The organism is Chryseomicrobium excrementi (genome assembly GCF_002798305.1).
GTDB classification, from domain to species: Bacteria; Bacillota; Bacilli; order Bacillales_A; family Planococcaceae; genus Chryseomicrobium; species Chryseomicrobium excrementi.
The window spans coordinates 56,482-166,814 of sequence record NZ_PCGR01000004.1; the positions used below are offsets into that span (position 1 = coordinate 56,482).

The 110,333-nt window shown below is 44.4% G+C and carries 128 protein-coding genes and 1 other annotated feature (2 of these 129 only partly in view); of the genes, 46 read left to right on the forward strand and 82 right to left on the reverse strand.

Features of this window, described 5'->3' with window-relative positions; all coding sequences use genetic code 11:
- Positions 1–678, reverse strand: the 5' portion of a protein-coding gene (locus CQS04_RS11290; protein WP_100354229.1) for an acetyl-CoA hydrolase/transferase family protein. The gene continues 594 nt to the left of window position 1, outside the view; 678 of the gene's 1,272 nt are visible here — the first part of the coding sequence; it begins with the start codon at positions 676–678; the stop codon falls past the left edge of the window.
- A gap of 85 nt (positions 679–763) precedes the next feature.
- Positions 764–2,005 carry an MFS transporter gene (locus tag CQS04_RS11295; protein WP_100354230.1) on the reverse strand — a complete coding sequence of 414 codons (1,242 nt, stop codon included), beginning with the start codon at positions 2,003–2,005 and terminating at the stop codon, positions 764–766.
- Positions 2,006–2,174: 169 nt separating this feature from the next.
- Between CQS04_RS11295 and thrC the strand changes: the two genes are divergently transcribed.
- Together thrC and thrB are read left to right on the forward strand one after the other, a co-directional pair.
- Positions 2,175–3,236: a threonine synthase gene (thrC, locus tag CQS04_RS11300; RefSeq protein ID WP_100354231.1), complete on the forward strand. Its 1,062-nt coding sequence runs from the start codon at positions 2,175–2,177 to the stop codon at positions 3,234–3,236.
- Positions 3,233–4,129 (forward strand): homoserine kinase, encoded by an 897-nt coding sequence (thrB, locus tag CQS04_RS11305; protein WP_100354232.1) that lies wholly within the window; start codon positions 3,233–3,235, stop codon positions 4,127–4,129. Before thrC ends, thrB begins: the two co-directional genes overlap by 4 nt.
- Positions 4,130–4,165: 36 nt before the next feature.
- On the opposite strand, the gene zupT is transcribed toward thrB, so the two are convergent.
- The 8 genes from zupT to CQS04_RS11340 all read right to left on the reverse strand — a co-directional run bounded on the left by zupT (position 4,166) and on the right by CQS04_RS11340 (position 10,622).
- A complete protein-coding gene (gene zupT, locus CQS04_RS11310) occupies positions 4,166–4,978 on the reverse strand; it encodes a zinc transporter ZupT (protein WP_100354233.1) in 813 nt (270 codons plus the stop codon).
- A gap of 81 nt (positions 4,979–5,059) precedes the next feature.
- Entirely contained in the window at positions 5,060–5,713 is a 654-nt protein-coding gene (locus CQS04_RS11315) for a uracil-DNA glycosylase (protein ID WP_100354234.1), read from the reverse strand.
- Positions 5,714–5,750: 37 nt separating this feature from the next.
- On the reverse strand, positions 5,751–6,371 hold the full coding sequence (locus CQS04_RS11320; protein ID WP_100354235.1) for a phosphatase PAP2 family protein: 621 nt from the start codon (positions 6,369–6,371) through the stop codon (positions 5,751–5,753).
- A gap of 281 nt (positions 6,372–6,652) precedes the next feature.
- Positions 6,653–6,967 carry an antibiotic biosynthesis monooxygenase family protein gene (locus CQS04_RS13895; protein ID WP_174688400.1) on the reverse strand — a complete coding sequence of 105 codons (315 nt, stop codon included), beginning with the start codon at positions 6,965–6,967 and terminating at the stop codon, positions 6,653–6,655.
- A 3-nt stretch (positions 6,968–6,970) separates the two neighbouring features.
- Positions 6,971–7,951: a siderophore ABC transporter substrate-binding protein gene (locus CQS04_RS11325; protein WP_174688401.1), complete on the reverse strand. Its 981-nt coding sequence runs from the start codon at positions 7,949–7,951 to the stop codon at positions 6,971–6,973.
- A gap of 19 nt (positions 7,952–7,970) precedes the next feature.
- A complete protein-coding gene (locus CQS04_RS11330; protein ID WP_100354236.1) occupies positions 7,971–8,732 on the reverse strand; it encodes an iron ABC transporter ATP-binding protein in 762 nt (253 codons plus the stop codon).
- Positions 8,729–9,679, reverse strand: a complete 951-nt coding sequence (locus CQS04_RS11335) for an iron chelate uptake ABC transporter family permease subunit (RefSeq protein ID WP_100354237.1) — start codon at positions 9,677–9,679, stop codon at positions 8,729–8,731. Before CQS04_RS11335 ends, CQS04_RS11330 begins: the two co-directional genes overlap by 4 nt.
- A complete protein-coding gene (locus tag CQS04_RS11340) occupies positions 9,672–10,622 on the reverse strand; it encodes an ABC transporter permease (RefSeq protein WP_100354445.1) in 951 nt (316 codons plus the stop codon). The genes CQS04_RS11335 and CQS04_RS11340 overlap by 8 nt, the downstream gene beginning before the upstream one ends.
- 188 nt (positions 10,623–10,810) lie before the next feature.
- On the opposite strand from CQS04_RS11340, the gene CQS04_RS11345 reads away from it, so the two are divergent.
- The gene (locus CQS04_RS11345) at positions 10,811–12,547 is read left to right on the forward strand and encodes an ABC transporter ATP-binding protein (protein WP_100354238.1); all 1,737 of its coding nucleotides are present in this window, start codon (positions 10,811–10,813) and stop codon (positions 12,545–12,547) included.
- A gap of 37 nt (positions 12,548–12,584) precedes the next feature.
- Here the strand turns inward: CQS04_RS11345 and hflX are convergent, their stop codons facing one another.
- From hflX to CQS04_RS11360, 3 genes are read right to left on the reverse strand one after another with little or no spacing between them, the layout of a single operon-like run.
- Complete coding sequence (hflX, locus tag CQS04_RS11350) at positions 12,585–13,850, reverse strand: GTPase HflX (protein ID WP_100354239.1); 1,266 nt, start codon at positions 13,848–13,850, stop codon at positions 12,585–12,587.
- Between the two features lie 13 nt (positions 13,851–13,863).
- Positions 13,864–14,604, reverse strand: a complete 741-nt coding sequence (locus tag CQS04_RS11355) for a VOC family protein (RefSeq protein WP_100354240.1) — start codon at positions 14,602–14,604, stop codon at positions 13,864–13,866.
- 46 nt (positions 14,605–14,650) lie between these two features.
- Complete coding sequence (locus CQS04_RS11360; RefSeq protein ID WP_100354241.1) at positions 14,651–16,246, reverse strand: AMP-binding protein; 1,596 nt, start codon at positions 16,244–16,246, stop codon at positions 14,651–14,653.
- A gap of 128 nt (positions 16,247–16,374) precedes the next feature.
- Between CQS04_RS11360 and CQS04_RS11365 the strand changes: the two genes are divergently transcribed.
- Complete coding sequence (locus tag CQS04_RS11365; protein ID WP_100354242.1) at positions 16,375–17,550, forward strand: class I SAM-dependent methyltransferase; 1,176 nt, start codon at positions 16,375–16,377, stop codon at positions 17,548–17,550.
- On the forward strand, positions 17,547–17,819 hold the full coding sequence (locus CQS04_RS11370) for a hypothetical protein (protein ID WP_100354243.1): 273 nt from the start codon (positions 17,547–17,549) through the stop codon (positions 17,817–17,819). Before CQS04_RS11365 ends, CQS04_RS11370 begins: the two co-directional genes overlap by 4 nt.
- A 29-nt stretch (positions 17,820–17,848) precedes the next feature.
- Here CQS04_RS11370 and fumC read toward each other — a convergent pair whose 3' ends face one another.
- Positions 17,849–19,225, reverse strand: coding sequence for a class II fumarate hydratase (gene fumC / locus CQS04_RS11375; RefSeq protein WP_100354244.1), 1,377 nt, complete (start codon positions 19,223–19,225; stop codon positions 17,849–17,851).
- A gap of 194 nt (positions 19,226–19,419) precedes the next feature.
- Between fumC and CQS04_RS11380 the strand changes: the two genes are divergently transcribed.
- From CQS04_RS11380 to CQS04_RS11390, 3 genes are all read left to right on the forward strand, one after another.
- Positions 19,420–21,552, forward strand: a complete 2,133-nt coding sequence (locus CQS04_RS11380; RefSeq protein WP_100354245.1) for an MMPL family transporter — start codon at positions 19,420–19,422, stop codon at positions 21,550–21,552.
- 134 nt (positions 21,553–21,686) lie between these two features.
- Positions 21,687–21,947 (forward strand): metal-sensitive transcriptional regulator, encoded by a 261-nt coding sequence (locus CQS04_RS11385; RefSeq protein ID WP_094943148.1) that lies wholly within the window; start codon positions 21,687–21,689, stop codon positions 21,945–21,947.
- A gap of 35 nt (positions 21,948–21,982) precedes the next feature.
- A complete protein-coding gene (locus tag CQS04_RS11390) occupies positions 21,983–22,285 on the forward strand; it encodes a rhodanese-like domain-containing protein (protein ID WP_094943146.1) in 303 nt (100 codons plus the stop codon).
- 32 nt (positions 22,286–22,317) lie between these two features.
- On the opposite strand, the gene CQS04_RS11395 is transcribed toward CQS04_RS11390, so the two are convergent.
- From CQS04_RS11395 to CQS04_RS11405, 3 genes are all read right to left on the reverse strand, one after another.
- A complete protein-coding gene (locus tag CQS04_RS11395; protein ID WP_100354246.1) occupies positions 22,318–22,701 on the reverse strand; it encodes a DUF3221 domain-containing protein in 384 nt (127 codons plus the stop codon).
- Positions 22,702–22,881: 180 nt separating this feature from the next.
- On the reverse strand, positions 22,882–23,334 hold the full coding sequence (locus CQS04_RS11400; protein ID WP_100354247.1) for a TraR/DksA C4-type zinc finger protein: 453 nt from the start codon (positions 23,332–23,334) through the stop codon (positions 22,882–22,884).
- A gap of 65 nt (positions 23,335–23,399) precedes the next feature.
- Complete coding sequence (locus CQS04_RS11405) at positions 23,400–24,119, reverse strand: SDR family oxidoreductase (RefSeq protein WP_425430246.1); 720 nt, start codon at positions 24,117–24,119, stop codon at positions 23,400–23,402.
- Between the two features lie 109 nt (positions 24,120–24,228).
- Here CQS04_RS11405 and CQS04_RS11410 point away from each other — a divergent pair, with 109 nt between their 5' ends.
- On the forward strand, positions 24,229–24,855 hold the full coding sequence (locus CQS04_RS11410) for a GntR family transcriptional regulator (RefSeq protein WP_342745777.1): 627 nt from the start codon (positions 24,229–24,231) through the stop codon (positions 24,853–24,855).
- A 218-nt stretch (positions 24,856–25,073) separates the two neighbouring features.
- Here the strand turns inward: CQS04_RS11410 and brnQ are convergent, their stop codons facing one another.
- Together brnQ and CQS04_RS11420 are read right to left on the reverse strand one after the other, a co-directional pair.
- Entirely contained in the window at positions 25,074–26,420 is a 1,347-nt protein-coding gene (gene brnQ, locus CQS04_RS11415) for a branched-chain amino acid transport system II carrier protein (protein WP_100354249.1), read from the reverse strand.
- Between the two features lie 190 nt (positions 26,421–26,610).
- The gene (locus CQS04_RS11420) at positions 26,611–27,408 is read right to left on the reverse strand and encodes an alpha/beta fold hydrolase (RefSeq protein ID WP_100354250.1); all 798 of its coding nucleotides are present in this window, start codon (positions 27,406–27,408) and stop codon (positions 26,611–26,613) included.
- Positions 27,409–27,552: 144 nt separating this feature from the next.
- On the opposite strand from CQS04_RS11420, the gene aroD reads away from it, so the two are divergent.
- From aroD to CQS04_RS11435, 3 genes are all read left to right on the forward strand, one after another.
- The gene (aroD, locus tag CQS04_RS11425; RefSeq protein WP_100354251.1) at positions 27,553–28,296 is read left to right on the forward strand and encodes a type I 3-dehydroquinate dehydratase; all 744 of its coding nucleotides are present in this window, start codon (positions 27,553–27,555) and stop codon (positions 28,294–28,296) included.
- A gap of 88 nt (positions 28,297–28,384) precedes the next feature.
- A complete protein-coding gene (locus CQS04_RS11430) occupies positions 28,385–29,314 on the forward strand; it encodes an ABC transporter ATP-binding protein (RefSeq protein ID WP_100354252.1) in 930 nt (309 codons plus the stop codon).
- On the forward strand, positions 29,298–30,515 hold the full coding sequence (locus tag CQS04_RS11435; protein WP_245858811.1) for an ABC transporter permease: 1,218 nt from the start codon (positions 29,298–29,300) through the stop codon (positions 30,513–30,515). Before CQS04_RS11430 ends, CQS04_RS11435 begins: the two co-directional genes overlap by 17 nt.
- 201 nt (positions 30,516–30,716) lie before the next feature.
- On the opposite strand, the gene CQS04_RS11440 is transcribed toward CQS04_RS11435, so the two are convergent.
- Positions 30,717–31,841: an N-acetyldiaminopimelate deacetylase gene (locus CQS04_RS11440; protein ID WP_100354254.1), complete on the reverse strand. Its 1,125-nt coding sequence runs from the start codon at positions 31,839–31,841 to the stop codon at positions 30,717–30,719.
- 4 nt (positions 31,842–31,845) lie between these two features.
- Complete coding sequence (gene dapD, locus CQS04_RS11445) at positions 31,846–32,559, reverse strand: 2,3,4,5-tetrahydropyridine-2,6-dicarboxylate N-acetyltransferase (protein ID WP_100354255.1); 714 nt, start codon at positions 32,557–32,559, stop codon at positions 31,846–31,848.
- Positions 32,560–32,711: 152 nt separating this feature from the next.
- Here dapD and CQS04_RS11450 point away from each other — a divergent pair, with 152 nt between their 5' ends.
- The gene (locus tag CQS04_RS11450; RefSeq protein ID WP_100354256.1) at positions 32,712–33,128 is read left to right on the forward strand and encodes a DUF4395 domain-containing protein; all 417 of its coding nucleotides are present in this window, start codon (positions 32,712–32,714) and stop codon (positions 33,126–33,128) included.
- Positions 33,129–33,353: 225 nt separating this feature from the next.
- Here the strand turns inward: CQS04_RS11450 and CQS04_RS11455 are convergent, their stop codons facing one another.
- Positions 33,354–33,824, reverse strand: coding sequence for a hypothetical protein (locus tag CQS04_RS11455; RefSeq protein WP_100354257.1), 471 nt, complete (start codon positions 33,822–33,824; stop codon positions 33,354–33,356).
- Positions 33,821–34,540 (reverse strand): YebC/PmpR family DNA-binding transcriptional regulator, encoded by a 720-nt coding sequence (locus CQS04_RS11460; protein ID WP_100354258.1) that lies wholly within the window; start codon positions 34,538–34,540, stop codon positions 33,821–33,823. The genes CQS04_RS11455 and CQS04_RS11460 overlap by 4 nt, the downstream gene beginning before the upstream one ends.
- Positions 34,541–34,647: 107 nt before the next feature.
- Here CQS04_RS11460 and CQS04_RS11465 point away from each other — a divergent pair, with 107 nt between their 5' ends.
- Entirely contained in the window at positions 34,648–35,928 is a 1,281-nt protein-coding gene (locus CQS04_RS11465) for a glucose-6-phosphate isomerase (RefSeq protein ID WP_100354259.1), read from the forward strand.
- Between the two features lie 196 nt (positions 35,929–36,124).
- Here the strand turns inward: CQS04_RS11465 and CQS04_RS11470 are convergent, their stop codons facing one another.
- The 8 genes from CQS04_RS11470 to CQS04_RS13830 form a co-directional block, all read right to left on the reverse strand.
- Positions 36,125–36,742 (reverse strand): NAD(P)-dependent oxidoreductase, encoded by a 618-nt coding sequence (locus CQS04_RS11470; protein ID WP_100354260.1) that lies wholly within the window; start codon positions 36,740–36,742, stop codon positions 36,125–36,127.
- Positions 36,743–36,831: 89 nt separating this feature from the next.
- Positions 36,832–38,469, reverse strand: a complete 1,638-nt coding sequence (locus CQS04_RS11475; protein WP_100354261.1) for a glycoside hydrolase family 13 protein — start codon at positions 38,467–38,469, stop codon at positions 36,832–36,834.
- 18 nt (positions 38,470–38,487) lie between these two features.
- Entirely contained in the window at positions 38,488–39,516 is a 1,029-nt protein-coding gene (locus CQS04_RS11480; protein WP_100354262.1) for a LacI family DNA-binding transcriptional regulator, read from the reverse strand.
- A 16-nt stretch (positions 39,517–39,532) separates the two neighbouring features.
- The gene (locus CQS04_RS11485; RefSeq protein WP_094943113.1) at positions 39,533–40,639 is read right to left on the reverse strand and encodes an ABC transporter ATP-binding protein; all 1,107 of its coding nucleotides are present in this window, start codon (positions 40,637–40,639) and stop codon (positions 39,533–39,535) included.
- Positions 40,636–41,553 carry an ROK family protein gene (locus tag CQS04_RS11490; RefSeq protein WP_100354263.1) on the reverse strand — a complete coding sequence of 306 codons (918 nt, stop codon included), beginning with the start codon at positions 41,551–41,553 and terminating at the stop codon, positions 40,636–40,638. The genes CQS04_RS11485 and CQS04_RS11490 overlap by 4 nt, the downstream gene beginning before the upstream one ends.
- Positions 41,550–43,253: an alpha-glucosidase gene (locus tag CQS04_RS11495; protein ID WP_100354264.1), complete on the reverse strand. Its 1,704-nt coding sequence runs from the start codon at positions 43,251–43,253 to the stop codon at positions 41,550–41,552. Before CQS04_RS11495 ends, CQS04_RS11490 begins: the two co-directional genes overlap by 4 nt.
- Positions 43,254–43,319: 66 nt before the next feature.
- Entirely contained in the window at positions 43,320–44,681 is a 1,362-nt protein-coding gene (locus CQS04_RS11500) for an FAD-dependent oxidoreductase (RefSeq protein ID WP_100354265.1), read from the reverse strand.
- A 69-nt stretch (positions 44,682–44,750) separates the two neighbouring features.
- Entirely contained in the window at positions 44,751–44,930 is a 180-nt protein-coding gene (locus CQS04_RS13830) for a hypothetical protein (RefSeq protein WP_165775527.1), read from the reverse strand.
- A 91-nt stretch (positions 44,931–45,021) separates the two neighbouring features.
- Between CQS04_RS13830 and CQS04_RS11510 the strand changes: the two genes are divergently transcribed.
- On the forward strand, positions 45,022–45,522 hold the full coding sequence (locus CQS04_RS11510; RefSeq protein ID WP_100354267.1) for a hypothetical protein: 501 nt from the start codon (positions 45,022–45,024) through the stop codon (positions 45,520–45,522).
- A gap of 147 nt (positions 45,523–45,669) precedes the next feature.
- Here CQS04_RS11510 and CQS04_RS11515 read toward each other — a convergent pair whose 3' ends face one another.
- The 3 genes from CQS04_RS11515 to CQS04_RS11525 form a co-directional block, all read right to left on the reverse strand.
- Complete coding sequence (locus tag CQS04_RS11515; protein ID WP_100354268.1) at positions 45,670–47,703, reverse strand: catalase; 2,034 nt, start codon at positions 47,701–47,703, stop codon at positions 45,670–45,672.
- 105 nt (positions 47,704–47,808) lie between these two features.
- Positions 47,809–48,585 carry an enoyl-ACP reductase FabI gene (gene fabI, locus CQS04_RS11520; protein WP_094943106.1) on the reverse strand — a complete coding sequence of 259 codons (777 nt, stop codon included), beginning with the start codon at positions 48,583–48,585 and terminating at the stop codon, positions 47,809–47,811.
- 95 nt (positions 48,586–48,680) lie between these two features.
- Complete coding sequence (locus CQS04_RS11525; protein ID WP_100354269.1) at positions 48,681–49,577, reverse strand: MerR family transcriptional regulator; 897 nt, start codon at positions 49,575–49,577, stop codon at positions 48,681–48,683.
- 102 nt (positions 49,578–49,679) lie between these two features.
- Here CQS04_RS11525 and CQS04_RS11530 point away from each other — a divergent pair, with 102 nt between their 5' ends.
- The 6 genes from CQS04_RS11530 (at position 49,680) to CQS04_RS11555 (ending at position 54,902) form a co-directional block, all read left to right on the forward strand.
- Positions 49,680–50,108 carry a hypothetical protein gene (locus CQS04_RS11530; protein ID WP_100354270.1) on the forward strand — a complete coding sequence of 143 codons (429 nt, stop codon included), beginning with the start codon at positions 49,680–49,682 and terminating at the stop codon, positions 50,106–50,108.
- A 4-nt stretch (positions 50,109–50,112) separates the two neighbouring features.
- Positions 50,113–51,177: an ABC transporter permease gene (locus CQS04_RS11535; RefSeq protein ID WP_100354271.1), complete on the forward strand. Its 1,065-nt coding sequence runs from the start codon at positions 50,113–50,115 to the stop codon at positions 51,175–51,177.
- Positions 51,178–51,181: 4 nt separating this feature from the next.
- Positions 51,182–51,883: an ABC transporter ATP-binding protein gene (locus CQS04_RS11540; RefSeq protein ID WP_100354272.1), complete on the forward strand. Its 702-nt coding sequence runs from the start codon at positions 51,182–51,184 to the stop codon at positions 51,881–51,883.
- Complete coding sequence (locus CQS04_RS11545) at positions 51,876–53,177, forward strand: cryptochrome/photolyase family protein (RefSeq protein WP_165775528.1); 1,302 nt, start codon at positions 51,876–51,878, stop codon at positions 53,175–53,177. Before CQS04_RS11540 ends, CQS04_RS11545 begins: the two co-directional genes overlap by 8 nt.
- Positions 53,178–53,255: 78 nt before the next feature.
- Complete coding sequence (locus tag CQS04_RS11550) at positions 53,256–54,431, forward strand: aminotransferase class I/II-fold pyridoxal phosphate-dependent enzyme (RefSeq protein ID WP_100354274.1); 1,176 nt, start codon at positions 53,256–53,258, stop codon at positions 54,429–54,431.
- 15 nt (positions 54,432–54,446) lie between these two features.
- Positions 54,447–54,902, forward strand: a complete 456-nt coding sequence (locus tag CQS04_RS11555) for an antibiotic biosynthesis monooxygenase family protein (RefSeq protein ID WP_100354275.1) — start codon at positions 54,447–54,449, stop codon at positions 54,900–54,902.
- A gap of 198 nt (positions 54,903–55,100) precedes the next feature.
- On the opposite strand, the gene CQS04_RS11560 is transcribed toward CQS04_RS11555, so the two are convergent.
- A complete protein-coding gene (locus CQS04_RS11560; RefSeq protein WP_100354276.1) occupies positions 55,101–56,084 on the reverse strand; it encodes a ring-cleaving dioxygenase in 984 nt (327 codons plus the stop codon).
- A 117-nt stretch (positions 56,085–56,201) separates the two neighbouring features.
- Complete coding sequence (locus CQS04_RS11565; protein WP_100354277.1) at positions 56,202–56,768, reverse strand: GNAT family N-acetyltransferase; 567 nt, start codon at positions 56,766–56,768, stop codon at positions 56,202–56,204.
- A gap of 150 nt (positions 56,769–56,918) precedes the next feature.
- Here CQS04_RS11565 and CQS04_RS11570 point away from each other — a divergent pair, with 150 nt between their 5' ends.
- Entirely contained in the window at positions 56,919–57,719 is an 801-nt protein-coding gene (locus CQS04_RS11570; RefSeq protein ID WP_100354278.1) for an ABC transporter substrate-binding protein, read from the forward strand.
- Here CQS04_RS11570 and CQS04_RS11575 read toward each other — a convergent pair.
- Entirely contained in the window at positions 57,661–58,083 is a 423-nt protein-coding gene (locus CQS04_RS11575; RefSeq protein WP_100354279.1) for an ion channel, read from the reverse strand. The two genes, CQS04_RS11570 and CQS04_RS11575, sit on opposite strands and share 59 nt — an antisense overlap.
- Before the next feature lie 174 nt (positions 58,084–58,257).
- Positions 58,258–58,459: a binding site (T-box leader), on the forward strand.
- A gap of 61 nt (positions 58,460–58,520) precedes the next feature.
- On the opposite strand from CQS04_RS11575, the gene trpE reads away from it, so the two are divergent.
- From trpE to trpA, 7 genes are read left to right on the forward strand one after another with little or no spacing between them, the layout of a single operon-like run.
- Positions 58,521–59,876, forward strand: a complete 1,356-nt coding sequence (gene trpE, locus CQS04_RS11580; RefSeq protein ID WP_100354280.1) for an anthranilate synthase component I — start codon at positions 58,521–58,523, stop codon at positions 59,874–59,876.
- On the forward strand, positions 59,873–60,448 hold the full coding sequence (locus CQS04_RS11585; RefSeq protein ID WP_100354281.1) for an anthranilate synthase component II: 576 nt from the start codon (positions 59,873–59,875) through the stop codon (positions 60,446–60,448). Before trpE ends, CQS04_RS11585 begins: the two co-directional genes overlap by 4 nt.
- The gene (trpD, locus tag CQS04_RS11590; RefSeq protein WP_100354282.1) at positions 60,432–61,445 is read left to right on the forward strand and encodes an anthranilate phosphoribosyltransferase; all 1,014 of its coding nucleotides are present in this window, start codon (positions 60,432–60,434) and stop codon (positions 61,443–61,445) included. The genes CQS04_RS11585 and trpD overlap by 17 nt, the downstream gene beginning before the upstream one ends.
- Complete coding sequence (gene trpC / locus CQS04_RS11595; RefSeq protein WP_100354283.1) at positions 61,442–62,230, forward strand: indole-3-glycerol phosphate synthase TrpC; 789 nt, start codon at positions 61,442–61,444, stop codon at positions 62,228–62,230. Before trpD ends, trpC begins: the two co-directional genes overlap by 4 nt.
- Positions 62,217–62,828, forward strand: a complete 612-nt coding sequence (locus CQS04_RS11600; RefSeq protein WP_100354284.1) for a phosphoribosylanthranilate isomerase — start codon at positions 62,217–62,219, stop codon at positions 62,826–62,828. Before trpC ends, CQS04_RS11600 begins: the two co-directional genes overlap by 14 nt.
- On the forward strand, positions 62,828–64,030 hold the full coding sequence (trpB, locus tag CQS04_RS11605; protein ID WP_100354446.1) for a tryptophan synthase subunit beta: 1,203 nt from the start codon (positions 62,828–62,830) through the stop codon (positions 64,028–64,030). Before CQS04_RS11600 ends, trpB begins: the two co-directional genes overlap by 1 nt.
- Positions 64,030–64,815, forward strand: coding sequence for a tryptophan synthase subunit alpha (gene trpA, locus CQS04_RS11610; protein WP_100354285.1), 786 nt, complete (start codon positions 64,030–64,032; stop codon positions 64,813–64,815). Before trpB ends, trpA begins: the two co-directional genes overlap by 1 nt.
- 61 nt (positions 64,816–64,876) lie before the next feature.
- On the opposite strand, the gene CQS04_RS11615 is transcribed toward trpA, so the two are convergent.
- The 4 genes from CQS04_RS11615 to CQS04_RS11630 form a co-directional block, all read right to left on the reverse strand.
- Positions 64,877–65,527 (reverse strand): class F sortase, encoded by a 651-nt coding sequence (locus CQS04_RS11615; RefSeq protein ID WP_100354286.1) that lies wholly within the window; start codon positions 65,525–65,527, stop codon positions 64,877–64,879.
- A 3-nt stretch (positions 65,528–65,530) separates the two neighbouring features.
- Positions 65,531–66,919: a copper amine oxidase gene (locus CQS04_RS11620; RefSeq protein ID WP_245858812.1), complete on the reverse strand. Its 1,389-nt coding sequence runs from the start codon at positions 66,917–66,919 to the stop codon at positions 65,531–65,533.
- Positions 66,920–67,145: 226 nt separating this feature from the next.
- Positions 67,146–67,910, reverse strand: a complete 765-nt coding sequence (locus CQS04_RS11625) for an anti-sigma factor (RefSeq protein WP_100354287.1) — start codon at positions 67,908–67,910, stop codon at positions 67,146–67,148.
- Positions 67,891–68,475, reverse strand: a complete 585-nt coding sequence (locus tag CQS04_RS11630) for an RNA polymerase sigma factor (protein WP_100354288.1) — start codon at positions 68,473–68,475, stop codon at positions 67,891–67,893. Before CQS04_RS11630 ends, CQS04_RS11625 begins: the two co-directional genes overlap by 20 nt.
- Positions 68,476–68,638: 163 nt before the next feature.
- Between CQS04_RS11630 and CQS04_RS11635 the strand changes: the two genes are divergently transcribed.
- Both CQS04_RS11635 and CQS04_RS13835 read left to right on the forward strand, forming a co-directional pair.
- Positions 68,639–69,247 (forward strand): hypothetical protein, encoded by a 609-nt coding sequence (locus CQS04_RS11635; RefSeq protein WP_100354289.1) that lies wholly within the window; start codon positions 68,639–68,641, stop codon positions 69,245–69,247.
- Between the two features lie 56 nt (positions 69,248–69,303).
- Positions 69,304–69,468 (forward strand): hypothetical protein, encoded by a 165-nt coding sequence (locus CQS04_RS13835; protein WP_165775529.1) that lies wholly within the window; start codon positions 69,304–69,306, stop codon positions 69,466–69,468.
- Between the two features lie 24 nt (positions 69,469–69,492).
- On the opposite strand, the gene CQS04_RS11640 is transcribed toward CQS04_RS13835, so the two are convergent.
- From CQS04_RS11640 to CQS04_RS11655, 4 genes are all read right to left on the reverse strand, one after another.
- On the reverse strand, positions 69,493–70,911 hold the full coding sequence (locus CQS04_RS11640) for an MATE family efflux transporter (RefSeq protein WP_100354290.1): 1,419 nt from the start codon (positions 70,909–70,911) through the stop codon (positions 69,493–69,495).
- 92 nt (positions 70,912–71,003) lie between these two features.
- Entirely contained in the window at positions 71,004–71,798 is a 795-nt protein-coding gene (locus CQS04_RS11645; protein ID WP_100354291.1) for a 3D domain-containing protein, read from the reverse strand.
- 230 nt (positions 71,799–72,028) lie between these two features.
- Complete coding sequence (locus CQS04_RS11650; RefSeq protein WP_100354292.1) at positions 72,029–73,918, reverse strand: alpha-E domain-containing protein; 1,890 nt, start codon at positions 73,916–73,918, stop codon at positions 72,029–72,031.
- Positions 73,911–75,362 carry a circularly permuted type 2 ATP-grasp protein gene (locus CQS04_RS11655; protein ID WP_100354293.1) on the reverse strand — a complete coding sequence of 484 codons (1,452 nt, stop codon included), beginning with the start codon at positions 75,360–75,362 and terminating at the stop codon, positions 73,911–73,913. The genes CQS04_RS11650 and CQS04_RS11655 overlap by 8 nt, the downstream gene beginning before the upstream one ends.
- 167 nt (positions 75,363–75,529) lie before the next feature.
- On the opposite strand from CQS04_RS11655, the gene CQS04_RS11660 reads away from it, so the two are divergent.
- Positions 75,530–77,062 (forward strand): FAD-dependent oxidoreductase, encoded by a 1,533-nt coding sequence (locus CQS04_RS11660; protein WP_100354294.1) that lies wholly within the window; start codon positions 75,530–75,532, stop codon positions 77,060–77,062.
- Between the two features lie 43 nt (positions 77,063–77,105).
- On the opposite strand, the gene CQS04_RS11665 is transcribed toward CQS04_RS11660, so the two are convergent.
- The 5 genes from CQS04_RS11665 to CQS04_RS11690 form a co-directional block, all read right to left on the reverse strand.
- Positions 77,106–77,564: a hypothetical protein gene (locus tag CQS04_RS11665; protein ID WP_100354295.1), complete on the reverse strand. Its 459-nt coding sequence runs from the start codon at positions 77,562–77,564 to the stop codon at positions 77,106–77,108.
- 311 nt (positions 77,565–77,875) lie between these two features.
- Positions 77,876–78,820 (reverse strand): nuclease-related domain-containing protein, encoded by a 945-nt coding sequence (locus tag CQS04_RS11670; RefSeq protein ID WP_100354296.1) that lies wholly within the window; start codon positions 78,818–78,820, stop codon positions 77,876–77,878.
- Positions 78,821–78,862: 42 nt separating this feature from the next.
- On the reverse strand, positions 78,863–79,132 hold the full coding sequence (locus CQS04_RS11675) for a hypothetical protein (protein ID WP_100354297.1): 270 nt from the start codon (positions 79,130–79,132) through the stop codon (positions 78,863–78,865).
- Positions 79,133–79,493: 361 nt separating this feature from the next.
- Positions 79,494–81,059: a flotillin lipid rafts scaffold protein FloT gene (locus CQS04_RS11685; RefSeq protein ID WP_100354299.1), complete on the reverse strand. Its 1,566-nt coding sequence runs from the start codon at positions 81,057–81,059 to the stop codon at positions 79,494–79,496.
- Between the two features lie 11 nt (positions 81,060–81,070).
- A complete protein-coding gene (locus tag CQS04_RS11690; RefSeq protein ID WP_100354300.1) occupies positions 81,071–81,601 on the reverse strand; it encodes an NfeD family membrane protein in 531 nt (176 codons plus the stop codon).
- A gap of 161 nt (positions 81,602–81,762) precedes the next feature.
- On the opposite strand from CQS04_RS11690, the gene CQS04_RS11695 reads away from it, so the two are divergent.
- The 4 genes from CQS04_RS11695 to nfsA all read left to right on the forward strand — a co-directional run bounded on the left by CQS04_RS11695 (position 81,763) and on the right by nfsA (position 85,728).
- Complete coding sequence (locus tag CQS04_RS11695; protein ID WP_100354301.1) at positions 81,763–83,076, forward strand: short-chain fatty acid transporter; 1,314 nt, start codon at positions 81,763–81,765, stop codon at positions 83,074–83,076.
- A 200-nt stretch (positions 83,077–83,276) separates the two neighbouring features.
- Complete coding sequence (locus CQS04_RS11700; RefSeq protein WP_100354302.1) at positions 83,277–83,897, forward strand: DUF47 domain-containing protein; 621 nt, start codon at positions 83,277–83,279, stop codon at positions 83,895–83,897.
- A gap of 9 nt (positions 83,898–83,906) precedes the next feature.
- The gene (locus tag CQS04_RS11705; protein ID WP_100354303.1) at positions 83,907–84,905 is read left to right on the forward strand and encodes an inorganic phosphate transporter; all 999 of its coding nucleotides are present in this window, start codon (positions 83,907–83,909) and stop codon (positions 84,903–84,905) included.
- Positions 84,906–84,996: 91 nt separating this feature from the next.
- Positions 84,997–85,728 (forward strand): oxygen-insensitive NADPH nitroreductase, encoded by a 732-nt coding sequence (gene nfsA, locus CQS04_RS11710; RefSeq protein ID WP_100354304.1) that lies wholly within the window; start codon positions 84,997–84,999, stop codon positions 85,726–85,728.
- Between the two features lie 40 nt (positions 85,729–85,768).
- Here the strand turns inward: nfsA and CQS04_RS11715 are convergent, their stop codons facing one another.
- The 5 genes from CQS04_RS11715 to CQS04_RS11735 form a co-directional block, all read right to left on the reverse strand.
- Positions 85,769–85,963: a hypothetical protein gene (locus CQS04_RS11715; protein ID WP_100354305.1), complete on the reverse strand. Its 195-nt coding sequence runs from the start codon at positions 85,961–85,963 to the stop codon at positions 85,769–85,771.
- A gap of 96 nt (positions 85,964–86,059) precedes the next feature.
- Positions 86,060–87,418, reverse strand: coding sequence for a hypothetical protein (locus CQS04_RS13900; protein ID WP_174688402.1), 1,359 nt, complete (start codon positions 87,416–87,418; stop codon positions 86,060–86,062).
- Positions 87,415–87,921, reverse strand: coding sequence for a class I SAM-dependent methyltransferase (locus CQS04_RS11725; RefSeq protein ID WP_100354306.1), 507 nt, complete (start codon positions 87,919–87,921; stop codon positions 87,415–87,417). Before CQS04_RS11725 ends, CQS04_RS13900 begins: the two co-directional genes overlap by 4 nt.
- 86 nt (positions 87,922–88,007) lie before the next feature.
- A complete protein-coding gene (locus CQS04_RS11730; protein WP_100354307.1) occupies positions 88,008–88,655 on the reverse strand; it encodes an SDR family oxidoreductase in 648 nt (215 codons plus the stop codon).
- 37 nt (positions 88,656–88,692) lie between these two features.
- Positions 88,693–88,896, reverse strand: a complete 204-nt coding sequence (locus CQS04_RS11735) for a hypothetical protein (RefSeq protein WP_100354308.1) — start codon at positions 88,894–88,896, stop codon at positions 88,693–88,695.
- A 129-nt stretch (positions 88,897–89,025) separates the two neighbouring features.
- Between CQS04_RS11735 and CQS04_RS11740 the strand changes: the two genes are divergently transcribed.
- Together CQS04_RS11740 and CQS04_RS11745 are read left to right on the forward strand one after the other, a co-directional pair.
- The gene (locus CQS04_RS11740; RefSeq protein ID WP_100354309.1) at positions 89,026–90,459 is read left to right on the forward strand and encodes an FAD-binding oxidoreductase; all 1,434 of its coding nucleotides are present in this window, start codon (positions 89,026–89,028) and stop codon (positions 90,457–90,459) included.
- Positions 90,456–91,004, forward strand: coding sequence for an MFS transporter (locus CQS04_RS11745; RefSeq protein WP_100354310.1), 549 nt, complete (start codon positions 90,456–90,458; stop codon positions 91,002–91,004). Before CQS04_RS11740 ends, CQS04_RS11745 begins: the two co-directional genes overlap by 4 nt.
- A gap of 5 nt (positions 91,005–91,009) precedes the next feature.
- On the opposite strand, the gene CQS04_RS11750 is transcribed toward CQS04_RS11745, so the two are convergent.
- The 13 genes from CQS04_RS11750 to CQS04_RS11810 form a co-directional block, all read right to left on the reverse strand.
- Complete coding sequence (locus CQS04_RS11750) at positions 91,010–91,513, reverse strand: VanZ family protein (RefSeq protein ID WP_100354311.1); 504 nt, start codon at positions 91,511–91,513, stop codon at positions 91,010–91,012.
- Between the two features lie 69 nt (positions 91,514–91,582).
- The gene (locus tag CQS04_RS11755; RefSeq protein ID WP_100354312.1) at positions 91,583–92,314 is read right to left on the reverse strand and encodes an SDR family NAD(P)-dependent oxidoreductase; all 732 of its coding nucleotides are present in this window, start codon (positions 92,312–92,314) and stop codon (positions 91,583–91,585) included.
- A 1-nt stretch (position 92,315) separates the two neighbouring features.
- A complete protein-coding gene (gene aac(6'), locus CQS04_RS11760; protein WP_100354313.1) occupies positions 92,316–92,762 on the reverse strand; it encodes an aminoglycoside 6'-N-acetyltransferase in 447 nt (148 codons plus the stop codon).
- On the reverse strand, positions 92,759–93,118 hold the full coding sequence (locus CQS04_RS11765; protein ID WP_100354314.1) for a hypothetical protein: 360 nt from the start codon (positions 93,116–93,118) through the stop codon (positions 92,759–92,761). Before CQS04_RS11765 ends, aac(6') begins: the two co-directional genes overlap by 4 nt.
- Positions 93,115–93,315 (reverse strand): hypothetical protein, encoded by a 201-nt coding sequence (locus CQS04_RS11770; protein ID WP_100354315.1) that lies wholly within the window; start codon positions 93,313–93,315, stop codon positions 93,115–93,117. The genes CQS04_RS11765 and CQS04_RS11770 overlap by 4 nt, the downstream gene beginning before the upstream one ends.
- A complete protein-coding gene (locus CQS04_RS11775) occupies positions 93,308–93,880 on the reverse strand; it encodes a sugar O-acetyltransferase (protein WP_100354316.1) in 573 nt (190 codons plus the stop codon). Before CQS04_RS11775 ends, CQS04_RS11770 begins: the two co-directional genes overlap by 8 nt.
- Positions 93,881–93,986: 106 nt before the next feature.
- Complete coding sequence (locus CQS04_RS11780) at positions 93,987–94,388, reverse strand: RDD family protein (RefSeq protein WP_094943040.1); 402 nt, start codon at positions 94,386–94,388, stop codon at positions 93,987–93,989.
- A gap of 17 nt (positions 94,389–94,405) precedes the next feature.
- Positions 94,406–94,807: a thiol-disulfide oxidoreductase DCC family protein gene (locus CQS04_RS11785; RefSeq protein ID WP_100354317.1), complete on the reverse strand. Its 402-nt coding sequence runs from the start codon at positions 94,805–94,807 to the stop codon at positions 94,406–94,408.
- Positions 94,808–94,814: 7 nt separating this feature from the next.
- Complete coding sequence (locus CQS04_RS11790; RefSeq protein ID WP_100354318.1) at positions 94,815–95,603, reverse strand: HAD-IIA family hydrolase; 789 nt, start codon at positions 95,601–95,603, stop codon at positions 94,815–94,817.
- A gap of 68 nt (positions 95,604–95,671) precedes the next feature.
- A complete protein-coding gene (locus CQS04_RS11795) occupies positions 95,672–96,100 on the reverse strand; it encodes a hypothetical protein (protein WP_100354319.1) in 429 nt (142 codons plus the stop codon).
- An 11-nt stretch (positions 96,101–96,111) separates the two neighbouring features.
- Positions 96,112–96,324: a hypothetical protein gene (locus CQS04_RS11800; RefSeq protein ID WP_100354320.1), complete on the reverse strand. Its 213-nt coding sequence runs from the start codon at positions 96,322–96,324 to the stop codon at positions 96,112–96,114.
- A gap of 63 nt (positions 96,325–96,387) precedes the next feature.
- Positions 96,388–97,026 (reverse strand): FusB/FusC family EF-G-binding protein, encoded by a 639-nt coding sequence (locus CQS04_RS11805; protein WP_100354321.1) that lies wholly within the window; start codon positions 97,024–97,026, stop codon positions 96,388–96,390.
- Positions 97,027–97,057: 31 nt separating this feature from the next.
- Positions 97,058–97,501: a hypothetical protein gene (locus CQS04_RS11810; protein ID WP_100354322.1), complete on the reverse strand. Its 444-nt coding sequence runs from the start codon at positions 97,499–97,501 to the stop codon at positions 97,058–97,060.
- A 95-nt stretch (positions 97,502–97,596) separates the two neighbouring features.
- Here CQS04_RS11810 and CQS04_RS11815 point away from each other — a divergent pair, with 95 nt between their 5' ends.
- Positions 97,597–97,836 (forward strand): hypothetical protein, encoded by a 240-nt coding sequence (locus CQS04_RS11815; protein ID WP_100354323.1) that lies wholly within the window; start codon positions 97,597–97,599, stop codon positions 97,834–97,836.
- A gap of 40 nt (positions 97,837–97,876) precedes the next feature.
- Here CQS04_RS11815 and CQS04_RS11820 read toward each other — a convergent pair whose 3' ends face one another.
- On the reverse strand, positions 97,877–98,302 hold the full coding sequence (locus CQS04_RS11820; protein ID WP_100354324.1) for a protein-tyrosine phosphatase family protein: 426 nt from the start codon (positions 98,300–98,302) through the stop codon (positions 97,877–97,879).
- A gap of 104 nt (positions 98,303–98,406) precedes the next feature.
- On the opposite strand from CQS04_RS11820, the gene CQS04_RS11825 reads away from it, so the two are divergent.
- Positions 98,407–98,988, forward strand: coding sequence for a sigma-70 family RNA polymerase sigma factor (locus tag CQS04_RS11825; RefSeq protein ID WP_165775530.1), 582 nt, complete (start codon positions 98,407–98,409; stop codon positions 98,986–98,988).
- Positions 98,933–100,234 (forward strand): DUF4179 domain-containing protein, encoded by a 1,302-nt coding sequence (locus CQS04_RS11830; RefSeq protein ID WP_100354326.1) that lies wholly within the window; start codon positions 98,933–98,935, stop codon positions 100,232–100,234. The genes CQS04_RS11825 and CQS04_RS11830 overlap by 56 nt, the downstream gene beginning before the upstream one ends.
- Positions 100,235–100,274: 40 nt before the next feature.
- On the opposite strand, the gene CQS04_RS11835 is transcribed toward CQS04_RS11830, so the two are convergent.
- Both CQS04_RS11835 and CQS04_RS11840 read right to left on the reverse strand, forming a co-directional pair.
- Positions 100,275–100,658: a DnaJ family domain-containing protein gene (locus CQS04_RS11835; protein ID WP_100354327.1), complete on the reverse strand. Its 384-nt coding sequence runs from the start codon at positions 100,656–100,658 to the stop codon at positions 100,275–100,277.
- A gap of 82 nt (positions 100,659–100,740) precedes the next feature.
- Positions 100,741–101,145 carry a hypothetical protein gene (locus tag CQS04_RS11840; protein WP_100354328.1) on the reverse strand — a complete coding sequence of 135 codons (405 nt, stop codon included), beginning with the start codon at positions 101,143–101,145 and terminating at the stop codon, positions 100,741–100,743.
- Between the two features lie 74 nt (positions 101,146–101,219).
- Between CQS04_RS11840 and CQS04_RS13840 the strand changes: the two genes are divergently transcribed.
- Complete coding sequence (locus CQS04_RS13840) at positions 101,220–101,387, forward strand: hypothetical protein (protein ID WP_165775531.1); 168 nt, start codon at positions 101,220–101,222, stop codon at positions 101,385–101,387.
- On the opposite strand, the gene CQS04_RS11845 is transcribed toward CQS04_RS13840, so the two are convergent.
- Genes CQS04_RS11845 through CQS04_RS11860 form a run of 4 tightly spaced genes read right to left on the reverse strand, consistent with a single transcriptional unit; the run spans position 101,369 to position 104,159 of the window.
- A complete protein-coding gene (locus CQS04_RS11845) occupies positions 101,369–101,845 on the reverse strand; it encodes a VanZ family protein (protein ID WP_100354329.1) in 477 nt (158 codons plus the stop codon). The two genes, CQS04_RS13840 and CQS04_RS11845, sit on opposite strands and share 19 nt — an antisense overlap.
- Positions 101,842–103,161: a D-serine ammonia-lyase gene (locus CQS04_RS11850; RefSeq protein ID WP_100354330.1), complete on the reverse strand. Its 1,320-nt coding sequence runs from the start codon at positions 103,159–103,161 to the stop codon at positions 101,842–101,844. Before CQS04_RS11850 ends, CQS04_RS11845 begins: the two co-directional genes overlap by 4 nt.
- 24 nt (positions 103,162–103,185) lie before the next feature.
- Positions 103,186–103,593 (reverse strand): DUF4181 domain-containing protein, encoded by a 408-nt coding sequence (locus CQS04_RS11855; RefSeq protein ID WP_165775532.1) that lies wholly within the window; start codon positions 103,591–103,593, stop codon positions 103,186–103,188.
- 11 nt (positions 103,594–103,604) lie between these two features.
- On the reverse strand, positions 103,605–104,159 hold the full coding sequence (locus CQS04_RS11860; protein WP_100354332.1) for a hypothetical protein: 555 nt from the start codon (positions 104,157–104,159) through the stop codon (positions 103,605–103,607).
- Between the two features lie 130 nt (positions 104,160–104,289).
- On the opposite strand from CQS04_RS11860, the gene CQS04_RS11865 reads away from it, so the two are divergent.
- Positions 104,290–104,652 (forward strand): VOC family protein, encoded by a 363-nt coding sequence (locus CQS04_RS11865; RefSeq protein WP_100354333.1) that lies wholly within the window; start codon positions 104,290–104,292, stop codon positions 104,650–104,652.
- 43 nt (positions 104,653–104,695) lie between these two features.
- On the opposite strand, the gene CQS04_RS11870 is transcribed toward CQS04_RS11865, so the two are convergent.
- Together CQS04_RS11870 and CQS04_RS11875 are read right to left on the reverse strand one after the other, a co-directional pair.
- Positions 104,696–105,052 (reverse strand): hypothetical protein, encoded by a 357-nt coding sequence (locus CQS04_RS11870; RefSeq protein ID WP_100354334.1) that lies wholly within the window; start codon positions 105,050–105,052, stop codon positions 104,696–104,698.
- A 132-nt stretch (positions 105,053–105,184) separates the two neighbouring features.
- Positions 105,185–105,415, reverse strand: a complete 231-nt coding sequence (locus CQS04_RS11875; protein WP_100354335.1) for a hypothetical protein — start codon at positions 105,413–105,415, stop codon at positions 105,185–105,187.
- 141 nt (positions 105,416–105,556) lie between these two features.
- Here CQS04_RS11875 and CQS04_RS11880 point away from each other — a divergent pair, with 141 nt between their 5' ends.
- The 3 genes from CQS04_RS11880 to CQS04_RS11890 all read left to right on the forward strand — a co-directional run bounded on the left by CQS04_RS11880 (position 105,557) and on the right by CQS04_RS11890 (position 107,671).
- Entirely contained in the window at positions 105,557–106,858 is a 1,302-nt protein-coding gene (locus CQS04_RS11880; RefSeq protein WP_100354336.1) for an acetamidase/formamidase family protein, read from the forward strand.
- A 154-nt stretch (positions 106,859–107,012) separates the two neighbouring features.
- Complete coding sequence (locus CQS04_RS11885) at positions 107,013–107,219, forward strand: helix-turn-helix transcriptional regulator (protein WP_100354337.1); 207 nt, start codon at positions 107,013–107,015, stop codon at positions 107,217–107,219.
- Positions 107,216–107,671, forward strand: coding sequence for a hypothetical protein (locus CQS04_RS11890; RefSeq protein ID WP_100354338.1), 456 nt, complete (start codon positions 107,216–107,218; stop codon positions 107,669–107,671). Before CQS04_RS11885 ends, CQS04_RS11890 begins: the two co-directional genes overlap by 4 nt.
- 72 nt (positions 107,672–107,743) lie before the next feature.
- Here CQS04_RS11890 and CQS04_RS11895 read toward each other — a convergent pair whose 3' ends face one another.
- The 5 genes from CQS04_RS11895 to CQS04_RS11915 all read right to left on the reverse strand — a co-directional run.
- Positions 107,744–108,247: a GNAT family N-acetyltransferase gene (locus tag CQS04_RS11895; RefSeq protein ID WP_100354448.1), complete on the reverse strand. Its 504-nt coding sequence runs from the start codon at positions 108,245–108,247 to the stop codon at positions 107,744–107,746.
- A 28-nt stretch (positions 108,248–108,275) separates the two neighbouring features.
- Positions 108,276–108,737: a hypothetical protein gene (locus CQS04_RS11900; protein WP_100354339.1), complete on the reverse strand. Its 462-nt coding sequence runs from the start codon at positions 108,735–108,737 to the stop codon at positions 108,276–108,278.
- A complete protein-coding gene (locus tag CQS04_RS11905) occupies positions 108,734–109,123 on the reverse strand; it encodes a hypothetical protein (RefSeq protein ID WP_100354340.1) in 390 nt (129 codons plus the stop codon). Before CQS04_RS11905 ends, CQS04_RS11900 begins: the two co-directional genes overlap by 4 nt.
- 13 nt (positions 109,124–109,136) lie before the next feature.
- The gene (locus CQS04_RS11910; protein WP_100354341.1) at positions 109,137–109,340 is read right to left on the reverse strand and encodes a zinc ribbon domain-containing protein; all 204 of its coding nucleotides are present in this window, start codon (positions 109,338–109,340) and stop codon (positions 109,137–109,139) included.
- A gap of 86 nt (positions 109,341–109,426) precedes the next feature.
- A protein-coding gene (locus tag CQS04_RS11915) for a DUF1835 domain-containing protein (protein WP_100354342.1) crosses the window boundary here: on the reverse strand, positions 109,427–110,333 show its 3' portion. The gene runs 53 nt beyond the window's last position; 907 of the gene's 960 nt are visible here — the last part of the coding sequence; its start codon lies off the right edge, out of view; the stop codon is at positions 109,427–109,429.

Sequence of the window (110,333 nt, forward strand, 5' to 3'; positions counted from 1 at the left end):
AATTCCTAAGTGACGATGTGTCTTCAACTGACTCACAACCGCATTAGGAATGCCTCCGATACCTATTTGAAGCGTATCTCCATCTTGGATGCGCTCTGCTACAAATGAGGCAATCTTCATATCCATTTCAGAAATCGGTGCTGGTTCATCACTGACAAGTGGCTGATGATTCACTACATAGCCCTCAACTTGACTAATGTGAATCTGATTTTGACCAAATGTACGAGGCATATGTTCGTTGACCTCAACAATGAAAGGCACTTTTCCTATAAACTCACTGACGATGTCCGCTTGTGTTCCCAGTGAAAAGTAGCCAAATTCATCTAGTGGCGAGACGACCGCCATGACCATCATGTTGCGGCTGACTTTCCGCAAGATGCGCGTCACTTCATGGAAATTGTTTGGCATCAGGTCTGTCATTCCTTGATGAAACTCCGCACGGTTCGCACCACTCAAAAAATAACTCATATGTTTTAAATGAGCAGTTGATTCATTCGCCATGTAAGATCGTTTTTTCAAAGGCAGAAGTTGATGAATCTTCACTTCTGAGAGTTTCTCTTGATGTGCTTCCAGGATGTCGAGCAAGCGATTAGGCTCCCCATTTGTCAGAGGAAACACGATATCTGCCTGGTTTGGAATCAAGTCAATAATTTGCTGTGCTGATAATTCTTTTGTCATCTTTCCACGTCCTTCACAAGTTTCACTAGACTTAGTGTAAACGAAACGCCAATGAAAAAAAAGAAAGCCACTGCCGAAGCAGTGACTACAGTGTATCTTTCAGTTCCTGTTGTTTCGTTTCTGTTCCTAAGAAAGCGACTGCCAAAACACCAATTACAATAGCTACACAGAAAATACCAAAGATCAGGCCGATCCCTTCTCCTGCAGCAACGAGCGAGCCGACTAGAAGAGGTCCGAGAATCCCACCAATGCGGCCTACACCCGCTGCCATTCCGGAGCCTGTTGCTCGAATGACAGTAGGATATTGTTCTGGTGAATAAGCATATAATGCTCCCCATGCCCCAAGATTAAAGAACGAAAGAAGCATACCAGAGATCATCAACATAGTAAGCGTCTCTGCCGAACCAAATACAGCAGCACTAGCAGCGGTACCTAGCAAATACGTGATTAAGACAAATTTTCTTCCCATTCGCTCAATTAACCAAGCCGCTGAAAAATAGCCAGGTAACTGAGCAAGTGTCATGATCAACACATATTGGAACGTTTTAATCAGCGTAAACCCTTTGAGAACCATCACAGAAGGCAACCATAAAAACATCCCGTAGTATGAGAACACAACAGTAAACCATAAAATCCATAGCATCAGCGTGCGCTTCCGGTAAACCGGTGCCCAGAGGTCTTTAACGTTTTGTAAAACGCTTCGTTTCACATTCTCCACATTTTCATAGCGAGGAGAATCCGGTAGCTTGATTCGTAAATAAATCGCATAAAAAGCAGGTAAAGCTGTCAATGCGAGGGCCCAGCGCCATCCATATTCAGGAATGACAAAGTAAGCAATCAGTGCGGCCAAAATCCAACCGACTGCCCAAAAACTTTCAAGTAACACGACTACTTTTCCACGCTCTTCTGCTGGAACTGATTCTGCTACTAATGTTGAAGCTACCGGTAGTTCTCCCCCAAGACCCATGCCTACCAAAAATCGTAGGATCATAAATACGGCCAATCCACCTGCTAATGCAGATGCACCAGATGCAAGAGTAAATAGCAAAAGTGTGATCATGAAGACATTTTTACGGCCAATTTTGTCTGCGATCAGTCCAAAGAACACGGCTCCAACAGCCATCCCTATCGAGTTCACACTACCAATCCAGCCCATCTGTTCTGGAGTCAAACTCCATTCAATTGCAAGTGCTGCAATGATAAAGGAAAGGATCCCTACATCCATTGCATCGAACATCCAACCCAGTCCCGCAATTCCTAACAATTTATTTCGCGAAATCGGCTTCTGCTGCGCTGAAATTGGTTTTTGTTGCGATATTGTTTCCATCTATCAAAACTCCTGTCTTTACACATGTACATAACATACATGAGTATACGCTTTTTTATTTGTTCTGACAATGAAAAGTTCCTGTTGAAATACAAGACGATGTCCTGTAGAATGTCCTTTATGAAAAGACATTTGTTTTCACTAAAAGAACAGAAGGGTGGCAGTTCCTATGACATATTCCGGTCTCCTACAACAGTACAAAAAGTTTCTCCCTATTACAGAAGCGACTCCAAAGCTTTCCTTATTAGAAGGGAACACCCCTCTTTTATATGCAGAAAATCTGTCTAAACAGTTAGGCATTGAGCTTTACTTAAAATTAGAAGGAGCCAATCCAACGGGTTCTTTTAAAGATCGCGGTATGGTGATGGCCGTAGCAAAAGCAAAAGAACAAGGAAGTACAGCAGTCATTTGTGCTTCTACAGGGAATACTTCGGCAGCGGCTGCTGCCTATGCAGCTCGTGCAGGAATGAAAGCCATCATTGTCATTCCTGAAGGAAAAGTAGCTGCAGGAAAACTGGCTCAGGCGTATATGTACGGAGCCGAAGTCATTCAAATCCAAGGTAATTTTGATCAAGCTCTTGAAATGGTACGCGCTATCAGTGAAACATCTCCAGTAACGTTGGTGAATTCAGTGAACCCTTACCGAATCGAGGGACAAAAAACAGCAAGTTTCGAGATTGTAGATGCACTCGGAAAAGCACCTGACATATTGGCTATCCCTGTTGGAAATGCAGGAAATATCACAGCTTATTGGAAAGGCTTTGTAGAATACAACGATCACTACTCAAGTGGCCTCCCTCAAATCTTTGGTTTCGAAGCTGAAGGTGCGGCAGCTATTGTAAAAGGCGAACCGATTGAACATCCCGAGACAATTGCTACAGCGATTCGAATTGGCAATCCTGCTTCCTGGAAAACAGCGGTTGAAGCGCGTGACGCATCAGGTGGTGTCATTGAAGCTGTGTCTGATGACGAGATGCTAACAGCCTATCAAGCACTCGCAAGTCAAGAAGGCGTCTTTGTAGAACCTGCTTCAAGTGCTTCTGTAGCTGGTGTTTTCCGAGCAGTCAAAGAACAGGCTATTGCTCCAGGCTCCACAGTAGTGGCTGTATTGACTGGAAATGGCCTAAAAGATCCACAGACTGCCATGGACTGCAAAGTGATTCGGCCTCGACAAATGCATTCTTCCGCTCCTGCACTGAACGAGTATTTACAGGAGGTGCTTCAACGATGACAGTCCGCATTCAAGTTCCCGGAAGTACAGCAAATCTAGGTCCGGGTTTTGATTCTATTGGAGTAGCTTTACCCTTTTACTTGAACGTTGAAGCCTCCTTGTCAACAAAATGGCAAGTAGGTCACATTGGTCCCAATCTGCCAGCGGTATCAGAAGTACTCGATCATCTAGTCATCAAGACAGCAATCGCTACGGCACGTCATTTCGGAAAAGAAATGCCTGCCTGTCAGTTGCTGCTGTCTAGTGACATTCCACTAACTAGAGGGCTAGGTAGCAGTGCCGCGGCAATTGTCGCTGCTATTTACTTAGCAAATGAGCTGGCAGAGCTTCAACTTTCTGAACAACAAATTATCAACTGGGCAAGTGAGCTCGAAGGACATCCCGATAATGTGGCGGCTAGCATCTTAGGTGGTTGTGTCATTACTGCTACGGCTGAAGCCGAAGTACTTGTTGTTCCGGTAGAGGCATCTCTACTGCACTGGTTAGTAGCCATCCCTCATGAAGAACTTAAGACGGAAGCAGCCCGTGAAGTATTGCCCTCCTCTTATAGTCGCCAACAGGCTGTTCAAGCAAGTGCTAGATCCAATGTTTTAGTAGCTGCACTCCACAGCGCAAAAAAAGAAACAGTTGGAGCTCTTATGGAGCTCGACTCGTTTCACGAGCCATACCGCCTCGAGTTAATTGACCATGCTTCAAGATACCGGCAGGTTGCGAAACAGGCGGGAGTCTATGGCACAGCGATCAGTGGAGCAGGTCCGACATTGATTTCACTTGTAGAACCAGGCTTTGATTATGAAGAACTTGCTTCTGCATTTCCTGCTTTAACATTTTATGTGGTTCCTACCTGCAGTGAAGGAGTTCGCTGTCTGCAAGCAGCGTCCCCTATAATCTAAAAAAGGTCCAACCCGTTGTGGTTGGACCTTCATACGTTATACAGAGAACAATACTAGACTTGCTGCCATCACCATCATGCCCGCAACGACACCATAAATCGAAGAATGCGTCTCATCAAACTCTTTAGCTGCCGGCAACAATTCATCCAGTGAAATAAACACCATGATTCCTGCCACCCCTGCAAAAATCACACCAAACATTAAATCTGATAAGAACGGCATTAAGATTAAGAAAGCCGCTATCGCACCTATCGGTTCAGCGAGTCCTGATAGAAACGATAATTTAAACGCTCGTTTTCGTGATCCTGTAGCATAGTAAATAGGAACTGCTACGGCAATACCCTCAGGAATATTATGAATCGCTACTGCTATAGCTATCGCAATCCCTAGATTTGGATCCGACATGGCAGACATAAACGTCGCGATTCCTTCAGGAAAATTATGAATCCCAATGGCTAACGCTGTAAACATTCCCATTTTCATGAGACGTGCATGTTCATGAGATGTCGGCTTTTCATCCATTGCTTCAACCGATTTTACTTCGTGTGGATTTCCAAGTGACGGTAAAAGGCGATCAATTAATCCAATAAACAACATCCCACCGAAGAATCCTACTAACGTCATCCAGTACCCATTGACATCACCTAGTTCGGCAACAAGTGCATCTTTTGCTTTAAAGAAGATTTCAACTAATGCCACAAAAATCATGACTCCTGCTGAAAACCCTAGTGCCATAGATAAAAACTTTTTATTTGTTCGAGATGTAAAAAAGGCAAGCAAACTTCCGATTCCGGTTGCTAGACCGGCAAAAACAGTTAGCCCCAAGGCAAAGAGAACATTCCCATCCATACAAATCATCCTACTTTTCTGTATTTTTAATTAGTATATGCGAAATGTTTCCTTTGCGCAACTTTTTTTGTCCAGCGAAATTTACTGCGTTATTTTTTGCAGATACTCTCCAATGGCCTTCCAGTCCAAGGAAACTTGTTCTCGAATTCTTGGATTGTAAAAGATTGCTGCTGGATGAAAAGTAGGAATAATCGTATAGCTTTGAGAAGTTTGAATAAAGTTTGAACTCTCAAGGTTTTCTAATTTGAAAATGGGCATATTTAGAAGTTCCCCGTGAATTTCAGAAACTTTATATGTAGGTCCAAGCAGTCTCTGCAACCCAACATTTCCTAAAGTAACAATTAGGACGGGATCCAGGTGCTCTATCTCATAATCAAGAATAGGTGCGTGAGCAATGACTTCTGGTTTCTTAGGTGCACGGTTGTATTTTTTGTTGATGACTTCCCCAGTTCTCAACCTCTTTTCCTTCCACTGGTAAGGGCGACTTCTTACAGGACTCGTCATATAGACATCTGCTCGAGTTAAACCAATTTGATCTAACGATTTTTCAAGCTCGACGCCGGCCCTTCCTACGAAAGGCTTTCCTTGGATGGCTTCATTTTCACCCGGAGCTTCTCCAATGAGCAGGAGTTTTGGCTTCAGTGGGCCTCCTCCACGAACAAACCCTTCAACGGGATAGGGTTCGATTCGCTGCTTCCCAAGTGCTACAAGCTCTTCTGGTATTTGAAATTCCATTTCCATGCCTCCTAGAACAAAACCCTTCTCAACTAAATCACGTTGAAAAGGGTTTTCGTTTTCTAAATTGCCGTTCTCTAATTTCATACCACCACATCACTGCAGCAAACCAAGCATATCCGATTGCCCATCCAGCCACTACATCTGAACCGTAGTGATGAATGTTTGCCACGCGGGATAACCCAATCAACAGTGCAAGCAACAGTGCAGCAGACCAAATTATGGCTTGGCGTTTCTTATCATAAGTATATTCAGTTAAAAAATACGCTAAGGTACATAAATAGATGATTCCTGCCATTGCATGTCCTGACGGAAAGCTAAAAGATAACAATTGTCCTTCCAATTCAGGTCGTTCCCGTTCGATCCATGTTTTCAAAAGCTGGTTCAGTACGCTTCCGCCACCTACAGCAAATAGAACAAATAACATGCCTCTATAATTCTTTTTAAATAGCCACAAATAAATGAGAAGAGCTAGTGAAATCACTATAACGGTGGGAGGATCTGCAAAGAAACTAAAGAAACCAATGACGATGTTTCCTTCAAAGATTTCACTAAACGTACGGTCTGTCCAGAGCTCTTCTTTATTCATATAGAAATAATACATGATGAAGAACAAAATTAGTGCCGCAACTCCCAGACCATATTTCCATTGTTTCATACCCTACACCACCCCTTTCTCTACTTGTTTATTACCCTATACTTCTTCAATTTAAAACGTATAGAGGCTGGGACAAAAACCAGCAAAGGGAGTTTCTCGTGTGATGAGAAACTCCCTTTTGTATGTTCTATTGTGTGTAGGGGAAGCGTTCCGCGGGCGCGGGCTGAGCCTCGGTCTCAGCTTCCGCTTTTAATCCCGCTGGAGTCACCCTACACAATTGTATGTCTGTTATCTTTAACTTCAATTGTGAAACTAGATGGTTTATGTCCCAGCCTCTTGATTTAAATGGCAGACCTTACATAATACACATCCTGAGAGCCTGCGAGTATATAATCCGGCTTTGGAGTTCCTTCCTTTGCTTTCTTCTTATGGCCAGCAATATGTTCCGGGCTCTTCTCCCAATTCTTCCAGTCTTCTTCGCTTTTCCACTTAATCAACACAAGCACCGTTTCTTCTCCTCTGCGGACTTTTTTCACTAAGACTTCTTTAGATAGAAAGCCGGGCTGTTGGTCAATCAGACCAGTTCCACTAAAACGCTCTACTACAAGATCACTAGTGCCTTCTTTAACAGTAAGCTGTTTTATTTGATAAAACATCTCTTACATCCCCTTCTTCATATCTTCAATCATGATGCGCATGGAATCCAAACCGCCACCAGCTAGATACCATGCAGAAGGATCTACATAAATTATTTTCCCATTCTTATAAGCATTCGTTTTTTGAACAAGTTCATTCTCAAAATCTGTATTTGCATAAGCACCTTCTTCGAATGCCATGCTACGATCCAGAACAAATAGAATGTCGGGGTTTGTTTCAGCTAAATACTCGAATGATACACTTTGTCCATGAGTGGAAACTTCTAAATTCTCATCTGCTGCATTGTACCCAAATACATCAAAAACTGTTCCAAAACGTGACCCAGGACCAAACGCACTTACTTTTCCTTCATTCACCATAACAAATGAAGTTTTGCCTTCAACAGACTCCAAGTCTTTCGCGATAGTAGCTACTTCTTCTTTTACTGCTTGAAGTTCTGTTGCCATCTCTTGTTCTTTCCCAAATAATTCACCAAGTAATGTCATATTCGTCTCAAATGAATTCATGTAATCTAATGTATCCAGACCCATGTAGACCGTCGGAGCAATTTCTTCAAATTCAGGATACAGATCCGCTTGTCGAGCAGAAATAATAATTAAATCAGGTTGCATAGCATGGATAGCTTCAAAATCAGGTTCTTTTAGTGAGCCTACATTTGTATACTCAGACCCTGCATATTCTTCTAAGTAAGGAGGAATCGCAGCTTGTGGAACTCCAGCAACTTCAACATCCAATTTACTTAAAGCGTCCAAGATGCCGAAATCAAAAACTACAACTGTTTCAGGTTTTTCTTCAAGAACTGTTTCACCTAGTTCATGATTAAGTGTCATAGGGAATGCAGTTTCCGCCGAGCTTCCTGTAGATGTTTCTTTTGTTTCTGTTGCTTCTGCCTCTGCTTCATTTGCTAATTGTTCCTTGTCACCACATGCTACTAACAATGTAATAACTAGCACTGTTAGTAAAGCTGCTATCCATTTTTTCATTTTAGTTCTCTCCTTTAGATTATGAGTTAAAGTACACACAGATTCGACAATTATCCATTTGCTGGATAGGAATATCCATATCGTATATTTCTTTTAATGCAGAGGATTCTATAATCAGTTCGGTCGGCCCTTCACGAACGACCTCTCCATTTTTCATAGCAACTATGTAATCAGAGTACACAGAAGCAAAATTAATATCATGAAGCACAATCACAACTGTTTTTCCAAGTTCATTGACAAGCCTGCGGAGTATTTTCATGATTTGAACCGAATGCTTCATATCTAAATTGTTGAGCGGCTCATCCAGTAAGATGTATTCGGTGTCCTGCGCAATGACCATTGCGATAAATGCTCGCTGACGCTGACCACCTGAAAGTTCGTCTAAATAGTCATCTTCCAGCTCCTGAAGCCCCATATATTCAATCGCTTGGTCTACAAATGTCTCATCTTCTGCTGTCAATCTCCCCTTAGAGTAAGGAAATCGGCCAAAGCTGACGAGCTCTCTCACAGTCAACCGGACGTTCATAAAATTAGACTGCTTTAAAATAGAGACCTTTTTAGCAAAGTCATTGGATTTCATTTTCTTCACGGAAGTTGCATCAACAAGCACTTCACCAGAATCTGCATCCATTAACTTACTGACCATTGATAGAAGAGTTGATTTTCCTGCTCCGTTTGGACCGATAAAAGAAGTAATTTTGCCACGCTGGATAGTTGTGTACACTTCTTTCACGACTTGCTTTTTGCCATAAAATTTAGTCAGAGCTTTTACTTGGATCATTTCGACCGACTCTCCTTTAGTAGTAAGTAGATAAAGTAGATGCCACCGATAAAGTTAATGATGACACTCAGTGTCGTGGAAAATTGAAAGACTCGCTCTACTAGAAACTGACCGCCAACTAAAGCCACGAAACTCATTAACATAGCGGAAATTACGAGCACGTTATGCTTATAGGACTTCATAAATTGATACGAGAGATTTGCAACAATTAAGCCAAAGAATGTGATTGGTCCTACTAATGCAGTCGAAATGGCGATTAAAACTGCAGAAACAATAAGCATCTTCCGTACTAGACCATCGTAGGGAACGCCTAAATTAATGGCCGTATCTCTTCCAAGGCCGACTACATCTAAGTAGGGATGTGACCGCCAACTCCAGATCAAGACTAGAGCGGTAAGTATAAGAGCAATCCATACAAGGTCCGTACCGACATTGTTAAAACTTGCAAACATGCGGTCTTGAACTCGTAAAAACTCGTTAGGATCGATCAGTACTTGCATAAATGTAGAGATACTACCGAAAAATGTTCCAATTACAATGCCAACTAACAGTAAGAAGTAAATCGGTTGATTCCCTTTTCGAAACAGGAGCTGATAAAGCAAAAGAGCAAATCCAATCATCAATGCGGTCGATAGAAAGAAATTGACTTGTTTATTGATAAGAGCAATATGCGTGCTACCTAACATAAAAATCAGAGCAGTTTGCAGTAGTTGGTATAACGAATCCAGCCCCATAATACTTGGTGTCAAAATGCGGTTATGCGTAATCGTTTGAAATACTACGGTTGCATAGGCAATTGCGGCTCCCGTAATCAGCATGGCTACTACTTTTACTCCACGTCTCGGCAACGCATAACTGAAACTACCATTTAAGTCATAAAACAGATACAGCGCAATGAAGAGGCCACTGATTGCTGTCATCAGTACCAATTTTGTTCGGTTACGCATGACGTTTCCCCCTCCATAACAGATAAAGGAAGATACCGCTTCCTAACACGCCGACCATCAGACTGATAGAGATCTCATATGGGAAAATGATTACACGGCCTAATACATCCGCAAAGAGTAAGAAGCTCGCTCCTAGCAGCGCGGTTTGTGGCAATGTTTTGCGGAGGTGGTCTCCGTTAAACAAAGAAACGATGTTCGGTATGATCAACCCCAGGAAAGGAATCATGCCGACGGTCAACACGACAGTTGCTGTGATCAAAGCAACCAACACCAAGCCAAGATTGACCACTCGTTTGTAGGACATGCCTAAGTTCTTTGAAAAATCCTCCCCCATTCCCGCCACTGTAAATTTGTTTGCGTACAGATAAGCAAGCAATAATACGGGAATACTTATGTACAACAATTCATAGCGCCCTTTCATCATTAAAGAAAAATCGCCTTGAAGCCAAGCAGACATGTTCTGAATGACGTCTGCCTTATATGCAAAGAACGTCGTAATCGACGATAAGATATTTCCAAACATCATTCCAATGAGTGGAATAAAAATAGCGTCTTTGAACTTGATCCGATCCAGAAGCTGCATGAACAAAAACGTTCCTGCTAGTGCAAATAAAAATGCGACCACCATTTTCTCGACCATGGATGCATTCGTAAAGAGCAGCATCGATACCAAAATTCCTAAACGCGTTGCGTCAAGCGTGCCTGCTGTTGTTGGAGATACAAACTTGTTTCGACTGAGTTGTTGCATGATTAACCCCGCAATACTCATACCGGCACCTGCTAGCAAGATGGCGACAAGTCGTGGAACACGACTAATTAAGAAAATTTGCGTCTCTTCTGACTTCACGTCGAGCAAGTCCATTGGTGTGATGTGACTCACGCCAATGAAGAGCGATAGGATAGCTAATCCTAAAGTCAGTAGGATCATGTAACGGATTTTCAGCATATGCTTCCCCAATCTCATTCTCATTTGCATCCATTGATAATCATTATCAATGATACGATAGTAGTATAGCATTACGTCTTATGGCAGTGTCAAGATAAAAATGAAAATCATTCTCAATTAAATTTTCATCGACATTTTCGTTTACTTCGCTATACTAAATAGTATTGAGGAAAGGAGATTCCTAGATGCTACGTAAATTCTTTAGTTACTACAAGCCTCACAAAAGGCTTTTTATCATTGATTTTTCAAGTGCTGTCTTTGTCGCACTACTGGAATTAGCCTTTCCAGTGGCGGTCCAGTGGTATATTGATGACCTCCTCCCAGAAGGAAATTGGTCCTTGATCATCCAAACGAGTATCCTGCTTCTACTGGTCTATATGTTGAGTACAGTTATGCAATTTGTCGTCAACTATTTGGGCCACAAACTCGGCATCAACATCGAGACGGACATGCGGCGGGAATTGTTTAACCATGTACAAAAGCAGTCCTTCCGTTTCTTTGACAATACAAAAACAGGACATATCATGAGCCGTATCACCAATGACTTGTTCGACTTGGGAGAACTAGCCCACCATGGTCCTGAAGATATTTTTATCGCAGTGATGACATTGATCGGAGCCTTCTTGATCATGTTCAACATTCATCCGGAACTCGCTATCATTGCAATTGTCATGGTTCCCTTCCTTTCCATCGTGGCTACCTATGGAAACATTCAAATGAACAAAGCTTGGAAGCGCATGTATGGCAAGATTGCAGACGTCAATGCTCGCGTCGAAGACAGTGTATCAGGCGTCCGAGTCGTTCAATCGTTTACAAATGAACAGTTTGAAATGAACCGATTCCAAAAGGATAACGGAGAGTTTCGTTTAGCAAAGCTCCGTGCCTATAAAGTCATGGCAGGCACGCATTCAAGCATCTTTATGATGACTCGTTTTGTAACTCTTGTCGTTCTTGTGGTGGGTTCTTGGTATACATTGAACGGAGATTTATCTTACGGAGAATTTGTGAGCTTTGTATTGTTCGTGAACGTGCTCATCAAGCCTGTGGACAAAATCACCGCTTTGCTAGAGCTGTATCCAAAAGGAATGGCTGGATTTAAACGCTTCATGGAATTGATTGAACAAGAGCCAGAAGTGCAAAACCTCCCGCATGCAAAGCCAGCTCCTGCGTTAAAAGGAGATATCGAATTTACCGAAGTTTCATTCCGCTATGACGATCACAAATCGGTGCTGGAGAACATCAACCTTTCAATTCCTGCTGGTGAAACTGTAGCCTTTGTAGGACCATCTGGTGCTGGAAAGACGACTATCTGTTCCTTGATTCCACGTTTCTATGACGTAAATGAAGGCGAGATTTCAATCGACGGGATTCCGATTCGAGATATGACGACAGAATCCTTACGTCACCAAATTGGAATCGTGCAACAGGATGTATTCTTGTTCACAGGAACGATTCGCGAGAATATTGCTTATGGAAATTTGGCAGCAACTGATGAGGAAATCATGGCGGCTGCTAAGAAAGCACATCTTGAGGAATTTGTTTCAAGTCTTCAAGACGGCTATGAGACGCAAATCGGGGAACGTGGATTGAAATTATCCGGAGGTCAAAAGCAACGCTTAGCAATTGCTCGGATGTTCCTAAAAAATCCTCCGATTTTAATCTTGGATGAAGCGACTTCAGCCTTAGATACCGCAACAGAGCAAATCATTCAAACTTCGCTAGCTGAACTAGCGGAAAACCGGACGACGCTCATCATCGCACACCGACTTGCAACGATTCGTGATGCCGATCGCGTAGTGGTGGTAACTGAGAATGGTATTGAAGAGCAAGGCACTTATGATGAACTAGTAGCCTATGGCGGCGTATTTGCCACACTTCACAACAGTCAATACCGCGAGTCCAAGCTGGGGATTACAAAGTAAAATAAAATCGCGACCACATAGTGTGGCCGCGATTTTTTTAATGCAAGTAGCTAGAAAGTCGAGCCGCATCTTTTGCTGACAGCTCTACCGTCATCAGCGTACCTTGCTCGTCATACTCCGTCTCGAGTACATTCGCATGCGTATTTAAATAATCGACAATTTCTCCTTGTTCAAAAGGAATCCGTAACATCAGCGTCTGATAATCTTGGAACACACGGTCTTTAATTTGGTCAATTAGCTCTGGTATACCTGCACCTTCTTTTGCAGCAATCCACAATTGATCGTCTTGATAAACTGGATACTCTCGGTCTGCCTTGTCACTCTTGTTGAACACATAAAGAGTAGGCACGTCCTCTACACCAATCTGGTCTAGCGTTTTGTTGGTAATGTCCATCATGTAACGGTATTCTTCGTTTGACACATCCACCACATGAAGTAAAAGATCCGCATCGCGCGCTTCTTCAAGTGTAGAGCGGAAAGCTTTCACAAGATGAGTCGGCAGCTTGCTGACAAAGCCAACTGTGTCTGTAAGTAAAAACTGTTTCTGATCCTCTAGCTTCACCTGTCTCACCGATGTTTCAAGCGTAGCGAACAGCATATCCTTCTCAAACACTTGCTTCTGTTCCTTACCCGCCACTTGCATGATTTGATTCATGATTGTAGACTTCCCTGCATTCGTGTACCCGACTAATGACACGACCGGTAGTCCTTGTTTTTGTCGGCGCTTGCGCTGCGTATCTCGCTGGCTTTTTACAGTTTCGAGTTCTCGTTTGATGCGAGAAATCTGTTCTTCAATTTTACGACGGTCGAGCTCTAACTTCGTCTCCCCGGCACCACGGTTTTTAAAGCCGCCACCTGTTCCTCCACCTTGACGAGATAAGGAAGCACGAAGCCCTACAAGGCGCGGCAACATATACTGAAGTTGTGCAAGGTCTACTTGTAGCTTCGCTTCTCTCGTTTTTGCACGGCGAGAGAATATAGCTAAAATCAGCATCGTGCGGTCCATGACTTCGCACTCTAATACTGCTTCCAGGTTACGAATCTGTGAAGGAGACAGTTCGTCATTAAAGATCACGAGGTCTGCTTCCATTGCTTCAAATAATAGTCCGATTTCTTCTACTTTTCCTGTGCCTACATAAGTACCAGCATGGATTCGCTCTAAGTTTTGCGTGACGATTCCAACGGTCTCAATGTCGATGGCAGCTGCTAAGTTCTCTAACTCTTCCATTTCATAGTCAAAATGATGATCCAGCTGCTTTTGCACGCCTACTAATATGGCTTTGTCTCTTTTTTGTTGTTCCATTTACGGACACCTCCTACGGCAGGAATGTATACGTCCCGCCTTCTATCTCTATCGTATTGTGCGTGCCCGTCCCTGCAATGTCAACTCGCTGCAGGCGACCAGGTCCTCCGGCCGAATTTACAAACTGTAACCGGGTATTGTCTAACACAACTTCATTGTCTTCTACCTTTGCATCAAACAACTCCGCCCATTTTTTTGCAGTAGCGTTTGGATCATCTGTAGAAAGAATCAGATGCTTCACCTGCAACTGCTCAACGTGATCCGGAAGTTGGTCCGCAGCCTTTAAGTCTGAATATTTTTGGTCTTGAGTCTGCTCCCACTCGATGAAAAATGGCAGTGGCACTTGATCTGATGGTTCTTCCCTTACAAAAAGCATTTTCCAGCGCAATACTTCCCCAGCCGGTGTTTCCCGTGAAGCATTTAAGACATCTGTTGTCGCTATCCCTTTTTGTCGAAACTTCTCCCATACATCTTCAATCGAATCAGGACGCAAACAGATGGTGCCAAATCCAGGACCATTTGGACGGTCATGCAGTAATAGCTGGGTCAACGGATGATCTGCACTCTCAGCTACCGATAGCTCCTGAAGTGATAACCATTCAATATAGCTCGATGCTAAGAAAGAAAGTGTGTTGGCTGTCCCCCACTGCGCATGTTTCCCCCCAAGCACGCTCTTAAATCCAGCGGTGTCCGCTTTAATTTTCATAGTTTCAGGTGATGCGGTCACAAAGTGAACGATGTGATCTAGATGCATAAACTCTCTCCTGTCTTTTGGTGTCTATTTCCCGGGAAATAACGCCTTAATTTGTCACTTTTTGTTGCCCTAGTTCCCGAAGCATGTACTTTTGAATTTTACCAGAAGCGGTCATCGGATACCCTTCCGTAAACTCGATATAGCGCGGAATCTTGTGATGTGCGATATTGCCACGAGCAAATTCTCGGACATCTGCTTCAGTAAGACTATGCCCTTCTTTCACTATGATCCATGCCATTAGTTCTTCTCCGTATTTAGCATCTGGTATACCTACGACTTGCACGTCTTGAATATTTGGATGCTGATAAAGGAATTCCTCGATTTCTTTCGGGTAAATATTTTCTCCTCCACGGATCACCATATCTTTGATCCGACCTGTGATGTCGATATAACCGTCCTCATCCATAACAGCGATATCTCCGGTATGCAACCACCCTTGATGATCAATAGCACGTTTTGTTGCTTCTTCATTTTTATAATAGCCTTTCATCACCAGGTATCCTCGAGTGCACAATTCTCCGGGTACTCCCACTGGTGATTCTTCTCCAGTTGCCGGATCAATGATTTTCACTTCTACACCAGGGTGCGCGCGTCCTACGGAACTTACTCGTTTTTCGATTGCATCATCCGTCTTCGTTTGCGTAATGACAGGAGAAGATTCCGTCTGCCCATAGGCTATCGTGATTTCGCTGGCGCCCATATCTTGTATCACTTTTTTCATCACTTCCATAGGACAAATCGAGCCCGCCATAATGCCTGTCCGTAAGCTCGACAAATCAAACTGTGCGAAGTCCGGTTCGTTCAATTCTGCGATGAACATCGTAGGTACTCCGTAAAGTGCTGTACAGCGCTCATCTTGAACAGCTTGCAACACTTTTTTGGGATGGAACTGCTCCACAATAACCATAGTAGTTCCGTGGATAACACTTGATAGCGTTCCCATAACACACCCGAAACAATGGAAAAACGGTACAGGGATACACAAGCGGTCATTTTCCGTCAAATGTATGTAATCCCCGACTAGTTGTGCATTATTGACGATATTCCGGTGCGATAGCATAACCCCTTTTGGGAATCCAGTCGTCCCAGAAGTGTACTGCATATTGATGACATCTTCATTGGACAAGGAGTGGAACCGCTCTTCAAGCTCCTCTACTGTCACTTGATCTGACAACGCTTCAAGCTCAGACCACTTCATCATTCCTTCGACATCTTGATCATTCAGCAAGATAGTGCGTTTTAAATGGGGTACATGATCCTTTGCTACTTGCTGCACGATATCAATATAAGAAGTTCCTTTAAATCCATCTGCCAACAGCAGCGTCGTACTATCAGATTGCTGAAGCAAATATTCGAGTTCTTTCTTTTGATAGCTCGTATTGACTGTTACAAGGACAGCTCCTATTTTGGCTGTAGCGAACTGAGTCAATAGCCACTCTCTCTTGTTATCTGCCCAGATGGCCACATGCTCCCCTTTTTGAATACCTAGGGCCATAAACGCTCTCGCTAATCGGTCTGTCTCTTGGTCAAACTCGTGATACGTCTTCCGAATTCCATGTTCCGGATAGACATAGGCTTCTTGCTTTGGAAAGCTTTTAGCTGTTTTTCGAAGTACTTCCCCAATCGTCAATTCATTAAACAAAACAATCTCCCCTTTGTCATGTTGTCTCTTTTATATTATCACAAAATTCTGACGAGACTTTCGATTCCCTCCCAAATTTTGAGTGTGCTATGATGAACTACAGAACTTGATTGAACGGAGGATCCTCTATGGAACTACAAGAACTACAAAGCGAACTCACGACTCGGTTGAAGGACCGCCAACTCATTAGAGCTGTCATCAGTCAACCACGACTTAAAACGGATACAGCCACAAAAATCAAGTGGAAACCGATTGAAATCAAAGGGATTTACCATATTCAACTGGAATATCATTTTGACCAGACAATCACTCATGAAAACATCACGCTTGAAGATATCTCTCGTAAAGTAGAGGAACTTCTCGAGCAGTACCGTCAATTTCAGATTACTTGGGCAGGTGAATCCACACATATCCAACTGTCTAAGAAGAAAAAAGTAACGATGAAAAATGCAGCAAATGAAGAATCTCTTCCTTCTCAGTTGTCACATAACCGGAAAAAGAATTATGTATTGGATCCCGACACGATTCACCCGTTTCTTGTGCATCTGGGAGTTCAGACGAAAGACGGCAAAATCAAAAGTCAAAAACAAGACAAATTCAAACAGATCAATCGCTTTGTGGAATTTGTTGAAGACTCACTTGCCTATTTACCAACAGACAGACCTCTTAACATCATCGATTTCGGTTCCGGTAAATCGTATTTGACGTTTGCTCTATACTACTATTTAAGAGAGTTAAAAGGCTACGAGGTTCACATCACAGGCCTCGATTTAAAAAAAGACGTCATTGCGCATTGCGAGCAGTTGGCTCGAGAGCTTGATTATGAAGGACTCCATTTTGAAGTGGGAGATATTACGGATTACAACGAAGCACAACAAGTGGACATGGTCGTAACCCTTCATGCGTGTGACGTCGCAACAGACATGGCGCTTGCGCGTGCCGTGAAATGGGGAGCAAAAGTGATTTTAAGCGTACCGTGCTGTCAACATGAATTGTTCACCCAGCTCGATTCTCCTGAACTGAACGTCATGCTTCGCCATGGCTTGATCAAAGAGCGCTTTGCGTCTTTAGCTACAGATTCGATTCGTGCGCAAGTCCTCGATTTAGTGGGTTACGAAACGCAGCTCGTTGAATTCGTAAACCTGGAGAACACACCTAAAAACATTTTAATCCGCGCGTACTTTACAGGTCAGGAGCCGAAGAAATCGACTGTTGAAGAAACAGCTGCGTTCTTACGTTTCTTGCAGGCGAAGCCGTTTCTTGTAAAAGAGCTAGATACGGAATTGAAAGGAGTTCTGACATGAACCCGTCTACTTGGACCATTCGCAAACTGGTGAACGGAGCGATTTTGATCCCTGCTGTTTTCATAGCATTGCTAGTAAGTACCACTTTAGAACTCTCTGGTTGGATTACTGTGCTGATAGCTATTGCTTTAACGGCTGTTCTCTTTGTCATCGTCAATCGTTGGAAGGCCTTAGATCGTCCGATTTCCAAAACCACTTATACGATTTGGAATGTCGTTATCATTCTGTCGTTTGTCATTATCTACTACACCATCCGATCTACTATGTAAAAGCAAAAAACCGCCAAGTGGCGGTTTTTTTATATCATATTTTGTGGCTGCACATACTCATCAAACTGTTCTTCCGTCAGCAGTTCCAAATGCAGTGCCGCTTCTTTCAATGTCGTACCGTTCTCATGCGCGTACTTCGCAATCTTCGCTGCATTTTCATAGCCGATGTACGGATTAAGTGCCGTTACCAGCATCAAAGAATTCTCAACGTGGCGGCTGATAACGTCTTGATTCGGTTCAATCCCAACAGCACAGTTATCGTTAAAGCTATGAATAGCATCTGACAACAATCGAACAGACTGTAAGAAATTAAAGATGATCACAGGCTTAAACACATTGAGTTGATAGTTCCCTTGGCTTGCCGCAAACGAAATCGTCGTATCGTTCCCCATTACTTGAGCGACCACCATTGTCATCGCCTCACTCTGAGTTGGATTCACCTTCCCAGGCATGATGGAGCTACCTGGTTCATTTGCCGGAATGGTCAACTCCCCAATACCAGACCGGGGACCACTTGCAAGAAGACGCACATCATTTGCAATCTTCATCAAATCGGCTGCTAACCCTTTTATAGCACCATGTACGGCCACTACATCATCATATGAAGTCAGCGCATGGAATTTGTTCTTCGCAGATACAAACTCCGTGCCTTCTAAACGTGTGATCTCTTTTGCTACTAAATCACCAAATTCTTTTGGTGCGTTGATCCCGGTACCAACTGCGGTCCCTCCAATAGCGAGTTCTCTCATATACGGCAGGACCGTTTCAATCATCTGCTTCGACTTCTCAAGCATCCGGACCCATCCACTAAACTCTTGGCCTAGGGACAGAGGCGTAGCATCTTGTAAATGCGTGCGTCCTATCTTCACAATCGACATGAACTCGTTAGATTTCTGTTCAAGCGTCTTGTGCAAAGCATTGATTGCCGGTAATAAGCGTTGTTCTACTGCAACAACCCCTGCGATGTGAAGTGCAGTCGGAAACGTATCATTTGAGCTCTGTGATTTGTTGACATCGTCATTTGGGTGGAGTCGTTCCTCCGAGCCTTGTTCTTCTAACAACTGATTGCCTCGATTGGCAATCACTTCATTGACGTTCATATTGGTCTGAGTCCCACTACCTGTCTGAAATACCACTAGTGGAAACTGGTCATCCCATTTACCAGAGCGAATTTCTTCCGCTGTTTGGACGATGGCATTGCGCTTAGCTTCAGATAGATTTCCTAAAGAATAGCTGACCTCAGCTGCTGCCGATTTTACTGTAGCTTGGGCATAAACGACTTCCAGTGGCATCGTATCTGTTCCAATTTTAAAGTTTTGCTTACTTCGTTGCGTTTGGGCTCCCCACAGTTTGTCCGCAGGCACTTGAATTTCACCCATTGAATCCTTTTCAATCCGATATTCCATTCAAAACCCTCCCTATTCTCACTGTCTACAAGCTGAATTGGACCAGTCCTGTAGAGACTTCCCTTTTATCATAGCGCTCATTTCTGAGCGGTACAATCAATGTGGCTTCTCCAAACAGGAGGTTTAAATTCGATTCATCGTTTCGATTGGAGTAGAATAATAAGGTAACTTGACTCAAATAAGGAGGAACGGCTGTGAAAGCTCTCGCCGCGTTTGTCACGCGTTTTTATAAAAGCATCATTGCTTCTTGGGTACTGCTATTAATTGCTTCCGTCTACTTTGCCATTCAACTTCCTGATAAACTCCAGGGAGACGGATTCCGCACGGACGGCGAGCACGAACAAGTCATGGAAGTGCTGACTGAAAAATTCGATATCCCTAAAGACACGGTACTGATGGTATTTGATGGCTCTTCAGATGAGATAATCGAAGGTTCTTTAGCCGCTGTTGAGGATCTAAATGTTGCAGATCAAATCGTCTCTCCACTAGAAGACGACAACTTACGTGAAGGCGATATTGCATACGCTCAAATCCACTTCACTGGAGAAACGGATGATCTGCCAACTATAGTGGAAGACATCCGAGCTATTGCAGATGAAGAAGAGTCCGTCTCTATAACAGGCGGTCCAGTCATCAACAAAGATATCAATACTGCCAGTCAAAAAGACTTGGCTAGTGCCGAAGCTATCGGTCTACCGATTGCCATTGTCGTGTTACTATTAGCATTCGGAAGTGTTATGGCTTCGTTCATCCCTTTAATTATCGGGATTATGACAGTCGTGATCTCGCTCGGAATTTTAGGAGTGCTCGGTGGCTCATTAGATTTGTCGATCTTTATTTTAAATATCATACCAATGCTTGGATTAGCTCTCAGTATTGACTTTGCTTTGCTATTTATCAATCGCTATAAAGAAGAACGGCTCCACCAATCTATTACTGATGCAGTTCAGACAGCTGTTAGGACGTCAGGTCGTTCCATCATCTTTTCAGCCATCTGTGTATTCATTGGGCTTGGGGCCATGCTTGTCATGGAAGTAGACATCTTTATGAATATCGCTCTTGGTGGAACGCTTGTCGTGACGCTGGCTGTGCTATCATCACTAACATTGCTACCTTCTTTACTTATGTTGATTGGAGATCGCATCAACAAATGGACGATTCTTCGAGTACGTCCTGGTGGAAGCTCTCGCTGGCAACAGTTTGCGGCATTTGTCATGAAGCGTCCTGTGGCACTGATTGTAGTGGCTCTCGTATTACTTGGCATTGCCATCATTCCTGTAAAGAACATGTCGCTTTCTATTCCTCAAGTCGACTCGTTGCCGGAACAGTATGAGTCTCGTCAATCCTATGATTTACTGGATGACACATTTGGATTCGGAGAGCAATCGACGGTTTATTTATTAGCGGAACGCGAAGACGGTTGGGATTCTGAAGAAGCGCGAGCAGATATTTATGATTTGCAAGAACTTCTTAGAGAAGAGGATGGGGTAAAAGATGTAGCGACTATCTATACCGCCACAGAGATCCCGTCTCCGGAAGCACTTGAACAACAACTGCAAGTTCCTGAAGCTGCCGCTGCTCTTAAGCCCGCTTTTGAAGGGTTCATACAAGACGAGCTGCTTTTCATCCCAGTGACCCTTGATTATGAAGGTGCCTCAAGTGAAGCTCAAGAGTGGGTCCGAGATTTTGGTGACCGTACTTTCGATTATGATGTTTCAATAGGTGGTCAACCAAAGTTCAATCAAGAAATCTTTGATGAAATTGCGAGCAAAATTGGTTTATTGCTCGCAATTATTTTAGGGTCGACGTTCATCATTTTAATGATTGCGTTCCGTTCCCTATTGATTCCGTTGAAAGCGATCTTGATGAACATCATCGGACTCGGTGCAACCTTCGGAATCCTTGTGTACATCTTCCAGTATGGCCATTTTGGTCTACCGGAAACGGAGATAGCACTGATCATCCCTGTCATTGTCTTTAGCTTAGTATTTGGGCTCAGTATGGACTATGAAGTATTCTTAATCTCAAGGATTCAAGAAGAATACGTAAAGACCCAAAACAATACAGCGTCTACTATTACTGGACTTGTGTCTACAAGTAAAATCATTACTTCAGCAGCTTTAATTATGATTGTTATTACCGGAGCCTTCGCATTCACTGATGTGATGCCCGTGAAACAGATCGGAATTGGAATTGCTATCGCGATTGCCATCGATGCTACTATCATCCGGTTGCTATTAGTACCAAGCTTGATGAAGCTTTTCGGCAAGTGGAATTGGTGGCTACCGTTCCGTAAAGGTCCATACAAAGCAGGAGGCCTTCACTAAAATCTACCGCTCAGAAATGAGCGGTGTTTTCCGCTTGACTATATACCCCTATAGGTATAATATAGTTTGTACAAGGCATCCTAAATCTTTTGTGCTATACTTTTCTGCAATGAAGCACTCCGGGAGGGTAGATCATGAAATACGATGCAAAGACAAAAAACCGGATTAAACGCATTGAAGGCCAGTTGCGCGGAATTCTCCGGATGATGGAAGAAGAGCAGGAATGTAAGGATATTATTACCCAACTCTCTGCCTCTCGTTCTGCAATCGATCGTACGATTGGCGTCATCGTCAGTGAAAATCTTGTGTCCTGTGTCCGCAAAGCGGAAGAAGACGGCGAGTCATCCGATGCCTATGTAAAAGAAGCGGTGCAACTTTTAGTTCGCAGCCGCTAATCCAACAACTATTCATACAAAGGGAGCGAGTGTAGATGAAAACAATCACACCACAAGAAGTAGAACAGCAATTAAAAGAAGGTAAACAATTAAACTTAATCGATGTTCGTGAAGCGGATGAGGTAGCTTCTGGACACATTGACGGAATCACACACATCCCACTAGGTGTTCTTGAGTTCCGTATGAACGAACTAGACAAAAACAAAGAATACATCATGGTCTGCCGTTCAGGTGGCCGCAGTGGTCAGGCGACGATGTTCTTAGATAGCCAAGGGTACAACGTAACGAACATGTCTGGCGGTATGCTAGAGTGGGAAGGCGAAACAAAACAAGGTTAAGAAACGCAAAAAAGACCCCTCGGGGTCTTTTTTTAATCTAAGCCAACAGTAGGTTCTACTGATACGGCAGCACTTTGTCCAGGGTAGGACTCTGCCACTGCTTCATGAGTGACTCGAACTTCATCCCCCACCTGTACTTTGTTTTTTTGATCCAAAGTTACGCTGAACCAAATAGCAGGAAGGCCCGAATCCAAAATAGTCTCAGGCGTTACCCCTTCAATTTCTTCAGCAGTTCCTGATACCACTAGCATCCGATCATCTTGAATCGCCAATACGTATCCTGTAAATTCATTTGACCCTTCTTTTCCTTGTTGGGTCGGATTGTTAGCGAAGAAGGCGAAGACGGCAGTCATGATCAAGCCCACTACTACTACCACACCAATCACTAAGGCAATTGCTAACTTTTTCCCACTCATTCCGGTCGCTCCTTAATCTCTACGAGTAATCCATTCTGTAATAATAACAAACGTGATGACAACAGCAATGACTAGGGCAATAAACCATGTAGGCATATCCATCATCCTTTCTTCCTTCTAGTATAGGTGAATTTACTCCTAACGAAAAGGACCTGCATCTTTATCCGTAGGTCCTTTCATTTATTCTTTATCTGATGGCGAATCGGAGCTACCGAAATCTTCAACGTCTTCAAAGCTGTTGTCCATATCTTCTCGTTCAGCAGCCGCATCTAAAATCTTTTCTTCTATTGGACGATGATCATCAGGGGATTGATCGGCATGTTCTACGCAAGTTAATGCTGTTGGTACAATTTCAAGTCGCTCATACGGAATCTTCTTTCCACAAACCTGACAAGTTCCGTATGTACCCTCTTTCATTGCTTGAAGTGCCTCATCGATTGCCTCGAGCTCTTCTTCTTCATGACGTTCTAGCGCCATCTGAGTATGCTGATCTGTTAAATCCGTTGCATTATCTGCTGGATGATTATCGTAATTAGAGAGTTCCGTTGTCTCAAACTCTTCTTGAGAATCATGGTGCGCTAAAATTTCTGCGCGTCGTTCTTCTAATTGTTTTTTAAGTGGTTCGTAGTTCATAGCCCTCTTCCTCTCTGTACTCAATTACTACAGAGAATACCCGGTCTCGTTCTTTCTAAAACAACTCAGTGTTCATAAAGCATCTTCCGAGTCATGCCACCATCGACCACAAAATTTTCAGCAGTAATAAAATCATTGCGCTCATCAAGTAAGAATGAACAGACTCGAGCAATGTCTGAAGGTTTCCCTACGCGACCAGACAAGTGCTGCTCATGATCGATCGCTCGCAAATTCTCATAGTCACTTGTTTCAATCCAACCAGGCGCAATACTGTTGACTCGAATATGATAAGGTCCAAGAGTTCGAGCAAGTGCATGTGTCAATGCAACAATGCCTCCTTTTGAAGCGGCATAGGCTTCTGTATCCGGTTCAGACATAAAGGCTCGAGTCGAGGCCATATTTACAATCACGCCGCCTGTATCTTTCATCTCTTTGGCGACAAGTTGACTGCACTGGAACATGCTTGTGAGATTCGTTTGAATCACTTCTTGCCAATCCTCAAGTGTCAAACTGAAAAAGTCGGAAAACTTACTGATGCCCGCATTGTTGATTAACCCATACGGAGTGCCATGTTCTTTGAAAACTTTCGCAAACGTAGCGTCTATTTGTTTGGCGTCCATCAAATCAAGTGGATAGTAAACACTGTTCTCTAACTCTTGTACTAGAGCTTCTCCTTGTTTTTCATCTCGGTCTAATAAAACGGTCGCATATCCTTCTGCATCCAAAAGCTGAGCAATCGCTTTTCCAATTCCATTTGCTGCTCCTGTCACGATAATTGTCTTCACTCCAAGCACTCCTCTCGTTTCCTGCACATCTTTACAGAATATATTGTATAATAGAATTACAGTGTGAACATAGAGGAAGGATTGTACCGATATGCCCATTCCATCAGATATGAGTAAACCAATACGTAAAACAGCGAAACTTCATGCCTATCACCAGCTTCTAAACTGGATCATTGATGGCACCTTACAGCCAGAAGAAAAACTCAACGATATTGAACTGGCACAAGCACTTGGAGTCAGCCGCACTCCGATTCGTGAATCGTTACAACTCTTAGAGTCTCAAGGGTTTGTCACTATGCAACCAGGACGTGCCACTCAAGTGACTCCTGTTCAAAAAGATGATATCAACCATCTGTTACCGCCTCTTGCCTCGCTACAAGCGTTAGCAACCGAGCTGGCAGCACCTCATATGACAGAAGAAATCATCGAGGAGTTAGAAGAGAAAAACCGTCAGTTTGCGGAGTCATTAAAAGCTAAGAATTTCACAGAAGCACTACGAATCGATGAGCAGTTCCACCAAATCATCATTGACACAGCAAACAACCCGTATATCTCACAAATCGTAGAGATGCTACAGGCTCATGTACGTCGGTTATTCTATTCAGAGAAAATCATTTTACGTGAGTCTTCTATCGAGACTCATGCAAAATTAATTCAATTGTATAAAGAAAAACAGACTCAGGAATTGGCAGCGTTGATGACAGATAACTGGCTCTACACTTTAGAAGAACTATAAGAGGCTGCGACAAAAATAAGCAAAAAGGAGTTTCTCGACATCACGAGAAACTCCTTTTTTGTATATTATTTTGAGTGCAGGGGAAGCGTTCCGCGGGCGCGGGCTGAGCCAAGGTCTCAGCTTCCGCTTTTTATCCCGCTGGAGTCACCCCTGCACTCTTTTAAATGTATCTGTATTTACTATTTTTGATAAAACACACTTGTTATGTCCCAATCTCTTTAGTTTGCTGTCGTAGGCGTTGAAGTCATTCGAGCTGTGACAATCCCAATTACGACGATAATCAAGAAAGGAATTAACCATCCTAGTCCAAGACCATAGAACGGAAGGATAGAATCATACACAGAAACGATTGACGCCAACCAACTTGGGGCTGCTTCTCCGAAGAATCCTTTCAAACCGTCCACGATACTAATCAGGAAAGTAACAAATGTCACTGCTGCAAATACCCAACGTTGATGACCGAATAATGGAGCTGCAAACGTCAATAAGATCAACGTAATAGCTAATGGATAAAGAAGTAACAGGACTGGAATCGAATACGTGATAATCGAAGACAGACCAAAGTTTGCAAAAATGGTCGTTAACACGATAAAGAAGATAGCGAATGTTTTATAGCTGATCGCAGGAAATAGATCATGGAAATATTCAGCTGTTGCTGTTGTTAAACCAATTGCTGTTGTTAAACATGCTGCGATAATAACCACTGCCAGAACTGCAAGACCTATTGCACCAAAGTAATAATCTGCTGCTGTACTTAAAACAGGCCCCCCGTTCTCAAAAATCCCAAATGCTTCTGTAGTTGTAGCTCCAAGATATGCTACCCCTGCATAAATCAAACCTAGGAACAATACAGCAATTCCTCCTGATTTAGCAGTGACTTTTAAAACACCCTTTGTAGAAGTCACACCTAAACGACGGATAGATTCAATTACAATAATTCCGAATACTAGAGAAGCCAAAGCATCCATCGTGTTATAGCCTTCAGTGAATCCTGTCATGAAAGCGTTCGTTTGATAGGCTTCTGTCGGTCCTGTGAAGGATCCCACTGGGTTAAACAAAGCAGCTAGAATTAAAATAGCTAACCCGATAATGATGATTGGAGCCAAATATTTTCCGACACGATCCACAATCTTTGTTGGATTTAAAGACAACCAGAGCGTGATTCCGAAAAAGACTATTGTGAAAAGTAACAAGCCCGTTTGTGCGAAAGATTCGCTTACAAATGGCTGAATTCCAATTTCATAAGCTACCGCCCCTGTTCGTGGTAATGCAAAGAAAGGCCCAATAGTTAAATAGAGCGCTACTGTGAACGCAATCCCGTAAAACGGGTGTACCCGCCCTGCCAAGTCTTGTAAACTGCGGCTCCCTGAAAAGCCCATTGCAAGTGTTCCTAAGAAAGGCAGTCCAATACCCGTGATTAAGAATCCTAGTACTGCAAAAAATAACGCTGTCCCGGCATTTTGACCAAGACTAGCTGGGAAGATTAAGTTTCCAGCACCAAAAAACAGTGCAAACAACATGATACCGATGACTAACTGATTCGAAAAGGATAATCGTTCGTTCATCTAAAACCCTCAACTTTCTATTTTCTAATTGATATATTGCATATTCGCTCAAGTTTCGATAATACTAGACAAAACATAAAAAAGCAACCATTATCAGTTTTTTCATACTTTTCACCATAGCCTTGCAATTTTTTGCATAATGAAAAGGAACCAGAGTCATTCCAGTTCCTTTTTAATATGGAAAGAAAACCTACTTATGCACCGCGTACAGGCTATTCAACCATTCATTTATAATGCAACTCAGTAATTCAGGCCGTTCGTACATACTCATGTGGGCTGCATCTTCAATCACTTTTTCAGTAGCTCGTTTTGAATCTCCAATAAATGTTTTGTACGAGGGAACCACTTCATCCGTTTGACCTGCAACGAGAAGTTGTGGAAAAGAGTCTTCTGTAACAATATGACGGCGATCTTTCCGATCTCGCATCGCTCTTAAAAAACGAATGGCTTGTTTGTCATCTGTTTTATAGGCAATATCAAGAACTCGCTTCACCACTTTTGGGTGGGTTTTCGCAAATGATTTATCAAATAATTTAGGAACTAGCCCTTCAACAAACGATTTCATCCCTTCTTTTTGAATCGTTTGTATAGCTTTATCACGACCTTCTTTGCCTTCATCAGAATCGGGAAAAGCAGTGGAATGGATTAAGCCAAATCCTAAAACGTGTTCTGGATAGCGTTCTACATAAGCTAGCGTCAAATAGCCTCCGAGTGAATGCCCTATTAAAGTCATTTTCTCAAGTCCAAGCTCTAATTTCCATTTATGCAGCAGCTCTACATAATCTTCAAGCGTGTGGTACTGCATTGATTTAGAATCCCCGTGCCCTGGAAGATCTATGTAGTAAGCTTTGATGTGAGGCTCTAAACTAGCTGCAACAGGTTCAAAGTAATGACGACTTCCACAAAATCCATGCAAGAAAACGACTGGTTCTCCTTCTCCTTTTACCGTATAGGCTATTCCGTCAGAAGAGAGCTCGTGATGATTCATTCAATCAACCTCCCTATTCGTTTTGTTAGTAGGTGTATTCCCTTCTCTAAACCTTCTCACACATTAAATTTTCTGACTATTATCCAACTAAATGCCTAGTTTCAAAGGAAACTCTGTGCTAGGATGAAAGAAAACGAATAGTGGGTGAAAAAGGTGAAGACTGTTGAAGTACGCGATGTTCAGATTGGACAAGGAAAACCAAAAATTATTGTCTCCTTAATCAGTGCCACGCGACAAAAACTACAACAAGAAATAGAGCATTTACTTCAAAAGCAACCAGATATCTGGGAGTGGCGATTGGATTTCGTGGATGTGCATGATCAAAGTGATATCTTCGAAACCTTGTCATTAATCCGTGAATTGACGTTCCCTTCTCCCTTAATTGTTACATACAGAACGGTGCAAGAAGGTGGACACGGGCGGCTTCGCTCCGATGCTTATAAGGACCTTTTGCTCCAAATCGCAAGCACCCAATTGTGCGACTTCATAGACGTGGAATTGTTTTCTGAAGATGTTAAAGACTTGATACATGCCATCCACCAAGCAGGATGTAAGGTCATTGTCTCCAATCATGATTTTGAAAAGACACCTCCAAAAGAAGAATTAATTTGGAGATTGCGAGAGATGCAGTTTATCAATGGGGACATTGGCAAACTAGCTGTCATGCCCAAGCGTGCTCATGACGTCCTGTGCCTCCTCGATGCGGCAGATCAGATGAAGACGCTTTATGCAGACCGTCCATTTCTTGTTATGGCAATGGGAGACCTCGGAGCCATCACTAGACTTGGTGGACACCATTTCGGATCTTGTGCCACATTTGCTGCAGGCTCCTCCCCATCAGCACCAGGGCAATTGCCGGTAGACCTAATGAAGCAACTTCTTCTATAACTATCTTGAGAAACCAGTCCGCTGGTTTCTTTTTTTATGAAACTTTTTATTTCGTCCTCCGTACAATAAGCAGAGAGGAGTGACTACGATGACCTTGGTAATTGAAGATGTAACGAAAACCTATCAAAACTTTAAAGCTGTCGATCAGCTCAGTTTTACCATCCCAAAAGGTGAATCTTTTGGATTGATTGGTCAGAATGGAGCAGGCAAGACGACGACCTTCCGCATGATTTTAGATTTACAGGAAACTACACATGGAACGATCAGCTGGGATGGCAAACCGATGAATGCAATAAATCGGGACTTACTTGGCTATTTACCTGAGGAACGCGGCATTTTCCCTACTATGCCTGTAGAAGAACAGCTCTACTTTTTCGGGGAGCTTCGCGGGAAGAAACGCAAAGACTTGAAGCCTGAAGTGGAATACTGGATTAAACGCTTTGAACTCGATGAAAAGCGGAAAGAGAAGGCTGAAAAACTATCAAAGGGAAATCAGCAAAAAGTCCAACTGATTGCGAGTTTCATCCACCGTCCGGAATTTTTGATTTTAGATGAACCTTTCAGTGGTCTGGATCCGGTCAATAAAGACTTACTTAAAGATGCCATCTTACACCTAAAGCAACAAGGAACTACCATCTTGTTCTCTAGCCACCAAATGGATCACGTAGAAGAACTCTGCGATCATCTATGTTTATTGAAGCGCGGGAAATCACTGTTTTCAGGGAGTTTGCTTGATTTGAAGAAGTCGTATGGAAAGATCAAACTCTCCGTTCGCTCGGCTCACTCGGCAGATGAACTTAGTCAACAGCCCGGTGTCGTATCGGTTCTACAAAAGAAAGACCATCTTGTGTTGACACTTGAAGATGAATCCTACGGAGAAGCATTATTCCGCTATATCTCAAACGGGTCCTTTGTAGAACGTTTTAGCCTAGACTACCTGTCTCTTGACGAAATCTTTAAACTGAAAGTAGGTGAACCGGTTGAGCAAATTTCTACTCTTGGTGAAACAACTTTATAAGCAGAAAGTGAAAGCCAAGTCCTTCATGCTCACTATTCTTCTTTATACAGTAGTCATCGCAGGTGTCGTATTCTGGAATAACATCAGTGACCTACTCTTCAGCGACGAACCGATGCAAGTGGCCATCGTCGATGAAACAGCTTCGGATGCAGGAGCACTGATTGTAGAGAGTGACGATTTAGAAATCACCGAGTTCGATGGTTCTTTAGAAGAGGCTAAAGAACAAGTTGACGCAGAAGAGCTCGATATTGCAATCCATCTTGAAGATAACGAAGGACAACTCGCAGCTACGATTTATACATATGAACCACTTTCCTTCACTACACAAAACACGCTGTCTTCTCAGTTGGATTATGCAGGAAAACTATACGCTGTGCAGCAGATGAATCTGAGTGCCGAGCAGGCAGAACAAGTTTTAGGTGCTCAAGCTTTTATTTCTTATGAACTTGTGAATGAACAAGCTACTAACGGCAAATCCGAAAGTGAAAAAGCAGCAGGTATTGGTGTCTCTTACTTTGTTGGGTTTCTCATCTACTTCTTCGTGATGACGTTCTTGTCCATGATCACATCTGATGTGGCATCTGAAAAAGGATCACGAGTGTTAGAAGTGTTACTTGCTACTATCAAACCGACGACACATTTTCTTGCCAAAGTGGTGGGAACTTTACTCGTGGCGCTCACGCAACTTGCGGCAGTCGCTGTAGTGGCTATACTCTTACTGACAGTAGCGGATGGCGGTGCTCAGTTAGAAGTCCTTCAGACGCTTTTAGAAGATTTATCTGTGGCTTACGCTGTGTATACGGGCGCTTTCCTATTAATGACGTTGTTGTTCTATCTAATTTTTGGTGCTCTCCTAGGCTCCCTTGTTTCTAAAGTCGAAGAAGCGAGCCAAGCATTGGTTCCAGCAATGATGATGGCTCTAAGTGGATTTTATGTGCTGATCACAGGCTCTTTCAATCCCGATACAATGCTCATCAAAGTGTTCTCGTACTTGCCGTTTTCATCTGGAATGGTGATGCCACTGCGCATCGGAGCGACGGATATGCCACTGTGGGAAGCTGGATTGTCCTTCCTAGTCCTCACGGCAACAGTTGTTGGTCTGTTCTTCTTCACCATGCATTTCTATAAACGCAGTGTGTTGACGTACACGACAGGCGGTATTTTCTCGAAATTTAAAGCAGTCTTTAAACATACGACATGAACAGGCGAAGTTCCGCCTGTTCTTTTTCGGACCTACAAATAAGTTTACATGCTTTAGAAATCGACTTCTATGTCTTAGAAATGAAGCTTGATGTTCTAGAAATCGGCCTTCATGTCGTAGAAAGCACGCCGCTTGCTCCAGAACGACCGCTCACCCACCATAAGCAACAAAAACCCGACCACGAATGGTCGGGTTTTCTGCTTACTCGGCCCGCGAACGGATCCAGCGCTCCACAAATTGAGCTGTGACCGGAAGCATCGCTTCATCCGGTGCCATCTTGGCATGATGCAGGCCATACTCTGTCTGCGCCCCTGCCCAGAACAACACGCCAGGTATCTCAGCCAAGAAGTAGCCAAAGTCTTCCCCTGTCATCGCTTCTTTCGCCTCTTTATACGTCACATCTGAGTCTTGAACCGCAAAGTCTCTAAATGCTTCGGCAAGTTCATGATGGTTGTACACTTGATGGTACGAAGAACCATAATCAATCGCGACTCGACAGTCAAAGGCTGCTTCCACTCCTCGGCAGATCGCTTCAATTCTGTCTTTTACCTGAGCCATCACGTCTGCGTCGAACGTGCGAATCGTCCCTTCGAGACGAGCATGACCTGAAATGATATTTTGCACTGTCCCTGAAGTCATCTTGCCGATCGTGACTACACTCGGTTGAAGCGGATCAACGGACCGGCTGACGATGGACTGCAATTGAATGAGTAGATGGGCTGCTGCTACGGACATATCCGTCGTGCGGTGTGGAAACGCAGCATGCCCTTCTTTTCCATACAAATCAATGTACAACTCTGAAGTATTGGCAAACAAGATGCCAGGCTTGGTTGAAATTACCCCAACAGGCAACTCAGGCGCCACATGAAGAGCATAAAACTCATCTGGAATGAGTTCCGGATGCTGCTCTTTTACCCATGAAAGCATCGGCAGAGCCCCACCAGGTGATTCTTCAGCAGGTTGGAAATACACGAGCACATCGTCCTTGGCGGGACGTTCCGCAAGCGCTTCGACTAAATGCAGCGCCACTGTCATATGCACATCATGCCCACATGCATGCATAAAACCAGCATGCTGACTCGCAAAGGCAAGTCCCGTCTGTTCCTCTATCGGCAAACCGTCGATATCGGTTCTCCAAGCAATCGTCTTCGTAGGATGGGTCCCCTTGATCTTTACAATGAAACCCGTTCGCCAAGAAAACACTTCTAGATGCTGTTGATGAAAAGAAGCCAAGGTTTCCTCTATTAGTTGCTTGGTCTTCCATTCCTCAAAGCCACGCTCCGGAATCTGATGCAAACGACGACGAAGTTCTAGTAGATTTTGCATCGTCCTACAGTTGGCGAAGCTCTTGCATGATTTCTGTTTTCGAACGCGTTTTGTCGTCGATTTCTTTGATGACGCGCGCTGGTGTTCCACCTACTACTGTGTACTCTGGTACATCCTTCGTAACAACCGCTCCTGCTGCTACAACAGAGCCTTTACCAATTTTCACACCTTCTAATACAACGGCGTTTGCACCGATCAACACATCGTCTTCTACGATAACTGGTGTTGCAGATGGTGGCTCGATAACGCCTGCTAATACTGCTCCTGCCCCAATATGACAGTTTTTACCGACAGTGGCGCGACCCCCGAGGATGGCTCCCATGTCAATCATCGTACCGTCTTCGATAGACGCACCGATATTGATGACAGCGCCCATCATGATGATGCAGTTGTTGCCGATATGCACTTGATCACGAATAAAGGCACCTGGCTCAATACGAGAATTGATGGATTTCAAATCGAGTAGTGGAATCGCTGAGTTGCGGCTTTCATTTTCAATCACTACATCTGTAAGCTGATCTTTTGCTGCTTCTAAAGCAGGTTCAATTTCTGCCCATTCACCAAAAAGAATGCGAGAGTTGCCGTCACCAAATACTTTTGTATGCTCACCAAATGAAAGATCTGCTAGGTTATCTCCGTTGACATAGACCTTCACTTGAGTAGATTTTTTTGCGTGTTGAATGTATGAAATGATTTCGTAAGCATCTAGTTGCTTCATTGCACTACCTCCCTAAAGTTATAATGCCTATTGTACAAGAATAAAGTTGATTTATCACGTATTTTTATACATTTGAGCAAAGTCATTTACTTTCATCAAAAAAATTTGTATAGTTTAAATACTATAATTCATACAAGAATGGTGGGTTTTAAATGAAAACTATTCCAAAACCTCTCGTAACTCTCAATCAATGGATCATCGTGCTCGCAGTCGTTGCGGCACTAAGTATACAGTCTATTTGGCCACTTCTGATTCCATTCCTAGCAAACGGAATCAGTTTAGCAACGGGCTTCCACCCAATATTAGCTCCGGCTAAAAAATTGTTGAAACAGCCCCTTTCTTCATATGTCCAAGAAGATGTGGGACAACTTCGATTTAATCAAATGATGGCTGTTGGGTTTCTTGCAGCTGCGATTGTCGGCGGATTGATCGGTAGCACGGTTTTATTTGTAGCTGCTAGCATCATGGTCGGCCTTGCAGCATCTATTGCTCTTGCCGGCTTCTGTGTAGGCTGCTTCATTCGCTTCCAGTATCAGCAATGGAAATACCGTCGTAGCGTTTCTTCATAACTTTCATAAACTGTTGGCCGAAACGGGTCAGCAGTTTTTTTGTTTGGAGTGCTTTGTTCCCTTAGAGGCTTTGTTTGTACCCTAAATTTTTCTTATGTGACTTGAGCGGACTCGTTTGTGCCTTTTGGTTGCTTGTTTGTGCCTTTTGGTTGCTCGTTTGTGCCCTCAGCTCTTTTTCACACCAAAAATCCCGGCTGCACCAAAAGGTGAGCCGGGATTTCCACTTTATGCTTCTAAGTCTTCTTCTTTTTTATTGTTCTTTCGGAAACTGATACGTCTGAATAAAAACAGACCGATGAGTCCCAAAACGATAAAGGAGAATATCGAGCCGATCGACTGCGTAGAAAGCTGACTCTCCTGCACTCCTTGCGCGCTGAACTCCACACTGCGAGTTCCCACGATATAGACACCTGGAGATTCTTCTACTGCAATTTTCTCGCTCGGATCGACTCCTGGAATTTCATAGTAGGCTGTTCCTACTTCGTAAGCATTGGAAAAGTTGCCGCTATAAAACTCGGCACGGTCTGCATATTCCGTGACCTCACCAAGTTTCTCTCCGACTTCATCCACCGTCTCACTGGATAGCTCATAAACGTGGTCTTCGTAGACTACAAAAAAGCTTGCGTAGTTCGCAAAAGCTTGTGCCGGCACTACTATCCAGCTCAGCAACACGAGCCATGCTAGTACTCGTTTCATTCGCCTAAGTCCACATTGTGATAGACTTGTCGAACATCTTCAAGATCCTCGATGGCATCAATCATTTTTTCAAATTGCGCTTGGTCTTCTGCACTCAGTTGAATATCATTTTGTGCAAGCATGGTTAGCTCCGCAACTGAGAACTCAGTTACTCCGTTTGCACGGAAAGCTTCTTGTACAGAGTGGAATTGATCTGGCTCTGCGTAAACAACCACGTTGTCGTCTTCAGCTAAAATGTCACGAGCGTCAACATCAGCTTCCATCAAAAGCTCAAGCACCTCGTCTTCCGACTTGCCTTCTACCCCGATAACCGCAGTGGCATCGAACATGTACGATACTGAACCACTGACTCCCATGTTTCCACCGTTTTTCCCGAATGCTGCACGTACATCAGAAGCGGTGCGGTTGACGTTGTTTGTTAACGCGTCGACGATTACCATCGAGCCGCCTGGGCCAAAGCCTTCATAGCGCAACTCGTCGTAACTTTCTTCTCCGCCGCCTTTTGCTTTTTCAATCGCTTTATCGATGATGTGTTTTGGCACACTGTACGTTTTTGCGCGTTCAAGTACTACTTTTAATGCTTGGTTCGAAACCGGATCTGGCTCACCTTGACGTGCAGCTACATAGATCTCACGACCGAACTTGGCATAGATTCGGCTAGTATTGGCATCTTTAGATGCTTTTTTTTCTTTGATATTATTCCATTTGCGTCCCATAAATTGTCACTCTCTTTCGTTTGTGTCGCCTCCCATTATACACGATTGACCCCCTGTTTGTATGCTATAATGAGACCATAACTACTACATCTTAAAGGAGTTTTCGAATGACCGTTCACGTATCTTTCTCAGGCGATCTTAAGAGCCTGGTGACACCAGAAGCAACAGCTAAAATCACATCGATCAAACAAGCAATGGATGCTCGCACTTCAGCCGGTGCTGACTTTTTAGGCTGGAAAAACTGGCCATCTGAAATGGATGCCGCACTAGTTTCTCGCATTCAAGAAACTGCTCAAGCGATTCAAAAACAAGCAGACGTTCTTGTTGTCATTGGTATTGGAGGATCTTACTTAGGAGCGAAAGCCGTTCTTGAAGCACTTCACCAACCGTTCCTAACAAATGAAGGCGTTGAAATCATTTTCGCGGGACACATGGTGAGTGGTGCCTATCTCAAAAACTTAATGACTTACTTGGATTCTAAAGAAGTGGCGGTAAATGTCATCTCGAAATCTGGTAAAACAACAGAGCCCGCTATTGCATTCCGTTTCTTACAAGATTACATGGAAACACGCTACGGTGCAGAAGCTGCCGAACGAATCTATGTGACAACAGATGCCGAAAAGGGCGCTCTACTAGATGTTGCTAAAGATAAAGGGTATGCACGTTTTGTCGTGCCAGATGATATCGGGGGACGTTATTCTGTCTTCACATCAGTCGGCTTACTTCCGATAGCTGCTGCCGGGTACTCGATCGAGCACTTGCTTGCAGGTGCGAAACGGGCAGAACAAGAGCTTGGCTCTGTAGATGCTGAGACGAATCCAGCCATTCAGTACGCTTTGATTCGTGATCATCTGTACCGCGCAGGTTATCCTGTTGAAATCTCTGCTGTGTTCGAAGAGCGGTTGAAGTATGTTCAAGAATGGTGGAAGCAACTGTTCGGAGAAAGTGAAGGAAAAGAAGGCAAAGGAATTTTCCCAGCGTCTGTCGTGTATTCAACGGACCTTCACTCGTTAGGTCAATACGTGCAAGACGGCAAGCGTATGTTATTTGAGACATTCTTAAAAGTCGAGAGTGTAGAAGACGATATCACGATGCAACATGCTGAAAATGACAGCGACGAACTGAACTACCTAGCAGGCAAAACATTGCACGAAGTAAATGATGCTGTCCAACAAGCTACAGCTGAAGCGCATCTTTCTGGCGGCGTGCCTTTAGTGACACTATCAATTCCTGACTTCTCAGAAGAGACTCTTGGCTACCTGTTGTATTTCTATATGATCAGCTGTGCTTACAGTGCGTACCTGTTAGAAATCAACCCGTTTGATCAGCCCGGTGTGGAAGAATATAAAGTGAATATGTTCCGTTTACTTAACAAACCTGGATATTAAGAAAAAGGCTCGATGAACTTCTGTTCATCGGCCTTTTTTTGTTTACTTTTCGTTTCATGTAGGGGAAGCGTTCCGCGGGCGCGGGCTGAGCCTCGGTCTCAGCTTCCGCTTTTAATCCCGCTGGAGTCACCCCTACATGACTTTTGGTTTTTTAACAAATACAAATCAATTTGAAACTTAGAGCATGTGCATTTTCTTAATACGCCACACCTAAACGTTTGTGGAGTGAATGAGATTCAGTCAAAACGGTGAACGCACAGTGTGCTGTGTCGGCAGTAGAAATCTGTTTTCCGTCCACCGGCAACATATCCTCTTCCGTCCGGTACTCTCTCGTCAATGGTCCATCGGGTAAATAGGTCGGGCACACGATCGTCCAGTCGAGCGTGCTATCTCGGAATGTCTCGTACACTGCCGCATGTTGTTCCGCTGCGAATGTCAGCTTGCGATTCGACTCTCCAGATTGAAACCGATACAGCTTCGGTTGTGTACGGCTTTGCAGGATGCCTGCCGTTCCAATAGTTACGACTCTCTTGATTCTTAGCTTTTCCATGCTAGGCACTAAAGCAGTAACGAAATCAGTGAGAGTGGTTGTCTTATCGGTTCCAAGAGCGCTAAACACAGCTTCTACTCCTGCTAGCGTCGTTCCAATATCGGAAGAGTTGCGGGCATCACCGACATGAACGGTCAACTCATCACGATCCATCCACTCCTGTTTGTTCCGGACAAGTAACTTCAGCTCATGCCCCTGCTCAAGAGCTAGTTCTGTAAAGTGACGCCCCACTCGCCCTGTTGCACCAAATACTGCGATTTTCATAGCATTCGCCTCCTGCTTTTAGTGTACCGAACTCCTTAAAGAAAACGAAAAGAAAACCCTTGTTCAGCTATAGGAACAAGGGTTAATCATTAAACTAATTTATAAACTCGTGCTTCAAAAGGTGCTAATTCAAGTCCTTCAGAATCCGAATTGCTCAGTACGATTTCCGCATCTCGAATCGTTGCGTACAACTCTTCAATCGAAGCTGCTTCATCCGTCAGATTGGAAACGATCACAAATGTTGTGCCATCTAGAGTACGTGTATAGGCATAAACTTGTTTATCATCTTCCATAAGAAGCTCGTACGCACCGTAGATAAGTGCTTCGTTTTCTTTACGAAGGCGAATCATCGCTTTGTAGTAGTTCAAGATAGACGCTTCGTCTGCAAGTTGACGGTCCACATTGATTTCTGTGTAGTTCGGGTTCATCCCAATCCAAGGCGTTGCTGTCGTAAAACCGGCATTCGCTTCCTCAGACCACTGCATTGGTGTACGTGAGTTATCACGGCTCGTCTGCCATAGATCTTGCATGATCGCTTCATGAGTATCCCCATTTTCCATACGTTCACGGTACATGTTTTTAGCAGAAACGTCGTTGTACTCTTCGATTGTTTCGAACTGCACGTTTGTCATCCCAATTTCTTGCCCTTGGTAGATGAACGGAGTTCCTTTCATGAAGAAATACATCGTCGCAAGTGATTTTGCACTTTGTGCCCAGTACTCTTGATCATTGCCCCATGTCGAAACGATTCGCGCCTTGTCATGGTTTTCGATGAACAATGCATTCCAGCCGTCTTCAGCAAGTGCATGTTGCCAACGTGTCAACACGTTCTTGAGTTCTAAGACGTTCAATTCATTTCCGTCCCACAGTCCTAAATGCTCGAACTGGAAGACCATATCGAACTTGCCGTCTTGCTCATTGACCCACTCCAAGATCTGCTCGCTGCTGACTCCGTTTGCTTCTCCGACCGTCATGATGTCGTAATTCGCAAACGTTTTGTCTTTCAGCTCACCAAGAAACGGCATGATGCCTTCTACGTTCATGTATTTGGACCAGGCCTGAATATAGTCTTTTCCTTCTTCAGCTGGCATATCGGAGAACGTCAGGTCTTTCTTAATATGGCTGATCGCATCTACGCGGAATCCATCGATTCCTTTATCGAGCCACCAGTTGACCATATCGTAAAGTGCCGTGCGGACGTCTTCGTTTTCCCAGTTAAGGTCCGGTTGTTTACGAGAGAACAAGTGTAAGAAGTACTGCTCTGTCTCTTCGTCCCATTCCCATGCTGAACCACCGAAGATGCTTCCCCAGTTGTTTGGCTCTTTGCCGTCTTTGCCATCTTTCCAGATGTACCAGTCGCGTTTGTCGCTGTCTTTCGACGCACGAGACTCGATGAACCACTGGTGCTCATCGGAAGAGTGGTTGATAACTAGGTCAATGATTAGCTTCATGCCGCGACTGTGCACTTCTGCAAGCAATGCATCAAAGTCTTCCATTGTGCCGAATTCGTCCATGATATCTTGATAATCACTGATATCATAGCCGTTGTCGTCATTTGGAGATTTATACATCGGACAGATCCAGATGATGTCGATGCCCATCTCTTGAATGTAGTCTAGACGGGAGATCAAGCCTTGAAGATCACCGATTCCGTCTCCGTTTGAATCTTGGAAACTGCGCGGGTACACTTGGTACGCAACAGCTTCTTTCCACCATGTCTTTTTCATAACCTGCCTCACTTACTTCTACCTTGGATTAAGAGATTGGCATGAGTCTCGGACAATCAGTGTCGTGTCCACAAACTGATGGCTTGCCTCTCTCTCGGGTTGTTTAATGCGTTTTAGTAACAACTCAGTCGCTTGAATACCGAGTTCAAAAATATTGATATCCACAGATGTCAAAGGCGGTTTTACATGCTCTGACAAGGCGTGGTTGTTAAAACTAATAATAGATACATCTTCAGGAACTCGAATCTCCAGTTGCTCTAAATAACGAATAATCTCATACGCTACGGAGTCATCGTGGGCCACAATCGCCGTCGGTGGCTGCTCTTCAGCCATCAACTGGCGGATTGCTTCTTTTCCATCTTGTTCGAATGCATAATCCTGGATGAAGTATTTCTCTTGATACGAAAGTTGATGGTCTTCTAGTGCAGCACGGTACCCTTCGAGACGGTCCGCTGATACCACAAAGTGAACATCTCCCCCGATGAAGGCAATTTCGCGGTGTCCAAGATCCACCAAGTAGTTCACGACATCTTTAGCAATCTGCTGGTTGTCGTTATCTACAAAGTCGATTTGATTTTCAAAATCATACGGACGCCCCACAATGGTGAACGGGAACTGCATTTCGCGTAAGTAGTTGAGGGTCTTGTCGTCAACGCGCGAATACAACAAGATAACTCCGTCTACCTTTCGTCCCTGGACCATCGCAACAACTTCTTGGAAAATCTCTTCTTCCGTTCCTCCTGTAGACAAGTACAGTCCTAACTGACAGGCATGTGCAGTAGTGGAGATGCCACGAATGACTTCTGGAAAGAACGGATTTTGGAACGCGAGCGTCGCCGAGTTGGCCATCACGACACCAATCGTTTGAGTCGTGCGAGCAGCCAAGTTGCGTGCTTGAAAGTTAGGGTAGTAATGCATGCTTTCCATGACTTCCCGAACTTTCTTTTTCGTTTTCTCGCTGATGCGAGGGTGATCAGCGATGACCCGTGAAACGGTGGAAGGAGAGACATTGGCCTCTCGTGCTACGTCAATGATCGTAACAGCCATGCGGACCCCTTCTTTCTTAAATAGTGTCAACTGCGCCGATGCGAAGTTCGGTTTCTTTATCAAAGAAGTGAGCACGCTCCATATGGAACACGAGATCCACAGTTTGGCCGCGTTCAATAGCGTTTTGCGCATCGACACGTCCAATGAAGTCTTGTCCTTCTAAGTTGGCGTACAAGATCTGTTCTGCACCTGTAAGTTCCGCCACTTCAATGAAAGCCGGCACACGGTGTGCATGTGTCACGTCGTACGCACCATTGTCATCTGTTACATGTTCTGGACGGATGCCAAGTACAACCTCTTTTCCTTCATACGCTTTCAAACGAGCTTGTTGGTCATCTGTTAGAGTGACTAAAACGTTACCGATTTTGAATTGTCCGTTTACAACGGTTCCGTTCAAGAAGTTCATGGATGGAGATCCAATGAAGCCCCCAACGAACATGTTGTCGGGATTGTCATAAACATCTTTAGGTGTTCCAACCTGTTGAATCACACCGTCTTTCATGATGACGATGCGGCTAGCCATTGTCATGGCTTCTGTTTGGTCGTGTGTTACATAGATCGTTGTTGTATTTAAACGGTTGTGCAGCTTAATGATTTCTGAACGCATTTGCACGCGAAGCTTCGAGTCTAAGTTTGAAAGTGGCTCATCCATTAAGAAAACAGAGGCATCTCGTACGATGGCACGACCTAGTGCCACACGTTGACGCTGACCACCTGAAAGAGCTTTTGGCTTGCGGTCTAAATACTTTTCGAGGCCTAAGATTTTCGCAGCGTCATCTACTCGACGTTTGATTTCATCTTTTGGCACTTTACGGATTTTGAGACCGTATGCCATGTTGTCATACACACTCATGTGTGGGTACAAGGCATAGTTTTGGAATACCATGGCGATATCACGATCTTTTGATGCGACGTCGTTCATGCGCTTGTTGTCGATTAAGAAATCGCCTTCTGAAATGTCTTCAAGCCCTGCAATCATGCGAAGTGTTGTGGATTTCCCGCATCCGGATGGTCCTACGAAGACGATGAATTCGCGGTCCTCTACTTCAAGATTGAAATCTGTGACTGCCTGTACTTTATTGTCATAACGTTTTGTAACGTTTTTTAGTGTAAGAGTTGTCATGCCATTCTTCCTTTCTCGCGTACCGCCGAGACGTCGCGTACAAGCATAGCTGCGCCGAGCATGCCTGCTTCATTTCCAAATTCTGCTCGTTTTAAATTCAATGGCTTCAGTAACAAGGGCTCTAGTTCTTCAAGTAATTGGTCCCACCAAGCTTCCGCCGAGTCAATCACGCCTCCACCGACCACAACGACATCCATATCGAGGATAGCCTGTAGCGAAGAAATTGTGAGCGCTAGGTCTTGTATAAAGCGCGCGCGAACTTGTTGTGCTTGCTTATGGCCTTGTAAGGCCAGGGGAAACACTTCACGAGGTGTGACGAATGAACCGTCTTCGTGTACGACTTGGTATTCCTGAATCAAGCGATGGATTGCTGAACCAGATACATACTGTTCTGCACAGCCGCGTCTTCCGCAGCCGCAAGGGACACCGTGTGGATAGAGCAGCATATGGCCGATCTCTCCACCACCGCCGTGCTTGCCGTCCATGATTTTGCCGTCGAAAATCAAGCCACCGCCAAGTCCAGTTCCTACTGTGACCGCTACGACGTTGCGTTCGCCTTGACCAGCACCTAAGATGGCTTCTGCCAATGCAGCTACATTGGCATCGTTGTTCACAGCTACCGGAAGTCCTGTAGCTCCTTCAAGCCACTCTTTGACTGGAGTTCCTTCCCAGCCCTCGAGCTGCATTTCAAAGACGATTTTCCCTGTACCTGGTTCTACCATGCCACGCGTTCCAATCCCAATTGCCTGGACTCCAGGATGGTCGGAAAGGGCATGTTTTACGTTTTGCTCTAAGTATGGATAAAGAGGAATCTGTGTAGGGATGGTCCAATCTGCTAAGACTTCACCTGTAGTCGTGACGACTCCAAAGCGAATTTTGGTACCGCCGATATCTACTCCAAGAACTTGTGTCATTGGCCTTCTCCTTTTTCAAATGACAAGATGAACGCGTCATACGGCTTCAGCTCAAAGCCATCTGATGTCTCTGTCGGTTGTGTATTTGCAAGAATGATCTCGTACCCTGAACCTGGCATGGAGATGCTTGTGCGCTTGATGTGATGTGTTTCTTCCGTGAAGTTTGCCAAGATGTACCACACGGTCGAATCAAGAGTTCGTGTGTAAACGAAGAGAGCTTCATCTTCTGGTACTAACAGTTCAAAACTGCCTTCTGTAAACATCGGAAGTTGTTTTCGCAACCGAATTAGCTGCTGATAGAAGGCGAAGATAGAATCCGGATCATTTACTGCTTGATCTGCGTTGATTGTTACTGTATTCGGGTTTTGTGCAAGCCACGGAGTGCCTGTTGTGAAACCTCCATCTGAAGTCCACTGCATCGGCGTTCTCGCATTGTCTCGCCCTTTTACATAAATCCGCTTCATAATGCTTTCCGGTTCTTCTCCTGCTGCAAGTCGTTCGTTGTACATGTTGAGAGTTTCAATATCTTTATAATGCGAGATGTCTGGCAACTGGATATTCGTCATGCCGAGCTCTTCACCTTGATAGATGTAAGGCGTGCCTTTTAAACCATGAAGGACAAGTGCCAGCATTTTTGCAGAATGCACTCGGTACTCTTTGTCGTTTCCAAAGCGCGAGACGATACGTGGTTGATCGTGATTGTTCCAGTACAACGAGTTCCATCCCTCGTGCGCAAGAGCAAGTTGCCACTTCTCTAGATTTCGTTTCAAGTCAGGTAAGTGAAGCTGTGTAAAGTTCCACTTGCCTCCTGGTCCTGAATCGAGGTCCATATGTTCAAATGTAAATACCATATTGAGTTCGTTTCTCTCGGGCTTCGTATAGAGAAGTGCGTCGTCTGTTGTAGCACCTGGCATCTCTCCGACCGTCAAGATGTCATAGTGACTTAGAACTTGTTCATGCATCTCTTGAAGATACGTGTGAATCTCTGGTCCGTTCATAAAATACGGACTGCCATCTCCAAATGAAGATCCTTCGTGGACGATGCCATCGGGTAGTTCGGGATGCTTCGAGATAAAGTTGATGACGTCCATGCGGAAACCGCCAATCCCTTTATCCAGCCAGTAAGTCATCATGTCGTAGATGTCTTGTCTGAGAGGTTCGTGGCGCCAGTTCAAGTCGGGTTGTTTGCGAGAGAACAGATGCAAGTAGTGCCAGTCTTCTTCTGTTCGTTCCCAGGCGGACCCTGAAAATACAGAGCCCCAGTTGTTCGGTGGATTGCCTTGTTTCCATATGTAATAGTTGCGATACGGGGACTCTGGTGATTTTGACTCTGTGAACCAAACGTGCTCATCTGATGTATGATTGACAACGAGGTCCATAACGATTCGAATACCGCGTTTTTTTGCCTCTTCGATCAAGGTTTCCAGGTCTTCCATCGTCCCGAATTCCTCATGGATGGTTCTGTAGTCTCGAATATCATAGCCATTGTCATCATTCGGTGAGTCATAAACCGGACTCAACCAAATGACATCAATGCCGAGTTTTTCAAGGTAATCTAACTTCATTAAAATACCTGGGATATCGCCAATGCCATCTCCATTGCTGTCCATAAAACTGCGTGGATAAATCTGATAGACCACACTTGTTTTCCACCACGGCTGTTGCTGCACGACACTCACCCCCCATTTTCTTTCTCTCATTCTACTGCTTTCAAAAGTATTATGCAAGCGCTTGCACAAAATTCTAAATAGAAAAAAACACGAATCCTAGTTGGACTCGTGTTCTCCTTCACGTTTCACTAATTTCCAGTTTCGTTTGGCAATCTGTTGAATCGGATCCCAGACTCCATTGTAGGGCGGTGCATAACTAAGGTCTAGATCGAGTAGCTCCCCTAGACACATCTTTTGAGTCAGAGCTACTGCCAACACATCAATCCGTTTGTCGACACCCGCCCCTCCGATAATTTGAGCACCAAGGAGACATTGGGTCTCTTTCTCCCAGATCAACTTTGTGTAGAGGGTCTCTTTGCCAGGATAGTACCCGGCAACGTCATGGCCTATACGCGTATTTGTGTCGTACTCGATGCCAATCTCCTTCACTTCTTTTTCACTAAGCCCAGTTTTTCCAAGTGCTAAATCGAAGAATTTCAGAATGGACGTCCCGAGTATTCCTTTAAACTCGTTGTTGAAGCCCATCATGGAAAGCCCTGCGATACGCCCTTGTTTGTTGGCTGTCGTTCCAAGGGGTACGTAATCCGGTTGCTCTTTGAGCATGTGGTAATGACTCGCGCAATCTCCAGCTGCATAGACATCCGGTACAGTAGTCTCCATGCGTTCATTGACGATGAGAGCTCCGTTTTTCAGTTTTTCTGCTTTTTCGATGAACTGCGTGGACGGTCTGACACCAATGGCTATAATGACCAAGTCTGCTTCATAGTCCCCTTTTGAAGTGTGCACTTTTTCAACAGACTCGTCTCCTGTAAAATGCGTCACTTCTTCTTCCAAGTGGACCTGGACATTTTTCCGCTCGGCTTCTCGTAAAATCAGTTCGGCCATTTCTGGATCGAAGATGGTTGCTAGTTGTGGTCCTCGTTGGAACAGTCGTACTTCTTTATCGAGTTCACGGAACGATTCGGCCAGCTCAAGACCTATGTATCCTCCGCCAATGATGGCCACGCGCTTCACGTCTTTTTTGAGTGCCGTTAAGATTTTTTCAGTATCTGGAATAGTTTTGAGCGGATAAATACCTTTTAGTGAGATGCCTTCCCACTCTGGCCATACGGATGCTGCTCCTGTTGCGACGAGCAGTTTGTCGTAGCTGACTTCGAAGTCTTCTAGTGAATGTAAGATGCGTCCTCGGACAATTTTGTTGTCCGTGTCCACTTCTCGTACTTCATGTCCTGTTCGGGCATCGATACCGTATTTTGATCGGAATTCTTCTACGCTGCGCGCGATGACGTCCGAAGACTTTTCGATTTCTCCGCTGATTACATACGGGAGACCGCATTGCCCATAGCTGTAGATGTGGCCAGCTTCCAGTACGGTGATTTGTGGGTTCTCTTCGTTGCGGACGATTTCCATTGCGGCACTCATGCCGGCTGCGTCGCCTCCGATGATGACGTATTTCATATGTCCACGCTCCTTTTCTATCTGTATTCTAGCTCTACCCCTTCTGTTCCTTTCTGAATCGTGGGGAAATTAGGGAAAAGTGTTGGGTAGCTTGGTGGGAGGTGAGCGGGCGTTCTTCGGCATGGGGCGTGGTTTGTTCTCCATGATGTGGGGGTTCTTCTGCATGCTGTAGGGTTTGTTCTCCATGCTGTAGGGTTTGTTCTCCATGCTGTGGGGTTTGTTCTCCATGCTGTGGAGTTTCTTCTGCATGACACGAGATTTAATCTGCATGATACGGTGTTTCTTCCGCTTCAATCTATGAGATATACTAAATTTAACTTACACGGTAGGAGTTGGATTTATGAGACGTCATAATAAGGTATTGTTACTTGTGGTAATAACTCCTTTTATATTTTGGGGGTGTGGAACGAAAAAAGATTTAAATGAAACAACTGTACCTTCTGATTTTAATTTCGTCCTTACTTATGGAGAACAAGGAAAACAACAAGTTGATACTTTCGAAAATACAGTAACCAAAGACCTTGTTAAAGATGGAACCATAAGTACAAAATTGACTTTAACTGAATCTGACAAAATCAAACTATATGAGTTGATTTTAGAAATGAAATTTATGGATGATTTGGTATTGGTTGAAGATGCTAATTGTGACACTAGCTCCTCTAGATCTACCATGTTAAAAATTCAAATGGAAAATGAGATTAAAGTTATTAATTATGATCAGTTTTGTAACCTTACTGAAGATGCGTTAAAACTTATTAAGTTTGAAGATGAAGTGCAATCTATAATTAGTAATTATGACGAATATAAAGACCTTCCCAAATCGAATGGTTCTTATGAATGATTAAAAGTCATGAGAGTTTAAAAGACTATTTGTGTACCTTCTAATTCATCTACTATTCTTACGATTGCTTTCAAGCAATCGCTACTTACAAAAGTACCTACCACCAAAAAACCCGCCCGATGATTTTTGTCGGACGGGTTAAATTTGTTATTGTTTGTTGTTGGACTCTCCGCCAAGTTCACGTTCCCAGAAGCGGTGTTTGGCTACCGTGTCAGCGAATGAGCCAGAGAGTACGTCATCGATGACTCCCGGCTCGCCTGTGAATCCGAGGTGCTCAAGTAATTGCTTGCCGTCGCCAGAGGAACCAATTGGTTTCACATGATCAAATGCTTCCTGTAAGAAAGTCGAAGCTTCTTTCTTATAAACGTTTGAAGCATCTGGACCGGCTACTGCAACAACTGCATCATACAAGACAGAATCTGCTGTTAGGAACTTCTGATCGATTTCAAGACCACTATCAAGTTTCCCTTGGCGTTCTGCCACCACTTCGACTTGTAGGCCAGCTGATTTTAAAGAATCCACGACAGCTTGGACATCACCAGAAGCGTGGACTGAAGTCAGTACTGCTACTTTGCGAGTGTCTGGCTTCATTTTCGTGTTCAGCATGCTTAGGGCTGGAGATTTCTTGTCTGAATAAGGGCCTTTCTCAGTTGGTACAGGAAGGCCTAAACTTTCAGCCACTGGCCCTGCGAGATCGATATGGACGTGACTGAACATCTCGACGACTTGTTCGCGAATGCTTGGCTCTTTACATTTTCCGAGCTCAAAACTCATCGCATCGATCAAGTGCTTTTTCTCGACTTCTGACATACTGTTGAAGAACATGGTTGCTTGTGAGAAGTGGTCTTTGAAGCTCTCGCTGCGCGCACGCACTTTGCGAGCATCGATTTTCTCTTCATAATGACTGAAGCCGCCCTCTTCTTCTGGCGTCGTATGCGGTGTATTGTTTGCTAAAGAGTTTTTGTGATAGCTCACGCGGCCTACATTGATTGTTTGACGGCCGTAACCATCTCGCTGGTTGTTGAAGAACGGACAGACCGGTCGGTTGATCGGCAACTCATGGAAGTTCGGCCCGCCTAAACGAATCAACTGAGTATCTGTGTACGAGAACAAGCGACCTTGCAGTAACGGATCGTTTGTAAAATCGATTCCGGGTACTAGGTGACCTGGATGGAACGCCACTTGCTCGGTCTCTGCGAAGAAGTTGTCCGGATTGCGGTTCAACGTCATCTTGCCGACTAGTTTCACCGGCACATCTTCTTCTGGCCATAACTTAGTAGGATCTAGAATATCAAAATCGAATTTGAATTCATCTTCTTGCGCGATGATTTGAAGACCGAGTTCCCATTCAGGGAAGTCTCCATTTTCGATGGATTGCCATAGGTCTTCTCGGTGAAAATCTGGATTTTTCCCGTTAATCTTTTGTGCTTCGTCCCAAACGACTGCATGTGTTCCGAGTACAGGTTTCCAGTGGAACTTCACAAAATGGGATTTTCCTTCTTTATTAATCAAGCGGAATGTATGCACACCGAAGCCTTCCATCATACGTAGGCTACGTGGAATGGCACGGTCAGACATCGTCCACATGACCATATGAGCGGACTCTTGGTTGTTTGCGACAAAGTCCCAGAATGTATCATGAGCAGATGCTGCTTGCGGGATTTCATTATGTGGTTCTGGTTTAACTGAATGAACTAGGTCCGGAAATTTGATGGCGTCTTGAATGAAGAATACTGGAATATTGTTTCCAACAAGATCGTAGTTCCCTTGTTCGGTGTAAAATTTTGTGGCGAATCCACGTGCATCACGAGCTAAGTCTCCTGACCCCCGTGAACCGGCAACCGTAGAAAAGCGAACAAATACAGGTGTTTTTTTAGAAGTGTCATTGAGGAACTCGGCTTTTGTGTAGTCCTCGAGCGATTCATAAAGTTCGAATTCGCCATGCGCACCTTCTCCTCGAGCATGGACAATTCGCTCTGGAATACGCTCATGGTCGAAGTGGGTCATTTTTTCTCTGAAGTGAAAGTCTTCAATTAATGTGGGACCTCGTTCTCCGGCTTTTAATGAGAATTCATCTTCCGCCATCTTGAGGCCTTGATTGGTCGTGAGGGCCTGGTCTTGATCATTCACACGGAACTGGTCGAGCTGCTGCTGCTTGCTGTTCTTATCTTGATTCGTCAAAGTGGGCTTCCTCCTTTTAATGGACTTTCGTTTTCCATTACCCTCTTCCCTAATCCCATTAAAAAAAACCTAATCCAGGAAATTGGATTAGGTTGTTGTATCAAGTTAAGCCATGATGTGATAGCCACTATCGACGTAGATGACTTCTCCTGTGACTCCACGCCCAGTATCGCCTAGAAGCGCTACAGACATGTCTCCTACTTCTTGTTGCGTTACATTTCGCTTTAGTGGTGCTTTTGCTTCGATTTGATGAAGAATTTCATTGAAAGCCGGAACGCCTTTAGCAGCTAGCGTACGAATAGCTCCAGCTGAAATTGCATTGACACGAATCCCGTCTTTTCCGATATCGTTAGCCAAGTAACGAACAGAAGCTTCAAGAGAAGCTTTCGCTACTCCCATGACGTTGTAACCATCTAGAACGCGTTCCGCTCCTAAATAACTCATCGTGATAATCGAGCCGCCTTCTGTCATGAACGGTTTCGCTTCGCGTGCCGTAGCAATGAGCGAATAGGCGCTTGTATCTTGTGCAAAGGCAAAGCCATCGCGAGACGTCTGCAGGAAATTGTTGTGAAGATCTTCTGCATGTGCAAAAGCGATGGAGTGCACGACACCGTGGATGACGCCAAATTTTTCTCCGATTTCACTAAATGCTTGACGGATGCTCGCGTCATCATTAACGTCACATTGGATGACTGCCGCTTCACGACCTTCTTTTTCTAAAACCTTTTGAATTTTACCAAGAGATCGTTCTTTACGGTATGTGAAGATAACATTTGCTCCTACATCAAATAAAGACTTCGCCACTCCCCAAGCAATACTGCGCTCGTTGGCCACACCCATCACGACTACATTTTTTCCAGACAGATTGATAATATCTCGCATAGCAACCTCCATTATTAACTGTTATTAGTACCTACTACTAAATTGAGTGTAGCACAAAATAAAAAGCCTGTCGATGTCGACAGGCTACAGGAAACTTATAGCGCTTCTTCTAAGATGGCATTTAGGTCAGGTGCAAATTTGATAGCATCTAGGTGATGCGTCTGCAAATAACTCTCCATTCCTTTTCCACCAGCGAAGAATTTGATTTTTGGGTAGTTCTTCGCGAACTCATTCAGCTTTTCCATCGTTTCCGGGTGTTGTTTTAAGGGAACAGTTGTAGAAGCTGATAATAATACAAACTTAGGACGCAGTCGCTCTACTAGAGATTCAATGGATCCAGATGCAGGAGAAGCACCGATCATAAACGACTTCCAACCACGGACCATAAATTGAAGAAGGAGAATGTGAAGAGGCACTTCATGATATTCTCCTGGAATACAAGCACCGAGAACGAGTGGCGCGTCTTCACGGTACGGATAATTTCTGCGAATCTGGACTAAAAAGTCACGCACGACCATACTCGAGACGGCTTCTTGATACTCATCCCACTGTTTTTTCTCCCAGCGTGTCCCGACTTCTCTTAAAAAAGGTAGGACGACGGAGCTAAGGAAAAGGTCGAGGCCTAAATCCTGGTGTGCTTGATGCAAGGTACGATTTAACTCAAGTTCCTCACAGTTGGCACCATATTCGAGAAGTTTAAATACATAATCGTTCCATTCCTCTACAACTGGAACAGGTGTTAACGAATTCCCAGATTGCTCTGCTTCTCGCTCTTTTTCAATTAGTAACGCTGCTTGCTTAATTGTATAGCCTTCATCTGAAAGACGCTTCACCCGGAGGAGTGTCGCAATATCTTGATCCTGATACAAGCGGTAGCCGTTGTCCATACGTTCGGGTTCAATCAATTGGTACCGTTCTTCCCATTTCCGAATGACTTGTTTCGACAAGCCGGTAACATCAGAGACCTGTTGGATGTTGTAATTCCCTTTCATTGGTCGGCCTCCTTTCAATTTGTTGATTTGTTAACATTGTACAACTATTTGACGAGAAAAACAATCTTTCTGTATAATTGTTGTAAAGGATGTGTTGAATGTATGGATAAAGTAGGCCGTATCTTGCTAGTCGGACTCATTTCAGGGCTCGTTTTAAATTACTATTTCAAGTTCATTGAATGGTTGACTGGGGATAAAGTTTATACACTGTTGTTGAACGTTGATTATATTCCCGTTTTGAAGAACTATACATTCCCAGAATGGATTGAGATCAGCTTCCACATGATTGTTTCTTTTGTATTGGCTTTTATTTATGCGTGGCTTTGGAATCGCTGGAAAAAGCCATTTCTTTACACCGTATTGACAGCTTTAGTGATTGGAATGGTTATCTATCCAACGACAGGCTTCTCAGACCGAACACCAGAAGTCACAGATCTAAGCGCACTATTTTGGTGGCAAACAGGCCATTTGCTTTATGGGTGGGTAGTCGCTTGGATGCTTCAAAGACTTTACAACAAGACAGGAGGATGACTAGATGTTTTTAGCATGGAATGAAATCAAAAAGAACAAATTGCGCTTTGCGCTTGTGATCGGGGTACTCTTTCTCGTATCGTACCTCGTCTTTTTCTTGACGGGACTGGCAAATGGACTGGCCAATTTAAACCGAGAAGCTGTTGATAAGTGGGCTGGCGACGGCATCATGTTGACAGAAGACTCCGACCAAAGTTTGCCGCAGTCATTTTTATCTATTGAAGATGCGGATTCGATAGACGCGGAAACAGCGGTACTCGGTCAGTTAAATACGATTGTCACTAGTGGTGATTTAAAACAAGGTGTTGCTATCTTTGGAATCGACGAAAATGAATTTATCACTCCCGATGTCTCTGAAGGGGAACTGTTCTCGGACGAGAACGAAGTTGTAGCCGCAGATTTCTTACAAGAGGAAGGATTTGAAATTGGAGACACATTGACCCTCTCTTCTTCGGATGAGGAATTGACTATTGTCGGATTCACAGAAGATGCTCGCTTTAACGCAGCACCGGTCCTCTATGCCTCACTCGAGACGTTCCAAACCGTGCGTTTTGGAGAAGCGACTGAGCAGAACGCAGATCAAGTAAACGGTATCGTCATCCGTGCAGATGATTTATCAGCACTCGATGCGCCTGAAGATCTGGCCATCGTGGATACACAGACATTTATTGAAAATTTACCAGGTTACACAGAACAAAAATTGACGCTCGACTTTATGATTTACTTCTTATTCATCATTTCAGCGACCATTGTTGCGATTTTCTTATACGTCTTGACGGTTCAGAAAATCAACATGTTTGGCGTCATGAAAGCACAAGGGATCTCCAACGGCTACTTGGCACGCTCTGTCGTTGCGCAAACGTTTATACTCGCGGCAGTGGGTGTCGTTACAGGTTATGTGCTGACTCTAGTGACCGGCCTGTTCCTTCCAAACGCGGTACCTGTCCAGTTTGACGGAGTCGCTATGGCTATCTACGGCGTTGTGTTAATCGCTGTTGCCATTTTAGGAGCGATCTTCTCTGTGCTTACCATTGTAAGAATCGACCCACTGAAAGCAATAGGAGCGTGATGACATGACAGTACTCGAACTCAAACAAGCGAAAAAGACATTCGGCACGGGCCATAAAAAAGTAGAAGCATTAAAAGAAACGAACTTTCAAGCTCAAGCTGGCGAGATGATTGCTATCATTGGTCCCTCCGGTTCTGGAAAAAGTACTTTCTTAACGATTGCTGGGGGCCTGCAAACACCAAGTGAAGGAGACGTGGTGATCAACGGGACGTCTCTTGCGAAACTGAATGAAAAGAAGCTCTCCAAAGTTCGTTTAAACGAAATCGGCTTTATATTGCAAGCCTCTAACTTAGTGCCGTTCTTGACGGTTCATAATCAGATGATGCTGTTAAAGAAAGTCAAAAAAGATACGTTGAATGACCAAGAACTCGAAGAGCTCTATAAAGACCTTGGAATCGAAGAACTTCGTAACAAATACCCGTCAGATTTATCTGGAGGGGAGCGTCAACGAGTGGCTATCGCAAAAGCTTTATACACAAACCCTTCCATAGTTCTTGCCGATGAACCGACGGCTTCTCTTGATTCAGAGCGTGCTTATGAAGTGATGGAGCTGCTTCAAAAAGAGACGAAGTCGAAACAGACGACAACTTTAGTCGTCACGCACGATACGCGGTTAATTGATTACTGCGACCGGGTCTTTAAAATGACGGATGGCACGTTACGTGAAGAGGATCATACACCTAAAGAAGGCACTGCTCATGAGTAAACGCTCCCTCGTCTGGTTTCGCCGTGACCTCCGTCTGCACGATCACCCTGCGCTAGCACAAGCTGGTCATGATGGCCGGGTGCTAGCCCTTTTCACTCTATCACCTGAGATGCGTAAACTCGAGGCTTCCTGCTGGTGGCTTGAAGAATCACTGAAGGAACTAAAGACTGCTCTTCACGATAAGGGAATCAAGTTATTAGTTACGGATGAAGACCCAACAATCTGTATTCCAAAACTTGTGGAGAACCACAACTGCGACCAGGTGCTTTGGAATGATAGCTACGCAACGGATGAACGAAAAGTGGAGCTTGCTGTTAAAAAAGCTTTAGACGCAAAGTCCATCTCCTATCAAGCACTAGATGGGGACCTGCTGTTCCCTCATCACGAGCTGACGAAAGAAAACGGAGAGCCGTATTCCATCTTTACGCCGTTCTACAAACGCTCGCAACAAGAGACAGTGAAGCGCCCCATTGCGATGCCGGAAGAGTGGCAAGGGATTCGAGCCAAGACGCTAAAAACGATTGAAGAGTTAGAGCTCCTTCCCGATCATCCGTGGACAAAGAAGTTTGCAAACCACTGGTCGCCAGGTGAAAAAGCAGGCATTAAGAAGTTTCAGCAGTTTGCGAAAGAAGACATCGAGGACTATAAAAAGATGCGCGATTTCCCTGACGCTGCGGCGACTTCTGAAATCTCTCCGTATTTAACATGGGGGAATCTGAGTGTGCGTGCAGTCTATTACGCTGCAAAACGCGAAAAGAATGCAGAACCTTACTTAAGGCAATTGGTGTGGCGCGAGTTTGCTAAGCGTCAACTTCTTGAGCATCCGACGCTTGAAACAAAAGCACTTCGCTCGGAGTTTGATTCGTTTCCTTGGAAAGCGAGTCATGCCGATTTCGAAAAGTGGAAGCGTGGAGAGACTGGCTACCCTCTTGTGGACGCAGGAATGAAACAGCTTTGGGAAACAGGTTGGATGCACAATCGTGTGCGAATGGTTGCCGCTTCTTTCCTGACCAAACACCTTCTTCTTCCGTGGCAATGGGGTGCCGAGTGGTTCAAAGAAACACTTGTCGATTATGATGAGGCGAACAACGGGATGGGATGGCAGTGGGTTGCTGGCACAGGCATTGATGCTGCCCCGTACTTCCGAATCTTTAACCCGACGACTCAGCTTGAAAAGTTTGATAAAAATGAAGAGTATGTTCACCACTGGAAAGCAGATCAAGGTCTAGAACCGATTGTCGACCACAAAGAAGCTCGAGAACGTGCACTGGAAGCGTATAAATCTATAAAATAACACAGATGTACGTCTACACAACACAACCCGTGCTATACTGAGAAGGTATTGTATCCAATCAGTTAAGGAGTGACGCATGTGAATTTTCAACCTGCAACACGAATGGAACGCTTCCCTACATCGATTTTTGGAGAACTGAAAAAAGCCGCGGCCATCCGTGTCTCAAACGATTTACCTGTCTATGACCTGAGTCTTGGCAGTCCAGATCTCCCTCCAGCGGAAGCGGTCCGACAGACCCTCTCAGAGAAAAGTGCGCTTGCCACTTCTTATGGCTATACATTGACCGGAACATCTCGTTTTTACGAGGCGGTCGCTACTTACTACAAAAATCGGATGGGCGTCACTCTCGACCCTGAGACAGAAATCATTCAGACGATGGGGTCACAGGAAGGACTCGTCCACCTCCCTCTTGCTTTCTGCGACGAAGGAGATATCGTTTTGACAACCAATCCGGCTTACGTTGCCTATGATGCTGGAATTCATGTAGCCGGCGCAACACCGTATTACCTCTCTCTTGATGAAGAGAACGGATTTTTGCCAGACATCGCTTCGATTCCGGATGACATCGCGGATCAAGCAAAACTACTAATTTTAAATTTACCAGGCAACCCGGTGCCTGCACTGCCAAATGAGACATTCTTCAAGGATGTCGTAGCTTTTGCTAAAAAACACAACATCATCGTGGTACATGATGCGGCCTACGCTGAATTTTATTTTGATGGAAGTGGTCCGAAAAGCTTCTTGGCTACTCCAGGCGCTAAAGAAGTCGGGCTCGAAATCAATTCTCTTTCTAAGACATTTAGTCTTGCTGGAGCACGCATTGCCTACATCGCTGGGAATGCAGAGTTGATCGCAGTGATCAAAAGTTTAAAATCCCATCTCGACTACGGCATTTTTGAACCGATCCAAGAAGCTGCCATTACGGCCCTTTCTCACGCTGAGGAAATCACGGACAATCTGCGCCGTGTGTTCTCAGAACGTCATCACGTATTGAGACAAGGACTTGAAGAGCTTGGCTGGAAAGTGGCTCCGTCTAATGGCGGCATGTTCATCTGGGCAGCCTATCCTTACCCAATGAAGGACACCGAGTTTGTATTCCACGTTCTACGAGAGACCGGTGTCGTGATGGTACCAGGATCTATCTTTGGAACAGAAGGTGACGGGTTCGCACGAATTGCCTTAGTGAAAGATGTAGAAGTGTTGAAACAAGCACTCGAAGCTTTAAAAACTCTCCAACCGATTGAAGTTGGATAAGGAGGACGTTTAGCTATGTACATTTATTTGACTGACTCGCCACAAGTGAGTGGCTTTCATTTGAAAGGCGAAACGGAACGCTATATCAATGAATATGAGACGCTTCAAGAAGTCGACGGTCACGGCTACGAAGTGATCGATTCGTCCGGGGAGCTTTCTGAAAAAGGATTTTTTGTACTGAACAACATCCCCGTCACGGAAGCAGGACGCCCTGTATTTGAACAGCGGTTCATGAACCGCGCTCGAGCAATTGAAGATGAGCCCGGCTTCATTGCAATTCGCGTGATGCGTCCGATGGATTCCAATACGTATGTTATTTTGACGGAATGGGAAGATGAAAAGAACTTTAAGGACTGGCAATCTTCTCAGGCCTATTCAAAAGCGCATGCAAAACGCGGTACAGATGAAGGAATCGACAAGCGCCCAGCGATTTTTGATGGGCCGAGTTTTGTAACTACTTATAAAGCGTAAGTTTTCACCACACTTCTTTCAGGAAGTGTGGTTTTTTAGTCGCCGAGATGAGCTGAGCGCTCGTTCTTCGACAAATTTAGCGTTCCTTTAGACAAATTCGAGAAGCTATTCAACAGATTTAGAGTTTCTTTACGCAAATTTCGAATTCCTTTCGACTAAAGAAAAAACTAGCTTTCCCCTACAGGGAAAGCTAGCCAATCACTCATATTCTTTCTGAATATCTTTCGTGCTACGGACTGTATCAATTGGACGCACGAGTTTCTCGATCTGCTCACGACGGCCTTCAAATTTCGGTGGCAACGCAAGTTTCTCACCTAATGTCTCATACGGCTCGTCGTCCATGAATCCAGGGCCGTCTGTAGCAAACTCAAACAGTAATGGTGGTGCGATGCGCGCATATAACGATTCAAAGTAGAAGCGGTCGACATATCCGGAAGATGGAATACCAATCTGATTCAAGCGGTCGATCCAGAAGTTCAGCGCATCTCGATCTTCCACACGGAAAGCTACGTGGTGAACAGTACCAAAGCCTTGTCGTCCAGGCGGCAAGATAACGTTCTTCTCAATGATTACTGCTGCCCCGTTTCCTCCCTCGCCTACTTCCATCCATGTGATATCGCCCTCTGTAGCTACTTCACGGAATCCTAATACTTTGTCTAGCATCTCTTTCAAGAAGTCTACTCGGTCATAGCGGAAGACGATCGGACCTAGTCCGGTGATTGCAAACTCTAGTGGAATCGGACCGTTTTGCCACGGTGTTCCAGAAGCCACTCCCTCGTTGTTTTCATCTGAGATCAGCTGGTAACGCTGATCATCGAAGTCGGCAAATTTCACAACTTGTCTGCCAAACATCGTTTCAATACCGCTGTTTTTCACACCTAAACGGTCGAAGCGTTTTACCCAATAGTCAAGCGCTGCGTCTGTCGGCACTCGAAAAGACGTGCGGTAAATTTCATTCGTTCCGTGTGAGCCTTTTTGAATTCCAGGAAAATCAAAGAAGGTCATATCCGTACCTGCACTGCCGCGATCGTCCGCGAAGAATAAGTGGTACGTCTGAATATCATCTTGGTTCACCGTTTTTTTGACAAGACGCATGCCTAGCACATACGTAAAAAATTCATAGTTCTTTTCGGCACTGCTGGTAATAGCGGTTACGTGGTGGATCCCTTTTAATTCGTTCATTGGTTGGTGCCTCCTCTGTTTTTCTATAAATTGAGTATACCGGATATTTATCTCGAATTCAAGATATTAGTTCGAAAACAAACCTGCCCTGTTCAAGACAAGACAGGTGGGTATTTTTTAATCTAAGATAGAATCTTTTTTCTCCGTTAAGAACGTGAGTACCTTGTTCGTCGGATCATACGATTCCCCATAAAATTCTTTATCTTTATACGTGTGAATGTTTTCGTATGTCCACTTCATAGCCTCATAGACTTCTTTTTCATCGCGAGGTTCTGGCGTCCAGTATAAAATTTCGAGTACTGTATTCTCACCAGTCGCTAATGAACGTCGATTATAGCCAATCTGTGTTGCGTGTTCAAAGCCTTCACGCGCATAAAAACGTAATCGTTTTTCTGTATCTGTATCTTCATAATTCACAGGCTCAACTTCTAATAAGATAGTTTTCCCTTTAGCTTTTAATTTTTCAAGTAGTTTTTTCCCTAGACCTTCCCCACGTGCTTCTTTCGAAACAAATAGATAATCAACGAAGATAAAGTCTTCAAACTCTACATACATCAGGACATGTTTCGGACCTTCGTCTTTACGGTACACCTTCCCTTTTTCTTCAAGTAAGGTTTCCATATGTTCACGTGACTTCATTTCTTCTACAGGGAAATATTGATTCAGCTTTGTATACCAGTTCATGTTTCGTAGCTCCTTCGAATTTTTCATTGCCCGGAGATTTTTGTTTTTTGCCGATGCAGTTGAGGAAAAATCAGGCTAGATAAAAATCCTCACCATGACTTGTTTACCCTGATTTCGGTATACTTAAACATAAAAAGGGAGTTTTTTGAGATGAGGACGTTTACAGACCAATTGAATAGGGAATTACAAATCCCTGATTTTCCAAAGCGCATCGTCTCGATCTGTCCTGCGATTACGGAGACCTTATTCGCGCTTGATGCAACAGAGCATATAGTCGGACGGACTAAATTTTGTATCTTTCCAAAAGGTGAAGTTGAAAGACTTCCTCATGTTGGTGGCACAAAAGATGTCAACATCGATCAAGTTCGTGCACTAAAGCCCGATCTGATTTTAGCAGAAAAAGAAGAAAACACGAAAGAGACCGTTGAAGCGCTTTCTACAATCGCTCCTGTCGTAGTAATGGAAGTACAGACTATAGACGACTCGTACCGCTTGATTCAGGATCTCGGTGAGGTGACTGGCCACCTCGAACAAGCCGAAACAATTGCAAAGGACGCGAAACTCGCATTTGAACGTCTACCAAAACTTCAAAACTCACGCGTGCTGTATTTTATTTGGCGGAAGCCATACATGGTAGTCGGGAACACGACATATATCCAGTCTGTTCTGGAACATTTAGGACTTGAAAATGCTGCAAAACATCTAGAAGGCAGATATCCTGATTTGACACCAGAATTGCTTAAAGAGCTTGCTCCAGATGCAATCCTATTGAGTTCCGAACCCTTTCCATTCTCAGAAAAACATCAAAAAGAGCTCGCTACCATTTTACCCGATACTCCAAGCCTGTTAGTAGACGGCGAAATGTTCTGGTACGGCTCGAAAATGCTTGAAGCTAGTCCGTATTACGCTTTATTGGTTGATCAACTGCGCGAGGTTGCAAGGACTGAATAAAAAAGGCTGCTGGTAACAAAAGGCCGAGACCGGCTTCTAGTAAAGCGAAAAATTTGGCAATTCCACTAGGAACCATATCTCCATATCCGATCGATAACAACGTAACTCCGCTGAAATAAATCATATTGGACCAAGTAACCTCTACTGGATCAAATGGTTGCGTATTTTCAAGTACGGCGGGTTTGTCCATTGACAAGGCAAAATAAATTGCAGCAAATGCTAACCAGATACCGATCATCACTAAAAATAAATTGACGAAAAGCATAAAATCCATTCGACCATACTTAAATGCTTTGTTTCTGAAAAAATAAAAAAGATTGGCTAAGACAAAGCCAATCGCGACCACTAGTAACGCTGTTGTCATGTCTTCACCTCGTTTGTTTTTTATTTATGTACCCTAAAAACAAGACATGTATTCATTGACTTCTCCTTGAAATCACGATACGATAGACGAAACTTTTTGTTCGGAATGGGTTGAAGATGCCGGAGAGCCGCCATCGCCCGTGAGCAGAGTTAAGATAGCTAAGTGAGCAGAGCCGAGAAATCCTCGACAAAGAAGAGTACAGCGCAGTGTATGCTAAGAGAGCCGACGGGTGGTGCAAGTCGGACATAGACGCGACTGGAATGGACTTTGGAGAGTCTTCTGAAAAGGAAGAACGGATCATCCCCGTTAGCGGATGTGGAGAAAGAGTCGAACAGACTCTAAACCAGAGGTGGTACCGCGATCACTCGCCCTCTGCAGGCTTTTGCCTGTGGGGGGCTTTTTTGTGCTCTGCTCCTTGACGAGAGGAGCTTCAAAACATGACATCTTACATTCACAAGTCTCTAAACGGAGACTCCCTTACCCCTATCACCATTTTCCACCGTCTGCAAGGCCAACGAAAATTTCTGCTAGAGAGTTCTCTGAAGCACGAAGCAAGTGGTCGTTATTCGTTTATTGGATGTACGCCTTCTAAGGAATACCGAGGAGATAAAGGCACACTAAGCATTCGAGACTTTACAAACGGCACTAGCGAAACGGTCTTCGGTGACGCGATGACGCTACTCAAGCAGGCGTTGCCAGCACCACTTTCAGACGGGCCTTTCCCTTTTTCTACAGGTGCCATCGGCTATATCGGTTACGAAGTACTTGGTCATTACGAGCCAACAGGGATTCCGCTTCCAAAGGAGCGCCAACTTCCTGATATCTACTTTTTATGGTATCCAACCGTAGTCGTCTATGATCACCAAACCCATACCGTAACCATCTTGAATAGTGAGGGCGATGCCGTTGAAGTGGAACGTGTAGCTAGTGAGCTTCAAACGACACCCGCTGACGAGCTACCTGAAGAGGCGCTGCCGCTCACTTTCCAGTCAAACACAACACAAGACGTCTTTTTACAGCGCGTCGAGAAATCTAAAGAATGGATCCAACAAGGCGAAATCTTTCAGTTAGTACTTTCACAGCGTTTGTCAGCACCTATCGCACAGACACCATTCGCTTATTACAGAAAACTTCGTCGGGTGAACCCGTCTCCTTATATGTTTTATATCGATTTTGATGACGCCGTGGTACTTGGTGCTTCTCCGGAAAGCTTTGTTCGCGTCCAAGATGGCATCGTCCAGACCAATCCGATTGCAGGAACGCGTCCTCGTGGCGCAACTCAAGCAGAAGATAAAGAACATGCAAGTAACTTACTTCAGGACACAAAGGAACGTGCCGAACACGACATGCTAGTCGACTTGGCCCGAAACGATGTCGGGAGATTGAGCAAAGCTGGGACGGTGAAGGTGACCAAGTATCAAGAAATCGAACGGTACCAGCATGTCATGCATCTCGTTTCTGAAGTAGAAGGTCAGTTGAAGCCTGACATTCATCCACTGGACGCTCTTATTTCTTGCTTGCCAGCAGGAACTGTCTCAGGAGCTCCTAAAATTCGAGCCATGCAGCTGATCAATGAACTCGAGACTGTGCAACGTGGTGTGTACGCAGGAGCTGTCGGCTATTTGAGTGCAGCAGGGAATTTAGACGCAGCACTGGCGATTCGGACTGCTGTCATCACAGAAGGTTTCATCGACATTCAAGCTGGCGCAGGGATTGTCTACGACTCGGACCCGCAAAAAGAATACGAAGAGACGCTTCACAAAGCGCGCTCCCTACTGGAGGTCTTCCAATGATTTTATTGATTGATCATTATGATTCGTTTACTTATAATCTTGCCCAGTATTTAGAAGAACTCGGCGAAGAAGTTCTCGTAGAACGATATGACACTTTGTCTGTAGCACGCATCCAAGAAATGCAGCCTAAAGCTATCGTATTGTCACCTGGACCAGGTCATCCAAAAGACTATGTGGTTACGCAACAAATTTTCAATACCTTCCATAAGGAAATCCCTTTTCTCGGAATCTGTCTCGGGCATCAGTTGATCGGGCTGTGCTTTGGAGCTTCCGTCGTGTCTGCTCCAACTATCGTCCATGGGAAGAGTTCGATGCTTGAGCATTCGGTCACTAGAGAAGCACTGGGTCGTGTGATGCGCTATCACTCGTTAGCCGTGGATGCCTCTTCCCTTCCCTATGACTTACAGGCTGTTAGTTATGCGAGAGAAGACGGTGCGCTCATGGAGATGCGTCACCGGACATTGCCAATCGTCGGGATGCAGTACCACCCGGAATCTATTGGAACACCAGATGGCAGACAGCGACTGTCTCAATTTTTACAAGGAGTGATGCCAAGTGAAAGCTACTTATAATCGGATTTTGCTAGGAGATACTTTGAACCGACGTGAGATGAAAGAATTGGTCAGTGCGTTTTTTGAAACGACTGCCGATCCTGACGTGATTGCTGCTATCCTTGTGGCGCTCCATGACCGAAAAGAGACGGCCGAAGAATTAGCTGGCGCAGTAGATGCCTTGATGGAACGAGCGGTTCGCTATCCGGAAGTCGAATTGGATTTACTAGACATGTGCGGGACAGGCGGTGACCAGTCGGGAAGCTTTAATATCAGTACTACTGCAGCGTTTGTCGTGGCAGCGTGTGGAGTCTATGTGGCCAAGCACGGCAATCGCAGCATCTCTAGCCGTTCAGGAAGCGCGGATGTGCTCGCTGCACTAGGTTTAGAGATTTCGTTATCCCCAGAACAAAGTGCCGAGCAGCTCACATCGAACGGATTGACATTTCTGTTTGCCCCAGATGTGCATCCTTCTATGAAACAGATTCAACCGATTCGCAAAGCATTAGGCCGACCGACCTTGTTTAATTTAATCGGTCCGTTAGCGAACCCATATACACTTCGCCACCAACTGATCGGCGTCTACAAAGCAGAGTACCAGGAAGTGCTCGCACAAGCTGCCAAGCTATTAGGCCGCAGACGCGTCGTCATTGTCACAGGAGAAGGACAACTTGATGAAGCCTCATTAGATGGGACGACGACGTATACGATGCTTCATGAGAATGAAATTACGACACACCAGTTTACAGCTCAAGAAGTTGCGTTACCGGCACATCCTCGAAGTTCGATTGCAGGGGGCGAAGCGGAGGCCAATGCAGCCATTCTTCATCAAGTGTTGGCTGGCGCACCTTCTGCGTATCTGGACACTACTTTAGTGAATGCGGGACTCGCCCTGTTAGCGGCTGAAGCAGTTGAGACACTCCAAGAAGGTATAGCTAAAGCGCGCCGAGCTATAGAATCAGGTGCTGCCTTAAAACAATTAACTACGTATCCTAGTCGCACGGAGGTGACGTCATGACCATACTCGATACCATCTTAGAAACGAAGCAACACGAGGTCCGGGAGCTTCAGTTAACCCACTTGCCTCAGCGCACTATTGGAAAACGTTTGCGTCTTGCTGATTCACTGAGAGCGTCTGACACGTTAGAAGTAATCGCTGAAATCAAACGCGCTTCTCCTTCTAAGGGACTGATCTACAAAGACTTAGATGCTGTAGCGCAAGCAACTCGCTACGTTTCAGGAGGAGCTGCTGCCATTTCAGTACTTACGGACTCCAAGTATTTTCAAGGCTCTTTTACGGATTTGGAGCAAGTGGCACAGGCTGTCCCGCTCCCTGTCCTTTGCAAAGACTTTGTGATTGACCGGATTCAAATCGATGCGGCTTACAGCTACGGGGCCTCCATCATTCTGTTGATTGTGGCTGCTCTTGATAAACAAGACTTGCACGACCTCTACAGGTACGCAACTTCAAAAGGACTTGAGGTATTGGTCGAAGTCCACGATGAAGAGGAGCTGGAGATGGCTCTTCAACTTGGTGCCGAATTGATCGGCGTCAACAACCGAGACCTTCGCACCTTTACAGTTTCCTTAGAAACAACGGAACGGTTAGCAAAACGCGTTGCAGATCTTACGGACGTTCACTTGATCAGCGAAAGCGGGATTGAATCGGCTGACGATGCCGAACGGCTTAGCTCATGTGGAGCGAAAGGTTTACTAGTCGGTGAATCGCTCGTCCGGAGCAGTTCCGTGGAAGATGCGCTACAGTCTTTGAAAGTGAGGAGAAAAGTTCATGACACGCATTAAAATTTGTGGCTTGAAAGAAGCCGAACATGTACAGGCAGCTGTAGAAGCCGGCGCTAATGCCATTGGCTTTGTCTTCGCACCAAGTAAACGCCAAGTCTCTCCCGAGAAAGCGCAAGAACTAGCTGCAGGTATCCCTGCTTCCGTTAAAAAGATTGGCGTGTTCGTCAACTCTAGTGCCGAAGAAATCAATGAGATTGTCAAAACAGTTCCTCTAGATTACGTTCAACTGCACGGAGATGAAAGTGCTTCACTGTATGAACAGATCGAAGTACCTGTCATCAGAGCCATCTCTATTCGAAACGCAGAAGACGTAGACCGAGCTTTCCGTGATGCCGCTCCTCTCGTTCTGATTGACGCACCTGGAACCGATTTCCGCGGAGGTTCCGGTCACACATTTGATTGGGACTTAGTCGAGAAGCACGTAGAAGCACGACCCTTTATTTTGGCAGGTGGTTTAAACCCAGACAATGTAGGAGAAGCCATCACGCGTATAAGACCCCTCATGGTAGATGTATCAAGTGGCGTAGAGACTGACGGACGTAAAGACTCAGACAAAATCAAGGCGTTTATTCGCGCCGTACAGGAGGTTTCCTTATGATAACCTATTCAGCACCAGATACTCGTGGCCGTTACGGTCCTTACGGCGGGCAATTTGTTCCAGAGACGTTGATGCATGCACTCACAGAACTGGATGCCGCTTATAAAGAATCACAACAAGATCCAAGCTTTCAAGAAGAAGTTCGCTATTATTTAGAGAACTATGTTGGCCGGGAGAACCCGCTCTATTTTGCAGAACGTCTGACAAAACATTATGGAAAAGCGAAGATTTATCTCAAACGAGAAGATTTAAATCATACAGGAGCTCATAAAATCAACAATACCGTCGGGCAAGCCCTACTCGCTAAACGGATGGGTAAAAAGAAAGTCGTCGCGGAAACGGGAGCGGGTCAGCACGGTGTTGCTACTGCAACTGTCAGTGCGCTATTTGGTCTTGAATGTACAATCTTTATGGGGAAAGAAGATATTCGTCGCCAGCAACTGAACGTCTTTCGCATGGAGCTCTTAGGTGCCAAAGTCGTAGAAGTCACACAAGGAAGTGGCACCTTGAAAGATGCGGTGAATGAGGCGCTCCGCTACTGGGTCACACATGTTGAAGACACCCATTACATCATGGGTTCTGTGTTAGGACCTCACCCGTTTCCTCAGATTGTGCGAGACTACCAATCGGTGATCGGTCAAGAGACGCGTCGTCAGAGTCTGACTCAGTTTGATCAGTTACCGACTCATGTGATTGCTTGTATCGGTGGAGGCAGTAATGCGATGGGAATGTTCTACCCATTCATTCAAGATGAGACAGTGAAATTAATTGGTGTAGAAGCGGCTGGGCATGGTGTTGCTAGTGGAAAGCATGCAGCGAGCCTGACTGGTGGGAAAGTCGGAGTGTTGCATGGTGCGATGATGCACTTACTCCAAGACGAAGCGGGACAGATCCAAGAAGCGCATTCGATTTCAGCAGGGCTCGATTACCCGGGCATTGGACCTGAACACAGCTACCTACACGATTTAGGTCGTGTCGAGTACACATCCGTGACCGACGAAGAAGCGTTGACGGCACTGCAGCTCTTAGCGCAAACGGAAGGAATTATTCCAGCACTAGAGTCGGCGCATGCACTGGCTCACTTGGAGACTTTATTATCGGAGACCACACCAGAGGATCACGTGGTCATCTGCTTATCCGGTCGTGGCGATAAAGATGTGCACACGATCCGCGAAGCCCTGAGCCAGAAGGAGGATGTCTAATGAGTAGATTAACAACGGCGATTACGTCACGCGTTGAAAACGGAGAAACTGCTTTTATTCCGTATATCATGGCGGGAGATGGTGGACTTAGTGCTTTGAAGGAGCAACTCTTGTTCCTTCAGAACGCCGGTGCAACAGCCGTCGAACTCGGGATTCCCTTTTCAGACCCTGTTGCTGACGGACCTGTTATCCAACAAGCAGGCCTTCGCTCCCTTTCGCATGGAACAACTTTGCGCGAGGTTTTAGAAGAAGTGGAGCGACTTCAACAAGACGTGACAATTCCCATCGTCATCATGACGTATTTGAATCCAGTACTCCAGCTTGGCTTAGAGGAGTTTGCTGGGTTGGCTTTTAAAGCGCAAGTCGCAGGTGTGATCATTCCAGACATGCCTCTTGAAGAATCAGATTTGCTTCGAGACGTGTTGCAACCTGTTTCGATCGATTTGATCCAACTCGTCAGTTTGACAAGTCCTGCAGAACGAGTGCGCCGTATTGCGGAAGCTTCGGAAGGCTTTGTCTACGCTGTAACAGTTAACGGAATTACAGGAACGCGTCAGACGCTTCCAGAAGTGACGTTTGACCATTTGAGAGAGCTGAAACAGGTGAGCCCTGTACCAGTCATGGCGGGGTTCGGCGTCTCAACGCCGGAGCACGTCACGCAACTTGGAGAAGTTGTAGATGGTGTCATTGTGGGAAGTTTTGTGGTCGATGCGTTTGCGAATGGCCATGAAGAGACGATCTTGCCCTTGCTGGATGCAGCGAAAGCAGTGACGACTCGCGTGTGATACATCACAAAAAACCCGATCCTCCATTAAGGAGAATCGGGTCTTTCTTTGCTGACTAGTGTCAGCCGTTTTTCAGTGTGGTGTAAACCACCAACCGGTCTTCATAGAAGCGCCCTTCCTTGTTCCAATCACCTGTGCAGGTGATGAGATTGAGATGGCTGCCATTGCTGAAGCCGAAGATGGAGCGAACGGGTGAATCTTCCATAGGATACGTCTCCATGCGTTGGACGACGAATGTTAAGCTTGTCCCATCAGACGATTCAACAACCACTTCGTCCCCTGGTTTCAGTTTGTTCAGGTCGTAAAAGACGGCGGGGCCATCTGTCCAATCGACATGACCTGCGATCACGGCATTTCCTGGCTCACCGGGTAAGTAGCCTTGCTCGTACCAGCCTGGTTCTTCTGCAACATCAGGCACCCCCATTTGCCCGTTGTCCAAAAGCGGTGTACGCTGGATCGTAGCATCTACATCAATGGCCGGAATACGGATACGGTCGGGCACAATTCCCTCACGTTCGTCTTTGATTACTTTCGAAGCTTTGAGTTCAGAGCCTGGTAAGCCAATCGTCGATTCCGATTTTACAACAGTGGATTCAGTGGGTGGTGTTGCTGCTGTTTCAGAAACGTTAGATGCTCCATCCTCAGAAGCTTGCTGGCAACCGGCCAGCAAACCGATACTGAGGAGTAAAGCAGCTCCGGTACGGAATTTCATAAATTATGCCTCGTTGTTTTTACGACGGCGTGCCATGAATGCAGTTGCACCAAGTGATGCAGCTAGCAAGCTTCCAAGTAAGAAGCCTTCAGCGCCCATTCCGTCTTGCTCTTCAGCCATACCACCCATACCAGTTTTCGGCATTCCTTCTGGCATATCTCCACCTTTGAAGTTTTCAGGGAACTGATCCACGATTGCTGTTGCAATTCCTTCAGAAGGCATTAACATGTGAGCATATGCTTCACGAAGGTTTGTGTAAGCTCCTTCGTAGTCGCCTTCTACATATAGGTCAAATGCAGCTAGCAATTGATCAACGTGAGCTGTTAAGCCAGCTTCTAAATCTGCTGCTTTCAAACGGTCTTCAGTAGCTGTAGATAAGAATGCTGCTTGCTCTACGATGTACTCGTCAAGTTCAGCCATTGCCTGCTCTTTACCAGCTTCATCCTCATTTGCTGTAGCAACCACGTAGTCTACGAAGTAGCCGATGTGGCTGTTCCAGATCTCTTTAAATTGTGCTCCGCCTTCTTCACCGTATACAGAAGCTACTGCTGCTGATAGGTCATCTGCGTTTGCAAGAAGTGCTGCTGCTGATGCATCATAGTCTGGATCTCCGTCCACCCCATTTTGCATCGCCATTACTGCTAAACCAGCGTGCTCTGTGAAGATACGATCCAAGCTAGCGCGTAGGTCAGCTGCTGGTGTTACAGCCATAGTGTTTTCAAATTTATCTGGGAACTGGTCTGTAATTGCAGTTGCTAGACCTGCTGCTACCATGACCATGTGGTCGATTGCTTCACGTTCGTTTGTGTATGAAGTTTCATAATCACCAGCTACGTAGCTATCGAATGCCCAAACCAGTTGGTCAACGTGCATTTTTAGGCCTGCTTCTAAGTCTGCTGCTTTTAGACGTCCTTCAGTTGCTGTGTCTAAGAATGCTGCTTGTTCTTTAATGTATTCGCCTAGTTCTGCCACTGCTTGATCTTTACCAGCTTGATCGTCAGCTGCTGTAGCATTTGCATAGTCTACAAAGTAACCAATGTGTGAAGACCAGATTTCTTTAAACTGTGCTCCTGCTTCTTCACCGTATACTGAAGATACAGCTGCAGTTAGGTCATCTGTGTTGCCGCTTAATGCGCCAGCCAGTGCTTCAAAGTCTTCCGTGCCATCTGCACCTTTTTTCAGTGTTTCCACTGCTAAGAATGCGTGCTCTGTGAATAATTGTGTCAATGTTGAGCGAAGTTCAGATGCTGGAGTTGAGACTCCCATGTCTCCAGAAACTGCGCCTCCATTTGAATGATCGCCGTGATCTGCTGCTAGAGTAGCTGCTGGTACTGCCATTGTCATTGCAAGTGTTGCTGCTAAGATTGCTTTCGATTTCATTTTGTAGTTCATGTGAATCTCTCCTTTTGTAAGTGGTTTATTTGATTTACACATAGCTAACGGAAGGATATTGATTCTGGATCACTTTTTTCTAAATAAAAATTAAAAACTTTTGACCATGTATCTCCAAACCTTGATATATCAATGTTTAAACGTTATACAAATCGTCAAAAGTTTTTTGATTTCTCTGTTCTGAAGATAATAAAAAGGCCACCTACAGAAGCAGGTGGCAAATTTGTTATTCAGTTTCTGGTGCTGAGATAGCGGAAGCCATCAACACTTGACCGAGAGGTGTCTCGCTATCTTTATTCGGTTCATGAGATACTGCGATTTGGTCCCAAGAAAAATCTTGTCCAGCTGGTAGCGTATATACCACTGCTCCGTCTGTTCCAGTGGAAGTGAAGGTTCCTGCTCTGTCCGGTCCTTCTTCATCAATTAACCAAACCTGATAAACTTCTTCATTTGAAAGCTCAGGTAGCGAAGACGCTTGTACGACCACTTGAATCGTATCTCCGTTTCGTACAATAGAAGCCGTACCTGTTGAATCTCCTTCAAGAGGTTGCAAGTTCACAAGAGCAACAAGTTGATCCACGGTTTCACTTTGTGTGACAAGAGTTTGTTGTTGGTCTTGTACCATCCAGCCCAAGTAAGCATTTCCTACTAAAGAAAGAACTAGTGCAGCTGCAACTAGTGGTAACCATTTAGAAGCGCTTCGCTTACGGGGTTTTTTACTTTCCATTGGGATGACTGGAGTTGGTGATACAACCGGTTGAGCTGGAGAATCTTCTCCCAGAATAGAACCGAGTACGCGTTCCTTCATGCCTACTGGTGGTTCTACCAGTTCAGAAACATAGGGGAGGTCTTCTGAAAGTGCTTGCCATTCTGCCAGTTCTTGTTGACAGTCTGCACAGCTTTCTAAATGTCTTTCAAAAGCTTCTTGCTCTTCAGTAGTCAGCTGACCATTGAAGTAATCAATTGTTAAATCACACATCACTCGTTCCATCTGCAAATTCCCCCCTTTCCGGTTCTAATCGTTTTCGTAAATGCTGCAGGGCTAACCGTATCCTACCTTTTACCGTTCCTAAAGGAATGTTGAGGTCTTTAGAAATGCGGTCTTGCGAATAGCCATGAAAATAAAACAGCTCTACGATTTTTCTTTGATCTTCTTTTAAATGAGACAATGCCTCTCGAATCCGTTCGCTTTTTTCTTTCCATTCCACTGCCTGCTCCGGCATGTCATGCATCGTGTCATTGACACGCTCGGCGTCCTTATCCAATAAGCCGACTTCTTGTTGTTTGGATGATTTGCGAATGACATCTAAACATCGATTCCGTGTCATGGTCAATAACCAAGAAGAAAACTTGCCTCGGTCGGCTTCATACGGTGCATGGTCACGCCAAAGTTTTGAAAACACGTCTTGCACGACGTCTTCTGCTCGTTGTTGATCTTGCATCATGCGATAAGCAAATGAAAACACAAGTCGTTCGTATTTATCGTAAAGCAGTTCTAGCGCTTCCGAGTCTTTTGTTAGAATGCGGGTGTATAACTCTTCATCTGTAAAGGACATATGGTTTCCCTCCCCTGCTTGCCAGTTCCTTCTATCATACCGGATTCATAAGGGGATTGTAATCAATAAGCTAACGAAACTTCTACGGGTTTGGATCACTATTTGTTAAATTAGGTAGTCGATTTTAAAGTGAGGTATGATAAAAAGAAAATGAGGTGATTCCGTGATCTTCTTCATTATCTGGTTAGCGCTGTTAACGTACGCTATCTTTTTTGCACCGGGACAAGGAAACAGTAATGATCCGGTCTTGTCAGAAGTGTTCGTCGGCAACTGGGCTGCTATTGACCCATTGGTACTTACCGTATTCAACTCGCTCGGTATCTTTCCGCTCGTCTTCCTGACCCTTTTACTGCGAAATGATAACAAGCGCTGGCCAGCATGGCCGTTTTCACTGGTGTCCTTTGCAGCTGGTGCATTCGCATTGCTTCCGTATTTTGCATTCGGCAATCGACCACCAGAACGTACGATTCGTACGCCAAAGTTCTTGTTGCGTCTATTGCGTTCAAAAACGTGGTTGATCTTCTTGATTGTAATCACAATAGCCAATTTGATTACGCTGCAAAACGGCATTTCATTAGATTCCTACATGACTACGTTCAATGAGTCTCATTTAGTCTCTGTGATGACAGTTGACTGGTTCGTATTATGGGGTCTGTCCGTATATGCCACCTATCAGTTCTATCCAGAGGCACGTATGAAAGGGTTAGCTTTCATTCCCATTGCCGGACCTCCGCTCGTGCTGCTTATCAACGCAAATCGTCTGGACGTTTAAGAGAAAGCATGCTTGGGTACAAGGTAGTAAATACCTAAACCAAGGAGGCGTTTTCAATGGATAACAACCGTCACGAAGAAAAACATGTAGAGGTTCGTCGTGAAGAACGCACGGACAGCGGTCTAGTCGGAGCTACATTTATTAAATATGCCGCTTACATCATTATTTTCTTTGGATTGCTTTGGTTCTTGATCTCATACGTATTTCCTATGTTCAGCTAATCCAAAACAAAAACAAGCCGGGTCTCAATACGACTCGGCTTGTTTTGTGTTGTCAGGAACTTTGACAAGTGCATAACGTTTCCACGCCTTGCTCTTCCAGCGGAATAGCATAATAAGGCCTCGTGTCCATTCATCAATAGCAATAGCAGCCCAGACTCCGACTAGTCCCCAGTCGAGGATGAAGACGAAAAAGTAGCCTAAAGGCAAACTGATCCCAATCATCGAGATGGCTCCCATAAGAACTGGGAAACGGGCATCTCCCGCTGCTCGTAACGAATTGATGATCACAATATTCAGCGTTCGTCCAGTTTCAAGCGCGAGACCAAGAACCAGAACTTGTGCAGCAAGTTGAATGACATCTGGATTGTCCGTAAAGATCGAGACGATCGGTTTTCTGAAAAGAACGACCAGCGTGACTGCAGTCACAGTAAATGTCATAGCATAGCGCACACTTTTCCACAGTTGGGTATACGCATCTTCCGAACGCCCTGCTCCTACGTAACGGCCTACGATGATGGCAGTCCCCATCCCAATTGCAATGGCAAACAGATACGTGAACATGGAAATGTTGTGAGCGTACTGTCTAGCTGCAAGTGATTCTGCACCTAAATACGTAATGTAGAACAGGAAAACAATTTGAGCGGCTTGATACAAGATCTGTTCAAATGCAGCCGGCAAGCCGATTCGCATAATCTTCCCTACATATTCCTTCGACCACGCAAAGTAATCTTTCCACTTCACTCGGACTTCCATCACTTGATAGAACAGCCAGAAAAAGACGAGCATCGCGAGAAAGCGGCTTCCGATTGAAGAAATGGCAGCACCTTCGACTCCCATCTCAGGAAATCCGAACTTCCCGAAAATCAGCACATAGTTCCCAATCACGTGAATCACATTCATACCTAGCGACACGTACATTGTCTGTTTCGTCCAACCATGCACACGAATGACTGCGGCAAGTGAATTGATAATCGCTTGTAAGAAGATTGCGCCTCCGACGATTGAAAGATAGCTTTGCGCATAATCGAGCACGTCTCCCTGCAAGTTCATTGCCACCATCATCGCCTTCGCAAAAATCAGATAGACGATGCTCAGAATCACACCAATGACGAGATTGAGTGTCACAGAAAGAGCGGCTACTCGCGATGCTTCTTTAATCAGCTTAGATCCTAAGAATTGCGCAACAACAATAGAAGCCCCTGCTGCGACGACTTCTAGTAATAAAATTGCGATATGAATATATTGATTCGCAGCTCCTACTCCCGATACAGCATCATCGGATAAGGAGCTGAGCATAAATGTATCGACAATTCCCATTAACATAAAGAGAAATACTTCTAAAAAAATTGGCCAGGTCAGATGAAATAAATTTAAATCGCCTGTCGACGACTTCTGTTTTTTCACACGATTCCCTTCTTCCTCAACTAAACATTCCCTTAGCATAGCAAAAATTCCGGAAAAAGAAAGAGTTGAAAAGGGTTACATGAAAAATAAATAAAAAAAAGCTACAGACCGAAGTCCGTAGCTTGTGTTAGTTAGTCTAAAATTTTCACTGTAATTGTTTGACGTCCCCAATTTAGAGCGTCTTGTTGATCTGGCATGAAGATATCAATTTTGTTTCCTTTGATAGCACCGCCAGTATCTCCTGCAATCGCTTCACCGTAACCTTCAACCCATACTTTCGATCCTAGTGGGATGACGTTCGGGTCTACTGCGATGACTTTCATGTCTGGATTGGCACGAAGGTCGATACCTGTTGCTGTTGTACCTGAGCAACCTTCACAGTAAGCCGTATATGCTGTCGCTTCGACTGTCAATGTTTGAGCAGCCTCTGCTGGAGCTTGTGAAGTCTCTTGGCTTTCTGCTGGAGCTTGTTCTTCAGCTTGCTCTTGTGGAGCTTGCTCTTTCTCAGCAGGAGCTGATACAGCTACCTGTTGCTCCGTTGAAGCAGCAGCTTGTGGTGCTTTATAGTCATTCCCTTCAACGAACAATTTTTGTTCAGGGAAGATTAAGTCAGATGTTAAGCCGTTCCAACCTTTAAGGTCGGCTACAGAAATATCATACTGTTGTGCGATTTGGTAGAGCGTGTCGCCGCTAACCACTGTGTATGTTTCAAATTCTCCAACTTGTAACTCTTGTTTTGGGAAGATCAATGTAGAATCTAAGTTGTTCCATTCTTTAATGTCTCCCACAGATACTTGATTTTCTTGTGCAATGGACCACAATGTGTCCCCGCTTTTAACTGTATATGATTGTTCAGCCGCAGACGCACCTGCTGCGCCGATAAATAATCCTGAAATAGCGGTTAGTGCAACGATTTGTTTTTTCATAAGTAAAATTTCCTCCTTTTCACTAACGACCCCTATCGTACCACCTCTACATTGCAAAACGATGTCAGAGCAGTACCAGTACCCTATCAATTGAATCTCTGAGGCATCACAAAAATGACAATCCAAACACAATAATGACAACGAGATGACAGGGATGTCTGACCTCTAACAATGCACAGAAAAAAGCCATTTACAAGGGCTATCCCTTGCAAATGGCTTCATTTTTCCGGTTAAGAATCCGTTTTCGACAATAAACTAACTGATACTTTCACATCAATTGTGCTTGCACCGCCTCGGTAAACTCCTTGGACGGGGCTCACATCATTGTAATCACGTCCTACACACATCCGGATATGATTTTCGAGTGCTTCCACATTGTTTGTAGGGTCAAGGCCTACCCAGCCGATACCAGGAACCATGACTTCTACCCAAGCGTGGCTCGCTGCATCCCCAACTAATGCAGAATCTTCACCAACATATAAATAGCCACTCACATAACGCGCTGGAATCTGTTTCGTTCGTAGAATCCCGAGCATTACGTGCGCCATGTCCTGGCAGACGCCGCCTCGAATCTCAAATGAGTCCGCAGCTTTTGTTGTCACATCCGTCGCGTCCGGGTCATAGCGGAAACTGTCATAAACATAGCGCATCACATCTATCGCATACTGGACAGGATTGTTCATAAGTCCGATTGCACTGTCCACTCGGTCCATCTGTTCTGCACTCAAGTATGTGTAAGCTGTATTGGCCAAGTAGCCCGCATAATGTTCTTGGAACAGATCCGAATGAAAAATATCTTTCATTTCAGGTGAATAATCAATCTGCTGAATGAATGGACTGCGTTGAATACTTACTATAGAAGTGGATTTGATTTCTAGATGTTGGTGACGCTCTGCGATAAAGAATGTCTCGACATTATTGCCCCAGATATCCGTATGTTCTTTAGTTAAAGACATCGGCGTAATATCGGTCCGGTAGGAGAGCAAACGTTGACACTCGTCCGAACGAGGCTTCAAGCGAATGGAATTCATACTTTGATCTACTACCGTGTCGTAATCAAAGATGTTTGTATGTTCAATTTTGTATTTCATAGCTGTCTTTCTCCTCATTTCAGGTGGAAGGGATTGCTCTTGATGCTGTGAGAAATCAGGTGAATTGACGGGCTCTGTTAAGTAATACGTACGTGAGAAAATATGTCCGATTTGATTGCATTTATCTTGGAATTTGTTTAAGAAATCAATTGTTTCATCGGTATCCAAATCCTGAATTTTCATCTGATTGAACTCACGACGAAGGGAATCCATCGCTTCGTAAAGCTCTACAGAGTAATGAGCGACTTTTGCATTTTCTAAGGCGTCCACTGCTTCACGTACATGATCCATACAATAACGGATGGAACGCGGGAAATCTTGATTGGTGATTAAGAACGATAAGATTTTCGTCGGCTCCATTTTAGGAGGATTCGACTTCAAATACGCCTCGTACCCATTCACCATGCGCAATGCGCTCGACCAATAGTAGTAATCACTTGTGTCATATTCTTTTTCACGATGCCTCGTCTGTTCACTGACAACATTCAATATGCGAGCTGTCTTCTCTGCTCTCTCAAGCCACTTCCCAATCTTCAACATATAGTATGCCACATCGCGGGACATTGCTGCTTCAATAATGCCTTGTGCCATGTAAGAGGCTTGCTTCGTTTCATTGAAAAAGTCACGCATAGCGTGAATAGAGTAAGGGCGGTCCTGCAATGGGTTGGCTGACAAATAAAATTGATTCCACGCTTCAAACAAGTCATTCGGTATATAATCACGCGTGACGCGCGCATTGTCTCGTGCAATCCGTATGCAATTTAAAGAAGAATTTAAATTGGTCTCTCCGAAGGTCAGGAAGCAAATCAAATCTTGTACACGCGTCTTGCCCATCTCGTGTAGCTGATGTAAATCCTCCGCTGTTGCACATACTTCAAAGAGAATGTGATAGTCTTCTTCTTGAAAAATATCTTTATTCCCCGCTTCTAGCATCTGTGTCAAATGCACATGCATGATGCGAGAATGACTTTCCGACCGTTCGATGTTGCGCGCCATCCAATAAAGCGCATCTGCTACACGACTAAGCATGTGCGTCCCCTCCATTCTTTAAAATCCACGTATCTTTAGCACCGCCGCCTTGAGAGGAATTGACGACCAGTGATCCTTTCTTAAGAGCTACACGGGACAAACCACCTGGCAAGACGTGTGTCTCTTTGCCTCGCATCACAAAAACCCGAAGGTCTACGTGGCACGGATAAAAATCTTCGCCTTGATAAGCTGGCGCTCGCGATAGCTGAATAGTTGGTTGTGCAATATATTGGTGGGGAGTCTCTTCAATTTTTTGCTTGAAGATTTCAATCATCTCATCATCCGCGTGAGGACCGATCAACATGTCATAGCCCCCAGAAGCACCTACATTTTTGATCACAAGTTCTCGGATATGTTCCAGTACCCATTTCCGTGTCTCTTCTTCTTCTAATCTGTATGTCTTCACGTTCGCAATAATCGGCTCTTCATTCAAATAAAACTGAATCATGTCCGGTACGTAAGAATACATAGCCTTATCATCGGCTACACCGTTCCCGATAGCATTTAGTATAGCGACATTTCCTTTCTGGTAAACGTCGACAAGACCGCTAACTCCTAACATGGAATCTTCCCTAAATGCGACCGGATCCAAGAAGTCATCATCAATACGGCGGTAAATGATATCAATGCGTTGAAGACCTCGTATCGTTTTCATAAACACGTGGTCGTCTTTCACCAATAGGTCCCGTCCTTCAACGAGATGAATCCCCATCTGTTGAGCTAAGAAGACGTGATCGTAATAAGCTGAATTGAACATCCCTGGAGTCAACAACACAGCAGTAGGATTGTCGATACCAGGAGGAGCATGGTCAAGCATCGCCTCATGCAAATAAGTCAATTGGTGCTCAAGAGTATGTACAGGCTCATCCGCAAAAAATTCCGGATAGACTTGACGCATGACATAACGATTCTGATACACATAGGACATTCCAGATGGATTTCGAAGATTGTCCTCAAGCACCATATAGTTCCCCTCTGCATCTCGAATCAAATCGATACCAGCAAGGAAAATATGATTATCCAAAGGAACTCTCACACCACCCGCCTGCTGCTTATAATAGTAGGCATTATTTTCAACGAGGTCTCTCGGAATAACTCCTGCCTCTACAATTCGTGCTTCATGATAGATATCTTTTAAAAAGCAGTTTAATGCTTCAGTACGCTGTGCCATTCCGCGTTCAATCATCTTCCAGTCGTCTGCTGGAATAATAATAGGAACAAAATCAAACGGCATTGTTCGCTCTGTTCCCACATTCTGATTGTAAACAGTGAATGTGATGCCTTGACGTAAAAAGGAAAGCTGGGCTAAATCATGCTTTTCTCGTAACGTTACCAGATCACTCTCAACAAGCTTGTCATGAAAGTTTTGATAGTGCGGTTTTGGTGAACAGTTTGGGTCAAACATCTCATCATAAAACGGGACCACTTTATAGTTTTCAAACATCGTACTGCCCCCATTCGTCCTAATTTTCTGATTTCTAACAGTTTACCATACCCTTAATCGACTTTTTATACTCCAAAAAACTTTTTAGTTTTTGTTTGAAACTTGTGTAGATGTTAAAAACTAGGGTACAGAGAGGATAATGCTATTTTCATGAAGGAGGAATTGCCGTGGCAAAGGATTTCACTAACGAACCATCCTCATACTGGCTGGATGGTCCCCAAATCCCTGAATGTTCCGCTGTAACCGAATCCCTAAAAACAGACGTGGTCATTGTTGGTGGAGGTATTGTTGGCATCGTTGCCGCTTACTTGCTGCGAGACTCTGGCCGCCAAGTAACCGTCATTGAAGGAGGTCGTTACCTACATGGAACAACTGGCTATACGACTGCCAAACTGACTGTTCAACACAGCCTAATCTATGATGAATTGATTTCGACGTTCTCTGAAGAAGATGCACGTGCTTATTACGAAGCGAATCGGCAAGCGCTGGACTGGGCAAAAAATCTCGTCGAACAAAATGGGATCGAATGTGGTTTAGAAACCCGCCCCGCTTATGTATATGCAGAATCCTTCAAAGGTGAGGACAAAATTGAAAAAGAATTTCAAGCTTACGAAAAAATCGGCATCCCTGGAGCCTCTCTAACTAAAGAGACCGACCTTCCTTTCCCAGTCCGAATCGCTTTGAAACTTGAAGATCAGCTACAGTTTCACCCTGTCTATTTTTTAGCTGCATTGATGAAAGAAGCCCAACAAGCAGGCGTCACTTTCTATGAAAACTCTCGTGCCAAAACTGTGCATTCACCAAGCCAAGTCGAACTAGTGAACGGTCATAAAATCGATGCTCAACAAGTTCTCGTAACGAGTCACTTCCCGTTCAATGATTTTGAAGGCCTGTATTTTTCTCGCATGCGGGTCGAGCGGAGTTATGCGATGACTTTACGCGGTACATTCAAGGAAGATATGGGGATGTATATCAATGCCGAAAGCCCAACGCGCTCAATTCGCACCGTGTTGGACGCTTCAGGAGAACGCCTGTTGCAAATCGGCGGTGAAGGGCATGTTTCCGGTCGTCACGAAGAAAACACTCGTACTAACTATGCCACGCTTCAGCAATTTGCATCCAGCTATTTCGGGACACCAGATGTCACTCACAACTGGTCTTCCCAGGACTTGATGCCTCTTGATCATTTGCCGTATATCGGAAAAATGGTTACAGGAATGCCGCACGTCTTCGTAGCGACCGGCTTCTCCAAGTGGGGGATGTCGAACGGGATTGCTGCTGCCCACTTGTTGAGTGACCTTGTCATGGGACGAGCCAATCCGTATGAAGAGCTATTTTCTCCGACTCGCACGAAGCTTCGCCCTAAAGGAATTGGCAGCTTCATTAAAGATAATGCTGGCGTAGCGAAAGAGCTCATTAAGGACAAGGTCACCGGTGCAGAAGCATCTCTAGACGAACTTGGTTTTGATGATGGCAAGCTGGTTCGAGTCGACGGACAGAAGCTCGCTGCTTATAAAGACTCGAATGGCCACGTCACATTCGTCAAACCCGCTTGTACGCATATGGGCTGTGACGTCGCATTCAACCAAGCCGAACGTTCTTGGGACTGCCCGTGCCACGGTTCTCGATTTAATTTCCGCGGGGATGTGCTGGAAGGTCCTGCGACGGAGCCACTTCAACAAGTTCGTATTAAAGAATAGAAAAACGTGCAGTTCCCTCAAAAAACAAGGAACTGCACGTTTTTTAGTTTCGTTTAAAGCCTTCTTCTTTTAAGTAAAGAATAGCTGCTTCTTGCGATTCAAAGCTGTCTTCTAGATTCAGACCGTGGTAGATGTTCCACAGGTCATCTTCGTTCACAAGCTTCAACTCGCCGCCTTCTTTGTTAACCCACTTCTGCTCTGTAGCCTCTTCAGCTTGCTCTTCTTTCGTAGAAAGCAACGCAATCGAATAGCGAATCAGTTCTTTCAGCTCTTCTTCTGAAGCTTCACGAATGTTCACAAGACCACGCTCATCAGATTCATACGGACCGCCTTCTCCAACGAAGACATAGCCGTTCCCATTTGGGTGAAGTTGCTGCACGACGATCGTTTTGTCGTACTGACTGTCTTCAAAGTGGTAATTTAAACGTTTTAGAGAGATGGCTTTCTTGGAAAGCTCCGGGAATGTTTCGATAATGGCTTGTTTTTGTTCAAATGTTAGCATGTTGGACCTCTTTCTTATGGGGGTGGTTGGTAGTATGTAGTATAGCATAGATTGGGGTGGTGGTGAGCGGGCGGGATTGGGGGATGAGCGGTCGTTCATCGAATGGATGAGCGATTTATTCTACAGTAACCAGAATTTATTCTACTCAAATCGGAATTTATTCTACCGAAATTAGATTTATTCTACTGAAGTTGTTTTACATATGCTGTTTGGGCTTTCCAACTTCTCTTACCGCGAGTTATTAAAGAAGATTAGTTACGATCTTTCTAGAAAGCCCCTAAGAATTATGGCTTCATTAGACAAATAAGCTACTAGTTAATTCCGTTCCATTTTATCCAATGAACTTTAGTTGTTCTTTCCAAGGAGTAAACCCGATTCTTTTTAGGGCTAGTCCTCCTGATAGAACCGGTTTCAATTAATTTTTCAAGATTTCTTGAATATAAGAAAGGTAGCAGCTGCCTCAATTCATTCATTTGAAGATTGTCCCCCAGCAAATCAAATGCACATAGAATATTCTCATCTAGCATATAATTATTTTTCATTTTACATCTCGAACATATCCAAGTCCGTGCATGTAGAGTCATCAATGTATAACAACTCATACAGATTAATCCTGATAGTAGCTCATTTGGGGCTAGGCTATATCTCTCACAAATATCAGACAAGTAAAATGGAGTTGCTTTAGATTTTAAGCGTTTGACGAGACTGTGTAAGTCAATTACTTGATTTGGTAATCCATCTAGTTGATTCAAATAGTGTGGGAGTTGTTTTATAAAAATCAGTTGATGTGGGGAATTGAGTGGAGGTTGATTTAGAATGGCAGAGCGGTTTACCCAGACAATCGCTGTGTAAATCGGAAGAGAAACTTGACCAATTAATTTTTTAAAATGGATCAAGTTGCGATCAAGCTGAGCAAATGGACAATCCATTGCTATTAGATCACCATCTAGCTCACGAATCATTTGCGCAGGATTAGGTTTAAAAGTAATTCGCCCTTTTATATTTTTGACTTCAATCATCAGAATGTAGTTGTTAGTAAGGACGAGATAATCGATTTGTATGGAAAAATGCTTTGGGACTCGTACGTGGAAATTATGAAGAATAAATGACGGTAGAGAGTAAAGTGCTTCCTGTAAATAAGATAGTACCTCCCGTTCTCCACCCTCCCCTGCCCTTCTCATGAAAAGTGACTGTTGGACCTGTGGCAATTTTGGATGGTTGATGGGCAAGCGAGCGGCCAGATACTGAAGGGACATACGCTCGGGTTTTGGTGTAAACAGTTTTATAAAATAACCTCCTTAGCTTTCATAATCATAGTCGACCTCTCCTTTTTTCATATAGGCGCGCCATGTGTTGCGTTGCCAATAAGTCGATAGTGTAATAGCCCAAAACATGAGAAGAAACATGTACAGGATGACGACAAAATCATGGTGTTTGAAATAGGAAAAAAGAATAATTGTATAAACTACAGCTAGGAGCAATGTTTCTCGGAAAAAATGTTTTAGCCCGAAATGGCTTTGCGCTATGAACAAGATAACGGAAATTACAAAAGGTAAATGAAAGATCATAGCAGCCTCCCTAATTGGTAGTTTTTCTCATTTTAGGGTTAAGTTGTTTGAATTGCAAGATATTTTTGAAGTGGGGTAGATCTTTCTAGAAAAATCTTTTAAGTATCCTGAACTTCAAGTTCTTTTCAGAAAATCTTATGCAGAAGAAATTAGGATTGATGGAGAAGAAAGTAGGCTTAATGCAGTAGAAATCAACTCCTATGGAGAAGAAATCCATCTCATGTAGAACAAAACCCCATGGCATGCAGATGAAACTCCCCCTCATGCTCAACAAACCAGCCTTCTTGTCGATGAACGCTCGCTCACTCGCTCCTCCCACAAAACAAAAACCCCCCACCGCAAAGCGGTAGGGGCACCAGCATCAGCTCTCAGATGAAGTCGTCTGTAACGTCTTCACTTCAGCTTCTTGTTCTTTCTTTTCCGCAAACAACCCATCGGAGATGCGGTCGAGACTTGGACGAAGTGTCCCTTTGCCTGAGTAGTTCTCGAGCATTTCTTTCACGTCAATGCCAGAAGACGCTTTCAACGTTTCTTGAAGCGTGGACATCAAGTTGGTTGCGTACGACGTTACTTTGTTAGCCCCGCCGCCTTCGCCACCACCTGTGTCGACTACTGTGATTTTGTCGATGTTGCTCAGTGGAGAAGCGATTTGCTTCGCGTACTCTGGCATCATGCGGACGATCATGTCGAGAACAGCTGCTTGGCCATACTGTTCGAAGGCTTCTGCGATTTTGCGTTTCGCTTCGGCTTCTGCAAGACCTTTCAAGCGAATGATTTCTGCTTCTGTTTCCCCTTGCGCTCTCTCAGAATCGGCTTTCGCAAGACCGTCGAGACGAATCTTTTCAGCGTCGGCTTTCGCTTTTGCTTCGATTGTATATTTCTCTGCATCGGCTGAAGCCATTTGGCGAGCTTTGTCAGCGGCAGCATTTTGCTCGATTGCGTAACGGTCCGCATCGGCTTTCTTCTTCACTTCTGAATCGTACTGCTTCTCACGACGAAGGATCTCTTTTTCTTCTAGTTCAATTTGCTTTTGACGCTCGATGATCTGGACTTGCATCTCTTGCTCGGTTACTTCTTGTTTCGCACGAGCCGATTCCAACTCGTAGGCTTGGTCAGCGCGGGCTTTTGCGATATCTTGCTCGCGGCGGTACTCAGCCACTTTTAATTGATTTTCTTTTTCTGCTTCAGCGATTTCTGTAGCGCGCTCAAGTTCTGCACGTTGTGCATCTTTAGAAGCCTCTGCACGTTTGATACGCGTCTCTTTTTCGGCTTCCGCAGTTGCGATATCTGCATCACGTTTTACTTGAGCGATTCGTGGTTTCCCTAGTGAATCCAGGTAGCCGTTTTTGTCTCGAACATCTTTGATTGTGAACGATACAATCACAAGACCCATCTTAGCTAGGTCGTGTGAAGCCACTCGCTGCACTTCTTGTGAGAACTTGTCACGGTTCTTGTAAATCTCTTCTACTGTCATCGAACCTAAAATGGAACGTAAGTGACCTTCTAGAACTTCTTTCGCTTCGTTTTCTCGGTCATCTTTTGTCTTTCCGAGGAACTGCTCAGCAGCTGTAGCGATTTGAGGGATTGTTCCACCAATTTTAATGATAGCTGTCCCATCGGCCATCACCGGAACACCTTGCTCCGTATAGACTTCTGGAGTCGTGACTTCTAGTTTGCTTGAAAGCAAGCTGAGTGGTTCAGACTGTTGGAACACCGGCAATACGAATGTTCCTCCACCACGGATGATTTTAATCTTGTTGCCCGATTCATCCGTATGTACAGTTTTAGATCCTAAATAACTTCCTGTTACGATGAGTGCCTCGTCTGGTCCTACCGTCTTATACTTTGCAACGTAGACGCCGATAATAGACAATAAAATGAATCCAACGACACCAGCAACAATCCAAATCCCCATATCCAATCCCATGTTCATGCCCCCTATAATTTAAATGGTTCGTACTCTTTGACGTAAAACGTTCCTTCTTCCACTTCGACGATCAGCACAGTTTTGCCAAACGCAATGTCTTCATTCTCAAGACCCGTAGCTCGCTTGGCGAGATTCCCATTGTTGGTTTCAATCAAGATTTCCCCGTAGCCATCTGCTGGAATTGGTACGATGACTTGACCGACTTGACCAGCAAGGGATTCATCCGTATAGGCGAGCGACACTTCCGCCGATGCGAGTGGAATCAGGACAAAGAAATAAATGAGAACATCGAGAATGACGGCAGCGACCATAGCTGCGATCAAGATCAGCCAACTATTCCAATCTGTCATCCACTCAAGTACTAAGCCTACTGCAGAAGTAAGCGTAAAGAACGCGAGCACCAGTGTAGGATGGAGAAAAGGAATCCCTTCACCAATCGCCTCCGTCACATCCCCAAAGAACAGATAGAGAAATGTGATAGCGGCCATCAGGACGAGAATAAAGAAGTAGACTTGTTCCATTGAATAACCGAAAAGTTCCATGTTGGTTCACCTGCCAAAATCCGTCATTTTTAGTGGTCATCTACTATACGACTCGATATCCAGAAGGTTTCAAAAAATAGATAAAAAAATTCAACTCTAGAGAATGTTCTGAATTTAAGTTATACTTCAATTTGTAAAATTTATTTTTTGAGGAGGCATTTATGAAAACCCTTACACGTTTATCTAACCGGATTATGGAGCGTTTTTTACCTGATCCCTATATTTTTGTTGCCCTACTTACTTTACTCGTTTTCGCATTAGGTGTAGGTCTTACAGAGTCTAGCCCACTCGACATGGTCGTTTATTGGGGAGATGGTTTCTGGGGACTGTTGATGTTCACGATGCAGATGGTCGTGGTTCTTCTAGCCGGACACGTTCTAGCGAGTAGCCCACCGATCAAAAGAATTTTGAACAAAATGGCCGGTACCGTAAAAACTCCAGGTGGCTCCATTTTATTAGTCACTATCGTTTCATTAGTTGCAAGCTGGATCAACTGGGGATTTGGTCTCGTCATCGGTGCCTTATTCGCAAAAGAGATTGCCAAGAAAGTGACTACGGTTGATTACCGTTTGCTAATTGCGAGTGCGTATTCAGGTTTCGTCATTTGGCACGGCGGTCTTGCTGGTTCGATTCCATTATCGATTGCTACACCAGACCATCCGTTCCAAGGCATTATGGGGGTCGTTCCGACTTCAGAAACGATTTTTTCTACATATAATTTAGTAATTGTAGTGGCACTTCTTGTCACGATTCCCTTGTTGAATCGCTGGATGATGCCGAAACCGGAAGATACAGTTACAGTAGATCCGAAACTACTTGAAGACGAAGTGATCCTTGAAAGACCTGAGCAGATCACACCGGCTTCTCGTATGGAAGACAGCTATATTTTAACCGTTTTAATCGCAGTACTGGGTCTGACTTACCTAGGTTGGCATTTTGTCACAAAAGGGTTTGACTTGAACTTGAATATCGTCAACTTGATTTTCGTGATCCTCGGAATCGCTTTCCACGGAACGCCTCGCAGTTATTTAGCAGCAGTGAACAATGCGGTTAAGACTACGGGTGGGATTATCATCCAGTTCCCGTTCTATGCAGGGATCATGGGAATGATGGTGACATCTGGACTTGCAGGTGTCATCTCGACTGCTATCGTGAGCATTTCGAATGAGCACACGTTCCATCTGTTTACGTTTTACGCGGCAGGAGTTGTCAACTTCTTCGTACCATCAGGTGGCGGTCAATGGGCCGTGCAAGCACCGATTATGTTACAAGCAGCATCTGAGCTTGGCGTCAGCTATTCGAAAACAGCTATGGCCATCGCTTGGGGAGACGCTTGGACAAACATGATTCAGCCATTCTGGGCTCTTCCAGCACTTGCTATTGCGGGTCTGAAAGCAAAAGACATCATGGGTTACTGTGTATTTGTTCTCATCCTTAGCGGAATTGTCATCAGCCTAGGATTGTTCTTCTTCTAAGAAGCACATACTACAACCACCGAACTGGTTTCGGTGGTTTTTTCTATAACATTATACTTATATACTACCAAAAATAATCAAATCCTTATTATTACGGTAATGTAAAGTTTGCAATTTGGGAGTAAAAAGTATAGAGATAAAGTAAATTTGGTGGTACTATGTAGAAGTTTTCAAATTTCTTTTGTCCAGGAGGGACACTTATGTTTGATTCTAAAAAGCCAGATCCATTTTTTCACTCACTTCATGAGATTGCTCTGAACGTCCAAAAAGCAGCTCATTACGCGGAGGACTTTAAAGTGACAACCGTGCAAGATTTGCAAGATTTAGCGCTGCAAATGAAAAAGTATGAAACGGCTGGAGATAAATTAGTCCACGATTTAATTGAACGACTTAATAATGCCTTCATGACTCCAATCGAACGCGAAGATATTCTAGCACTTGCTGTCCGTATGGATGATGTTATTGACGGTCTTGAGCATTTCACAGCACATTTAGAAATTTACTCCTTACTAGAGATTGACGATTCTATGCGTACTTTCGTCAACCTGATTGTCAAAGCAAGTGACGAGATGGTCAAAGCGATGGAGCTTCTTCAAAAGAAAAAGCTTCTTGCGATGCGTGACCACTCTATCTTGATCAAAGACTTTGAACGCAAATGCGACGAAGTGTTCCGTTCTTCTCTAAAGCAATTGTTTGTTACAGAGACGAACCCAATTCGCATCATCCAGTTCAAAGACTTGTACGAAAAACTAGAAGAGATCGCCGACTATACTCAAAACGTAGCGAACACAGTCGAAACGATCATCATGCGTAACGCGTAGGAGACGACTATGGATATCCTACTAGTACTCACCATCTTAGTTGTCATCTTTGCGTTAGCATTTGATTTTATCAACGGGTTCCATGATACAGCCAATGCTATTGCTACTTCCGTATCCACTAGGGCCCTCAGTCCACGGAAAGCTGTATTGCTTGCAGCCATCATGAACTTTGTCGGCGCCCTCACCTTCACAGGTGTGGCCAAAACGATTACAAAAGACATCGTCGATCCTTTCGCTTTATCGAACGGGTCCGTCATCATCCTTGCTGCTCTTTTAGCTGCTATCACTTGGAACTTGATCACATGGTATTACGGTATTCCATCGAGTTCTTCCCATGCCCTTATCGGCTCGATTGCAGGAGCAGCTATCTCAGCAGCCGGATTTGCCATTTTGAATTACGAGGGCTTCCTGAAGATTTTACAAGCTTTATTGATTTCACCATTCATCGCTCTTGCAGTCGGGTTCTTGATGATGAGCTTGTTCAAAGTGCTCTTTAAAAATGCGAGTCTGTACAAGACCAACAAACGCTTCCGTATCTTCCAGATCGGCACGGCTGCGCTACAAGCATTTACACACGGTACGAACGATGCTCAAAAAGCGATGGGGATCATTACAATGGCCTTAATCGCAGCGAACCTTCAAACGACTACAGATATTCCCCTGTGGGTCCGTATTGCAGCAGCGACTGCAATGGGTCTTGGAACTTCAGTGGGTGGTTACAAAATCATCAAGACGGTCGGCGGTAAGATCATGAAGATTCGTCCAGTCAACGGAGCAGCAGCGGACCTGTCCTCTGCCATGATCATCTTTGGTGCAACGACAATTGCGCTTCCTGTTTCTACGACACATGTCATCTCATCTGCAATCATGGGAGTCGGTTCGGCACAACGAGTTAAAGGCGTGAAATGGGGCGTCGCACGTAAAATCGTGATCACATGGATTATCACATTGCCGATTTCAGCCTTACTAGCAGCGCTTTTCTACCAGCTTCTAAACTTAATCTTTTAAATTTCAGACATGTACTCGATTCGTTCGAGTGCATGTTTTTAATTAGGAATGCTAAGATAAACTTACTTACATAGAGAGAGGATGCGTTTCAATGGTACTAGAACTGATGAAAGCTCATGCTTCCGTGCGAGACTATAAAGACCAGCCACTGTCTCGTGAGCAAGTTGTTGAATTAGTAGAAGCAGCACAAATGGCCGCCACTTCCCATTTCGTCCAAGCCTATAGTATTGTCTGGGTAACCGATAAAGAAAAGCGCTCTAAAATTGGGGAGCTCTCTAGCAACCCACAACAAATGGAGACAGCGGGCGCCGTATTTTTGATGTGTGCGGATTACCGGAGACTTCAGCACGCCAGTGAGATGCACGGCGAACCGATCGTCTACGATTACGCCGAGCAATTACTTGTAGCTGTAACAGATGTGGGCTTGCTGGCACAGAATCTCGCGCTTGCTGCAGAATCTCAAGGGTACGGCATCTGTTATATCGGAGGAATTCGGAGTAACATGGAAGCGATCAGCGACCTTGTGGAGCTCCCAAAAGGCGTCTTCCCTGTCTATGGTTTAACAGTCGGTGTTCCAAACGAACACAATGAAGTGAAACCTCGCCTTCCAGTCGAAGCCATTCTTCACGAAAACAACTACGATGCGAAAAAGTATGAAACATTGCTTCCTGCGTACGACGAGACCATCTCAGCTTATTACAAGCGCCGGAGCTCCAATCAGAAGTCGACCACGTGGACGAAACAAATGGCTGATTTCTTGAAAGCTCCTCGCCGGGCAGAAATCACGGACTTCTTGAAGAAACAAGGATATGAAATGAACTAACCTAAAAAAGCAGCTTTTCCGTTTTTCGGAGAAGCTGCTTTTATAGTCGGTATCGTATGGTTTCCCAAACGAAGCGAATCTGATCATCGAACGCTGTGACGGCGGAAGTGGGTGTGAAGTGATGTGCCAGCATATAAACAATTCCGACAATCCCTAAACATCCAATCGTGATATAAACGGTGAGTGCCATAAATCCTTTCACAACACTCCATACATCGGTAATCAAACTGTACATCCTTCCCCTCCTTACATTCCTTATATTGCCTTTAGTATATACAAGAAATGTTGCTGTACTATTTCAGTACGTTTAAGAGTTGATTTCGTTACAGTTTCATTTTAATAAGTAAGCAGCGAGCACACACTCATGAATGCGCTCCACGGTCTCTAATCGAATGAGCCGCTTGATGCCCTCAAACGCAAGCTCCTGTTGTATGGACGCTCCATTTTTTATTGATAGTTCTACTCCATGTTCTGAAGCAAGCAAGTTCTTCAACTGAATGTTGTCGCCTGCCATCACGCCTTCATACAGCAGCCAATCGCTTTCAAGCCTTGTTAAGTCTTGGCTCTGTTCGATTAGCTCGAAGAGGTGCTTCTTAAGGGACTCTCCTTCTTTACCTTTCGACACGACTGCACAGCCTTGAGAATCCACCACTAAGAGAAGATCCGATAAGCCGGTCCATCTATGAGCTGCACTCTGATCTTTAAAAACGAGAACACTGACATGTTTATCATCTGTCGGCAAGTAGACTATTTGCTCAAGAGGTAGCGCGCGGTTCGAGAAATGATCTAATGCTTCGAGAACCCCAGTCGGTTCTACTTGGATTTCTCTCCCAGTCTCTGTCTGGACTGTAAATCCGTTTAACCATTTCTTGAATGCCGGTGCTTTCCGCCGCTTTTCAAACCATTCTTCTAGAGGATTGATTGCTGCTTGCGCATAGTCTTGGGATTCCACTTGAACGATTTCTTTAGAAGGTAGACGAAGGGCGGTCAAATCGCCTCCAAAGACGGCTCCTTGGTCAATATTGATGGTACGTTGCACTTCTAAGGCAACCGGTCTGGGATCGTGTCCCCAAATAATTAATTCAGGTGAGTGGTGGTGAATGGTCCAGTCACCACGCTTTGGCTTTCCGTTCCTCTGCACTCCCACCACTGGTCCGTACCTACAATAATCAGCAATCTTTGGAGACTGTTTGCCGATATAATCGTCCCGAATGCCTGCATGTACAGCTACTGCTACAGAAGCTCCATTATCTTGAATCACATAATGAGATGGTGCATCTAGTAACATGTTTTTGATTCGTTCTTTCAAGCGGTTTGTGGCAAGAGAGCCGTGTTGTCTCTCGTAATCCAGAAATTCTTCCTCAACCCGTTCATCGCCGTGCGCCAAAGTAACTTTGCGGCCGTCCAACCAGCGCGCAATCTTCCAGCCATGATTGGAATCAATCATATAAGCGAGTCCCGCTTTTATGTGAGCTTCAAAAAACAAGAGGCTGTCGAGAGAGCGAGGGCCACGACTCATAATGTCTCCGAGCGACAGAATTTTGCGTCCTTCAGGGTGCCGGTAGAAACCGTCTGCACTTTGTTTGTAGCCAAGCTTCTCAAGAAGCAAAAGCCACTCGTCCATACAGCCGTGAATATCTCCTATAATATCGAGACCTTTCCCTAGTTCAATCCATTTCGGTTCACTCATGGTCGTGTCCACTCCTTTCTAGTGAAGATGACGACCGTCGAGTCCTCTGTCTGTTGAAATCGTAGTGTATAAATTTGGTGCACATTCATCGTGTGACACCACTCTTGAAACGAGTTGTCTTCCTCTACAGTGTGCAGATTTTTTGAATGTATGAGGACGAGATGTTTCGGGAAATAATCGTGTAAAAATAAGTGAAGGACCGCTTCAAGACGCTGGGATTCCACGCGTTCGAAAAGATCATGTAAGATGATGGAGTCTTTTGCCTTCCACTGGTCGTCGTAATAGAAATAAGAACCCCAAGCGAAGTGGAGAGCTGCTCGTTTGGCATAGCGCTGGAGTCGCGCGAGAGTGTCTACTGAAGAGTCAAGAGCCCAAAGCGTTTCAATTTGGGCATTTTTCAAGAGCTCCTGAGTGAGCATTCCCTCTCCCGCTCCGAAATCGACAACCGTCCGTACACGTTGCTGTTTCAGCTCTTTCGCAATCCATTGGTAGGTACTGTGCATGGCGGCGCCTCCTTTTTCTTCAGTATAGCACTGGCTAGAAAAAAGCCGCAGCTGACAGACTTGTCAGCTACGGCATTTAAAGATTCTTACAATCCACTTTTCAGAGCGTCCCCAAATTCATGGTCTCCATTGACGAGTTCAATGGACTTTCCATAAGTTGAAGAGTCTCCTACAACGTGCGCTAGAGCATGAGCGACATCGTCTCGAGTGATGTCACCCGGCTTTGCATCTTTGCCTGCTGCATAGCGGCCTGTTGGCGCATCGTCTGTCAAAGCACCTGGACGCAGGATTGTCCAATCTAGAGAGGATTCTTCTACGTGATGATCCGCGTAATATTTGGCGACATAATACGGTTTGATTTCGTCACTCCATGTGGAGCGGTCTCCGACACCGAAGGCACTCAACATGACGTAGCGTTTGACGCCAGCTTGTTCAGCAGCTTCCACAGTTTTTACTGCACCGTCTAAATCAATGAGTAACGTCATGTCAGCACCTGTGCTGCCACCAGAACCTGCTGCGAAGATGACCGCATCATAGCCGTGCATTGCTTTCGCTAAATCGTCGACGGAGCCTTCCAGGTCAGCTAACACTGCATGAACCCCTTTTTCTTCAAACTCTTTTTGTTGCTCGTCTTTACGAACCATGGCTGTGACTTCATGTGCTTCATCTTTGTGTAGCGTGTTGACCAATTCTTGTCCGACTTGCCCATTTGCTCCTACTACGAATACTTTCATGTGAAATCTCTCCTTTTCGTTCGATCTCACAGCAACATCAACAGCTCCAGCTTCTCTTTTTCGCCAGATAGGTCACCGATTTTTCCATCGCCACATAGCAGACTGCTACAATGACCATGGCCATCAAAGGATGGTCGAGTACAGGAAGACTCGTTTTCATCGCAACCCAGAGACTGCCTAGCGTCACGAGGAGGCCTGTAAAAATAGCTGCCCCGTAAAGAAGGCTCTTTGTACATCTCATGTTGTTCCCACCTTTGTTCTCTAACCTATCATACACCTTCCATCCACCACAAATAGAACGTCTTGAATTCCTGCAACCTGGTACACTAAGGATACGTCAACCATTTCATTAAGCGTGAAGGAGATTTTTATGAAAAAATCGTTTGTCTTTATGAGCACCATCTATCTGGCTCTGCTCGGAACAGCTGTTGTCTATTATCCACAGCATGTAGAGACTGCGGTTATCGAAGATAGAGCTCAGCTCCTACCTACTCAAATGAAACGTATCACAGCAACTACAGAAACAAATGAACTTCAGGACCTACTAAATGAAGCGGCTAAAGAGGACCGCGTCATCACATTAGCAGGTACGCAACATAGTCAAGGCGGACAAACGCTGTACCCCGGTGGTTGGCTTATAGATATGAAAGAGTACGATGAGATTCTCGCTTTCGACCCGACCGCCCAGACGCTTACTGTACAAAGCGGAGCCACTTGGTCCAAAATTCAAGAGTACATACAACCCCACGGACTTGCGCTCCAAGTCACGCAGTCGCAAAGCATCTTTACAGTAGGCGGTACCATGAGCGTCCATGCACACGGACGGGATCTTCGCTACAACGCCCTTAGTGAGAGCATTGAATCGTTCCGATTATTGACAGCAGATGGCACCATTCTAGATGTATCAAAGGATCAACACGCCGACTATTTTCAACACGTTTTAGGAGGGTACGGTCTATTCGGAATTATCCTCGATGTGACTCTTCGTCTGACTGAAGATGAATTGTATGTGCAGCAAACTGCAGAACTAGATTATCAAGACTACCCGGAGTATTTTAAAGAACAAGTTTTAGAAAATCCTGAGGCAAAGATGCACTTGGCTCGACTTTCGACGGCGCCTGATACTTTTTTAAAAGACATGTATGTAACGAACTACTTAGTAGCTCTCAATCAGGAGTTGCGTGACGACTATGCAAAGCTTTCTGAAGAACGGATCATTGCCATACCGAAGTTTATGTTAGGAGTTGCCCGCTATAGTGACACCGGAAAAGACTGGTTCTGGGACGTGCAGCAAACCTATTCAGAACGACTCGACGGCGACCTGATCACTCGCAACAACGCTATGCGCTCTGATTCTACGTTTATGGATTACGAGTCGTCTTCTCGAACGGAGGTCTTGCAAGAATACTTTGTTCCTATCGAACAGTACGTTTCCTACATCGACGCCTTACGCGAAGTACTGGAGCGCCACGATATCAACTTGTTAAATATCACCGTTCGGTATGTGGAGAGGAATGAAGACACGGTACTCAACTACGCCACTAGTGACATGTTTTCTCTAGTGCTACTGATCCATCAACCACTTGATGAGGACAGTTTAGCAGAGACGGATGCTGCCATCGAAGAAATGGTAGCGACTACACTTGCTCATGACGGCAGTTACTACCTGCCTTACTACCAGTTCCCGACTCGAAAACAGTTTAAAGAAGCCTATCCGAAGTGGCAGAGCTTCCAACAGTTTAAAGAACAGGCTGACCCTGAAGGCCGCTTTCAAAATTTATGGTATAAGGAGTATTTCGAATGACCCCGACGCTTCGTCAATTCATCCAGTTTCAAAGTGTAATCGGCATGGCGAGTGCTATGATTTTCCCTTTCTACATTCTCCTGCTTCGAAATGTAGGAGACAGCTATGCCCAGTTCGGTTGGGCGTATGGTTTGTTTGCGTTATCGTCGGCGCTAGCATACCCGTGGATTGGGAGACTGTCTGACCGAGTAGGCGATCAGAGATTGCTGCTAGTTTATAGCTGGGGCATGGCACTTGTGCTTCTCGTCTTACCGTTTCTCACGGATGTTTGGCAGATCTACATCGTGCAAATCGTAATGGGGCTACTCGGTGCTATTGGCCGGAACAGTGAAAAGACAGTTCTCGCGCGGGTCACGACAACAGACAAAGCAGGAAAAACCATCGGTAACTATCACACGGTTACGGGTGTCGCTGCTGCAGTTGCCATCATCGCTACTGGGTATTTGGTGGACTTTTTGACCATCGGTGCCTTGTTCTTCCTCGCATCGTTGTTGTTTGCAAGTAGCGCGGTGATGATTCACCGTATCAAAAAACCGCTCTCCTGAAATCCTCAGGAAGAGCGGTTTGCTTTTTGTGGATACAAATACTTTCGAATCGGTAGGGTTAGATGCAGCAAACGAAAAGCCAGATACCCGACGAACACGCCGATTGTATTTAACAACAAGTCGTCTACATCAAAGCTGCCCACTGCCATGAACCACTGGAGTAGTTCGAGTACCAGACTGAACAGGAATCCGAAAACTAGCGTGACAATCAGATAGGGCTTCCAGCGAAACAATAAAGGAAACAGCAATCCAAAGGGGACGAAGCCTAGCACGTTTCCTCCTAGATTGGAGATACGCACGGTCCAAGGAATTCGAGAATCGTTCCAGTACAGCCCGATGGTTTCAAAAAGAGTAAAGTTATTCGTCGTCCACTCACTCGGACGCTGGCGTTCAAAGATGTTGTTAACGGCGCTCTGGGCGTCCATTTCTTTTAGCACGACAAATTGTACGACGAGCGCACAATAAGCTAGAAATGTGAGCCACAACGCACCTTTCGTAAAAGTTCGCATGGTGTCGTGTTCTCCTCAATTGATGGAATAGACTTTCATTCTACAACAAATTTCGGGAACAGACGACTGTCACAAGAGTTCGGTCACACTGTAGATTCGGCCATTTTCGATAGATGGCGCATCTAAAAGTTGAACCAGTGCATCGGCGACTGTCCTTGGTGAGCGTAGATCCCCTTTTTCTTTTAGCTCCTGAAAACGTCCAACATCAGCAAATGCCTCTTCTGATGAGCTGCGAATCGTTTCTTGCATGCCTGTGTCCATTACACCTGGATTGTAAGCAATAACGCGGTGATTACTGTTTTGCTGATCGAGCTCAAGTCCCGCCACCTGCGTGTGCATATTGATGGCAGCTTTCGTGCTGTTGTATACGCTCCATCCTGAAATCGGGCGAGACCCTGCTCCAGACGTCACATTTACAATGGTCAACTGACCATCCCATGATTTCGCTTTCGTAAGCCATACATTTGTCATCAGCATCGGTGCCATGACATTGACACGAAATGCCGTCTCGACTCGGTCTGGATCTAGTTTTCCGATACGCTCGATTGGATCAATTACGGAAGCATTGTGAATCAGGGTCACTTTAGTTGCGCTGCTTTTTACAACTTCTTGCCACACATGTTCCGCAGCGGTAAGTGGTACTCCTGATTTAGACAAATCATATAACAGAGACGTGAGCCCTTCACGCTTGGGCGTCTCACTTCGTGCAATCCCAATTACAGGAATCCCTTTTTCAAGAAAGCTCTCTACTAGTCCTTCTCCAAGACCTTTTGAAGCGCCTGTCACTACAGCTAGTTCCATGTCAATTCCCTCCCAATGGTTTTACATAACATACAACTCGATTTGCTTCTTGAAATCCGAGTTTCTCATGCATGCGCTGGCTATCCACATTCGGTAGTTCCACGTCACTTGCAAATTCCGAACATCCCTTGCTAGAAGCCCATTCTTCGCAGGCAGTGACTAAGTGGCGCGCAATGCCTCTCTGGCGATAGTTTGGATGCACATAGAGCCCTTCTAAATACCCAACAGGACTTGAGTTTGTTCCCTCTACGTAGTCGTGTCTGAGTTGCACTTGTGAAAATCCAATGGCGTGTACACATTCCCATGCAAGAAAGAATACTACTTCTGGATCGCGAGTTGAGTTTTCCAGCTCTTCCAACCACTCAGCCCGTTCTTGACCAGGCCAAAGAGCTTGTAAGAGAGGAATCAGATGCAGATGCTCTTGTGCTGTCAATTGGCGGATGATCATTCCCCTTCGCCTCCAGGAACGTCATGCAAACTGATCTCGTTCTCCAGCGCAGTCAGCATGATTTGATAATCACCCTTTTTATAAAAAGTCGTAGTACCTTGTTCCGCTGTCTTTTCCCATCCGCGTTGCCAGATGATAAGGCGGTAACTTAGAGGGACATCTCCATTTCGTTTGGCCTTGTCCCATTCGTAAATGGTCAGTCCGTCCGACTGTTCAATGCGCTCCGCTTCTTTTGCGATAGGAAAGCCTGCGTGCGCTTCTGCTGACCGGTACTGACTATTTTGATAGGCATAGAAAATGACGACAGAATTGACTACCAGTAAAACAACAAATGCGAGCCACTTCCAACGTTTCATGACGATTTCCCCTTTCGGTACCTGTACGTCTCAAAGATGGCGAGGGCGAGGAGCAACAACGTCACTAGCACATAAATCCAAAATGTGCCCACTTCTTGCAAAGATTCTCTGTATACCACTATAAAAATCAGTGCCGCAATACTTACGAGATAATGAAAAAACATCAGCATTAAGCGGCGGTCGGATGATTTATTCATGAACGGACTCTCCATTCCATTTTCGAATTGTTCGTGCGGGGTTCCCTCCAATGACCATGTCATCTGGGACATCTTTTGTGACGACGGCACCGGAAGCGATGACCACCCGATTCCCGATAGTCACTCCTGGCATGATCAACGCTCCTCCTCCAATCCAAACATCGTCTCCAATGACAACGGGTTTAGCAAACTCTCTACCGGAAGAACGCTCTACAGGATCAAGTGGATGAGTAGCCGTATAGATATGAACACCAGGACCTAGCATACAACGATCTCCAAAACGAATCTCACAAACATCAAGGAACACACAGTCAAAGTTGGCGAAAAACGCTTTTCCCGTGTGAATATTATAGCCATAGTCTACACGAAGTGAGGGCTCAATGATTGGTGGTTCTGCCGTTTCTCCAAACAAGGCTGCCAGTAGCTCCATTCGCCTTTCTGTTTGTTGTGGAAGTGTCTGATTGTAACTATGTACAAGCTCGCGGGCACGCATTCGCTCTGCCACGAGCTGAGGATCGTTGGCTAAGTACATCTTACCTGCCAACATCTTCTCTTTCTCTGTCATTCCGTCCACTCCCCTTTCTGCCATTATCTCGAAAAACACTGCAAAATACAAAAATCAAAAAAACTGCCAGAGGAATTTCCTCTGACAGTTTTGCTTGAGTGTACAGTTAAACTTCTCGAACTACTAAATCGTATTTGCGATCATGTGGAAACTCCGCACCGTCTTCTCCCTCGAAACCACGTCGGTCTTTTAAGTAATCAAACGTACTGAGCGTATCACGATACACAGCGCGTTTCAGGGCTTGTTCGCACGTTGGCACACGTCCATCCTGCGTCTCAAGTTTCAGTCCCATCAGTTTATACCCAAGGGTCTGACCGTTGTTTTTAAATTGGAGTGCTTCAAGTCCCCACATCACGACTGTTGGCAACAACGTAGCATAAACAGCTTCTGCTGAACGGTTCTTTTTCGTCACACCTTTTAGCGCAGCTTCTACTGTTAAAGAAACCGCCGTTGCGACTGCCGTATCAATCAATACCGCTTTTGTTCTCTTTTTTGATAAGTCTTTCATGTCATCCATCCTCTCCTTTAGGCGTCTAAGAATCGAGCACGTACTGCTACTGGGGGAATCGAACAAGCTTCTTTCTTACCAAACCACTTGTAGCGGTTGCGAGCGATCAGCCGATACCCTGCATTCCTTAAAAATTTTGGAACAACATGTCCTGCAGCGAGATACTTCCAAGGCTTGTCTAAATAGCGAGCTACTCTGAAAGCCGCATCCGATTCTACATAGGCTTTACCTTTATCAATGAAAATAAAACTATCGGTATCGGCTGGAATCTGTTGCTGTCTCAAAATGGTTTGGGCTTGCTCGCTTTGAAGGGAAGCGAAGTGAATGATTCCCCTCGAATCTCGTTTCCAAATAAATTGCACACTGGAATCACAGAAATTACAGACCCCGTCGTACAGTACGATTTGTTCAGGTTTCATGGTATTCTCACCTTTCGTTTGTGAGGAATGCGGGAAGTTCTTTGACACTTGGTAACGTGATCCAAGGTTTGATATCTGACTGAGCTGCCATCTCTGGCGTCGTCACACCACTCATGACTAAGACGGTCGGAATACCTGCTCGGTTCCCCATCAAGATGTCGGTCTCTAACCTATCTCCTATCATATAGCACTGATCAGCAGGAAGCTTGAGGAGTTCTGACAATACAAGATCAGCCATCAGCTTCGATGGCTTCCCACCAATTTCTGTGATAGGCTCTTTCGTTGCTGCTTCTATAGCTGCAATAAGCGTTCCACAGTCTGGCACTTCTCCCCCATCAACTGGACACGTGACGTCTGGATTCGTCGCCACTATGCGCGCCCCGTTGTTCCATGCTTGGTATAGTCTATTCAGTTTATCATAGGTGAACTGCCGGTCCCAACTCAGCACTACGGTCTGTGCTTCTCGCCAGTCTTCTGTCATGACAAGTCCTGCTTGGCTCAGTTCGTCTTTTAGTGGTTGCTCCCCAAGGACATAGTGACGATCCCCTTCGTTACCTGAACGCTGCAAATAGATGGCTGTCGCGTAGCAAGAGTTGACCACTTGGTTAACTTCTAAACGAAATCCCATTTTTGTTAATTTCGCATGGTACTCTTCTTGACTTTGAATCGGTTTATTTGTGACGAAAACTACAGAATGACCCTTCTCTATCAGCCAATTGTATGTATCAAGTGCGCCTTCAATCATCTCGTTTCCCCGATAAATCGTGCCGTCCAGATCAAATAAAAATCCTGCCATATATTCCACTCCTTTTTACCGCTATACCCGCCACGAGTTTCAAAAAAACCGCCCTGCTCACAGGACGGTTACTCATCACGGTATTGTTTAATATGGCTACGCTGATTGCGGAAGGACATTGTCCCCACCACGACAACAAGAAGTCCGACGATACCTAAAAGAATCGTCCAGATGGTTGGGCCGCTTTCTGAAGACTCCGTATAGGTTGCTTGCACGTAAACACCTGGACTGGTCTCTACAGCAATGGCTTCCGAGCGATCGACTCCGCGAATCTCATAAAAGAAGGTTCCAACAGGAAACGCATTGGATGCCCCAGAGGTCATCTCAGAAGTCTCTTCGGTTACTTCTCCAATGGCCACTCCAATTTCATCTGAAGTGACAGGCTCTGAAGACTTTACTTCGTATACTCGTCCTTCATGGACGACAAATTCATAGGCTGCCGAAACTAGTGGCGCTCCAAGCAGCATGAACAGGATCAAACTATGTATGATTTTCATGCATAACTTCCTTATTCGTAATATTTTTCACGAACAAACAGTTCACTGATTTTCCATACGGTCCACTGTGCAACGGCGACGCACAGCATCATCATGACGATACTGACGAGTAGTACTTCTCCGCCAGATAACTCTGGAGCGAAAGAGGTCCAAGCCCATTCAGCAAGTTTAAAATAAATAAAAATAAAGACGACCCAGAGTACAAAGCGAATAAGAGAGAACATAGCCGTACACCTCTTCCGTAGAATATCTACTGCTATAGTTCTACATGGCCTAGGTCAATTCCTCTATTTTTGTTTGCGATTTTCTTCAACAAATGTAGTAATCTGCTCGTAATTGTCTAAATTTGTATTACACACAGCGGGATCTTCGCAGATGTAATGACTATAGGAGGTGAAAGCATCCTCTGTCTTGCCCTTCACAGTCGCAGTAAACAAGTTGACTAACGTATGCTGACGGCAAATACGACAAACGCCTTTCACTGTATCTGTCTTTGTGACCCCCTGCAATGTCTGCCACTTTCCTTCTTGTTCTAAAACAAAATATTGACGGTGCGTGCCAGAATCTTTCCATGAGAAATAGCTGATTTCCTTCCAGTCATATGCTGTCAATGGTGGAATACGTAGACGTTTCTCTTTTTTAAAGAGCCGTTTTAAATCTTCTGCCTGAGGTGCATGGAATGGAATAACATAAGCCTTTACAGCATGCAAAAAGAGGTCGGCATGAGTGCGATCCGTGATTTCGTTCACTTGATCAATAATTGACTGAGTCTCTTGTGATTCGGGAAGTGCTTTGCGAAGCTCGGTTTCAATCAAACCCTTAACAGCTGCAATGACATCTTTATCCTTCGAAGTGGTTAGAGCATTTAATAGTTTAGTTGTTTGTTTTGTAAGTAATCGGTAATTAGCAACCGTGAGAAATTCCATTGGGAAAGCCCCCTTCCTCACTCTATTGTACCTAATTTCCTAAGTGATTTCCCGATTCATGCAACCTGTACCAAAGAGAATGGGAACTTTCTTTCAAATCAATATGAATGCAGTCCTCTGGAGGTACTTCATCGCTAGCTAAATATCCTGCAGAGAGGAGTGGATTTTCTACGTGGTCATTTGGTGAGTCAATAGAATAAATCCCTAGATCTACACTGTCTATAAGCTTCCAATGTGTCAATCGATTCTGCCCGACAAGGACCATCCACCGTTCACCTGATGACTCGGTTAACTTGAGAACTTTTACTTGTTGTCTACGTGGCAAGGCAGCCGTATGTATGATTTCATAGTCGTCGAAATCTCCAAGCTCTTCCTTCCATTCCTCAAAAGATGCATCCATGGGGATACTAGATAAGACAAAATAAATGATAAATCCAGCTAGCATACAAAAGCATAGTGCGATATACCGTCTCATAGCACTCTCCTTTTCCTCCATTTTACCATTTTTATAAATAAAGAGTATCTAATTATAAGAAAATTATGTAAACTATAGAAAAGTGAGGTGTTTTCATGTTATGGCTCCCCCTATTTCTATTGATTGTTTTTGCTACGATTCAAGCTACTTTTGCTGAACTTGGGGTCGTTCGTTATGGATTTCTTGCGTTACTAGCTCACACCTTTATTTTATTGTACTTTTTCCATGATCACCCGCTTACTTGGATTTTATACATTTTAACTATTCAAATGTGGGCATTGTTCGTCGTCACCATATTCCGCCGCAACAAGTGGCGTGAAGGTCACCTGCAATAAAACATCCCCTTCTAGACTTTTGCTAGAAGGGGATTGTCAATTACTTTTCATAAATTTCGAGTAAAGCTTGCTGGAATTCTGGTCTAACTTTTACAGAATCACGTACACTCTGAACTTGTTGAATCGCATCTTCAACTGACGAGGCGCGTCCCATTTCGAGTAATACCGCTGCAGCTACCGTCCCTGTTCGACCGCTACCGCCTTGGCAATGGAAATAAACAGATTTTCCAGCGTCTACATCTGCAACGATCTGTTCTGCTACTTGCTTTACAGTATTGGCTTGTCCTTCTCCGTCTTCGATAAGAGGCAATGACACACTTTCAGGGGTCGATAACTCTCCTCGTTCATTAGCTTCTGCACGTAAGTCGTAAATTACATCGACCTGTTCATTTTTCGCCACTTCCGGTGCCGCATCTGCGCCACCTATATACACTTTCCCTGGTAATAATTCGTTATAAGTTGCCATTCTTCTCCCTCCATTTCTCTTCTTTTACTATACCCGCTCTGCTTATTCGTACGCATTAAAAAATTTTTGAAATAAAGTGAACGTTTCTTGATATGCTGTGTCTAATGAGTAAGGAGGTGGTCGATGTGGATGCCGAACTGGTTGAACGCGCCAAGATTCGAGATGAAGTTGCATTTCTTACATTGATTCAGACTGTACAAAACGATTTATACCGAACCGCATTTGCTTTTTTACAAAATGAACACGATGCTCTTGAGGCCGTTCAAGAAGTTACCGTTCGCGTTTACCAACAACTACCGAAACTTCGGCAACCTGCTTACGCGAAAACTTGGATGATACGTATCATGATCAACTACTGTCATGACCAATTTAAAAGAAAGCGTCAGATACTGCCTCTATTTAATGCAGTAGAACGAGGACAGACCAGTGCCGCAGAGTTTCCTTTTTTCGAGTTGATCCAAACATTGCCTATAGACCGACAACGTTTGCTTTATTATCGGTATTATATACAAGCATCTATTGAAGAAATTGCTGCGATTGAAACTCTTCCGATAGGGACGGTCAAATCTCGTATTCATAAAAGCTTAGAACTGCTTCGAAAAAAATCAAACAATCAAGGAGGCGATCGCGATGTCTTTGAACGACAACTGGACTTCACAAGCTCAGCACGAACTGGACAAGATTGAAATACCTCAAAATGCTTTGAATCAAGCTGTGATGCAAGGCGCTCGAAAAGCCAAACAACGACGGACAACTCTTCGAGTTGCATGGCCCACTCTCGTTGCTGCGGCTCTCATTTTCCTATTCGTCACATCCATTCGCGTCTCTCCTGCATTTGCTTCAGCAGTAAGTCAGTTACCTGGAATGGAGCGAATTGTTGAGTATGTTCAAGGAGAAGACGATCGAGGTCTTCTGAGCGCTATACAAAATGATTACTACCAAGCGCTTGGAATCTCTCAAGAAGTGAATTACAAAACCCTAACCATCGATGGTGTCATTCCAGATGAACAAGGGATGGTCGTGTTCTATACTATTGAGTCTGCAGAAGGAGTAGAGTTCCGTGGAGAGAGTCATAAAATCTTTGCGAATGAAATGAATATACCTTCTAGTTATAACTACAATAATCCAGATGCACAGAAACAAGGACGTTTTGAGGATACGGTTCATTTTCACTATGAAAATCCCGTCGATGTCACAACGCGTAATTACACTTTCGAAGTGCAATTGAAAGATGCCAAAGAAACTACGTTTTCAATCGACTTTGAGTTACCAAATCCTATGAAACCATCAAAAGTTTATACGCTAAATCAGGATGTTGAAATTGATGGTAACACTCTACACTTTAAAGAAGCCATCGTTTCACCTCGTAAGATTGGTATTACTATTTCCTATGATGCAGAGAATCCTGATACAATTTACAACATTGAAAAAATGGAACTAAGAGATCAAAAAGGGGAAGTTTGGGGCACAATTCAAAATGGAGTTACGGGCACGTTCAACGAAGATAACACTGAAATAACCTACTATTACCAAAGTAGCTATTTTGATGAGCCTGAACAGCTCAATTTGTTTATTGATCGAGTTCAAGCTTTACCTAAAGGAGAAGATTATTTATTAGTCAATTTTATTGAACGTAAGGTCTTATATGCACCTCCTTATGCAGATTTAAAAGTGACCGTGACAGGGGATAATTCATTAACACTTAATATGCAACAAGTGAACGATTCTTTCTCTCATGGAACTCTTTGGACTGCTCATACAGAAACTCAAGAGAAAGTCTTTCTTGCCAGTGAAGGGTTCTCAACTCATAATGGACGCCATCATGTAGAGGCACAGTACGAGATTGATACATTCTTGGGAGATACGAAAATCGAATTCAATGCATACCCACACTACTTAGACGGGTCTGCTGAAATCCAAATCATCCAATAATGACGAAAGCAGCTCTCCATATGGCAGGAGAGCTGCTTTTTTATTGCCAGCGCGCACATGCGGCTTCAAGATTTTCCATCCGCACCGAACCCTTTTGCATGGGTGGTGGGCACTGCTGATTGTATTTATAGATCTTGTCATTGATTTGTTTTAAGCGCAGTTCTGCATCTCGCTTTTTACCTGCTTCTATGTCGCGGTGAAGACCCTGGAGGCTATCGCGAATTTCATGTTGCAACTCTAACCAATACGGTTTGTAGCCTTGTTCTCTTGCAATGCGTTGAAAATTTTGAAAAACATCTCCTGAGAGATACTCTTCAGAAAGAGGTTTTCCGGTCCCCGGAAGATTGTCCATGCCACCGGTTTTCGAGTATTCTTTCAAGATTTCTCCAATCAGATCTGTAAACAACGGTTTTTCTTCGCTCATCTTGTCCGCCTCGCTTTCTCTTTATACTCTTCGAGAAAATTGCTCGACTTCCTTGTGAGGTTTGTGACTGTTTGGTGAATTTTTACATCTCAGAAATCCATCCATCAATATCTAGCCATTGTTTAAGTAACTCTTCAAGTTCATCATTAGGGACATTTAAAAGACTTCCCCCAGAAGGATTTCCGGAAAAATTATACCAAATGTCTATGCTATCTATAGGTTCCTCGTCAAGGTCCTCGTCATAGCGATAGGCACGTATTTGAGAACGGTACTCTGATTTAAAACAATCCGATTCTGTTAATGTCTTGTCGATATCCCCATCTATATCTCTGCAGAATTCTATGTATATTTCATTTCTCTTCAAGTCTTGCTTGTAGATTTCTTTTAGGTCCTTACTAATGGCTTCCGCAAAATCTTCTTTACGACGAATAGTTACTGCAAGTTCTGAAGTGAAAAGTTTCTTCGGAATAAAACTGTACTTTTCCATGAATATCCACCTTAAACGAAACTTTTTACATATTTTTCATGTATAGTTATCAAACAAGAAAGGTGTGGAAACGTATGTGGATATTCTTTGGCTTTATTGCATTTGCTCTAAGTCTAGCTCTTGTCACGGATAAGAAGCGCAAAAGGAGTCGCTCGCACCACAGCCCGATCAACGCTAATGGCAAACCCGGTGAAGACAGTAACTACACGATGGGTGACAACCACTACACACACGGACTTTGACGAAGAAACAACCGAGCACCGATCATAAAGATTCCCCATCCTAGTAGAGCGCTTGGCACATTTAAGATGAAATCGTCCACATCAAAGCTCCCACGTGCTGTGAGGAGCTGGATGGTTTCGAGAATGAATAAACAACTCACGAATACTAAAAGAAAAGGTACGAGCTTCCGTAAACGCTCGAATAGTAATGGCAAAAAGAAGCCAAATGGTGTGAAGGCAATCATATTTCCTCCAAGATTCCGCACAATGATATCCGTGTTCATCGTACCGTTTTGATACGCCTCTACATAAGAGCCGATCGTCTCGAACGGCACAAAATTACTCATGTATTGAAACTTCTCTTGGATCGAATAGGCCTGAGCCATCCCTCCAACCCGAGATACAACAAACATCAACGTCAAAAGAACGAACAGATACAAACTAAATCCGATCCAGCCAATCACTTTGCTATACTTCATTCTTTTCTCCAGTCTGAATAAAGAGAAGCTGCCTTTTGCAGATACTCATTTCGCATTGGTTCTGGCACCATGCCCCCACCTGTAGCCCATACGAGATGCGTCGCTATGCTGTGCTTTCCGTGCACTTCTTCAACTTGATACGCTCCAGGCATTCCCGCAAACGCAGAAGGTTCCAGGAAAATGCCTTCCGCTTCATGGAACATGTGCATCATATGGAATAACGTCTCATCGGAAACTGTCAAACAGCCACTCATGAACGGTTTCATGACCTTCCCAACAAATCCAGAGGCTCGTCCTACAGCTAAGCCGTCCGCTTCTGTCCGATTGTCTAACCCAATATCTTCAACGGCGATCTGATCATGTAAGTCCGTAATCAGTCCGAGCGTCATACAAGGCGAAGAGGTAGGTTCTGCAAAGTAACAATGTACAGCATCTCCAAACGCAAGCTTCAACCCAAATGCTACACCACCGGGACCACCGCCTACTCCACATGGTAAGTAGACGTGAAGAGGATGTTCGTCATTAACTACAATCCCCTGCTCCTGTAACTGCGCTTTCAAACGAACACCCGCGACTGCATATCCAAGGAAAAGATCAGTCGAGTTTTCATCATCGATAAAGTGACAATGCGGGTTTCCTGCCGCCTGCTCTCGTCCTCTCTCAACAGCCAGACTGTAATCTGACGCATACTCAATCACTTCAACACCTTTTTCGCGAAGCAACTCTTTCTTCCACTGCTTTGCATCCGCAGACATATGTACGGTCACATGAAACCCTAGTTTGGCACTGATGATGCCAATGCTCAGCCCGAGATTCCCAGTAGAACCTACAGCAATCGAATAGTTCGAGAAGAAGTTGCGAAATTCGTCGGAGTCCAACTTCTCATAGTTTTCGTCCAAGTGAAGCAAGCCTGAATTAAGCGCAAGAGTCTCCGCATGTTTAATCACTTCATAAATTCCACCACGAGCTTTGATCGATCCTGAAATCGGAAGATGGCTATCAAACTTCATGGCGAGTTGTCCTTGGAGTTCGACTTGGTAATACTCATTCAATGCTTGCTGCATCTTTGGTATGTATGCAATCTCAGATTCGATGAACCCATTTGATTCTCTAGTCTCCGGAAACGCTTTTACAAAATAGGGAGCAAAGCGGTGCAATCTGGCTTCTGCGTCTTCTACATCAATAGCTGTCAGCAATGCTGACGACAAAGCGACCTCTGCCGGCATTCTATCTTCGTTGATCCATAAGATTTCCTGCTTATTGGCAAGTGCTTTGATAATAGGAAACTCGTTTACTAACTGTTCGTGTGTGACCATGAGAACCACCTACCTTCTTAGGAGTTATAGAAATGGAATATCGAGAAACTTTACAAATACAAAAATCATTAAGACCATTATAGCGGTCCCTCCAACTAAATTGACGAGATTCGCTTTATAAAGGGTTCTGTTTTCTGCATATTTCCATTCCATGAATACTTTTAAGGGTTCAGTGAGCCATATCAAGATTACAGGTAGTAGAAACAAGCGGAAATCCGAATCGATATCTCCATTAGCGATTGCAAATGAAACACTGAGAAATGTTAGTAGAAAGGCTCCATATAGTCCGAAATGGAGGAACTTGTGGAGTCTTGAATAGTAGGTTGTAGGTTGTCTAAATGGCAATCCCCAATGTCTTGCAACTGCCCATTGTAATAATAAAATGGTCCCTACACATAGAGTTCCAATAAGCACCGCGTTCCAAGCCCCCATTTTTATCCCCCTCATTCTTCCTGCATCGGTCGCTCCTCGAAAGTTAAATCGTGAGCCAGAGCTGTTTTATAGATTGCACTTCGTTTTTCAAAATGCAGTTGTGGGCTGTCTTGAATAATGACTGCTTCTCCCGCTTTTGTGATGAACTGGTACTGGCCTGGTTCATCTAAACCGTATTCGTAAATGACCGCCTCGAAATCTTCCATAGCGTACTGTTGTTTGTCTAAATAGTCTCTCACTGTAATGTATTCAGGATGAATGATGACATAGCTAAGCGTTGAAAAAGTGAAAAATCCAATGGCTGCACTGACTAGTAGAGCACTTGCCAAATACGTATGCTTCGAACGTTTAAAAGCAAGCAACAGCAATGTCGCAATGATAAAGACGAATCCAACAGTTAGTAACAGATGATTTTTCGATGGTGCGAGCACCACAATTTGAGTGGGATCGTAAAAAAAGCTTTGAGTAATGGTAATTGGGACAAATAAAATAACGATTGGGGCAAACAGTCCGACGATAATGGCCCAAACTGTAAAGATGGCTCGAGGCGACTTTTCATGTAACATGCATTTCCCTCCCTGTATCTATATGAATTACTTTACGCTTAAACTCTTCAATAGTTTCATAAAATGGAATTATTTTCATACCAGGATTAATCCTATTGTGAGATACTACAAGTACTAAGGGGGAGTGTTCATGATTTTAGGAGTGCACCATGCACAGATTACAATTCCATCGAGTACTGAAGATCAAGCAAAGGCCTTTTATTGCGAAGTATTGGGGTTAAAAGAATTACCCAAACCGGAATCTCTTCAAGGAAGGGGTGGGTTCTGGTTGCAGGTCGGCTCGCAAGAAGTTCATGTAGGAGCTGAGGATGGGTTTGACCGCAACTCAACGAAAGGGCATCTTGCTTATTTGGTTACAGATATCAAGTACTGGAAAGATCGATTAGAAGCGGAATCGGTCGAAGTCCTAAGTGGTATTCCCATTCCAGGATATGACCGTTTTGAATTCCGGGATCCTTTTGGAAATCGCGTGGAGATGATTCAGAAGCTATAAAAGTAGACCTCCTTTATTTTTGAAGGAGGTCTTTTTTTCTTTGCTATCGCATTATAAACAAAGTCTGTTCTACGTATTCTTGTTTTCGCTTATCTAAGATGGGCTCTCCTCGCCAATAAATCCGGACACGCTCTCCAAATTCATAAGAAGATCCTAATTTCTCGTTCACGACGGGAAGTGCAAAAAGTTGCCCTTCTCTAGAGCGAGCCGCTTGCTTTAAAGCTTCTTCTTTCTGCTCTTCAGTTAAAGGAAAAAGTGGGTCAATTGGCAACTGAACGACCTTCACATATCCATCATCAGTTTTAACGACATAACCACTCGAAACATTTTGGCTAAATACCCACAATACAGTTGATACTAAGGCAATAAGAACTCCGAACACTATAAATTGTAGTCTCATAGGTTCACCCATCTCCACTTAAATTAAGAAGAGTATATCATGACTTTCGTATTATGTGAACAGAATTTTCTTACAATTAAATCCTCCTATTAGACAAAATAAAAAGGCGCAACTAAGCGCCCAAGCTGGTATCTATAGTGCGGAGATTTCCATTCCCAACACGAAAACTCCTAGGATGACAATAAACATATAAAACAGAAATGCGCCCTTTCGCTTAGCATTCTGTGCCATGTAAGCATTGACCGCAAATAGCGCCATGATAAGTAGAGTCGATAGGATTCCGATATAAGGATTTTCTGTGAGGAAGTTTGCGATGATGCTAAGGAGAGCTAGCAAACCAATAGCTATGGATAGTTTTTGCACGTTAGGCCACCTCTTTAGTATATATATGTTTTTTACGCGCGAACTAAAGAAAAGTTTCAAACCCTTTGAAGCAGTTCACATGACACTATCTCGAATTCGAGCTATACTAAAACTGAATTTTCAGACAAGGGAGGAAACGAAATGCAGAAAGCAACAGATACGCTACTGGTGAATACGTTTATCGATGGCGTCCTTGATCCGGCTAAAGAAATGCTCGGTCCCGTGCGAGACGGCGGTCATATTTTGGCCAATACCGCTCCAGGCTGTTGGGGCCCTATGATCACGCCTTGCATCCGTGGTGGACATGAAGTAACAAAACCAGTCTATGTAGAAGGCGCAGAGCCTGGTGATGCTATCGTCGTAAAAATCCATTCCATTCGGGTCACATCTCTAGCCACTTCTTCCGGAAACGATGCTCCAGTTGAAGGCCGTTTCTTAGGTGATCCTTTCGTAGCTGTAAAGTGCCCGGGCTGCGGAACGATGTATCCGGATACCGTGATTAAAGGGATCGGCCAAGAGGCTATTCGCTGTGCAAATTGTGATGCGGACGTCACACCTTTCGTATTTACGAATGGCTATACCGTTGGCTTCAGTCCAAACGGAGATGTGGGCGTGACTGTTTCGAAAGAAGCTGCTGAGACGATTGCTCAAGACGGAAGACATTACATGCAAACACCGGATGCTTCTGTTCAAAATCCCATTGTGACGTTTGCTCCGCATGATTTAGTAGGTGTTGTAGCTCGAATGCGTCCGTTTCTGGGCCAGTTGGGGACAACTCCTTCTAAACCGATGCCAGACTCCCACAACGCAGGTGACTTTGGTTCCTTCTTGGTTGGAGCGCCGCATGATTACCGCGTGACAGAAGATGAATTAAAAGAACACCGGACGGATGGCCATATGGATATCAGTCGGGTTCGTGCAGGTGCGACTCTGATTTGTCCAGTCAAAGTCCCAGGTGGCGGTATTTATCTAGGAGACATGCATGCGATGCAAGGAGACGGGGAAATCGCAGGGCATACAGCTGATGTTTCGGGTATCGTCCATCTTCAAGTCCATGTCATCAAAAATGCGAACCTTGACGGTCCGATTTTGTTACCGAACGAAGAAGACCTTCCTTATACTGCGAAACCATTCTCTGCAGCAGAGCGTAAGAGCGCTGAAGCTATTGCGAAACAATGGAACATTGAGAAGCTTGAAGAATCTTTACCAATTTCCGTCGTGGGAACAGGATCAAATTTGAACTTAGCTACTGATAATGGATTGAACCGCGCTGCTGAACTTTTTGAAGTGACAGTACCTGAAATCATGAATCGTACTACGATCACGGGATCTATTGAAATCGGCCGCCATCCTGGTGTGGTGACTATTACGTTCTTGGCCCCTGTTGAGTATCTGAAAAAAGCGGGGCTTTATGATGTTGTGACCGCTCATTATCGTGTATAGAAGAGAGAAAAGCGTCGGGCTTTGTGCCTGACGCTTTAGTTTTGTTCATATCATTTATTATAAAATATTATTGTCATGTTCACTTGACACCAATTCAAGATTAAAGGATAATGAAGTCAAGTATACTTGACCTCTAGAGAAATGGGGAGCTGCATTGAAGAACTCAATTAAACTGTTGAGAGAAGAGAAAAGAATCACTCAAAAACAGCTTGCTTCCCAAGTAAATGTATCTAGGCAGGCGATCAATGCCATTGAAAACGAAAAATTCGAACCCTCTATCTGGTTAGCTTATGATTTGGCAAAGTATTTCGGATTGTCTATTGAAGACCTATTTCATTTCGAGGAGAGTGACCGCAAGTGACATTTATTACTAATAAAGTGACAAATGCAGTATTTATTGCTCTTTTAAGTTTGGTTTACGGGGGCCTGTTCCTCTTAATTTCAGGTCATATGGAATTCTTGAGTACTTTGCCACCAAAAGCATCCGTAAATTATGGATTTTGGAATACTTGGTTAACATTTATATACGATGGTGGACTGACGATTATTGGGTATACCATTTTAGGTATCACTGTCGCAATTGGTGGCCTTTCCTTCTTTGGTTCTTATAAGAAGTTAGATGAATACCAAAGTTCTTTACTTCTAAAAGTCATCATGGTCTCTGGTTTGATCACCCTTGTAAGTTTTCCTCTACTAGTAATCAATGTACTAAGTGAGCCTCTATTTGCTATCCCATTCACGTTATTTTTTGTAGTTGTCATCTGGCTATTTTTCCAAATTACTTATTTACTCTTTTTGATCAAACTCCGATAAATTCTATAAATGAAAACACGTAGCTTTCAGGAGGGAATTCCGAAAACTACGTGTTTTTTACTTTAATCAATATCATTTAATAAATTTACTCATAATGACGTCATCAACATATGTACCGTCCGCAAATTTGTATTCTTTGAGCTTTCGTCCTTCTTCGACAAATCCTAACTTTTCATAAAGAGCTATAGCTCGAGTATTGGTGGCAAAAGTGAAAAGCGATAATTTCTCAATTTCCGGATGATGCTGAGCCCAATCTTCTAAATACTGAACAAGGCCAGTGCCCAGTCCCTTACCTCGGCTCTCATCTCGAAGCATGACTCCAAATTTACCTGTGTGCCTTGTTTTGAAACGGCCCTCTGTCTGAAATACCAACCAGCCAGCCACTTCGCCATCTTCTTCAGCCACTATTAAGAGTTCATCTGGATTGCTTTGTTTTTGCTGGATCCATTGACGTTGCCCTTCAACGGTTTGCTTAAATTCATCAAACGTTGAGACGAAATAGATGTCTTCTTGTAAAACTTCTTTTTGAATGTGCAGCATGGCTTCTGCATCTCGAATTTCGGCTAAACGAATCATACGATTTTCAATCCCCCCCTTTTTAAACTTATTTCCTTTCTTCAATTTCTCCTGTTTCTATATCAACTATATATGAAACAATTGGGTATTCTGTCCACACTAGATAAGCCGGACGTTCCATCGTTTCAGGCTCCCATAGAAGTTGTGTGTCGCTATCTAAAACGTGAACTCCGACTCGTTGTTCAACCAAATCTTCTGCTTCGCTATACGTATATTCAGGTTGAAGAACTGGTAATAGTACAATCATCAATAATGCAAGAGTGATGACGATACCGTAATGCCCCCATATAAAGCGTGAATCTTTTTTCCACCATGACCATACCAGTGCACCAAGTAACACAAACAACAGTATGTAAGGATATAAGTAATAGCTACTTAACAAACCTACACGCTTGAAAGGAATTGAAGCATGATAAAAATACTCACTCAAGAAGAAAAGTAAAATCGCCGTGACACTATAAACTAGAATCGCTATAATTGAAGGTCTCATTTATATACCGCCGATTCAGTTTTTTTGTGGAATTGAGTATTGGCAAGCATCCATTCCACTCCGAAAAATAGCAGACTATAGGACACTCCCGAAACCAGTGCAAGTGCCCACACATCAAGTGGTGCTTGTGTCACGATGCAAAATATCGCACTCGTGACGAGGCCAGCTACACCGTGACCCACCGCTGCTGCAAGAGGTTTATAAGCTTGTTTTTGGATAAAGCAAGAGATTGGAATACCTCCCAAGAAGACAAATGGTGCAGCGTACATGGAAATCACGAGTCCGATTGTGAAATAATCAGATTGCCAAGTAGTAAATACAAGCGGCATCAGAAAGAATCCGAGAATGACAGTCAATACAGCGGCTTCGAGTTTTCTGTTCAACATGAATTCATCCTCCTTATCCGAAAAACAGATCGAGGACGTTCGACCCTCGCGCTGCTTGTTTGTTGTAAAACTCCGAGTAGCCACAGTTCTTGCAGTAGACGACTAAAAATTGATTGTGTTGAATATCAAACATTTTCGACAGTCCCGTTCCTGTAGTCGCAATCTCTTTCTGTGCAGCATTTGTGCTCCCACATTTCATACATCCCTGTTGTTTCATTGAAATCCATCCTCTCCACAGTTGTTTTCTTTTTATACGATAAACTCGAAGAGAAGTTTCAATAATTCCCATTTTATCCAGTCATACTAACTTTTGAGTCGTACGCTATAGCAACGCATCTCCTTTGGAGAACCTTGCATTTCAAGAACCCCGGTCATAATAAGTCGTAACAAACGTGATTCAATAAATGAATCTCCCAATTGATATCCTTTACGACCGTATACTTCCCCTACAATACGCGCTGCTTTAATAAAACTACCATCCATACTTTGTTCTTTTACCACTTCAACTATGAAGGAATCGAGAGCAGTCTCATCAAATTCTTGAATCACACCATTCTCAAATAAGCGGACGTAGCTTTGCGTCTGAGAAAATCGATCCCAATTCTTCTCGATATCTCTTCGTTCCGTTGTAGTTAGCTCTTTAAACAATCCCGATGATTTGATTTCTTTGAGTTGATCAATCGACATTTCACCCGTATATATCGAGAGGGTATGGGTATCAGCCGTATCAAATAACCTTCTATAGACACACGTTGAATCTATAACGAAGATTGGGTTTTCTTTTCCGGCTAGTAACTTCACAATTAACTGTTTCGCTATCTGCTCTCCAGCGTGTTCTCCTGCCCAGATATAAATCGGAAAAGTACTTGGTATAGTTTCTAATGCAAGCAGAACGTTTTCCCATTGAAGAGAAAATCTCAGGTAGTCTTCCGTATCGAGGATACCTCCTAGCCATTCTTCTCTTCTTTTCAAACCTTCAAGACTTGGAATGTCTGAAAGGGGCCCGATAGCCAAATTGTCTCCTAGGGCAATCACTTTTCCCTCTGGAAAAGCAATGGTCAATCCTCCCCCAGCACTTAGGCCGAATACTAGATGAATCTCTGTAACTTTTTCCTGTTGTTTTTTTGTAAAACTACTCAATACTTCTTCTAATGCGTCCCTTAGTTGAATCGGTTCCCCTAAACTTGTTAGATAGAGATACTGGAGAGCT

What these genes read in the sequence shown, in the direction of transcription:
- CQS04_RS11295 (WP_100354230.1), bottom strand. Translation starts at nt 2,005, where the DNA reads ATGGAAACAATATCGCAACAAAAACCAATTTCAGCGCAGCAGAAGCCG.
- thrC (WP_100354231.1), top strand. Translation starts at nt 2,175, where the DNA reads ATGACATATTCCGGTCTCCTACAACAGTACAAAAAGTTTCTCCCTATT.
- thrB (WP_100354232.1), top strand. Translation starts at nt 3,233, where the DNA reads ATGACAGTCCGCATTCAAGTTCCCGGAAGTACAGCAAATCTAGGTCCG.
- zupT (WP_100354233.1), bottom strand. Translation starts at nt 4,978, where the DNA reads ATGGATGGGAATGTTCTCTTTGCCTTGGGGCTAACTGTTTTTGCCGGT.
- CQS04_RS11315 (WP_100354234.1), bottom strand. Translation starts at nt 5,713, where the DNA reads ATGGAATTTCAAATACCAGAAGAGCTTGTAGCACTTGGGAAGCAGCGA.
- CQS04_RS11320 (WP_100354235.1), bottom strand. Translation starts at nt 6,371, where the DNA reads ATGAAACAATGGAAATATGGTCTGGGAGTTGCGGCACTAATTTTGTTC.
- CQS04_RS13895 (WP_174688400.1), bottom strand. Translation starts at nt 6,967, where the DNA reads ATGTTTTATCAAATAAAACAGCTTACTGTTAAAGAAGGCACTAGTGAT.
- CQS04_RS11325 (WP_174688401.1), bottom strand. Translation starts at nt 7,951, where the DNA reads ATGAAAAAATGGATAGCAGCTTTACTAACAGTGCTAGTTATTACATTG.
- CQS04_RS11330 (WP_100354236.1), bottom strand. Translation starts at nt 8,732, where the DNA reads ATGATCCAAGTAAAAGCTCTGACTAAATTTTATGGCAAAAAGCAAGTC.
- CQS04_RS11335 (WP_100354237.1), bottom strand. Translation starts at nt 9,679, where the DNA reads ATGCGTAACCGAACAAAATTGGTACTGATGACAGCAATCAGTGGCCTC.
- CQS04_RS11345 (WP_100354238.1), top strand. Translation starts at nt 10,811, where the DNA reads ATGCTACGTAAATTCTTTAGTTACTACAAGCCTCACAAAAGGCTTTTT.
- hflX (WP_100354239.1), bottom strand. Translation starts at nt 13,850, where the DNA reads ATGGAACAACAAAAAAGAGACAAAGCCATATTAGTAGGCGTGCAAAAG.
- CQS04_RS11355 (WP_100354240.1), bottom strand. Translation starts at nt 14,604, where the DNA reads ATGCATCTAGATCACATCGTTCACTTTGTGACCGCATCACCTGAAACT.
- CQS04_RS11365 (WP_100354242.1), top strand. Translation starts at nt 16,375, where the DNA reads ATGGAACTACAAGAACTACAAAGCGAACTCACGACTCGGTTGAAGGAC.
- CQS04_RS11370 (WP_100354243.1), top strand. Translation starts at nt 17,547, where the DNA reads ATGAACCCGTCTACTTGGACCATTCGCAAACTGGTGAACGGAGCGATT.
- fumC (WP_100354244.1), bottom strand. Translation starts at nt 19,225, where the DNA reads ATGGAATATCGGATTGAAAAGGATTCAATGGGTGAAATTCAAGTGCCT.
- CQS04_RS11385 (WP_094943148.1), top strand. Translation starts at nt 21,687, where the DNA reads ATGAAATACGATGCAAAGACAAAAAACCGGATTAAACGCATTGAAGGC.
- CQS04_RS11390 (WP_094943146.1), top strand. Translation starts at nt 21,983, where the DNA reads ATGAAAACAATCACACCACAAGAAGTAGAACAGCAATTAAAAGAAGGT.
- CQS04_RS11395 (WP_100354246.1), bottom strand. Translation starts at nt 22,701, where the DNA reads ATGAGTGGGAAAAAGTTAGCAATTGCCTTAGTGATTGGTGTGGTAGTA.
- CQS04_RS11400 (WP_100354247.1), bottom strand. Translation starts at nt 23,334, where the DNA reads ATGAACTACGAACCACTTAAAAAACAATTAGAAGAACGACGCGCAGAA.
- CQS04_RS11410 (WP_342745777.1), top strand. Translation starts at nt 24,229, where the DNA reads ATGAGTAAACCAATACGTAAAACAGCGAAACTTCATGCCTATCACCAG.
- brnQ (WP_100354249.1), bottom strand. Translation starts at nt 26,420, where the DNA reads ATGAACGAACGATTATCCTTTTCGAATCAGTTAGTCATCGGTATCATG.
- CQS04_RS11420 (WP_100354250.1), bottom strand. Translation starts at nt 27,408, where the DNA reads ATGAATCATCACGAGCTCTCTTCTGACGGAATAGCCTATACGGTAAAA.
- CQS04_RS11430 (WP_100354252.1), top strand. Translation starts at nt 28,385, where the DNA reads ATGACCTTGGTAATTGAAGATGTAACGAAAACCTATCAAAACTTTAAA.
- CQS04_RS11440 (WP_100354254.1), bottom strand. Translation starts at nt 31,841, where the DNA reads ATGCAAAATCTACTAGAACTTCGTCGTCGTTTGCATCAGATTCCGGAG.
- dapD (WP_100354255.1), bottom strand. Translation starts at nt 32,559, where the DNA reads ATGAAGCAACTAGATGCTTACGAAATCATTTCATACATTCAACACGCA.
- CQS04_RS11450 (WP_100354256.1), top strand. Translation starts at nt 32,712, where the DNA reads ATGAAAACTATTCCAAAACCTCTCGTAACTCTCAATCAATGGATCATC.
- CQS04_RS11455 (WP_100354257.1), bottom strand. Translation starts at nt 33,824, where the DNA reads ATGAAACGAGTACTAGCATGGCTCGTGTTGCTGAGCTGGATAGTAGTG.
- CQS04_RS11460 (WP_100354258.1), bottom strand. Translation starts at nt 34,540, where the DNA reads ATGGGACGCAAATGGAATAATATCAAAGAAAAAAAAGCATCTAAAGAT.
- CQS04_RS11465 (WP_100354259.1), top strand. Translation starts at nt 34,648, where the DNA reads ATGACCGTTCACGTATCTTTCTCAGGCGATCTTAAGAGCCTGGTGACA.
- CQS04_RS11470 (WP_100354260.1), bottom strand. Translation starts at nt 36,742, where the DNA reads ATGAAAATCGCAGTATTTGGTGCAACAGGGCGAGTGGGGCGTCACTTT.
- CQS04_RS11475 (WP_100354261.1), bottom strand. Translation starts at nt 38,469, where the DNA reads ATGAAAAAGACATGGTGGAAAGAAGCTGTTGCGTACCAAGTGTACCCG.
- CQS04_RS11480 (WP_100354262.1), bottom strand. Translation starts at nt 39,516, where the DNA reads ATGGCTGTTACGATCATTGACGTAGCACGAGAGGCCAATGTCTCTCCT.
- CQS04_RS11485 (WP_094943113.1), bottom strand. Translation starts at nt 40,639, where the DNA reads ATGACAACTCTTACACTAAAAAACGTTACAAAACGTTATGACAATAAA.
- CQS04_RS11490 (WP_100354263.1), bottom strand. Translation starts at nt 41,553, where the DNA reads ATGACACAAGTTCTTGGAGTAGATATCGGCGGTACCAAAATTCGCTTT.
- CQS04_RS11495 (WP_100354264.1), bottom strand. Translation starts at nt 43,253, where the DNA reads ATGAGAGAAAGAAAATGGGGGGTGAGTGTCGTGCAGCAACAGCCGTGG.
- CQS04_RS11500 (WP_100354265.1), bottom strand. Translation starts at nt 44,681, where the DNA reads ATGAAATACGTCATCATCGGAGGCGACGCAGCCGGCATGAGTGCCGCA.
- CQS04_RS13830 (WP_165775527.1), bottom strand. Translation starts at nt 44,930, where the DNA reads ATGCAGAAGAAACTCCACAGCATGGAGAACAAACCCCACAGCATGGAG.
- CQS04_RS11510 (WP_100354267.1), top strand. Translation starts at nt 45,022, where the DNA reads ATGAGACGTCATAATAAGGTATTGTTACTTGTGGTAATAACTCCTTTT.
- fabI (WP_094943106.1), bottom strand. Translation starts at nt 48,585, where the DNA reads ATGCGAGATATTATCAATCTGTCTGGAAAAAATGTAGTCGTGATGGGT.
- CQS04_RS11525 (WP_100354269.1), bottom strand. Translation starts at nt 49,577, where the DNA reads ATGAAAGGGAATTACAACATCCAACAGGTCTCTGATGTTACCGGCTTG.
- CQS04_RS11530 (WP_100354270.1), top strand. Translation starts at nt 49,680, where the DNA reads ATGGATAAAGTAGGCCGTATCTTGCTAGTCGGACTCATTTCAGGGCTC.
- CQS04_RS11535 (WP_100354271.1), top strand. Translation starts at nt 50,113, where the DNA reads ATGTTTTTAGCATGGAATGAAATCAAAAAGAACAAATTGCGCTTTGCG.
- CQS04_RS11540 (WP_100354272.1), top strand. Translation starts at nt 51,182, where the DNA reads ATGACAGTACTCGAACTCAAACAAGCGAAAAAGACATTCGGCACGGGC.
- CQS04_RS11545 (WP_165775528.1), top strand. Translation starts at nt 51,876, where the DNA reads ATGAGTAAACGCTCCCTCGTCTGGTTTCGCCGTGACCTCCGTCTGCAC.
- CQS04_RS11555 (WP_100354275.1), top strand. Translation starts at nt 54,447, where the DNA reads ATGTACATTTATTTGACTGACTCGCCACAAGTGAGTGGCTTTCATTTG.
- CQS04_RS11560 (WP_100354276.1), bottom strand. Translation starts at nt 56,084, where the DNA reads ATGAACGAATTAAAAGGGATCCACCACGTAACCGCTATTACCAGCAGT.
- CQS04_RS11565 (WP_100354277.1), bottom strand. Translation starts at nt 56,768, where the DNA reads ATGAACTGGTATACAAAGCTGAATCAATATTTCCCTGTAGAAGAAATG.
- CQS04_RS11570 (WP_100354278.1), top strand. Translation starts at nt 56,919, where the DNA reads ATGAGGACGTTTACAGACCAATTGAATAGGGAATTACAAATCCCTGAT.
- CQS04_RS11575 (WP_100354279.1), bottom strand. Translation starts at nt 58,083, where the DNA reads ATGACAACAGCGTTACTAGTGGTCGCGATTGGCTTTGTCTTAGCCAAT.
- trpE (WP_100354280.1), top strand. Translation starts at nt 58,521, where the DNA reads ATGACATCTTACATTCACAAGTCTCTAAACGGAGACTCCCTTACCCCT.
- CQS04_RS11585 (WP_100354281.1), top strand. Translation starts at nt 59,873, where the DNA reads ATGATTTTATTGATTGATCATTATGATTCGTTTACTTATAATCTTGCC.
- trpC (WP_100354283.1), top strand. Translation starts at nt 61,442, where the DNA reads ATGACCATACTCGATACCATCTTAGAAACGAAGCAACACGAGGTCCGG.
- CQS04_RS11600 (WP_100354284.1), top strand. Translation starts at nt 62,217, where the DNA reads ATGACACGCATTAAAATTTGTGGCTTGAAAGAAGCCGAACATGTACAG.
- trpA (WP_100354285.1), top strand. Translation starts at nt 64,030, where the DNA reads ATGAGTAGATTAACAACGGCGATTACGTCACGCGTTGAAAACGGAGAA.
- CQS04_RS11615 (WP_100354286.1), bottom strand. Translation starts at nt 65,527, where the DNA reads ATGAAATTCCGTACCGGAGCTGCTTTACTCCTCAGTATCGGTTTGCTG.
- CQS04_RS11620 (WP_245858812.1), bottom strand. Translation starts at nt 66,919, where the DNA reads ATGAACTACAAAATGAAATCGAAAGCAATCTTAGCAGCAACACTTGCA.
- CQS04_RS11625 (WP_100354287.1), bottom strand. Translation starts at nt 67,910, where the DNA reads ATGGAACGAGTGATGTGTGATTTAACAATTGATTACTTCAATGGTCAG.
- CQS04_RS11630 (WP_100354288.1), bottom strand. Translation starts at nt 68,475, where the DNA reads ATGTCCTTTACAGATGAAGAGTTATACACCCGCATTCTAACAAAAGAC.
- CQS04_RS13835 (WP_165775529.1), top strand. Translation starts at nt 69,304, where the DNA reads ATGGATAACAACCGTCACGAAGAAAAACATGTAGAGGTTCGTCGTGAA.
- CQS04_RS11640 (WP_100354290.1), bottom strand. Translation starts at nt 70,911, where the DNA reads ATGCTAAGGGAATGTTTAGTTGAGGAAGAAGGGAATCGTGTGAAAAAA.
- CQS04_RS11645 (WP_100354291.1), bottom strand. Translation starts at nt 71,798, where the DNA reads ATGAAAAAACAAATCGTTGCACTAACCGCTATTTCAGGATTATTTATC.
- CQS04_RS11650 (WP_100354292.1), bottom strand. Translation starts at nt 73,918, where the DNA reads ATGCTTAGTCGTGTAGCAGATGCGCTTTATTGGATGGCGCGCAACATC.
- CQS04_RS11655 (WP_100354293.1), bottom strand. Translation starts at nt 75,362, where the DNA reads ATGTTTGAAAACTATAAAGTGGTCCCGTTTTATGATGAGATGTTTGAC.
- CQS04_RS11665 (WP_100354295.1), bottom strand. Translation starts at nt 77,564, where the DNA reads ATGCTAACATTTGAACAAAAACAAGCCATTATCGAAACATTCCCGGAG.
- CQS04_RS11670 (WP_100354296.1), bottom strand. Translation starts at nt 78,820, where the DNA reads ATGTCCCTTCAGTATCTGGCCGCTCGCTTGCCCATCAACCATCCAAAA.
- CQS04_RS11675 (WP_100354297.1), bottom strand. Translation starts at nt 79,132, where the DNA reads ATGATCTTTCATTTACCTTTTGTAATTTCCGTTATCTTGTTCATAGCG.
- CQS04_RS11685 (WP_100354299.1), bottom strand. Translation starts at nt 81,059, where the DNA reads ATGGGATTGGATATGGGGATTTGGATTGTTGCTGGTGTCGTTGGATTC.
- CQS04_RS11690 (WP_100354300.1), bottom strand. Translation starts at nt 81,601, where the DNA reads ATGGAACTTTTCGGTTATTCAATGGAACAAGTCTACTTCTTTATTCTC.
- CQS04_RS11695 (WP_100354301.1), top strand. Translation starts at nt 81,763, where the DNA reads ATGAAAACCCTTACACGTTTATCTAACCGGATTATGGAGCGTTTTTTA.
- CQS04_RS11700 (WP_100354302.1), top strand. Translation starts at nt 83,277, where the DNA reads ATGTTTGATTCTAAAAAGCCAGATCCATTTTTTCACTCACTTCATGAG.
- CQS04_RS11705 (WP_100354303.1), top strand. Translation starts at nt 83,907, where the DNA reads ATGGATATCCTACTAGTACTCACCATCTTAGTTGTCATCTTTGCGTTA.
- nfsA (WP_100354304.1), top strand. Translation starts at nt 84,997, where the DNA reads ATGGTACTAGAACTGATGAAAGCTCATGCTTCCGTGCGAGACTATAAA.
- CQS04_RS11715 (WP_100354305.1), bottom strand. Translation starts at nt 85,963, where the DNA reads ATGTACAGTTTGATTACCGATGTATGGAGTGTTGTGAAAGGATTTATG.
- CQS04_RS13900 (WP_174688402.1), bottom strand. Translation starts at nt 87,418, where the DNA reads ATGAGTGAACCGAAATGGATTGAACTAGGGAAAGGTCTCGATATTATA.
- CQS04_RS11725 (WP_100354306.1), bottom strand. Translation starts at nt 87,921, where the DNA reads ATGCACAGTACCTACCAATGGATTGCGAAAGAGCTGAAACAGCAACGT.
- CQS04_RS11730 (WP_100354307.1), bottom strand. Translation starts at nt 88,655, where the DNA reads ATGAAAGTATTCGTAGTAGGAGCAAATGGGCAAGTCGGACAAGAATTG.
- CQS04_RS11735 (WP_100354308.1), bottom strand. Translation starts at nt 88,896, where the DNA reads ATGAGATGTACAAAGAGCCTTCTTTACGGGGCAGCTATTTTTACAGGC.
- CQS04_RS11740 (WP_100354309.1), top strand. Translation starts at nt 89,026, where the DNA reads ATGAAAAAATCGTTTGTCTTTATGAGCACCATCTATCTGGCTCTGCTC.
- CQS04_RS11745 (WP_100354310.1), top strand. Translation starts at nt 90,456, where the DNA reads ATGACCCCGACGCTTCGTCAATTCATCCAGTTTCAAAGTGTAATCGGC.
- CQS04_RS11750 (WP_100354311.1), bottom strand. Translation starts at nt 91,513, where the DNA reads ATGCGAACTTTTACGAAAGGTGCGTTGTGGCTCACATTTCTAGCTTAT.
- CQS04_RS11755 (WP_100354312.1), bottom strand. Translation starts at nt 92,314, where the DNA reads ATGGAACTAGCTGTAGTGACAGGCGCTTCAAAAGGTCTTGGAGAAGGA.
- CQS04_RS11765 (WP_100354314.1), bottom strand. Translation starts at nt 93,118, where the DNA reads ATGAAACGTTGGAAGTGGCTCGCATTTGTTGTTTTACTGGTAGTCAAT.
- CQS04_RS11770 (WP_100354315.1), bottom strand. Translation starts at nt 93,315, where the DNA reads ATGAATAAATCATCCGACCGCCGCTTAATGCTGATGTTTTTTCATTAT.
- CQS04_RS11775 (WP_100354316.1), bottom strand. Translation starts at nt 93,880, where the DNA reads ATGACAGAGAAAGAGAAGATGTTGGCAGGTAAGATGTACTTAGCCAAC.
- CQS04_RS11780 (WP_094943040.1), bottom strand. Translation starts at nt 94,388, where the DNA reads ATGAAAGACTTATCAAAAAAGAGAACAAAAGCGGTATTGATTGATACG.
- CQS04_RS11785 (WP_100354317.1), bottom strand. Translation starts at nt 94,807, where the DNA reads ATGAAACCTGAACAAATCGTACTGTACGACGGGGTCTGTAATTTCTGT.
- CQS04_RS11790 (WP_100354318.1), bottom strand. Translation starts at nt 95,603, where the DNA reads ATGGCAGGATTTTTATTTGATCTGGACGGCACGATTTATCGGGGAAAC.
- CQS04_RS11795 (WP_100354319.1), bottom strand. Translation starts at nt 96,100, where the DNA reads ATGAAAATCATACATAGTTTGATCCTGTTCATGCTGCTTGGAGCGCCA.
- CQS04_RS11800 (WP_100354320.1), bottom strand. Translation starts at nt 96,324, where the DNA reads ATGTTCTCTCTTATTCGCTTTGTACTCTGGGTCGTCTTTATTTTTATT.
- CQS04_RS11805 (WP_100354321.1), bottom strand. Translation starts at nt 97,026, where the DNA reads ATGGAATTTCTCACGGTTGCTAATTACCGATTACTTACAAAACAAACA.
- CQS04_RS11810 (WP_100354322.1), bottom strand. Translation starts at nt 97,501, where the DNA reads ATGAGACGGTATATCGCACTATGCTTTTGTATGCTAGCTGGATTTATC.
- CQS04_RS11815 (WP_100354323.1), top strand. Translation starts at nt 97,597, where the DNA reads ATGTTATGGCTCCCCCTATTTCTATTGATTGTTTTTGCTACGATTCAA.
- CQS04_RS11820 (WP_100354324.1), bottom strand. Translation starts at nt 98,302, where the DNA reads ATGGCAACTTATAACGAATTATTACCAGGGAAAGTGTATATAGGTGGC.
- CQS04_RS11825 (WP_165775530.1), top strand. Translation starts at nt 98,407, where the DNA reads ATGAGTAAGGAGGTGGTCGATGTGGATGCCGAACTGGTTGAACGCGCC.
- CQS04_RS11830 (WP_100354326.1), top strand. Translation starts at nt 98,933, where the DNA reads ATGTCTTTGAACGACAACTGGACTTCACAAGCTCAGCACGAACTGGAC.
- CQS04_RS11835 (WP_100354327.1), bottom strand. Translation starts at nt 100,658, where the DNA reads ATGAGCGAAGAAAAACCGTTGTTTACAGATCTGATTGGAGAAATCTTG.
- CQS04_RS11840 (WP_100354328.1), bottom strand. Translation starts at nt 101,145, where the DNA reads ATGGAAAAGTACAGTTTTATTCCGAAGAAACTTTTCACTTCAGAACTT.
- CQS04_RS13840 (WP_165775531.1), top strand. Translation starts at nt 101,220, where the DNA reads ATGTGGATATTCTTTGGCTTTATTGCATTTGCTCTAAGTCTAGCTCTT.
- CQS04_RS11845 (WP_100354329.1), bottom strand. Translation starts at nt 101,845, where the DNA reads ATGAAGTATAGCAAAGTGATTGGCTGGATCGGATTTAGTTTGTATCTG.
- CQS04_RS11850 (WP_100354330.1), bottom strand. Translation starts at nt 103,161, where the DNA reads ATGGTCACACACGAACAGTTAGTAAACGAGTTTCCTATTATCAAAGCA.
- CQS04_RS11855 (WP_165775532.1), bottom strand. Translation starts at nt 103,593, where the DNA reads ATGGGGGCTTGGAACGCGGTGCTTATTGGAACTCTATGTGTAGGGACC.
- CQS04_RS11860 (WP_100354332.1), bottom strand. Translation starts at nt 104,159, where the DNA reads ATGTTACATGAAAAGTCGCCTCGAGCCATCTTTACAGTTTGGGCCATT.
- CQS04_RS11865 (WP_100354333.1), top strand. Translation starts at nt 104,290, where the DNA reads ATGATTTTAGGAGTGCACCATGCACAGATTACAATTCCATCGAGTACT.
- CQS04_RS11870 (WP_100354334.1), bottom strand. Translation starts at nt 105,052, where the DNA reads ATGAGACTACAATTTATAGTGTTCGGAGTTCTTATTGCCTTAGTATCA.
- CQS04_RS11880 (WP_100354336.1), top strand. Translation starts at nt 105,557, where the DNA reads ATGCAGAAAGCAACAGATACGCTACTGGTGAATACGTTTATCGATGGC.
- CQS04_RS11895 (WP_100354448.1), bottom strand. Translation starts at nt 108,247, where the DNA reads ATGATTCGTTTAGCCGAAATTCGAGATGCAGAAGCCATGCTGCACATT.
- CQS04_RS11900 (WP_100354339.1), bottom strand. Translation starts at nt 108,737, where the DNA reads ATGAGACCTTCAATTATAGCGATTCTAGTTTATAGTGTCACGGCGATT.
- CQS04_RS11905 (WP_100354340.1), bottom strand. Translation starts at nt 109,123, where the DNA reads ATGTTGAACAGAAAACTCGAAGCCGCTGTATTGACTGTCATTCTCGGA.
- CQS04_RS11910 (WP_100354341.1), bottom strand. Translation starts at nt 109,340, where the DNA reads ATGAAACAACAGGGATGTATGAAATGTGGGAGCACAAATGCTGCACAG.